Annotated in this window: 99 protein-coding genes, 4 tRNA genes, 1 pseudogene and 1 other annotated feature (1 of these 105 cut by a window edge); of the genes and pseudogenes, 58 read left to right on the top strand and 46 right to left on the bottom strand. The window is 60.4% G+C overall.

Going from position 1 to position 112,393, the window contains the following annotated elements; translation table 11 throughout:
* The 9 genes from NW851_RS02285 to rplL all read left to right on the top strand — a co-directional run.
* Nucleotides 1–124 carry the 3' end of a hypothetical protein gene (locus NW851_RS02285; protein WP_414336855.1) on the top strand. It extends 281 nt beyond the left edge of the window, so 124 of the gene's 405 nt are visible here — the last part of the coding sequence; its start codon lies off the left edge, out of view; the stop codon is at nt 122–124.
* A 5-nt stretch (nt 125–129) separates the two neighbouring features.
* Entirely contained in the window at nt 130–891 is a 762-nt protein-coding gene (gene trmD / locus NW851_RS02280; protein WP_414336853.1) for a tRNA (guanosine(37)-N1)-methyltransferase TrmD, read from the top strand.
* Nucleotides 882–1,226, top strand: coding sequence for a hypothetical protein (locus NW851_RS02275; RefSeq protein ID WP_414336852.1), 345 nt, complete (start codon nt 882–884; stop codon nt 1,224–1,226). Before trmD ends, NW851_RS02275 begins: the two co-directional genes overlap by 10 nt.
* Before the next feature lie 101 nt (nt 1,227–1,327).
* The gene (gene secE / locus NW851_RS02270) at nt 1,328–1,600 is read left to right on the top strand and encodes a preprotein translocase subunit SecE (protein WP_414333954.1); all 273 of its coding nucleotides are present in this window, start codon (nt 1,328–1,330) and stop codon (nt 1,598–1,600) included.
* 144 nt (nt 1,601–1,744) lie between these two features.
* Complete coding sequence (nusG, locus tag NW851_RS02265; RefSeq protein ID WP_414333973.1) at nt 1,745–2,335, top strand: transcription termination/antitermination protein NusG; 591 nt, start codon at nt 1,745–1,747, stop codon at nt 2,333–2,335.
* 9 nt (nt 2,336–2,344) lie between these two features.
* Complete coding sequence (gene rplK, locus NW851_RS02260) at nt 2,345–2,770, top strand: 50S ribosomal protein L11 (RefSeq protein WP_011432849.1); 426 nt, start codon at nt 2,345–2,347, stop codon at nt 2,768–2,770.
* 76 nt (nt 2,771–2,846) lie between these two features.
* Entirely contained in the window at nt 2,847–3,557 is a 711-nt protein-coding gene (gene rplA, locus NW851_RS02255) for a 50S ribosomal protein L1 (RefSeq protein WP_414333955.1), read from the top strand.
* 77 nt (nt 3,558–3,634) lie between these two features.
* Nucleotides 3,635–3,794, top strand: a sequence feature (ribosomal protein L10 leader region).
* Between the two features lie 65 nt (nt 3,795–3,859).
* Complete coding sequence (gene rplJ, locus NW851_RS02250) at nt 3,860–4,423, top strand: 50S ribosomal protein L10 (protein ID WP_414333957.1); 564 nt, start codon at nt 3,860–3,862, stop codon at nt 4,421–4,423.
* A 57-nt stretch (nt 4,424–4,480) separates the two neighbouring features.
* Complete coding sequence (gene rplL / locus NW851_RS02245; RefSeq protein ID WP_414333958.1) at nt 4,481–4,891, top strand: 50S ribosomal protein L7/L12; 411 nt, start codon at nt 4,481–4,483, stop codon at nt 4,889–4,891.
* 261 nt (nt 4,892–5,152) lie between these two features.
* Here the strand turns inward: rplL and rpsU are convergent, their stop codons facing one another.
* Nucleotides 5,153–5,338 (bottom strand): 30S ribosomal protein S21, encoded by a 186-nt coding sequence (rpsU, locus tag NW851_RS02240; RefSeq protein ID WP_011432857.1) that lies wholly within the window; start codon nt 5,336–5,338, stop codon nt 5,153–5,155.
* A gap of 86 nt (nt 5,339–5,424) precedes the next feature.
* The gene (locus NW851_RS02235; RefSeq protein WP_414333960.1) at nt 5,425–6,708 is read right to left on the bottom strand and encodes a trypsin-like serine protease; all 1,284 of its coding nucleotides are present in this window, start codon (nt 6,706–6,708) and stop codon (nt 5,425–5,427) included.
* 263 nt (nt 6,709–6,971) lie between these two features.
* Between NW851_RS02235 and NW851_RS02230 the strand changes: the two genes are divergently transcribed.
* The 5 genes from NW851_RS02230 to NW851_RS02210 all read left to right on the top strand — a co-directional run bounded on the left by NW851_RS02230 (nt 6,972) and on the right by NW851_RS02210 (nt 12,703).
* Nucleotides 6,972–7,592 carry a ParA family protein gene (locus NW851_RS02230; protein ID WP_414333961.1) on the top strand — a complete coding sequence of 207 codons (621 nt, stop codon included), beginning with the start codon at nt 6,972–6,974 and terminating at the stop codon, nt 7,590–7,592.
* On the top strand, nt 7,589–7,843 hold the full coding sequence (locus NW851_RS02225) for a hypothetical protein (RefSeq protein WP_414333962.1): 255 nt from the start codon (nt 7,589–7,591) through the stop codon (nt 7,841–7,843). The genes NW851_RS02230 and NW851_RS02225 overlap by 4 nt, the downstream gene beginning before the upstream one ends.
* Before the next feature lie 229 nt (nt 7,844–8,072).
* Entirely contained in the window at nt 8,073–9,251 is a 1,179-nt protein-coding gene (locus tag NW851_RS02220) for a 1-deoxy-D-xylulose-5-phosphate reductoisomerase (RefSeq protein ID WP_414336848.1), read from the top strand.
* A 59-nt stretch (nt 9,252–9,310) separates the two neighbouring features.
* The gene (locus NW851_RS02215; RefSeq protein WP_414336847.1) at nt 9,311–11,077 is read left to right on the top strand and encodes an ABC transporter ATP-binding protein; all 1,767 of its coding nucleotides are present in this window, start codon (nt 9,311–9,313) and stop codon (nt 11,075–11,077) included.
* A 69-nt stretch (nt 11,078–11,146) separates the two neighbouring features.
* The gene (locus NW851_RS02210) at nt 11,147–12,703 is read left to right on the top strand and encodes a UDP-N-acetylmuramoyl-L-alanyl-D-glutamate--2,6-diaminopimelate ligase (RefSeq protein ID WP_414336845.1); all 1,557 of its coding nucleotides are present in this window, start codon (nt 11,147–11,149) and stop codon (nt 12,701–12,703) included.
* A 58-nt stretch (nt 12,704–12,761) separates the two neighbouring features.
* Here the strand turns inward: NW851_RS02210 and carA are convergent, their stop codons facing one another.
* The 5 genes from carA to hpsA form a co-directional block, all read right to left on the bottom strand.
* Nucleotides 12,762–13,952 carry a glutamine-hydrolyzing carbamoyl-phosphate synthase small subunit gene (carA, locus tag NW851_RS02205; RefSeq protein ID WP_414333969.1) on the bottom strand — a complete coding sequence of 397 codons (1,191 nt, stop codon included), beginning with the start codon at nt 13,950–13,952 and terminating at the stop codon, nt 12,762–12,764.
* Between the two features lie 182 nt (nt 13,953–14,134).
* Nucleotides 14,135–14,686: a Tfp pilus assembly protein FimT/FimU gene (locus tag NW851_RS02200; RefSeq protein WP_414336844.1), complete on the bottom strand. Its 552-nt coding sequence runs from the start codon at nt 14,684–14,686 to the stop codon at nt 14,135–14,137.
* 14 nt (nt 14,687–14,700) lie between these two features.
* Nucleotides 14,701–15,819, bottom strand: a complete 1,119-nt coding sequence (locus tag NW851_RS02195; protein ID WP_414336843.1) for a PilW family protein — start codon at nt 15,817–15,819, stop codon at nt 14,701–14,703.
* Between the two features lie 55 nt (nt 15,820–15,874).
* Nucleotides 15,875–16,639: a prepilin-type N-terminal cleavage/methylation domain-containing protein gene (locus NW851_RS02190; protein ID WP_414336841.1), complete on the bottom strand. Its 765-nt coding sequence runs from the start codon at nt 16,637–16,639 to the stop codon at nt 15,875–15,877.
* Nucleotides 16,640–16,706: 67 nt separating this feature from the next.
* Entirely contained in the window at nt 16,707–24,281 is a 7,575-nt protein-coding gene (gene hpsA, locus NW851_RS02185) for a hormogonium polysaccharide biosynthesis protein HpsA (RefSeq protein ID WP_414336839.1), read from the bottom strand.
* Nucleotides 24,282–24,518: 237 nt separating this feature from the next.
* On the opposite strand from hpsA, the gene NW851_RS02180 reads away from it, so the two are divergent.
* Entirely contained in the window at nt 24,519–26,297 is a 1,779-nt protein-coding gene (locus NW851_RS02180; RefSeq protein WP_414336837.1) for a diflavin flavoprotein, read from the top strand.
* Nucleotides 26,298–26,347: 50 nt separating this feature from the next.
* Nucleotides 26,348–27,322, top strand: a complete 975-nt coding sequence (locus tag NW851_RS02175) for a DUF726 domain-containing protein (RefSeq protein WP_414336835.1) — start codon at nt 26,348–26,350, stop codon at nt 27,320–27,322.
* A 131-nt stretch (nt 27,323–27,453) separates the two neighbouring features.
* Here the strand turns inward: NW851_RS02175 and pheT are convergent, their stop codons facing one another.
* Entirely contained in the window at nt 27,454–29,931 is a 2,478-nt protein-coding gene (gene pheT, locus NW851_RS02170) for a phenylalanine--tRNA ligase subunit beta (protein WP_414335353.1), read from the bottom strand.
* On the opposite strand from pheT, the gene NW851_RS02165 reads away from it, so the two are divergent.
* The 4 genes from NW851_RS02165 (at nt 29,924) to NW851_RS02150 (ending at nt 33,897) form a co-directional block, all read left to right on the top strand.
* Nucleotides 29,924–30,058: a hypothetical protein gene (locus tag NW851_RS02165; protein ID WP_414336833.1), complete on the top strand. Its 135-nt coding sequence runs from the start codon at nt 29,924–29,926 to the stop codon at nt 30,056–30,058. The genes pheT and NW851_RS02165 overlap by 8 nt on opposite strands.
* Nucleotides 30,059–30,100: 42 nt before the next feature.
* On the top strand, nt 30,101–30,637 hold the full coding sequence (locus tag NW851_RS02160) for a thioredoxin domain-containing protein (protein WP_414336831.1): 537 nt from the start codon (nt 30,101–30,103) through the stop codon (nt 30,635–30,637).
* A 115-nt stretch (nt 30,638–30,752) separates the two neighbouring features.
* A complete protein-coding gene (locus tag NW851_RS02155; RefSeq protein ID WP_414335349.1) occupies nt 30,753–31,817 on the top strand; it encodes a spermidine/putrescine ABC transporter substrate-binding protein in 1,065 nt (354 codons plus the stop codon).
* A gap of 565 nt (nt 31,818–32,382) precedes the next feature.
* Nucleotides 32,383–33,897: a mechanosensitive ion channel gene (locus NW851_RS02150; RefSeq protein ID WP_414336829.1), complete on the top strand. Its 1,515-nt coding sequence runs from the start codon at nt 32,383–32,385 to the stop codon at nt 33,895–33,897.
* A 191-nt stretch (nt 33,898–34,088) separates the two neighbouring features.
* Here NW851_RS02150 and cydB read toward each other — a convergent pair whose 3' ends face one another.
* Both cydB and NW851_RS02140 read right to left on the bottom strand, forming a co-directional pair.
* Complete coding sequence (gene cydB / locus NW851_RS02145; protein WP_414336827.1) at nt 34,089–35,138, bottom strand: cytochrome d ubiquinol oxidase subunit II; 1,050 nt, start codon at nt 35,136–35,138, stop codon at nt 34,089–34,091.
* Nucleotides 35,139–35,331: 193 nt separating this feature from the next.
* Nucleotides 35,332–36,765 carry a cytochrome ubiquinol oxidase subunit I gene (locus NW851_RS02140; protein WP_414334968.1) on the bottom strand — a complete coding sequence of 478 codons (1,434 nt, stop codon included), beginning with the start codon at nt 36,763–36,765 and terminating at the stop codon, nt 35,332–35,334.
* 402 nt (nt 36,766–37,167) lie between these two features.
* Here NW851_RS02140 and mfd point away from each other — a divergent pair, with 402 nt between their 5' ends.
* The 3 genes from mfd (at nt 37,168) to NW851_RS02125 (ending at nt 42,445) form a co-directional block, all read left to right on the top strand.
* Nucleotides 37,168–40,635, top strand: a complete 3,468-nt coding sequence (gene mfd, locus NW851_RS02135) for a transcription-repair coupling factor (protein WP_414336907.1) — start codon at nt 37,168–37,170, stop codon at nt 40,633–40,635.
* A gap of 95 nt (nt 40,636–40,730) precedes the next feature.
* Entirely contained in the window at nt 40,731–41,666 is a 936-nt protein-coding gene (locus NW851_RS02130) for an ABC transporter ATP-binding protein (RefSeq protein WP_414334967.1), read from the top strand.
* Nucleotides 41,663–42,445 carry an ABC transporter permease gene (locus NW851_RS02125; RefSeq protein WP_414334966.1) on the top strand — a complete coding sequence of 261 codons (783 nt, stop codon included), beginning with the start codon at nt 41,663–41,665 and terminating at the stop codon, nt 42,443–42,445. The genes NW851_RS02130 and NW851_RS02125 overlap by 4 nt, the downstream gene beginning before the upstream one ends.
* A 7-nt stretch (nt 42,446–42,452) precedes the next feature.
* On the opposite strand, the gene NW851_RS02120 is transcribed toward NW851_RS02125, so the two are convergent.
* A complete protein-coding gene (locus NW851_RS02120) occupies nt 42,453–42,980 on the bottom strand; it encodes a TM2 domain-containing protein (RefSeq protein WP_414334965.1) in 528 nt (175 codons plus the stop codon).
* 264 nt (nt 42,981–43,244) lie between these two features.
* On the opposite strand from NW851_RS02120, the gene hemH reads away from it, so the two are divergent.
* The gene (gene hemH / locus NW851_RS02115; protein ID WP_414334964.1) at nt 43,245–44,279 is read left to right on the top strand and encodes a ferrochelatase; all 1,035 of its coding nucleotides are present in this window, start codon (nt 43,245–43,247) and stop codon (nt 44,277–44,279) included.
* Nucleotides 44,280–44,322: 43 nt separating this feature from the next.
* Nucleotides 44,323–44,730 (top strand): VOC family protein, encoded by a 408-nt coding sequence (locus tag NW851_RS02110; protein ID WP_414334963.1) that lies wholly within the window; start codon nt 44,323–44,325, stop codon nt 44,728–44,730.
* Here NW851_RS02110 and NW851_RS02105 read toward each other — a convergent pair.
* The 9 genes and pseudogenes from NW851_RS02105 to NW851_RS02065 form a co-directional block, all read right to left on the bottom strand.
* On the bottom strand, nt 44,727–45,305 hold the full coding sequence (locus NW851_RS02105; RefSeq protein WP_414334962.1) for an SAM-dependent methyltransferase: 579 nt from the start codon (nt 45,303–45,305) through the stop codon (nt 44,727–44,729). The genes NW851_RS02110 and NW851_RS02105 overlap by 4 nt on opposite strands.
* A gap of 120 nt (nt 45,306–45,425) precedes the next feature.
* Complete coding sequence (locus NW851_RS02100; RefSeq protein ID WP_414336824.1) at nt 45,426–46,325, bottom strand: RNA polymerase sigma factor SigF; 900 nt, start codon at nt 46,323–46,325, stop codon at nt 45,426–45,428.
* 371 nt (nt 46,326–46,696) lie between these two features.
* Nucleotides 46,697–47,851, bottom strand: a complete 1,155-nt coding sequence (locus tag NW851_RS02095) for a tetratricopeptide repeat protein (protein ID WP_414336822.1) — start codon at nt 47,849–47,851, stop codon at nt 46,697–46,699.
* Between the two features lie 24 nt (nt 47,852–47,875).
* Nucleotides 47,876–48,181 carry a hypothetical protein gene (locus tag NW851_RS02090; protein WP_414334959.1) on the bottom strand — a complete coding sequence of 102 codons (306 nt, stop codon included), beginning with the start codon at nt 48,179–48,181 and terminating at the stop codon, nt 47,876–47,878.
* Nucleotides 48,182–48,289: 108 nt separating this feature from the next.
* Complete coding sequence (locus tag NW851_RS02085) at nt 48,290–49,078, bottom strand: hypothetical protein (protein ID WP_414336820.1); 789 nt, start codon at nt 49,076–49,078, stop codon at nt 48,290–48,292.
* 31 nt (nt 49,079–49,109) lie between these two features.
* Complete coding sequence (gene hisD, locus NW851_RS02080; protein ID WP_414336818.1) at nt 49,110–50,423, bottom strand: histidinol dehydrogenase; 1,314 nt, start codon at nt 50,421–50,423, stop codon at nt 49,110–49,112.
* 240 nt (nt 50,424–50,663) lie between these two features.
* Nucleotides 50,664–51,578, bottom strand: coding sequence for a hypothetical protein (locus NW851_RS02075; RefSeq protein WP_414336817.1), 915 nt, complete (start codon nt 51,576–51,578; stop codon nt 50,664–50,666).
* Nucleotides 51,579–52,026: 448 nt separating this feature from the next.
* Nucleotides 52,027–52,224 (bottom strand): annotated as a pseudogene (locus NW851_RS02070) (RNA-guided endonuclease TnpB family protein); the annotation flags it as partial.
* A gap of 227 nt (nt 52,225–52,451) precedes the next feature.
* Nucleotides 52,452–54,707, bottom strand: a complete 2,256-nt coding sequence (locus tag NW851_RS02065) for a ComEC/Rec2 family competence protein (RefSeq protein WP_414336816.1) — start codon at nt 54,705–54,707, stop codon at nt 52,452–52,454.
* A 276-nt stretch (nt 54,708–54,983) separates the two neighbouring features.
* Here NW851_RS02065 and cphA point away from each other — a divergent pair, with 276 nt between their 5' ends.
* The 3 genes from cphA to NW851_RS02050 all read left to right on the top strand — a co-directional run bounded on the left by cphA (nt 54,984) and on the right by NW851_RS02050 (nt 59,180).
* On the top strand, nt 54,984–57,680 hold the full coding sequence (gene cphA, locus NW851_RS02060; RefSeq protein WP_414334332.1) for a cyanophycin synthetase: 2,697 nt from the start codon (nt 54,984–54,986) through the stop codon (nt 57,678–57,680).
* Between the two features lie 358 nt (nt 57,681–58,038).
* On the top strand, nt 58,039–58,239 hold the full coding sequence (locus tag NW851_RS02055; protein WP_414330572.1) for a hypothetical protein: 201 nt from the start codon (nt 58,039–58,041) through the stop codon (nt 58,237–58,239).
* Between the two features lie 89 nt (nt 58,240–58,328).
* Entirely contained in the window at nt 58,329–59,180 is an 852-nt protein-coding gene (locus NW851_RS02050; protein WP_414334331.1) for a prepilin peptidase, read from the top strand.
* 63 nt (nt 59,181–59,243) lie between these two features.
* On the opposite strand, the gene NW851_RS02045 is transcribed toward NW851_RS02050, so the two are convergent.
* Both NW851_RS02045 and NW851_RS02040 read right to left on the bottom strand, forming a co-directional pair.
* On the bottom strand, nt 59,244–63,206 hold the full coding sequence (locus tag NW851_RS02045; RefSeq protein WP_414336814.1) for a magnesium chelatase subunit H: 3,963 nt from the start codon (nt 63,204–63,206) through the stop codon (nt 59,244–59,246).
* Between the two features lie 214 nt (nt 63,207–63,420).
* Nucleotides 63,421–63,987: a phage integrase N-terminal SAM-like domain-containing protein gene (locus NW851_RS02040; RefSeq protein ID WP_414334328.1), complete on the bottom strand. Its 567-nt coding sequence runs from the start codon at nt 63,985–63,987 to the stop codon at nt 63,421–63,423.
* A gap of 174 nt (nt 63,988–64,161) precedes the next feature.
* Here NW851_RS02040 and NW851_RS02035 point away from each other — a divergent pair, with 174 nt between their 5' ends.
* From NW851_RS02035 to NW851_RS02025, 3 genes are all read left to right on the top strand, one after another.
* A complete protein-coding gene (locus NW851_RS02035; RefSeq protein ID WP_414334327.1) occupies nt 64,162–64,494 on the top strand; it encodes a hypothetical protein in 333 nt (110 codons plus the stop codon).
* A 75-nt stretch (nt 64,495–64,569) separates the two neighbouring features.
* The gene (locus NW851_RS02030) at nt 64,570–65,514 is read left to right on the top strand and encodes an ADP-ribosylglycohydrolase family protein (protein ID WP_414336812.1); all 945 of its coding nucleotides are present in this window, start codon (nt 64,570–64,572) and stop codon (nt 65,512–65,514) included.
* 214 nt (nt 65,515–65,728) lie between these two features.
* Nucleotides 65,729–66,436 (top strand): type 1 glutamine amidotransferase, encoded by a 708-nt coding sequence (locus NW851_RS02025; RefSeq protein WP_414334324.1) that lies wholly within the window; start codon nt 65,729–65,731, stop codon nt 66,434–66,436.
* Here NW851_RS02025 and NW851_RS02020 read toward each other — a convergent pair.
* Entirely contained in the window at nt 66,398–66,580 is a 183-nt protein-coding gene (locus NW851_RS02020; RefSeq protein ID WP_414334323.1) for a hypothetical protein, read from the bottom strand. The two genes, NW851_RS02025 and NW851_RS02020, sit on opposite strands and share 39 nt — an antisense overlap.
* Before the next feature lie 162 nt (nt 66,581–66,742).
* Between NW851_RS02020 and NW851_RS02015 the strand changes: the two genes are divergently transcribed.
* Nucleotides 66,743–67,321 carry a Uma2 family endonuclease gene (locus NW851_RS02015; RefSeq protein ID WP_414336809.1) on the top strand — a complete coding sequence of 193 codons (579 nt, stop codon included), beginning with the start codon at nt 66,743–66,745 and terminating at the stop codon, nt 67,319–67,321.
* A 283-nt stretch (nt 67,322–67,604) separates the two neighbouring features.
* Here NW851_RS02015 and NW851_RS02010 read toward each other — a convergent pair.
* A tRNA-Asp gene (locus NW851_RS02010) sits at nt 67,605–67,678 on the bottom strand.
* 49 nt (nt 67,679–67,727) lie between these two features.
* Between NW851_RS02010 and NW851_RS02005 the strand changes: the two genes are divergently transcribed.
* The gene (locus tag NW851_RS02005; RefSeq protein ID WP_414336807.1) at nt 67,728–68,216 is read left to right on the top strand and encodes a hypothetical protein; all 489 of its coding nucleotides are present in this window, start codon (nt 67,728–67,730) and stop codon (nt 68,214–68,216) included.
* Nucleotides 68,217–68,259: 43 nt separating this feature from the next.
* On the opposite strand, the gene NW851_RS02000 is transcribed toward NW851_RS02005, so the two are convergent.
* The gene (locus tag NW851_RS02000; RefSeq protein ID WP_414334317.1) at nt 68,260–69,915 is read right to left on the bottom strand and encodes a protein kinase domain-containing protein; all 1,656 of its coding nucleotides are present in this window, start codon (nt 69,913–69,915) and stop codon (nt 68,260–68,262) included.
* A 282-nt stretch (nt 69,916–70,197) separates the two neighbouring features.
* Here NW851_RS02000 and alaS point away from each other — a divergent pair, with 282 nt between their 5' ends.
* Nucleotides 70,198–72,867 (top strand): alanine--tRNA ligase, encoded by a 2,670-nt coding sequence (alaS, locus tag NW851_RS01995; RefSeq protein ID WP_414336806.1) that lies wholly within the window; start codon nt 70,198–70,200, stop codon nt 72,865–72,867.
* A gap of 142 nt (nt 72,868–73,009) precedes the next feature.
* Here alaS and NW851_RS01990 read toward each other — a convergent pair whose 3' ends face one another.
* Complete coding sequence (locus NW851_RS01990) at nt 73,010–73,228, bottom strand: hypothetical protein (protein ID WP_414334313.1); 219 nt, start codon at nt 73,226–73,228, stop codon at nt 73,010–73,012.
* Nucleotides 73,229–73,730: 502 nt separating this feature from the next.
* Between NW851_RS01990 and NW851_RS01985 the strand changes: the two genes are divergently transcribed.
* Nucleotides 73,731–74,414, top strand: coding sequence for a CBS domain-containing protein (locus NW851_RS01985; protein ID WP_414336804.1), 684 nt, complete (start codon nt 73,731–73,733; stop codon nt 74,412–74,414).
* Nucleotides 74,415–74,523: 109 nt separating this feature from the next.
* Here the strand turns inward: NW851_RS01985 and NW851_RS01980 are convergent, their stop codons facing one another.
* Together NW851_RS01980 and NW851_RS01975 are read right to left on the bottom strand one after the other, a co-directional pair.
* Nucleotides 74,524–74,925, bottom strand: coding sequence for a YraN family protein (locus NW851_RS01980; RefSeq protein ID WP_414336802.1), 402 nt, complete (start codon nt 74,923–74,925; stop codon nt 74,524–74,526).
* A gap of 33 nt (nt 74,926–74,958) precedes the next feature.
* The gene (locus tag NW851_RS01975) at nt 74,959–75,081 is read right to left on the bottom strand and encodes a hypothetical protein (protein WP_414335069.1); all 123 of its coding nucleotides are present in this window, start codon (nt 75,079–75,081) and stop codon (nt 74,959–74,961) included.
* Between the two features lie 421 nt (nt 75,082–75,502).
* On the opposite strand from NW851_RS01975, the gene NW851_RS01970 reads away from it, so the two are divergent.
* Nucleotides 75,503–76,096, top strand: coding sequence for a TMEM165/GDT1 family protein (locus tag NW851_RS01970; RefSeq protein ID WP_414336800.1), 594 nt, complete (start codon nt 75,503–75,505; stop codon nt 76,094–76,096).
* A gap of 227 nt (nt 76,097–76,323) precedes the next feature.
* Here the strand turns inward: NW851_RS01970 and NW851_RS01965 are convergent, their stop codons facing one another.
* The 3 genes from NW851_RS01965 to mgtE all read right to left on the bottom strand — a co-directional run bounded on the left by NW851_RS01965 (nt 76,324) and on the right by mgtE (nt 78,729).
* Nucleotides 76,324–77,025, bottom strand: a complete 702-nt coding sequence (locus NW851_RS01965; RefSeq protein ID WP_414335071.1) for an MgtC/SapB family protein — start codon at nt 77,023–77,025, stop codon at nt 76,324–76,326.
* Nucleotides 77,026–77,059: 34 nt separating this feature from the next.
* Nucleotides 77,060–77,257 (bottom strand): hypothetical protein, encoded by a 198-nt coding sequence (locus tag NW851_RS01960; RefSeq protein ID WP_414336799.1) that lies wholly within the window; start codon nt 77,255–77,257, stop codon nt 77,060–77,062.
* Between the two features lie 104 nt (nt 77,258–77,361).
* Nucleotides 77,362–78,729 carry a magnesium transporter gene (gene mgtE, locus NW851_RS01955; RefSeq protein WP_414336797.1) on the bottom strand — a complete coding sequence of 456 codons (1,368 nt, stop codon included), beginning with the start codon at nt 78,727–78,729 and terminating at the stop codon, nt 77,362–77,364.
* 765 nt (nt 78,730–79,494) lie between these two features.
* On the opposite strand from mgtE, the gene wecB reads away from it, so the two are divergent.
* The 4 genes from wecB (at nt 79,495) to NW851_RS01935 (ending at nt 84,119) form a co-directional block, all read left to right on the top strand.
* Nucleotides 79,495–80,622, top strand: a complete 1,128-nt coding sequence (wecB, locus tag NW851_RS01950; RefSeq protein WP_414335074.1) for a non-hydrolyzing UDP-N-acetylglucosamine 2-epimerase — start codon at nt 79,495–79,497, stop codon at nt 80,620–80,622.
* Nucleotides 80,623–80,732: 110 nt separating this feature from the next.
* Nucleotides 80,733–81,302, top strand: a complete 570-nt coding sequence (locus NW851_RS01945; protein WP_414336795.1) for an ureidoglycolate lyase — start codon at nt 80,733–80,735, stop codon at nt 81,300–81,302.
* Nucleotides 81,303–81,953: 651 nt separating this feature from the next.
* Complete coding sequence (ftsZ, locus tag NW851_RS01940; protein ID WP_414335080.1) at nt 81,954–83,078, top strand: cell division protein FtsZ; 1,125 nt, start codon at nt 81,954–81,956, stop codon at nt 83,076–83,078.
* Between the two features lie 69 nt (nt 83,079–83,147).
* Nucleotides 83,148–84,119, top strand: coding sequence for a D-alanine--D-alanine ligase (locus tag NW851_RS01935; protein WP_414335076.1), 972 nt, complete (start codon nt 83,148–83,150; stop codon nt 84,117–84,119).
* Between the two features lie 19 nt (nt 84,120–84,138).
* On the opposite strand, the gene NW851_RS01930 is transcribed toward NW851_RS01935, so the two are convergent.
* Entirely contained in the window at nt 84,139–84,630 is a 492-nt protein-coding gene (locus tag NW851_RS01930) for a hypothetical protein (RefSeq protein WP_414336793.1), read from the bottom strand.
* Nucleotides 84,631–84,789: 159 nt separating this feature from the next.
* Here NW851_RS01930 and bchM point away from each other — a divergent pair, with 159 nt between their 5' ends.
* Complete coding sequence (bchM, locus tag NW851_RS01925; protein ID WP_414335078.1) at nt 84,790–85,455, top strand: magnesium protoporphyrin IX methyltransferase; 666 nt, start codon at nt 84,790–84,792, stop codon at nt 85,453–85,455.
* Nucleotides 85,456–85,661: 206 nt separating this feature from the next.
* Here bchM and NW851_RS01920 read toward each other — a convergent pair whose 3' ends face one another.
* The 4 genes from NW851_RS01920 to NW851_RS01905 all read right to left on the bottom strand — a co-directional run bounded on the left by NW851_RS01920 (nt 85,662) and on the right by NW851_RS01905 (nt 89,070).
* Nucleotides 85,662–86,390, bottom strand: coding sequence for a HEAT repeat domain-containing protein (locus tag NW851_RS01920; protein WP_414336792.1), 729 nt, complete (start codon nt 86,388–86,390; stop codon nt 85,662–85,664).
* Between the two features lie 93 nt (nt 86,391–86,483).
* Nucleotides 86,484–87,242: a peptidylprolyl isomerase gene (locus tag NW851_RS01915; RefSeq protein WP_414336790.1), complete on the bottom strand. Its 759-nt coding sequence runs from the start codon at nt 87,240–87,242 to the stop codon at nt 86,484–86,486.
* Between the two features lie 72 nt (nt 87,243–87,314).
* Nucleotides 87,315–88,070: a hypothetical protein gene (locus NW851_RS01910; RefSeq protein ID WP_414335156.1), complete on the bottom strand. Its 756-nt coding sequence runs from the start codon at nt 88,068–88,070 to the stop codon at nt 87,315–87,317.
* Nucleotides 88,071–88,152: 82 nt separating this feature from the next.
* Nucleotides 88,153–89,070 carry a DUF1517 domain-containing protein gene (locus tag NW851_RS01905; protein WP_414336788.1) on the bottom strand — a complete coding sequence of 306 codons (918 nt, stop codon included), beginning with the start codon at nt 89,068–89,070 and terminating at the stop codon, nt 88,153–88,155.
* 235 nt (nt 89,071–89,305) lie between these two features.
* Between NW851_RS01905 and NW851_RS01900 the strand changes: the two genes are divergently transcribed.
* From NW851_RS01900 to nusB, 3 genes are all read left to right on the top strand, one after another.
* Entirely contained in the window at nt 89,306–90,163 is an 858-nt protein-coding gene (locus NW851_RS01900) for a Cof-type HAD-IIB family hydrolase (RefSeq protein WP_414336786.1), read from the top strand.
* Between the two features lie 11 nt (nt 90,164–90,174).
* Complete coding sequence (locus NW851_RS01895; RefSeq protein WP_414336783.1) at nt 90,175–92,337, top strand: ATP-dependent helicase; 2,163 nt, start codon at nt 90,175–90,177, stop codon at nt 92,335–92,337.
* A 93-nt stretch (nt 92,338–92,430) separates the two neighbouring features.
* Entirely contained in the window at nt 92,431–93,285 is an 855-nt protein-coding gene (gene nusB / locus NW851_RS01890) for a transcription antitermination factor NusB (RefSeq protein WP_414335161.1), read from the top strand.
* A 5-nt stretch (nt 93,286–93,290) separates the two neighbouring features.
* On the opposite strand, the gene NW851_RS01885 is transcribed toward nusB, so the two are convergent.
* Together NW851_RS01885 and NW851_RS01880 are read right to left on the bottom strand one after the other, a co-directional pair.
* On the bottom strand, nt 93,291–93,734 hold the full coding sequence (locus NW851_RS01885; RefSeq protein WP_414336781.1) for a DUF29 domain-containing protein: 444 nt from the start codon (nt 93,732–93,734) through the stop codon (nt 93,291–93,293).
* Between the two features lie 136 nt (nt 93,735–93,870).
* Nucleotides 93,871–93,942, bottom strand: a tRNA-Gly gene (locus NW851_RS01880).
* 103 nt (nt 93,943–94,045) lie between these two features.
* Between NW851_RS01880 and ssuE the strand changes: the two genes are divergently transcribed.
* The 3 genes from ssuE (at nt 94,046) to NW851_RS01865 (ending at nt 95,613) form a co-directional block, all read left to right on the top strand.
* A complete protein-coding gene (ssuE, locus tag NW851_RS01875) occupies nt 94,046–94,573 on the top strand; it encodes an NADPH-dependent FMN reductase (protein WP_414335163.1) in 528 nt (175 codons plus the stop codon).
* A 143-nt stretch (nt 94,574–94,716) separates the two neighbouring features.
* Nucleotides 94,717–94,956 (top strand): preprotein translocase subunit SecG, encoded by a 240-nt coding sequence (gene secG, locus NW851_RS01870; RefSeq protein WP_011433676.1) that lies wholly within the window; start codon nt 94,717–94,719, stop codon nt 94,954–94,956.
* Nucleotides 94,957–94,968: 12 nt separating this feature from the next.
* A complete protein-coding gene (locus NW851_RS01865) occupies nt 94,969–95,613 on the top strand; it encodes a YqiA/YcfP family alpha/beta fold hydrolase (protein ID WP_414335164.1) in 645 nt (214 codons plus the stop codon).
* A gap of 9 nt (nt 95,614–95,622) precedes the next feature.
* Here NW851_RS01865 and NW851_RS01860 read toward each other — a convergent pair whose 3' ends face one another.
* Nucleotides 95,623–96,699 carry an ABC transporter substrate-binding protein gene (locus NW851_RS01860; protein ID WP_414335166.1) on the bottom strand — a complete coding sequence of 359 codons (1,077 nt, stop codon included), beginning with the start codon at nt 96,697–96,699 and terminating at the stop codon, nt 95,623–95,625.
* Nucleotides 96,700–96,889: 190 nt separating this feature from the next.
* Between NW851_RS01860 and upp the strand changes: the two genes are divergently transcribed.
* The 3 genes from upp (at nt 96,890) to NW851_RS01845 (ending at nt 99,318) form a co-directional block, all read left to right on the top strand.
* The gene (gene upp, locus NW851_RS01855) at nt 96,890–97,579 is read left to right on the top strand and encodes a uracil phosphoribosyltransferase (protein WP_414336778.1); all 690 of its coding nucleotides are present in this window, start codon (nt 96,890–96,892) and stop codon (nt 97,577–97,579) included.
* Between the two features lie 175 nt (nt 97,580–97,754).
* The gene (locus NW851_RS01850; RefSeq protein WP_414335169.1) at nt 97,755–98,633 is read left to right on the top strand and encodes a hypothetical protein; all 879 of its coding nucleotides are present in this window, start codon (nt 97,755–97,757) and stop codon (nt 98,631–98,633) included.
* Nucleotides 98,620–99,318 carry a tetratricopeptide repeat protein gene (locus tag NW851_RS01845; RefSeq protein ID WP_414336776.1) on the top strand — a complete coding sequence of 233 codons (699 nt, stop codon included), beginning with the start codon at nt 98,620–98,622 and terminating at the stop codon, nt 99,316–99,318. The genes NW851_RS01850 and NW851_RS01845 overlap by 14 nt, the downstream gene beginning before the upstream one ends.
* Before the next feature lie 75 nt (nt 99,319–99,393).
* Here the strand turns inward: NW851_RS01845 and NW851_RS01840 are convergent, their stop codons facing one another.
* Nucleotides 99,394–99,540, bottom strand: a complete 147-nt coding sequence (locus tag NW851_RS01840; protein ID WP_414336774.1) for a hypothetical protein — start codon at nt 99,538–99,540, stop codon at nt 99,394–99,396.
* A 68-nt stretch (nt 99,541–99,608) separates the two neighbouring features.
* A complete protein-coding gene (locus NW851_RS01835; RefSeq protein ID WP_414336772.1) occupies nt 99,609–100,730 on the bottom strand; it encodes an LptF/LptG family permease in 1,122 nt (373 codons plus the stop codon).
* Between the two features lie 261 nt (nt 100,731–100,991).
* On the opposite strand from NW851_RS01835, the gene NW851_RS01830 reads away from it, so the two are divergent.
* Nucleotides 100,992–102,449 (top strand): pyruvate kinase, encoded by a 1,458-nt coding sequence (locus NW851_RS01830; RefSeq protein ID WP_414335288.1) that lies wholly within the window; start codon nt 100,992–100,994, stop codon nt 102,447–102,449.
* 10 nt (nt 102,450–102,459) lie between these two features.
* On the opposite strand, the gene lptB is transcribed toward NW851_RS01830, so the two are convergent.
* Nucleotides 102,460–103,188 (bottom strand): LPS export ABC transporter ATP-binding protein, encoded by a 729-nt coding sequence (gene lptB / locus NW851_RS01825; protein WP_414335290.1) that lies wholly within the window; start codon nt 103,186–103,188, stop codon nt 102,460–102,462.
* A 677-nt stretch (nt 103,189–103,865) separates the two neighbouring features.
* Between lptB and NW851_RS01820 the strand changes: the two genes are divergently transcribed.
* The gene (locus tag NW851_RS01820) at nt 103,866–104,357 is read left to right on the top strand and encodes a pentapeptide repeat-containing protein (RefSeq protein WP_414335292.1); all 492 of its coding nucleotides are present in this window, start codon (nt 103,866–103,868) and stop codon (nt 104,355–104,357) included.
* Nucleotides 104,358–104,439: 82 nt separating this feature from the next.
* Here the strand turns inward: NW851_RS01820 and NW851_RS01815 are convergent.
* Nucleotides 104,440–104,520 (bottom strand) — tRNA-Leu (locus tag NW851_RS01815).
* Nucleotides 104,521–104,599: 79 nt separating this feature from the next.
* Nucleotides 104,600–105,544 (bottom strand): PLP-dependent cysteine synthase family protein, encoded by a 945-nt coding sequence (locus tag NW851_RS01810; protein ID WP_414335294.1) that lies wholly within the window; start codon nt 105,542–105,544, stop codon nt 104,600–104,602.
* Nucleotides 105,545–105,723: 179 nt separating this feature from the next.
* On the opposite strand from NW851_RS01810, the gene NW851_RS01805 reads away from it, so the two are divergent.
* Genes NW851_RS01805 through NW851_RS01795 form a run of 3 tightly spaced genes read left to right on the top strand, consistent with a single transcriptional unit; the run spans nt 105,724 to nt 108,421 of the window.
* Nucleotides 105,724–106,851 (top strand): cob(I)yrinic acid a,c-diamide adenosyltransferase, encoded by a 1,128-nt coding sequence (locus tag NW851_RS01805; protein ID WP_414335296.1) that lies wholly within the window; start codon nt 105,724–105,726, stop codon nt 106,849–106,851.
* Nucleotides 106,851–107,615, top strand: a complete 765-nt coding sequence (locus NW851_RS01800; protein ID WP_414336768.1) for a lysophospholipid acyltransferase family protein — start codon at nt 106,851–106,853, stop codon at nt 107,613–107,615. The genes NW851_RS01805 and NW851_RS01800 overlap by 1 nt, the downstream gene beginning before the upstream one ends.
* Nucleotides 107,612–108,421, top strand: coding sequence for an alpha/beta fold hydrolase (locus NW851_RS01795; RefSeq protein WP_414336766.1), 810 nt, complete (start codon nt 107,612–107,614; stop codon nt 108,419–108,421). Before NW851_RS01800 ends, NW851_RS01795 begins: the two co-directional genes overlap by 4 nt.
* Here the strand turns inward: NW851_RS01795 and NW851_RS01790 are convergent.
* Both NW851_RS01790 and NW851_RS01785 read right to left on the bottom strand, forming a co-directional pair.
* The gene (locus NW851_RS01790) at nt 108,399–109,130 is read right to left on the bottom strand and encodes an HAD-IA family hydrolase (RefSeq protein WP_414335301.1); all 732 of its coding nucleotides are present in this window, start codon (nt 109,128–109,130) and stop codon (nt 108,399–108,401) included. The genes NW851_RS01795 and NW851_RS01790 overlap by 23 nt on opposite strands.
* 18 nt (nt 109,131–109,148) lie before the next feature.
* Nucleotides 109,149–110,126 carry a PhoH family protein gene (locus NW851_RS01785; protein WP_414335303.1) on the bottom strand — a complete coding sequence of 326 codons (978 nt, stop codon included), beginning with the start codon at nt 110,124–110,126 and terminating at the stop codon, nt 109,149–109,151.
* 531 nt (nt 110,127–110,657) lie between these two features.
* On the opposite strand from NW851_RS01785, the gene NW851_RS01780 reads away from it, so the two are divergent.
* From NW851_RS01780 to NW851_RS01770, 3 genes are all read left to right on the top strand, one after another.
* Nucleotides 110,658–111,206 carry a hypothetical protein gene (locus NW851_RS01780; protein ID WP_414335305.1) on the top strand — a complete coding sequence of 183 codons (549 nt, stop codon included), beginning with the start codon at nt 110,658–110,660 and terminating at the stop codon, nt 111,204–111,206.
* Between the two features lie 155 nt (nt 111,207–111,361).
* Nucleotides 111,362–111,452, top strand: a tRNA-Ser gene (locus NW851_RS01775).
* Between the two features lie 48 nt (nt 111,453–111,500).
* Entirely contained in the window at nt 111,501–112,259 is a 759-nt protein-coding gene (locus tag NW851_RS01770; protein ID WP_414335306.1) for a TIGR00297 family protein, read from the top strand.
* The last annotated feature ends 134 nt before the right edge of the window (nt 112,260–112,393 follow it).

Genomic DNA, 112,393 nt, shown 5'->3' with positions numbered 1-112,393 from the left:
GGCTTCCCCTGCCCCTATCTCCAAAGAAGAGATGGCCGAGCTGATGGAGCTGATCCACCAGATCGAGTCTTTGCGCCTGGATCTGGAGCGGTTGCGCACCGAGCCTCCCTCTGCCTCGTCCTGAGTCTTGTGCGGTTCGACGTCATCACCCTCTTCCCAGAATTTTTTGCAACGCCGCTGCGCATCGGGCTGGTGGGCAAAGCCCTGGAGCAGGGGATCGCCGAGGTTCACTGCACCAACCCGCGGGACTTTGCCACCGACAAGCACCGCCGGGTCGATGATGAGCCCTACGGGGGTGGGGTGGGCATGGTGCTCAAGCCAGAGCCCTTTTTTGCTGCCGTCGCCTCCCTGCCCCGCCTGGATCCCCGCGAGATCATCTTGCTCACGCCGCAGGGACAACCGCTGCACCAGGCGCTGCTGCAAGAACTTGCCCAAAAGGCGCAGCTCATCCTGCTCTGTGGCCAGTACGAGGGCTTTGACGAGCGGATCCGCCAATATCTGGCCACCCGCGAGGTGTCGCTGGGCGATTTTGTCTTGACGGGGGGGGAGATCCCGGCGCTGGCCCTGATCAACGGCGTGGTGCGGCTCTTGCCGGGTACAGTTGGTAAGATAGATTCGCTGAGGAGCGAAAGTTTCGAGACGGGGCTGCTGGAGTATCCCCAGTACACCCGTCCGCCGGAGTTTCAAGGGCACAAGGTGCCGCCGGTGCTTCTCTCAGGCGACCACCGAGCCATCGCCCGTTGGCGTCTGCAACAGCAGTTGGTTCGCACCTGGCGAAGGCGGCCAGACCTGTTGGCCAAACGCCCCCTCACGCCCGAAGAACAACAGTTGCTGGCAGAGGGGCTGGCCGAGCAGCACACCGATGTAGAGGAACAGGATCAATGTTTGTAAACCGTCTCCGCTCCCCCCTCAACCCCCGGCGCGGGATCCCTGCGGCCCTGGGTCTGCTTCTGCTGGGGATCCTGGCCAGCGCCGAGGTTGCCTTGGCCCAAAGGGGAGATGTCAATGAGGCCATCCGCCGCGACCGCAACGTCCAGTTGTTCGACGGCACCAGCATCGACATGAACGATCTCCTGCGGGCCGTCGAGTTTCTCTCCCGGCAAAATGCCGCCTCGCGTTGGGACAGCCGGGCAGAGATCGACGCAGCGGTAGAGCAATTCAACCAATCCCGCCGTCGCTCTCTTCCGCTTTCTCCCGGCTCCTTGACGCCTGAGCCCGCCCCTTGAGTGGGATCCCACCCCCGCCAGATCTGTTAGGATCACAAAGCTAATCTTGTGTGCGCTGAAAGGTGGCGCACCGTTTTCGGGATCCAGCAGGAGATACCGCCGTGGTTAAGAGCACCTCTTCCAGCAAAGCCGATACGGAGCAACGTTTGGATCCCGCCAGCCGGGGCCACTCCAAAGACAGTTCCACCGAACCCAAAGGAATCCCGGGCTTTATCCAAGAGACCCGTGCGGAATTGGGCAAAATTGTCTGGCCGAGCCGCCGGCAATTGATCGGCGAGTCGGCAGGCGTCTTGCTGATCGTGTTGGCTTTTGCTTCCTTCATCTACCTGGTCGATCAACTGTTTGCCTGGGTAGCCACTCAACTGTTCTCGTGATGTTTTGTCCTAGAGGATCCCTGTCTTTGGGGGCAAGAGAGCTATGGATGGCTACAGGGAGGATGCGAGGTGATGAGCACAGAGCAGCAGAAACGTCGTGGGCGCCCTGTGGAACACTTTGAGCCTGCAGACGCGATCCCGGAAATGGAGGAGGGGGAAGGACAAGGTCGCCGTAACCTGCGCTGGTACGCGGTGCAGGTGGCCTCAGGCTGCGAAAATAAGGTGAAAAGCACCCTGATGCAGCGGGCGGCTGCTTTGGATGTGGCAGATCAGATTGTCGAGGTGGTGATCCCGAAGCGGACGGGCTTCAAACTGGATCGAGCCGGCAAGCGCCAGGAACAAGAGGAAAAGGTCTTTCCCGGCTATGTCCTGGTGCGCATGGATCTCAACGACGACACCTGGATGGTGGTGAAAACCACCCCCAACGTGATCAACTTTGTCGGCACGGAAGAAAAACGGGCCTATGGTCGTGGTCGGGGCCATGTGACGCCGCGGCCCCTCAGCCAGAGCGAAGTTCAGCGTATCTTCAGCAGCGTCGAGGTGGAGGAAGTGCCCCTCAAAATCCAGATGGCGCCTGGGGATCGCATCGAAGTCCTCTCCGGCCCCTTCCAGGGTTTCTACGGCGAGGTGGTGGATGTCAGCCCGGAGCGGGGCAAGCTCAAGGCTTTGATCTCGATTTTCGGGCGCGACACCCCGGTAGAATTAGAGTTTGGTCAAGTGCGAAAAGAGGTGTAACCGCGTTTCATGGCTAAGAAGTTGGTGGCCGTGGTCAAGTTGGCCATTCAGGCGGGCAAGGCCACCCCCGCCCCTCCCATCGGCCCGGCCCTGGGCCAGCACGGGGTCAACATCATGGCCTTTTGTAAGGAATACAACGCCAAAACGGCGGATCAAGCCGGCATGGTGGTGCCTGTAGAGATCTCCATCTTCGAGGATCGCAGCTTTACCTTCGTCCTCAAGACGCCACCGGCTTCGGTGTTGATCAAGAAGGCTCTGGGTATTGAGTCCGGCTCCAGCGAGCCCCACAAAACCAAGGTGGGATCCCTGACGCGGGCGCAACTGCGGCAGATCGCCGAGCAGAAGCTGCCGGATTTGAATGCCCACGATGTGGAGGCGGCCATGAAAATTATCGCCGGCACCGCCCGCAGCATGGGGGTGACGGTGGTGGATTGATGAAGGATCTTCAGTCTGATTGTTGTCTTGAAGTTTTGGGGGAGAGAGGTTCTCGCCAGTACCCCGAGGAGAAACGATGGCTCGAAAACTGTCCAAACGTATGCAGGCTTTGCGGGAGAAGGTGCAGCCCATTGCCTATCCCCCCGCGGAAGCTTTGGCCCTGATGAAGGAGACGGCCACCGCCAAATTTGACGAGGCGGCAGAGGTTCACATCCGCCTGGGGATCGATCCCAAGTACGCCGACCAACAACTGCGCACCACCGTCGTCTTGCCCAGGGGCACCGGCCAAGAGATCCGGGTGGCGGTGATTGCCCGCGGCGAGAAAGTGACGGAAGCCCAAAATGCAGGGGCGGATCGGGTTGGGTTTGAAGACCTGATCGAGGAAATCGGCAAGGGCATGATGGATTTTGACCTGCTGATCGCCACCCCCGATGTGATGCCCCAAGTGGCTAAGCTGGGGCGGCTGCTGGGGCCGCGCGGCCTCATGCCCTCTCCTAAGGGGGGAACGGTGACCATGGATCTGGCTCAGGCCATCAAAGAGTTCAAAGCCGGCAAGCTGGAATACCGGGCCGACCGCACCGGCATTGTGCATTTGATCTTCGGCAAGTGCAAGTTCCCCGTCGAAGCGCTGCTGGAAAACCTGAAGGCGGTGCAGGAATCCATCGATCGCAACCGTCCCTCTGGGGCCAAGGGCAAGTATTGGCGAACCCTACACGTTGCTGCTACAATGGGTCCCTCGATCGAGGTTGACATCAATGCCCTGCGGGAGCTGAAGCTGGCGACTTAAGCCTGGCTTTGGCGCTGCGATGGGAGAAGAGGGTTTGAGTTGACGGATTTACAGGAGGATCCCGGCAAAGCGTCTTTATACAGCCGAATATCGAGCCGAAGACAGCAGGTGCCCACGGGCTTAATGTCCTGCCGAGGTTTGAGCAAAGTCTAGAGGGATCCCTTCTGGGGTCGCTTTTGATGGAGCGCTTATCTCAGTGCGTCTCGGCCTTGGCTGGGACGCATTTTGTTTGGCGGATCTCTCTTCCACCGGCAATCCCCATTCAACCCTGGGTGACCATTGACAACAAAGGAGGTGAGCGCATGGGCAAGCAACCTGTAGCGAAGAAAGCGGAGATCGTCGATGAGGTGCGATCCCTGCTGCAAGCCAGCCAAATGGTGCTGGTGATCGACTACAAGGGGCTGACCGTTTCGGAGATGAACCAACTGCGGGCAGAGCTGCGCAAGTCGGATTCGGTTTGCATGGTTGTTAAGAATACCCTAATGCGGCGGGCCATCGCCGACCAAAAAGCTTGGGCAGGGGTTCTCCCCTTCTTGGCAGGGCCGACGGCCTTTATCTTGATTCGGGGCGATATTGCAGCTGCCCTGAAGGCGTATCAAGATTTTGCCAAGCAAACCAAGAAAACCGAGTTCCGTGGCGCCGGTATCGAGGGGCTATCCCTGACCTTGGATCAGGCCAAAGCCATCGCCGAGCTGCCGCCCAAGGAGGTGCTCATGGCCCAAGTGGCGGGCGGCCTTAAGTCGGTGGCCACCGGCTTGGCGGTCGGGATCAATGCGGTGCCCACCCAAGTGGCGCGCGGCATCCGCGAGATCCCGGCCTCGCTGGGGCGGGCCATCCGGGCCATTGCCGACAAAGAGGCCGCCTAAAGGGCTTCAGCCCAAACCTGACGTTAACCATTCTGTTACCCCTAAGGAGAAACCATCATGCCTTCAGAGCGCGTTGCAAACATTTTGGAAGAGTTGAAAGCCTTGAGCTTGCTGGAAGCTGCTGAGTTGGTAAAAGCCATCGAAGAAGCCTTTGGCGTCAGCGCGGCGGCCCCAGCCGGCGGTATGGTCATGGCCGCTCCCGCGGCCGCAGCGGCAGCAGCTCCGGCGGCAGCCCCTGAGCCGGTGGAGGAGCAAACGGCCTTTGATGTCATCCTCGAGGCTGTGCCAGCCGACAAGAAGATCGCCATCCTCAAGGTGGTGCGCGAGTTGACCGGCTTGGGCCTGAAAGATGCCAAGGATCTCGTCGAGGCCGCTCCCAAACCGGTCAAGGAGGGAGTTGCCAAAGAGGAAGCCAACGACATCAAGAAGAAGCTGGAAGAAGCCGGCGCTACTGTCAAGATCAAGTAGCTCCGGTGGCGGGGAGAGTGCCTCTCTCTCTTCTGACTAGAAAGCAAACCAAACCCAAGAGAGGGGCTGTTGTAGCCCCTCTTTGGCCGTTGCCCACCTGACTCTGTTGACGTGGGTTTCAGATCCCTGCGATGCCGAAGATTGACGTGCTGAGCGGATCGCTGCAGGCCAGCTCAGCCCAGAATCCAAGAGACTAACTCGAACCCCAGGCATCGCCACAGGCCCTGTCCACCTTTGGGGTTCTGCTTGTCGGCTATGGCTCTAGGCCATGGACTTGCGGCGGTTGCGCCGGACGGCTACCGCTTTGCGCTTGCGCTTTTCCAGGTTGGTTTCAAAGTGGCGATGGTTGCGCAGATCCCGCAAAATGCCCGCCTTGGAGACCTGGCGCTTGAAGCGGCGCAGCGCCGATTCGATCCCTTCGTTTTCGCCAATCGTCACCTGAGTCATAAAGAAGCTATCTCCTCCGTCGATGAGTAGAACGAAAGCACAATCGGGATCCCTATCCTAAACCATCTCCGCCCTGCTGCTGACGGTTACAGGGCGCGGCTGCCAAAGTTGAGGCCCGAAACCACCTCACCCTCTCTCAAATTCACGACAAACGAGGCCGTTGTTCCGGTGGAAGGCGGCGGAGAAGGCGTTGGCGTTGGGCTGGGGGCGCTGCCGATTACGGATTGTACAAAACCCACAAAGCTGGACACCCGCGTGTACACCCCATAGAAATTGGGCTGGGCGCAGCCTTTGCCAAAACTGGTGATCCCGGCCAGCGCAAAGCCGCTGCCGCTGGGCACGATCAAAGGCCCACCGCTGTCCGCCTGACAAGTATCGACTCCCCCCTGGGGAAAGCCGGCGCAGAGCATGGTGTCTAAAATGGTGCCATTGTAGGACTGGGGCGCGTTGCACACCTCGTTGGCGACGATGGGAACTTCGGCCTGTTGCAGATCCAGAGCAAAGCCGCTGGGTTCCTGGTCAAGGTCGCGGGGGAAAGTGGCTCCCCAGCCGAGGATGGTGGCAAACGTGCCGGGGGCGGTCAGGCTGGTTTGGTTGGGCTGCACCAGCGGCAGGGTAGCCAGAGCCACCGGCCGAGAGAGGCGCACCAGGGCGATGTCGTTCCCCCCCAGTTGCCCCACCCGCGGATTGTAGCCGGGGTTGATGACGATCTGTGCGGCGCGAATGCGCTGGCCGGCACCGATTTGCAAGCGGTTGGTACCCAACAACAGATCCAGGTTGCGCGCGTTCACCACCTGCTGGCCTTGATCGTTGAAAAAACAATGGGCGGCGGTGAGCACCCACTCCGGGGCAACCAGGGATCCAGCGCAAAACTGCGCCTGAAAAGGATCCGGCTCAGCCGCGTTCAACAGGGCCACCATCCAGGGAAAGGCCCCCGGCTGAGCAGGTCTGCCGCCGACAATCCGCTCCAGCCCCGATCCCGCGCGCGGCGTGGTGAACACCCGCCCCGGAGGCAAAAGGGCGGTGACGCGGTAGGTGCCGGGGGGCACGTTGAAAAAGCGGAAGTTGCCGTTGGCATCGCTGAGGGTGCTGGGCTCCCCCCCATCGAGGCGGCCATTGCCGTTCAAGTCCAAAAAGGTGGTGATGCTTGCCAGCCCTGGTTCTCCCGGATCCCGCAGGCCATTGCCGTTGAGGTCGTCAAAATGGGATCCCTCGATGCGTCCTGCAGGAGGGGCCGGGAGTGGCGGCAGGGGGCGACCGGAATCCCCTCCGCCACAGGCGCTGAGGCCCAGAGCCAGCCACAGCCCTACCAAAGGAGACCAAGAGTGAGGCCGGCTGAGACGGACGCGGAACTTTGAGGGATGAGCCATGGGCAGCTTCTCCGGGATGAAGAAGGGGGGTAGCGTCCGAGGGCGAGGGGCAGGGAGAGAGCCTGCAGTTCCTCAGCCGGCTTTGTCAGCCAAAGGATATCGTACCAGCGAAGCCCCTCGCGTGCGGAGAGAGGAAAACGTGATGCGGCGCTCGGATCTCCTCAGTTGCCTAAAACCCCAGATTCCGGCGCTCGGATGTGCAGCTTGCCTCTTGCCGCCTCTGGAAGTGGGCTGTAAAACCAAGTTGGGAGGGTGTGTGGCAGATGAATATCGCGGTCTTGGGGTTCAAGGGGGGTGTGGGCAAAACCACTACAGCGGTGCACCTGGCCCTCTACCTTCAACAACGGTGCGCAGCCCAGGCAAGTACACCCCAGGTGTCGCTGCTGCTCGACGCCGATCCCAATCGCTCCGCCTCTCGCTGGGCAGAACGGGGCTCCCCCTTTCCTGTCAAAGTGCTGGCCGGGGATCCCACCATGTCTACGCCTGGCGGCTTTCAGCATACGCTGATCGACACCCCCGCCCGCCCCACCCCCGAACAGTTGAGCCTGCTGGCGGAGCGGTGTGAATTGTTGCTTTTGCCCTGTTCTCCGGATGCCTTGGCCCTGGATGCCCTGATGCTGACTGTCAACGCCCTGGATCGTTTGGGGGCAAAGCACTACAAAGTCTTGCTGACGCTGGTTCCCCCCTGGCCTAACCGGGATGGGGCCGAGGCCCGCAGCTTTCTGCAAAAAACCGGGATCCCGCTCTGCCATCATTCCATTCGCCGCACAGTGGCCTTTCAGCGGGCCGCGCTGGAGGGGGTCTGCGTCAACCAGCTCCCGGATCCCAGAGCCAAGCAAGCCTGGTCAGATTACGTTGCCGTGGGAGAGGAAATCCTGTCATGAGCAAGTTTGAGCGCCTGCTCGACCGCCACCCGCCTCCGAAAAAGCTGAGCGCCCAGGCCTACAAGATCCCTGAGCCGCCGGAAGCGCCCGCCAAGCCCAACGGCGCGGAGTACGTCAAGCTGACCGCCTACATCCGCAAAGAGACGCACCGAGCCGTGAAGCGCCTCCTGCTGGAATCGGATCAGGATCTGTCGGAGCTGATCGAGGCCTTGCTCGCCCAGTGGCTGCGCTCTCAATCGGGAAAGATTTGAAATCAGGGAGGAGCGACATTGCCAGATCCCGCTGTCGGGGATCAGATGAAACACACGGATTCCGGTTGAGAACCAGATAAGAATAAGATGAAGTGGCGTGAGGCAGGGATCCCCGGACGCGAGGTGGGGCCGTTCGCGAGAGCGGGACGGAGCCCTTGGGCACGCTGGGCGAGGGGACGTCTGCGCTGCAAGAATGTCACGCTCTTTTAGGTGCAAAGGGATCCTTAGTATGCAAGCCATCACCCTGCTCGGCTCCACCGGCTCGATTGGCACCCAAACTCTGGACTTGGTGGCCCAGTATCCAGAGCGTTTCCAGGTTGTCGGCCTAACCAGCTACAGCAATGTCGTCCTTTTGGCCGAGCAAGTGCGGCAGTTTCGGCCCCAGATTGTGGCCATTGGCCGGGAGGAGCTGCTGCCGGAACTGCGGTCGCTGCTGACCGGGATGCGACCGCTGCCCGAGTTGGTGGCAGGCACGGAGGGGCTGTGTCAGGTGGCGGCTCACCCCGCGGCCCAGCGGGTGGTGACCGGGATCGTCGGCTGTGCCGGCCTCTTGCCTACGCTGGCCGCCATCCGCGCCGGCAAGGACGTTGCCCTGGCCAACAAAGAGACCCTGGTGGCAGGCGGCCCGGTGGTGCTGCCCCTGGTGCAAAAGCACGGCGTCAAGCTCATCCCGGTGGACTCGGAGCATTCGGCCATCTTCCAATGTTTGCAGGGGGTGCCGCCGGGATCCCTGCGCCGCATCTGGCTGACAGCCTCAGGGGGGGCCTTTCGCGATTGGCCTGCCGAGCAACTGGATCGGGCAACTCTGGCGGATGCCCTCAAACACCCCAACTGGGTGATGGGGCGCAAGATCACCATCGACTCGGCCACCCTGATGAACAAGGGCTTGGAGGTGATCGAGGCCCACTGGCTGTTTGGTTTGGATTATGACCGGATCGAGATCCTCATCCACCCCCAGAGCATCGTTCACTCCCTGATTGAGCTGGCCGATACCTCGGTTCTGGCCCAGTTGGGCTGGCCGGATATGCACCTGCCCATTCTCTACGGCCTCAGTTGGCCGGAGCGCCTAACCACCCCTTGGGATCCCCTCGACTTGGTCAAGCTGGGATCCCTCACTTTTAAGGCGCCGGATCACCGCAAGTATCCCTGCATGGAGCTGGCCTATGCCGCCGGGCGGGCGGGCGGGACGCTGCCGGCGGTGTTGAATGCGGCTAACGAGGCAGCCGTGGCCTTGTTCTTGCAAGAGCGCATTCGTTTTTTGGATATCCCCCGCCTTCTGGAACGGGTCTGTGAGCGGCACCAGGTCATCCCCGCCCCCAGCCTGGAGGACATTTTGCAAGCAGATGCCTGGGCGCGCCAGCAGGTGGAACTCTTGGCGCAGCAGGCCCCGGCCCAGGTTCTGGCCTAATCCCTACCGGGGGGATCCGGCCCAGCGCTAGAGTGGGAAGAAGCTGGAGGAGCACCTGAGTGGCGGGATCCCATCTCCGACAACTGGCCCATTATCTGCGCCCCTATCGGCGCCAGGTGGTGCTGGGCATTGGATCCCTGCTGGTGGTGAACGGGCTGGGGGTGTTCCTGCCCTGGTACGTCAAGCTGGCCATCGACGATCTCAGCCAGAACCTGGCCGCGCTGTCGCCCAGCCGCATTGCCCTCTACGCTCTGGTGGTGCTGGTTGTCTCCACCCTGATGATGGGCATTCGCATTGCCTCGCGGGTGTGGATGTTCGGCGTAGGGCGGCAGGTGGAGTTTCGCCTCAAGCAGGCCATCTTCGAGCATTTGCTTACCCTGCAGCCTTCCTACTTTGCCCAGCAGACCATTGGGGATATTCTCACCCGCATCACCAGCGATGTGGAAAATGTCCGCCGCCTGTTGGGCTTTGCCCTGCTCAATTTGGCCAACACCCTCTTTGCCTACGGCACCACCCTGCCGGCCATGTTTGGCATTGAGCCGCGTCTGAGCGCCCTGGCCCTATCGGTGTTTCCGGTGATGCTGGTGCTGGTGAAGTTGACCAGCAACCGCCTGCAGCAGGAGCAGCTCCAGGTGCAGCAGGAGCTGGCGGATCTGAGCGATCTCATCCAGGAGGATATGAACGGCATCACCCTGATCAAGGTCTATGCCCAGGAAGAGCGCGAGCAGAGGGAGTTTCGCCGCCGCAACGAGCGGCTGCTGCAGGCCAATTTGCGCTTGGCCCTCACCCGCAACCTGCTTTTCCCCTCCTTGGTGGCTTTGGTCAGCCTGAGCCTGTTGCTGCTATTGGCGGTGGGAGGGCCGCAGATTGCGGCGGGACGGCTGACGATTGGGGATTTTTCCGCCCTCACCCTCTACGTGGAACGGCTGGTGTTTCCCACCGCTCTGCTGGGCTTTACCATCACTGCCTACCAGCGGGGCCAGGTCAGCCTGGAGCGGATCGACGCGCTGCTGCGGGTAGAGCCCAGCATCCGCGATGCCCCGGGTGCTTTGCCCCTACCGCTAGAGAAGGTGCAGGGGCGTATCGAGGCTAGGGGTCTGACTTTTGCCTATGCCGACACGGGATCCGCAACGCCGGCGCTGCAGGATCTGGGCTTTTGCCTCGAGCCGGGCCAATTGGTGGCGGTGGTGGGGCCGATTGGGGCGGGCAAGTCCACCCTGGCCAATGCCCTGCCCCGCCTGCTGGAGATCCAGCCGGGGCAAGTGTTTCTGGATGGGCAGGATATTACCCAGCTTCAACTGGGATCCCTGCGCCGCGCCATTGCCTACGTGCCCCAGGAGAGCTTTCTGTTTAGCGCCACCGTTCGGGATAACATCCGCTACGGCAAGCCAGACGCCGAAGATTGCGAGGTGGAATGGGCCGCCAAAGCCGCCCACATCCACGCCGAGATCCTCCACTTTCCCAAGGGCTACGACACGCTGGTGGGGGAGCGGGGCATCACCCTTTCCGGCGGCCAGCGGCAGCGGGTGGCCCTGGCGCGGGCGTTGCTGGTGGATGCGCCGATTTTGATTTTGGATGACTGCCTCTCCAGCGTGGACAACCAGACGGCCCAGGCCATTCTCCGCCACCTGCGCCAGGCCACGGCCCAGAAAACGGTGATCTTGATTACCCATCGCCTCACGGCGGCGGTGGAGGCGGATCAGATCTGGGTCATGGACCAAGGTCGCATCGTGCAGCAGGGATACCATGCCCAGTTGTTGGCCGATGCCGACGGCCTCTACGCCCGCCTCTGGGCCAAGCAAAAGCTGGAAGAGGCCCTGGCCTAGGTTTTCTCTGGCCAGAAAGCCGGCCCAGCGGCTACCCTAAGCTGCAAGGCTGTGGGGAGGGGCAAAAGCATGGGAAGCAACGGGATCGATCTGCGCCAATTGCTCGGCCAAGCCGGGATCCAACCCCAGTTGGTCCAGGGATCCCTAGAGGGGGTGCAGGTCAGGGGTCTGTGCACCGATTCGCGCCAGGTGCAGGCCGGGGATCTGTTTTTGGGGATGCCGGGATCCCGTGTCGATGGCGGCGAGTTTGTCCGGGCGGCGCTTACCGGAGGAGCGGCGGCAGCCCTCATCTCGCAGGAGGCGTGGAAGCAAGTCAGCGGAGAGGCTGAAGGGAGCAGTCAGCCCATTTTGGTGTGGCCCCGCGCCGGCTTGAACCGGGCTGTGGCCCAGGTGGCGGCAGCCTTCTATGGCTTTCCGGCCCGCCAGCTCATCCTGGTAGGGGTGACGGGCACCAACGGCAAAACCACCACCACCCATCTCATCGAACATCTGCTGCAGGCTGCCGGTCGCCCCACTGCCTTGCTGGGCACCCTCTACAACCGCTGGCCCGGCCACTGCCAGGTAGCCCCCCACACCACCTTGTTTCCGCTGGAGCTGCAGCGCAGCCTGAGAGAAGCCAAGGCAGCCGGCGCCGAGGTGGCAGTGATGGAGGTCAGCTCCCATGCCCTGGCCCAGGATCGGGCTTGGGGGTGTAGCTTTGCCGCTGCCGTCTGGACCAACCTCACCCAGGATCACCTGGATTTCCACGGCAGCATGGAAAACTACTGGCAGGCCAAAGCCACCCTGTTCCGGCCGGAGTACTTGCAGGGGCGAGCGGTGGTCAACGCCGACGACGAGGGCGGACGGCGGCTGCTCGAAGCCATCCCAGCCCCTCTGGAGCCCTGGGCCTACTCCCTGCAGCCCCTCGAAGGGATCCCTGCCCTCTGGCCCAGTGACGTTCAACTTCACCCCAACGGCCTGCAGGCAACCCTGCACACTCCTTTGGGCAGCTTTGCTGTGGCAGCGCCGCTGGTGGGATCCTTCAACCTGGCCAACCTGCTGGCGGCAGTAGGGGTGGCGCTGCACCTGGGGATCCCTGTTGAGGTTATCCAGTCGGCCCTGCCCCATTTTCCCGGTGTGCCGGGGCGGATGGAGCGGGTGAGCCTGCCGGGGCAGGACATCACGGTGATCGTAGACTATGCCCACACCCCCGATGGGCTGGAAAACCTGCTCAAGGCCCTGCGCCCCCAAGTTCAAGGCCGGCTGATCTGCGTCTTTGGCTGCGGCGGGGATCGCGACCGGGGCAAGCGCCCGCAGATGGGCCGCATTGCTGCCACCTGGGCCGATCGGGTGGTGGTGACCTCCGACAACCCCCGCACCGAGGATCCGCAGCAGATCCTGCAGGACATTTTGGCCGGGATCCCTGGATCCCCCTGGGCGGTGGAGGTGGATCGGCGCCAAGCCATCCGCCTGGCCATCCTGGAGGCCCAGCCGGGCGATACAGTCGTGATTGCCGGCAAAGGCCACGAAGACTACCAGATCCTGGGCACCGAAAAAATCCACTTCGACGACCGGGAAGAAGCCCGCGCCGCCCTGTCCCTAACTCCCCTCTCCCTCAGGGAGAGGGGCCGGGGGTGGTCGCGCTAGCGGCGCGGAGCGCCTGGGTTGACTCCCTCAGGGAGAGGGGCTGGGGGTGAGGGTTAAGCTACTCCTGCCCTCTGTTCTGCAGCATCAGCTCCACAAACTCCCGGAAGAGATGGTCGGCATCGTGGGGGCCGGGGCTGGCCTCTGGGTGATACTGCACGGAAAAGAGGGGTAACTGGCGGTGGCGGATCCCGGCCACGGTGCGGTCATTGAAGTTAAGGTAAGTAACTTCTACTTCCTCAGCCGGGATCGAAGCGGCCTCCACCGCAAAGCCGTGGTTTTGGCTGGTGATCTCCACTTCCTTCTCCAGCCCACAGGGGTGGTTGAGGCCGCGGTGGCCGAACTTGAGCTTGTAGGTGGATCCGCCCAAGGCCAAGCTGAGGATCTGGTGGCCCAGACAGATGCCAAACATCGACTTCCCGCTTTGCAGCAGCGCCTGGGTGGTGCGGATGGCCGTCGTCTCTGCCGCCGGATCCCCGGGCCCGTTGGAGAGGAAGATCCCATCCGGGTTGTAACTCAAGATCTCCTCAGGGCTGGCGTGGGCCGGCAACACCATCACGCGGCAGCCATAGCGAGCCAGGCGGCGCAAGATGTTGCGCTTGATGCCAAAATCCAGCGCCACCACCCGCAAGGGGGGATCCGGGATCCGGATCCCTTGGCTGCGGCCATAGTCCCAATCGGCAGGCGTGGGCTCCAGCCACTCGTAGGGCTGGGGCGTTGTAACCTCTGCCACCAGGCTCAGCCCCTGCATGGCAGGGGCCTGGCGCACCCACTCCAGCAAGGTCTGCGGATCCAAGATCTCCGTCGAAATGGCCCCGTTCATCACCCCCTGGGAGCGCAGCCGCCGCGTCAGGGCCCGCGTATCCACCCCGGCAATGCCCGGGATCCCGTGCTCTTTTAGGTACTCAGGCAGCGTCCCCGTAGCGCGCCAGGAGCTGGCCAGGCGCGACACGTTGCGGGCGATGATCCCGGCGGCCTGGGGCCGGGCCGACTCCTGATCCAGCTCGTTGATCCCGGTGTTCCCCAATTCCGGGCAGGTGAACGTGATCAACTGCCCCCGGTAGCTTGGATCCGTCATCACCTCCTGGTAGCCGGTCATGCCCGTGTTGAACACCACCTCACCCACCGCCGTGCCTTCCGCTCCAAACGACCAGCCGGCAAAGGCCGTGCCATCGGCCAGCACCAGCAGAGCCGGCTGCCGAGCGTGCCAGGGGAAGACTTTTTCCGGAACTTCAAGAGTTAGGGAGACCATAACCAGTGAACCTACAGCAAACAACCACAAGCCACCCATAGCTCCCCTCTCCCCTTGGGAGAGGGGCCGGGGGTGAGGGCTGACTCCCCTTGGGAGAGGGGCCGGGGGTGGTCGCGTGAGCGGCGCGGAGCGCTTGGGCTGGGAGAGGGGCTGGGATCGGCAGCCTGACTATCCTACCCCAACTAGCCTTCCTCTGCCTCGTTGGTCACGTTGCCACACTCAGGGTTATTGTCCTTGCGGAGAGTGCCGATCAAAGTGCTCACCACCACGCAGCGGTTTTCGCCCTGGGAGTAGGTGCTGCTGACCACAAAGCGCCCCAACTGACGCGCCCGCCCTTCCGAGTCGAAAACGGCCCTTCCGCCGTTGAAGGTATTGCTGGCAGTAACAAAATTATTGAGGCGCAACCACTGACAAGGGGTGGGCTCATCGCAAAGGCCTTCCTCGTCTTGGATCACCAGCGTGGGGACATTCGGATCTGAGTTATCGATCTCGACCACCCAAGCACGGCCTTGGAGAGAAGCTCTGGCGTTGGCGCGGGCGGTGCGCAGGGCTCGCTCCACCTTGTTTTGCGCGTCCTCCAATTGGATGCGCGCCCAGATGTTGATCCCGGAAGGGACGGCCAGCCCGGCCAGAATGCCGATAATGACCACCACCGCCAGGACCTCTGTCAGCGTGAAGCCCTGGGATCGAAGCGGCCGCGCCGGGCCAATGGTTTTTTTCTCCAAGGCCAACATGGTGGACATTCCCCCTAGGAGAGTTGACGGTTGATAACACCGCGGGCAAGAACCCGAGTTTGCAGCGGCAGCAGGTAGCGCGACACCTCTGAGATATCGACGCTGGTGGCATCCTGAATGTAGCGACGGAAGAGGCCGGGGTTGGCCCGCTCCATGGCCGTGGCCGTGATGTTGATGACCACATCCTGGGGTCGGTCGGCGCCGGGGCTGCGCCGCACGCAGACGTAGAAGCCCACGTCGTTCTGGTTATCTGCCAACCCTGAGAAGGTGACGCCGTTGGGTTTGCCGCCGCCAAAGGCATAGCCCTGCGGGCAAGCGGGTGCAACCTGCGGACTCCCCTCCCGGCTGCTGAAGATGTTCGAGACCAGAGCTATCAGGCGGGGGCCATCCGCCCTGCTGGCAATGGGGATCTGGCGTGCTCGGGCCTGCTCGGAAGGCCAAGCAAGGAAACCTTCCCGGAACGGATCGGGATCTTCAACAAAGAACGGGCTGCGACCAGCGCAGTCATTTTGACCCTGAGTGTTGAGGGGGCGTAACTCAAAACGCTCGATCCGCGCGTTGCCTTCCCAAGGAGTGTCCCCTGTTGGGTTGCCGGCGTTGTTGTAGTTGCGGCGCAGGTAGTACACCACCAGGGTGTAAATGCCGCGGCGGCTGAGCAGCGTTTCCCAATCCGCATTTCTGCCGTTTGTGAGCGGGAACCCAGCAGGTGGTTCAGCAGGCAAGGTAGCACGGCCTTCGCGAATCTCTTGCAAGGTGGGGTTGCCCGCGTAGCATCCCCGCGGGATCGGTTCCAGCTTCCAAAGGGCAACAACCGGGATAGCGTCATCGGGGCGGCGGATCCAGCCTGGCTCGTAAAGCCGCTGGGTAACATCTGGGATCCCGTCTCCGTTGGGCTGTTCGGTGTCGTTGTAAATGTAGAGAGCTTCTGCCAGATCCTGCTGGATAAATTCCATGGCCTGGGTCAGCTCCGCCTGCACCTGGGTGCGGCCCGTCTCTTCCCGATCCAGCCGCATCGTCTCGATGACGATCATGGCGGTGGCCAGGAGAAAGATGGAGGCAATCAGCAGCGAGACCAACAGCTCGATGAGGGTAAACCCTCTGCTGGCTCGGCGGCGAAAGATCCTGAAAACCATAGGGAAACACCCCCATCTTGCAACAGGTTTTGCGGAAAGGAACTTAGGCTCTACCTCAGGTTTCAACAGGACTGGCAGGCAGGGGGAAAGCCCGGCACCTCTCGATGGGATCCGCACCTATGGTAATGGCTATCTGCCGGCAAACATCTCCCAAGTCGGCGGCGGAGTTAATTTCTACAAAGGAGGTGGCCAGGGGAAAGAGCCAGACATCGGCATTGGCCAAGTTTTGGTTGGCCGAAACCAGCTCCGTTCCCAATCCAGGCAGCGCTTGGCGCGTGTCTGGATCAAAAGAAAAGCGGTGGTAAACCCGCACGCCCAGGCGAAAGCTGCAGGGCACCCCCTCAATAACCGTTCTTTCCCGCCGGTCGATGCAGGGCGCCCCCTCGTCGCGGAAGGTTTGGATGACGTATTCTTCCGGGTTCCGCCCCGGCACTTGAACTTGCGCCAGGCGAAGGGAATAGTTGTCTTTGTGGGTGTAGTTGCCGGCATTTGCATCGGCGGGCATCTCGTCAGGGGGTGGGGTGTTGGCCAGCGGATCTTCTCCCACTCTGGGCAGACGATCCCGTTGAGCCGGATCCTGAAAAGCCTTTGGAGCAGCCGACAGCTCGATATCCACCAGGGTGCGGATGCGATCCACCTCCTCCTGGGCCAGGCGGTTGGCCAGCTCTACCCGCTCGCTCATGGCCCGCCGGTAGGCAACTAAGGTAAGGGCAGGGGCAAGAGCAGTCATGGCCAGCGCCACGATGATCACCGAGGCCAACACCTCAATGAGGGTAAAGCCCTCTGCTGCCGATTGCCGCCAAAACTGACCCTTGCTCATCGATCCCTCCCTATTTCGCCCCTACTTTAATTTGCCCCTGACCGGACGGATCTATATCAGCTCCATATCAATTGAACTCATTGCAGCCGCCAATCTGGGCAGACGGATCCAACGGCACATCCGACTGATCCTGGAGCGCGCAGCGCAGCCGCCGCACATACGGATCTTGTGGATCCAGCTCGCGCAGGAACTCGGTGCGCGCGTTGGAGGGGAACTGGAAGCGGCTGGAGACGGCGCCGGGGCGGCGGGCAATCTGCAGGCCCACGTCGTAGCCGAAGCGGCGGTTGGGTGGGGAGTAGTAGTCGTAGCCGAGCACAAAGGTTGGATCCGGCACCAGGTTGGGCGGCTCGAAGCTGCGCTGCAAGAAGGGGCCGGTGGCATAGGTGCTGTAGTTGAGCTGGATCATTGAGCCGCTGAAGAAGAGGTTGGTATTTCTCCACAGCTCGTTGAGGCGTAGGAAGTTGTGCATGCCGCCGGCGGTTTGATCCAGCCGCGAGGGGAGCACGCCGCTAACAGCCACCGCGTTGACCCGCGTCTCTCGGGCCGGCTGCAGTTGCCGGTTTTGGCTGCCGTCGTCGTTGCGGCGGCGCTGGTTCGGGTCGGTGGAGGCCAGTTCTTGGAAGCGGGGAATAGGAATGGGTCGCCGCGTCACCTCGTCCAGGATCACCCCTAGCACCGGGTTGTTGCCAGCAAAGCCGGTGGTGGGCTTGTTCAGATCCAGGGTAAAGGGCTCCACATCCACCCACTCGGGGTTATTGCCGTTGCCGCCATCCCGGTCAACCTGTACCTGGATGGTGTTGCCGTTGGGCTTGACGTAGAAGCACAGGCCGTTGCGGATTTTTTCGCTGTCCCCATCGCCCCTATCGTCGATGTAGTAGCCGTCCGCGTACTGGGATGCGGGGGTGTAACCCTGGGCCGCAGCGGTCTTGTTGACGCGGGCGTAGGGGTTGAGCGCCATTTGGGGTTGGATTTCGAGTACAGTCGCAGTCTCGTTGGGCTGGCGACCCATGTCCAACCCAAACAGCGGATCCCGATCCCAGACTTTAACTTCATCCCAAGGTTCGTTGTCTTGGCGAAGGCCATCTCCGTTGTCATCCCGGAAGTCAGGCTTTCCATTGCCGTTCCAATCCTTAACCAGTTCCCAGCGCAACGTGCTGGGGCGGCTGGCACCGGTGTAGGCGGTGTACCTGAAGCGGTCGTTGAAGTTGGGGCGGAACACCCCCGGCACCCAGAAGCCGCCATCGGGGCCGACTTTCTCCTCAGAGTCGCAGCGGACGGTTAGATCCCCTTTGAGCAACCGGCGCCGCAGTTGCCGCGCCCAATCATCGGTGTTTGGAGCCGGCTTGCCAGCAATCGGTTGAGCGCCGCTTTCAGCAGGGCGGATGCCCGGCTCTTTGCTGGGGTTGGCGATCTGGCTGAGCAGCAAGTTACTCTTCAGGCCGTTGCGGGCGGCGTAGGCCGGCTCGCCGAAGATCCAGTTGAAGGCGGCCTGCAGGGCTTCGGCAGGGTTGGGCCACTTGGGCGGCTTGGGCACCCCTGCTTTTACCTCCAGCACCGGCGAAAGCCGCGGCTCCAGGGCAATGGTTACACCTTCATCGGCAGCCTGGGCCACGTCGTGGACGCCGATCGTCTCCGGCTCCGGCTCGGCTTGAACTTCGCCCACGGGGCGCAGCTCCACCGTGTTGGGCTTGGCCGCCATCCACTCACCCAAGGGGCTCTTGCCGGGAGCATCGGGCGCAAAGGTACCCGGCCCGCAAGGCCGCCCTTGGCAGGTGAGATTTTGCGACTGCGTCTTGGTTTGTTGGCAGGTGGGGCTGCTGGTGCTGGCGATGAGGGTGCCCGTCCGAGTTTGGGTAAACGTTTTGGTTGTGCCACAGGCGATTTGGTTGATGACCTCGTCGCAGCTAGCCGGCGACCAGGACCCCCAGTCGTAGTTGCAAGTCTGCGTGCAGGTAACCGTTTGGGTTTGCAGCCGGGTGGTGGTTCCGCAGCTCGAGGTACAGGTCTCGGTGCGGGTTTGGGTTATCGTCAGGCCGCCGTTGGCCAGCGTGCACTGAGGAGTCCAATCTGTATAGGTGCAGGTAGCACCCGGCGGCTGGCAAGTGATGGTTTGGGTTTGGGTTTCGGTGAAGGGAGCTTGGCTGGTACAGAGCGGCGTAACCGTACGGGTGCGCATTTGGGTGATGGTGGCCCGGCTGCACTGCTGCTGCTGGGTACATTGGGGACTCCAGTCAGACCAAGGCCCATAGTTGTACTGTGGGTAGCAGGTGATCTGCCGGGTTTGGGGCGTCGGCGCTGTGCCGGGGCAGCCGAGGGGTAGGTCGGCTTTTCTGGTTTGGGTGATGGTAGTTGCAACACAAATATCGGTTCTACAAGCGGGCTCCCAATTACCCCACTTGGGATCACAATTGAGGCTGTCCGCGCAGTGGTCCTGAATTTTCAGCAGAGGGTTGCTCGGATACTTCAGCAGCTCTTTGCTCCGATCCGGCTGGCAAGGTTTATTCACCGGCTCCAGCGGCTTCAGGTAGCGCAGGTCGTAGTCTTCTAGCTCGCTGCCATCGCGGGTGGCAAAGCGCAATCGCGCAGTGCCGGTGTTTTCATAGGTCTGGATCTCCACTAGGTAAGGAGAAGGCCCTTGTGCAGGCGCGCACTCCAGCTCCAAGCGCAGAGTGACCTGGTTGCTGCCGCTATCTGACCAGGCCTCGGCCCCTGCCGCATTCGGCCCTAGGCTGAGAGAATTGCCGTTCCAAACGCCGTGGTTGACAAAAGTGGCATCGTAGCCTTCCCGCCGCCGGATGATCAGCCGCACGCCATCATCACCATCGAGGATGCGGTAGCTCTGCAGGCCCGGCCAGCGGGGATAGAGCTCCCCTACCCAGCGGACGACGAAGAAATCGTTGCCGTTGTTGTTGCCACTGCCGGATCCACCGGTTCTGCGCCGCCAGCAGGAGCGTAGGAAGTTGAACTGGTTGGGGTTGAATCGGAGCTCGCTAGTTCCCTGTCCGTTGGGGAGCAGCCTAGTGAGGTCGTATCCAATGCGAGGGCTGCCGACAGGCACATAGGAATAGCCGATGTCATCCGCATCGATGGGCGCATTCGGCAGGCCGTTATTGCCGTCTGGCTCTCCGCAACTGGGCATCCAGAACCAGTCGCCGCGATCCCGGCGATCCGGACTAGGATCAGGCGGGATGAAAGGTGGCTGAGGCTCCCAAGGATTCGGCGGCGAGAGAATCGGCACCGACAGGCGGCAAAGGGGCTGCAGAATGTCAGACAAAGATCCGCTGCAAGTGGGGAAATCGTTGTACAGCATCCGCTTGAAGGGAGACCTTGAATCCCGGGACGTGCTGTTACCGAACTGGTACTGGAAGCCGCCCCACCAGGGAAAACCGCTGCCGCTGCGGGCAAAAGGTGCTAGGTTAGCTGGATTATCGATAGCGTTGCGCACGCAGGCCCAGCGCTGGTCGTTGGTGGCGCTGTCCAAATTGGTCGTTGGACAACGCGGCGCACTGCTGGTGTAGTCGTTGTTGTTGTATTGACCGATGGCGTCCGGCACCCCCTGGACCGGGAACACCGGATCCGGCCAGCGCACTGCCCGCAGGTAGGGCAGGTTGGCGCGTTGAACATCTTGGGGGTTGGTGGGCAGAGGGCCCACCTCCTGGCCCCTGGGGTTGGTGGCAAACCCTGTGTTGCGGTTGTACTCGTTCTGCGGGCTCCTGATCCAGCCGTTGTAGTACTCGGCCAGCAGGCCAGCGCCGCCAGGGTTCGGGCAGGGCCCGATGGGAGCCACCATCACCCAGCGGGAGGTATCCAGCACCGGGTTGCCCAAGGCGGAGATGCGCACGCCGAAGTTGGCATAGCCCGTGTCTGGGGCCCGCAACTGCCGCTCCGCCGGCACGCTCAGACCTACCGTCCGGTCGGCTTCATTGGAGTTGGGATCGGTGCTGTTGCGGCCCTCAAAGAGGGTGTCGCGGGCAAACACGTCCGGCCAGCCGGGCTGGTTGGTGTTGTCGCCCAGGTTCTGGGCCCCGCCGGTGTTGTCGAAGCGCAGGACACCGGCGCCAGCGTTATTCGGATCTGGAGCCGGCCAGTTGTCGCCCCGGATCACCAGCGCCTGGTTGAGGAAGGAGGTGTTGCCCCGCGGGTTTGGGCCGCTGCAGCCGTAGTAGTCGTTGCGGCGAGGAGCCGAGGCACGCCCACCGGCGTAGTCCTGGCCGGAGTTATAGTTGCTGCCGCCGCCATTGAGGGTGCCATCCTGGACAAAGCCGTCGTCAATGCTGCCATCGCAGAAATCGGCGGAGAGGATATTGACCGAGTCGCCTATGATCTCACTGGGCCGCCAGAGATCCTGGGCTGCCCGGGCAAAGCGCCGGTCTTCATTCCTCCGGAGCCGCCCGTAGAAGTTGCTGTAAAGGCCGTCTGATCCGAAGTTGAGGAGAGTCTCGAACTCTTCCAGCGGATCGGCTCCTCTCGTCCGGTGCAGGTTAAAGTCCCCTTGGATGTAGACGGGGTTGTCGGAAATAAAGGAGAGGCCAAAGACGGCTTCATCGAGGTTAAACCCACCCCGCGCCAACACTGCCCCATTGCGCAGCCGGAAGCCATAGGGCCGCCGATCCGGATCGGGGTAGTAGTCCACCGGCTTAGGACTGAGGCCTTGATCGGAAACAGGCGGATCGCCGACCGGTTGGTTGCGACCAGGCTGACCGGCATTCATGATGAAGGGAAGGGTGCCACGGGCGTTTGCCGCTTGCCAGGCAGTTTGATAGGCGGCGAAGTTGGTCAAAGGCGGGCGGGCAATGGCATCCTCCCGCACCGCATCTTCCCGGAAGGCGTAGAAAATACCCCCTTCGCGGCCTTCTTGCACGCCGGCAGGCAGCCAAGTATCTCCGTTAATCAAGCCGTTGGCCTGACCATTGGCGTTGTTGGTCAAAAGGGCCAGGTCGATGTTGAGGGCCCGCACCGCCATTGCCTCGCGGCCATCGTAAAACACCGAATCTTTGAAGGGCACGCGATGGCACTGGTCGCCGACCTGGATCAGCTCCATCTGGTTGCTGTTGGGGTGGTTGCCACCGAGTAGGGTGCTGCTGGGGCAAGTGGCAGTGGCACGGGGCAAACGCCAGTCGTTGATGGTGGAGCGAGGCCGAAGAGCCACTTGCTCGAGGTCGGTTACTGCCTGGTAGGTGGCAGCCGGCAGCCAGGAGTAGGCGCCTCGCCGCTCGCTCTCTATGGGATCCGCCTGGCCAAAGTCGCTGGTGGGGAAGATGTAGCGCAGCGGCAGGTAGAAGCGGTTGCGCTCAAGGGCATCCAGGTTGCCTTCACGGCTGGCTCTGATGTCATCCCAAAGGATCTGAGCTGCTGGATCCCCGGCGTTGGCAGCCGCCTCAATCCGCAGAATGTTGTCGGCCAGCATGCCCAGCATGCAACCCGCCGTCTGCAGCGTGGTTTGATCCGCCAAGCTAAGGTTGTTCGGGTTGTTGATGATTCGCCGCAGCTCGGAGAAGTTGCCAAAGGCAGTGATGAACGGATCTGGGTGGATGCGGCCCGCCTCCTGCCTGGGCGGATAGGCTCCGTCGGGGTCGCCAGCAAAATTGGCCAGGTTGGTCAGCGCCGTCCACAGGGGCGTGCCAGGCCGCAGCCGCTCTTGCATCGGCCCGGGATCATACTCCCAGACGTTGGTGCCCTGGCCGGTGAAGAAGTTGATGCCCAGTTGGTTGGTCTGATCGCCGGCGGGGAAGGTGGAAGCCCGCCGCAAGCTCCAGGGAGTGCCGGGGTGAGCCACCGTGGCCAGGCAGGCGATGGGGAAGCGCCCATCTTGGTGGCTGTGGTGGTAAACCGCCGTGGCCTGCACCGCCGCCGGGTTATCCCGCAGGGTCAAGCGTTGCCGCGCCTCGTTGCTGATGAAAATGGCCTGTAGCTTAGTGGGATCATTGGGATCGCCCCCTGGCACCAACGGCAGCGGCAAAGAGTCGGTGCGGGTCAGCTCCAGGCGCTGCCCCACGATCACCCGCAGGCCTTCCACGCGGGCCCGTCGCTCCCAGTAGCCATCCAGCCCCACCTCGGAGAGTGCGCCCGGCGGCGGCTCGTCGGCCGTGAGGGATTCGCCCAGCTCATTTTCGGCCTCAGACGGGATTGTGTCACCTGCCCTGGCGTTGAACTTTTCGGCAAAGGTGGGCACGTTGCAGCCATTCTGCGGGTCAGGCGTCACGGGCGGACGTTCGTAGCTGGCCTTGGGCCCAAAGCGGTTGTCGGCCCGATAGACATCGTCCACGTAGGGAGGGCAGACCTGGTCGGAACCGGCCTGAAAACCGCCGGCCTTGATCCGTCCGGGGTTGGGCTCCCGTTTGGCGTTGAGGGGAGAAGCCGCCCATCCCGCTGCATCTGAGGCATAGGATCCGCGGGTGCGGATGCGGCCGAAAAGGTGGAGCTCCAGCGGATCCAGGGCCACATTCTCCGGCTCCACCCCGTTTTGCACCGAGTCAAAGTTCAGGTTGTTTAGCTTAGACTCGCTCGGCTCTACGTCTTGCTGGCCAGAGTGAACATCGAAAATCAGGGTATCGCTCACCTGCTGGCCGGCGTAGCCAATAGCCCCTGCCACCAGCTCTCCGAAGGCAGTAATCTCCGAGTTATCTACAGGCATGTAGAAGCAGGATTGCTCCGAGCTGATGGTGAAAGCCCGGAACAAGTTGTTGGGGGCATAGCGGAAGAAAAGGCTGCCGCCGGCGTAGATGGCGCCGTTCCAGTTGTAGCCGGGGGTGAAGAAAAACTCTAGGTCGCCGCGGCTGAAGGCCCCCCACTTGTTGAGGAGATCCCGCTTCCGATCCTGCTGGAACTGCAAAGCCGAGATGGCGCGGGTGGTGGAGTCGGCGCCTTGAATGGGCAAAGTGACGGCAAAGACCTGGAAAGGCTTGTACAGCGCCGATCCCACCTGGAACCAGTCTCCCACGTTGGGGTTGGCGGTCTGCTCGGCGGGGTTGTCGGTACAAGCGCCCAGAGCCGACCCTTGCAGAGGGCCACTGCGGATCATCAGGCGCCGCGCCCGCTCCGTATCCGTTAGCCGGCTATCCTCAAAGCCGGCACTGGCAGCCCGACGGGTGTTGAGAATGGTGTAGACAGTTACGGAGTCGTTGACGCCGTTGTTGTCGGTGTCCACCAAAAACCACCAGGCCGGCGCCCGTACCGGCACAGGCAGGGTTTGCCCGGGGTTGTTGGGATCCTCCACCTCGATGTTGGTTGTAATTTCGAACTGGGTTTCATCGGGGAGGATGTAGGGCTCGTTCTCATCCCGCGGGAGCAGCCCTCCCGCCCCGTCGTTAATCAAGGCCGCGGCAAGTTGGGCATCAGTAGGGGTGCCAGCGGGCAGGCGGGGATCCCGCACCAGGTAGTCGATCTTAGCCCGCGCCCGGTCGATGGCGGCGTTGAGTTGTCGGCTAACCGTCTGCCCCGCTCGTTCCACCTGGGTTTGGATGTTGCGCTGGGTGGAGCGGGTGAGCAGGCCCACCGTGACCAAGCTCAACACCAGCACAATCAAGATGGCGACCGGTAGAACAAAGCCACGCTCGCGGATCCTGCGCCGATCCACCGGGATCTTCAGAGAGCCAAGCAGACGCAGGGCAAGTTTGAGCAACAGCGGGGAAGGAGCAGGCATGGCCGTATCTCAGATAACGGGGAAAAGAGGGAGCACCTGTGCGAGTGCCAAGATAGCAACAGTATGCAAGGGATCCCGAGTTTCAGACATCCCCACCTCTGGGGGGAAGCGCCAGCTTGTTCATGCTGTATTTGCTTTTGGTTAAGCCAACCCGCAGCCTCCCACAACTCTGAAAGGGGATCCCCAGTCCTTCAGCTTCGTGGCAAGCTGAAGACAGACGCCGCATCGGAGGCTGCTATGGAGAGTAGGATCCCCGCCCGTGATGTCCAAGTGGCCCATATCGGCCCGTCCACGTTGGTTCTCCGCTCCCGCACCTGGGATCGCTTGAAGTTTGAGCTGGAATATGCCCGGCAACGGGGCACCACCGCCAACAGCTACCTCATCCAGGCCCGCCAAACCCTTCTCATCGATCCGCCGGGGGAATCGTTCACCAACATCTTTCTGGAGGAGCTGGCCCAACACCAATATCTGCAGCGGTTGGACTTTATTTTGCTCAGCCACGTCAACTTTAACCGCATTGCTACTCTCAAAGCTTTGTTGCCCCTGGCCCCCTACGCCATGGTGCTCTGCTCCAAGCCGGGATCCATCACGCTGCGGGCCGCCTTTGAAGAGATGGATCCCGTGCCCCGCAGCCGCGACGAAGAAGAGGCAGCCGATCTGGGCATTACCTACAATGGCGACCAGTCTTTCCGCCTGCGGGTGCTCCGCGACGGGGATCGCCTGGATTTGGGGGAAGGGCATGAGCTGCACGTTCGCACCGTGCCCACGCCCCGCCACCCGGATGCCCTTTGTACCTACGACCCGGCCACCGGGATCCTGTTCACCGACAAGCTGTTTGGCGCCCATGTCTGCGACGAGCAGGTGTTTGACGAGCATTGGCGGCAGCTCAGCGAAGACCGCCGCTACTACTTCGACTGTTTGCACCGCAACCAATTGCCCCAGGTGAAGGCGGCCCTGGCTAAGTTGGAGGAGTTTCCCGCCCAAATCTACGCCCCTGCCCACGGCCCCTTGGTGCGCCACAGCCTGCGGCGGCTGCGCTTGGATTACCACGCTTGGTGCGAGGAGGATCCTGGCGAGCAGCGGGTGGCATTGCTCTTCACCTCGGCTTATGGGAATACAGGCATGATGGCTGTAGCCCTAGCTCAGGGGCTGGAACAGTCTGGGGTTACGGTGGAGCGAATTAACTGCGAATGGGCCACCCCTGACGAGATCGCCCAGGCCCTGGAGCGCTGTCAAGGGTTCATCATCGGATCCCCCACCTTGGCCGGCCATCCCCCTGTCCAGATCCAAACGGTTTTGGGCATCATCCTCTCCTCGGTTCCCACCAGCAAGTTGGCGGGGGTTTTTGGCTCCTACGGCTGGAGCGGCGAAGCGGTGGATCTCATCGAGAGCAAGTTGCTCAATGCCGGCTTTTCTTTGGGGTTTGAGACGATCCGCGCCAAGTTTAAGCCCACCCCTGCAATCCTACAAACTTGCCAAGAGGCGGGATCCCAGTTTGCCCAGGCGCTGCGCAAGGCCAAGCGAGCGCGTGCCCCCCGCCAAACCAGCAGCGAAACCCAGGCGGATCGGGTGGGACAGGCCTTGAGCCGGGTGGTGGGATCCCTCTGTGTGGTGACCGCCCTGCAAGATGGGATCCCGCGCGGCTTTCTCACCTCGTCGGTGGCCCAGGCCAGCTTCAACCCCCCCGGCCTAACCCTTTCTGTAACCAGGGACAGCGAGGCGGAACTGCTTATCCATCCCCAAGCGACCTTTGTGCTTAACATCTTGCGGGAGGGCAAAGGCAGCAGCCTGCAGCGACACTTTCAGCGGCCCCAGCGTCCTGGCGAAGACCGCTTTGCCGGCCTGGCCACGGCCACTGGCGAAAATGGCTGCCCGGTTCTATTGGATGCCCTGGCCTACCTAGAGTGCCGCGTGAAAACTTGGATGGAGTGTGGCGATCGCTACCTGGTCTACGCCGAGGTAGAGCGCGGCAAGGTGCTGGATCCCACGGGGGTTACCGCCATGCGGCGCGGGTAAGATAGTACTAGTATTTTGCTGGTCTCAGCGCTCAGGGGGTGCCATTGACCATGCAAGACATTCTTGAGGGGGTCTTCAAAGGTTTTGCCCAGATTGGCGGAAAAGTTGTAGAGACCGCCTTTGATACAGGCAAGGTTGCCGGGTCAGTTGCGCAAACTGTCATTGGTACAGGTATCGATACCATCCAAAAAGTTGGAGAAATTCTTCTTGGCACGGGTCAAGCCACTTTCGAAGTCAGCCAGAAAGTTACAGAAATTATTGTTGAAAAGATTAAAGACTATATTTTCGAAGAATTTACCCATCATGAGCCTTATTTGATCTGTATTGAACCCTCCCTGGGTTGGGACGAGGCCCTAGTTTTCATCAACGGTTTCCTTAGCGAAGGTGAAACCCAACCTTGGGAAAAAAGACTGTTGTGGGAAACACTCCGACGTGCCGGATGGCAGGGATCCCTGTACTACCTTTGGTGGGATGCTTCCAACCCGGCGAGTTTGACCTTGTCCCCTCTGAAGCTAGGGGTAGGACTACTTGCCCACTGGGAAGCCCACAAAGCAAAGGCCAAAGAAGTGGGACTGGAGCACGCCTATCCCCTGCTCTCTGCTCTGCCGGAAAAGCAGATTACCCTGATGGGGTTTTCCTTGGGGGCAAGGGTAGCCTACTACATCATGCGCGGTTGGCCCCAGACTGCAGATCGGCGTCTTAAAGATGTTATCTTGCTCAGCGGTGCTGTTAGGAGGCAGGCCGATAAGAACTGGAGTCTACATATAGAAAATATCACCGGAAAGTTGGTGAATATCTACAACGAAGACGATTGGGTTCTGGCCTACGTCTTCAAAGCCCCTTCCCTCAACCGCAGCCCCTGTGGGATCAAGCCAATTAGAGAGTTTCACCCCAGAATTGAAAACCTCAATGCCACTCACCTAATCGGTTCAGGAGAGCATAGCTGTAAAGCCTATCTGCCTCACTTGGAGTTTCTTCTGGAGCAAAAGCTGGACTGGAAAGCGCGCAGCAGCCGTTTGTTATAGGTCATGTTGATTTTTGACATTGAAGCCAGAAGAGAGCGGCGGCAACTGTAGAGAAAGGTGTTGATCTCCAACTCTCCTCTCCCCTTGTGGGAGAGGGGGGGCGAATAGCGGTTGGGGCATGAAGCAGTCACTTAGCTGCGCAAGGTAACCGGAAATTGTTTTGCCAACTGGGCCCTCACCTGGTTTTGCAGGGCTTCTACCTCCGCATCTGTCAGGGTGCGATCGGCAGCGCGGTACACCAGGCGAAAGGCAAGGCTGCGCTGCCCCTCAGGTACTCCTTGGCCACGGTACTCGTCGAAAAGCTGCACCGATTGGAGAAGTTCTCCGCCGGCTTGGCGAATGACTTTCTCGATCTCGCCAACCGTGAGGTCAAGCGGCGCAAAGAAGGCGATATCCCGATCGGCAGCAGGAAAAGGCGAAAAGGGAGCAAATTGCACAATGCCTCGTCTCTCCAGGCTTTCCAGTAAGGGATCCAACTGCAACTCAAACCCATAGACCTGATCCGGCAGGCCCTTTTCCTGGCAAAGGCGGGGGTGCAACTGGCCGAACAAGCCGATGCGGGATCCTGCGATCCACAGGCCGGCCTGACGACCGGGGTGCAGCAGCGGCGATTGCGCCTCAGGGGGATCCAGACGCAACTCTGGGCCAAATCCCAGCCGCTCCAGCGCCGAGACCAGCAGCCCCTTGGCCTCAAACCAGTCCATGGGTCGGTTGCGGTGTTGCCAATCGTGGGGATTGGGATCCCCGCCCATAATGCCGCCGACATGCTCGGCCTCTTGGTAAGGGTGGGGGCTGGTGGGCAGGGCATGGGCAAAGACACGGCCAATCTCAAAAGCTTGTAGCGGGCCGTTGCCTTGATCCCAGTTGAAGCGGAAGGCCTCCACCAGGCCGGGCAGCAGCGCCTTGCGCACAGCGGAGTACTCCGGCGAAAGGGGATTGGCGATTTTCACCAGGGAGCTGTCCTCTTCCGCCGGACAGAGGGAGATGTGGTACACCTCCGTCAGGCCAATGCCGCGCAGCACCTCTCGGATCTGGCGCGTGAATGTTTCTCGTGTCGAAAGGGATCCCACCTGCGGCTCGGTGGGCAAGGTTTCCGAGAAGCGGTCATAGCCGTAGAGACGGGCAAACTCTTCGATGAGGTCGATCTCCCGCTCAATGTCCCGCAGGCGATAGGGGGGAACGGCGACCTGCCAAACGCAGCGGGCCACAGTTGCCGTCTCGGTGGCGGGGGAGAGGGCACTCCGGGAGCTGACCTCCTCGCAGCGAGAGAGCCGAAAGCCCAAAGCAGACAAGATCTCTTCCACATCCGCTGCCTGCACCTCGTCCCCCAACACATCGATCAGCCGCGACAGCCGCAGCTTCAAGGTGCGCTCTAAAGGCGGACGTTGGTCGAAGCGGGTAAGGCCTACTACCGATCCGCCCGCCAGCTCCAAAATAAGCTCTACCGCCCGATCCCGAGCCTGATCGAGGGTGGCAAAGTTCACGCCTCGCTCATAACGGGTGGAAGCCTCGGTGCGCAGCGAGTGGGAGCGGGCCGAGCGCCGCGTCACCGCCGGATCGAAGAGGGCTGCTTCCAAAAAGATGCGGGTGGTGGTCGAGCTGACTTCGGTCTCTTCCCCTCCCATGACCCCGGCCAAGGCTACCGGTTGGCCGCCGGCCACAATGAGATGGCTGTCGGGCTGCAGGGTGCGGGTGTGGCCGTCCAAGGTTTTCAAGGTTTCTCCCGGTTGGGCCAGGCGCACTTCAAGGGTGGGCTTTTTCTTGCCCATGACCTGGAGCAGGCGATCCCAGTCGAAAGCGTGCAGGGGCTGGCCCCACTCCAGCAGGATCAGGTTGGTAATATCCACAACATTGTTGATGGGGCGCATCCCGGCGGCGGCCAGTCGGTGTTTCAGCCAGTCGGGGGAGGGGCCAACTTTCACCCCTTCGATCAACACGCCGCTGTAGGCGGGGCAGGCTTTGGCGTCAGCAATGCGCAACTGAAAGTTGGGGATGGGCTGGGCCTGCAGAGGCTTGATGGGCGGCAGGTGCAGCGGGCTGCGGGTGAGGGCGGCCACCTCGCGGGCGATCCCCACCATGCTCAGGGCGTCGGCGCGGTTGGCGGTGGAAGTCAGATCCAGCACCACATCGTCCAGGCCCAACAGCGGGCGCACATCAGAGCCAAGCGGGTGCAGGCTGAGATCCAAATCGGGCGGAAATTCGTGGATCCCTGCCGAAGCTTTCTCCAGTCCCAGCTCGGCCAAAGAACAGATCATGCCCTCCGAGATCACCCCGCGCTTGTCGGCTTTGGCAATGGTAAGGGAGATGGCGGGCAAATAGGTGCCGGGCGTGGCCACCGCTACGAGGATCCCGGCGCGAGCGTTGGCGGCTCCACAGACAATGGTTGCAGGCCGATCGGATCCCAAATCCACCTGACAAACCTGCAGCTTGTCGGCGTTGGGGTGAGGCTCGGCAGCCAAGATCCTGCCCAGAACGACGCCGTCTGCCCAACTGCGGCGATCTTCGATCTCTTCCACCTCAAACCCTGCCAGGGTGAGGGCTTCCCCCAGTTCTTCCGGTGCAAGTTGGAAATCCACCAGTTCTCGCAGCCACTTCAAGGAGATGCGCATCGCTGAGCCATCGGTCAAACGCCGCACCCATTATCGCTCACCTGGCCCTCTTCTCCAGCCGGGATCCCGGCCCAAAATGTTGCTCTGGCCGGAGCCGGCAGGACAGGCTGGGATGCTAAAACGGTGAGAGCCAGATCCACCAGATGTGCCGATCGCGAGGTAATGAACCATGAGGGAAAACTGGACAGAACGGCTGCGCAACGGGCTGGTTGCCCTGGTGGCGGTGGTCATGGCGGCTGGCCTGTTTTTGGCTAGCCAAAGTCGTCAGGCAGGCACCCACCTAGAAGCTCTGGCCCAAGAGGCCATACCTTGGGAGCAAGCTCAAGCCAACGGCAAACCTTCTTTGGTGGAGTTTTATGCCGATTGGTGCACCACCTGTCGAGCGATGGCGTCTCTCTTGGCCGACCTAAAAAAGGAATTTGCCGATCAAGTCAACTTTGTCATGCTCAATGTGGATAATCCCAAGTGGCTGCCGGAGCTGAGCCGCTACCGGGTAAGCGGGATCCCGCATTTTCTGTTTTTGGATCGGCAGGGAGAGGTGCTGGGATCGGCAATTGGAGAACAGCCGCCGTCGATTTTGCGGGCCAATGTGTTGGCTCTGGCCACTGGGCAGCCTCTGCAGTTGACCAGTATTGGGCCGGTGTCTGAGCTGGAGCGGAGTAGACCCACCCTCCCCAATCAGCCGGATCCCCGCAGCCACGGGTAGAGTTTTGGCCGAACAGAAGCACATTCACAACATGCGACATATAGCCATGCCGCTCCCAAAAACTTAAGACAAAGCAGATACGATGTCTTCAACTTTTCCCAGTTGGAGAAACCTCATGAAAAAGTGGATTGCCTCGGCTACAACCCTGGCCTTTTGTGTGCTGATCCTGGCTCTGTTTTGGCCCCATGCCACCCCTGCCCAGAGGCAGACCCTCAACCTCTACATCTGGTCAGAATACATTGATCCCGACATTCTCACGGCTTTTGAGAAAGCCACCAATAGCCGCGTGGTGGTGAGTGTGTACGAATCCAACGAGGACATGATCGCCAAGCTGCGGGGGGGCGGCGTCAGCCAGTACGACATCGTCGTGCCCACCGACTACGTTGTGCCCAACATGGTGGAGCTGGGCCTGCTGCAGCCTCTTAACAAAGACCTGATTCCCAACCTGAGCAACCTGGGCGAGAAATTTGTCGACCTGCCCTTCGACCCAGAGAACACCTACACCGCTGCCTACCAGTGGGGCACCACCGGCATCGGCTACCGCAAAGACCGCCTGCCGGAAAACTTCGAGCGCTCTTGGGGATTGATTTTCGACCCGCAGCAGCAGTACGGCCCCTTTGTGATGATCGATGAGATGCGCTCCATGATTGCCGCGGCAGCCCTCTACCTGGGCTTCGATATCAACACCACTGCTCGCTCCGAACTGCAGCAGATCCAGCAGCTTTTGATCGAGACCAAACGCCGCAGCGCCGGCCTCATCGGAGGCGTAGGAGGCAAAAATCAACTCGTCTCCGGAACGGCCAATGTGGCGATTGTCTACAGTGGCGACGCGCTGCAGGCGACCGAAGAAAACCCCAATATCGGCTATTTCGTCCCTCGCGAGGGCGCTCACATTTGGCTGGACGTGATGGCCATCCCTGCCAAAGCCCCCAATCCTGAGCTGGCCAATCGCTTCATCAACTTCATTTTGGATGCCGAGGTCGGCGCCCAGTTGAGCAACCACAACCGCTTCGCCACCCCCAACGCCGCAGCGCTGCCCCTGATCGATCCGGAAGATCGGAAAAATCCGGCCATCTACCCCGATGAAGAAACCTTTGCCAAACTGGGCTACCTCAAGGTGCTGTCAGGGGAAGAGCTGCGCCTCATCGACGCCCTCTGGACAACGGTGAAAAGCAGGTGAACGACTCCCGACACTCATCTTCGTTGAGTAAACACAACTTAGATAGAGTACGGCTTCACGCTTCACAGACTTGTTTGTACAGAGGTCTCAGCGTGCGGCCACCGTGCGACCCACGGCGGGAAACTCTCCAGAGATTTAACTTGTTCTCCTCAAGTGTAGGACGAACGGCTTGCATCCCGACACTGATTGGCTCTTGAGTCAACACAATTCACCAATACAGTGCGGAGCTTCCCGCCGATTAAGCTAAAGAACTGCAAAAGTTTTCCCCTATACACCTAAACCTTAAATTTTCTTGGGCAGAACCCCTGCAGCTTGGCTCAACCCTTGCCGCCTGTGGATAGATGTAAAGCTTTGTTTCAAGACCCGCCGTTTCTTTTGACATTTGAGGCTTTCTCCCAGACAAACCCAGCTTGCCCAAGGAAGCACTTCAGGCTAACCTACTTTTATCATTTGTCCATCCTGAGCATTTCAGGCTGTGAGGGTAATTATGGACGCCCCTGTAAACACTTTTAGGGATGAGGCTGTCTCTTTTTTTGTCAATCTTTGGTCCAGGCTTATCGATTTTATGCCCAATCTGCTGGCGGCGATTGCCATCCTAGTTCTGGGTTGGCTCGTGGCCACGGCGGTGGCCTTCGGCGTTCGGGGGCTGCTCAGGCGGACGCAGCTCGATAACCGCCTAGCTGCTTGGGTTTTGGGGCAAAAGCCTGGCGAGAAGCTGCCGCAAACGGAGCGCTGGGTGGCCGCTGCTGTTTACTGGATCATCCTGGCTTTTGTGTTGGTGGCGGTGCTGAATGCCCTACAGCTCCAGGCCGTCTCCGACCCACTCAACAGGTTTTTGGGAGAAATTTTCGTCTATCTGCCGCGGCTGGGTGGAGCCCTGGTGCTGCTGGTGGTGGGCTGGGCGGTGGCCACGGTTGCCCGCCTAGCGGTCATTCGGGGGCTGCGGCGCTTTAACTTGGACGAGCGGCTGGTTCAGCCTCTTCACCAAGAGAGTGCTGCCGGTGAGGTGGGTACAGAAGGAACGGCTGCAAAGTCAGAGGGGGGGGCTGAGGTCGCTCCTTTTCTCTTGAATGAAGCTCTGGGTGACGCCCTCTACTGGTTGATTCTCTTGTTCTTTTTGCCGCTCATTCTGGATACGCTGAACCTGCGGGGGCCGCTGCAGCCGGTGCAAAACCTGCTGGATCAAATCCTATCGATGGTGCCGCGCATTTTGGGAGCGCTCATCATCGGTGGGGTGGGTTGGTTTTTGGCCCGCATTGTGCGTGGGATCGTTTCCAATTTGCTGGCGGCAGCAGGAGCCAACCGCTTGGGGGCCCGCTTTGGCATTCCCCAGTTGGCCCAGATCGTCGGGACGGTGGTCTATATCTTGGTGTTGATCCCGGCGGTGATTGCGGCTCTCAATGCTCTGGAAATCCGCGCCATCTCAGATCCGGCGGTGGCGATGCTGGAGCAGGTGTTGCGGGCCATTCCCCGAATTGCAGGATCGGCTCTGATTCTGGCCGTCTTTTACTGGCTGGGGCAGTTTTTGGCGGGCTTGGTGACCCAGTTGCTGCAGGCGGTGGGCTTTGACCGCTTGGCTGCCGGCCTCGGCTTGCCCTTGGCCCCTGCTCCTGAAGCGCCTGCCGCTGAAGGGGAGTTGGTGAAGCAGCGCACCCCCTCTGAAATTGCCGGCCTGGTGGTCTGGGTGGGCGTGGTCTTGTTTGGGGCGGTGCCGGCGGTGGAGCTGTTGCAGTTTGCCGCTTTAACCGACATCGTGCAGGGGCTGTTGCTGATTTCCGGGCGGGTGCTCATCGGCGCCTTGGTGTTCGGGATCGGCCTTTACTTGGCCAATTTGGCCCATTCCATGATCAAGAGCTTGGGCAACCCCTCTGCAGGCGTGCTGGCGCAGGCGGCGCGGGTGGCCATCTTGGTTTTCGTCGGCGCCATGGCCTTACAGCAGATGGGTGTAGCCACCGACATTGTGGTGCTGGCTTTTGGCCTAGTGCTGGGCGCGATTGCCGTCGCGGTGGCTTTGGCTTTTGGTTTGGGAGGTCGCGATGTGGCTGCCGAGCAGATCCGGCAGTGGCTGAAGCGGGAGTGAAAAGGCCAAATCTGCTAGAGGAATTGCTCTTCCTACCCAAAGAGAGCAGCGCTTCTTAAGGAGTGGCCATGCCACCCATCCGATGGCCCCCTCAAGGTTAACCCTGTTTTGCTTGCAAATGTACCCCGCCTGGCAAAACGCTCCGCGGGGTCTTGATTTAATTAATTAAGTTGAGACTTTTTGCTTTGGGTTTAAGCTGCCTCCGAAACTTTGGCCTCTTCTGGCGTTGCTTCCTGCACCACGATCTTGCCCCGGAACACCACATAGTTGTAGATGTTGTAGGACAAAATAACCGGGATCAAAAAGCCAATAAAGGTGAGCATAAACACCAGCGAACTGGGAGAAGCGGCTGCTTCGTAGATGGTGACGCTGGGAGGAATAATGTTGGGGAAAACCATAAACCCCAGGCCGATAAAAGAAAGGGCAAAGATTAAAAAAGTGTAAACCAAAACGCTATTTTCTTCTCGCCGCCGCAGGCTGCGCAGCAACAGAGCCACCAACAAAAGTCCCAAAACGGGGATGGCAGCAAAGATATAGAAAAGAGGAGGCGAGAAAAGCTGAGCGCGCGCCTGCTCCGACATGATGGGGGTGCTGATGGTGATAAACACTGCCCCCAGCAATGTTGTCCAGGTGGCGATGGTTGCTGTCTTGTAGTAGGTTTTCTGCAGCTCGCCGGTGGTCTTAACGATCAGATAGGCCGAGCCGACTAACACGTAGCCCTGGATCAAGGTAAGAGCCACCAACACCGTGCGCCAGGTCAGCCAATCCCAAGGGCTGCCGGCAAAGTGGCCGGCTTCGTCGACGCGGATCCCTTCGAAGACGCTGCCCAAGGCAAACCCCTGGCCCAAGGCCGCCAAAAAGCTGCCCACCCCGAAGGCAATGTTCCACACCAGCTTGTTGTCGGCGTTCTCCCGAAACTCGAAAGAGACAGCCCGCAAGATCAGGCCCACCACCATGATCACCAGCGGAATGTAGAGAGCGTTGAGAATGGTGGCGTAGGCGAGGGGAAAGGATCCAAATAAGGATCCCCCCATCAGCACCAGCCACGTCTCATTGGCATCCCAAACATTGCCCAGGCTGGTCATGAGAATGCTGCGGCGGGTCTCGCTAGAAGCCGTCAGGGAGAGGATGCCAACCCCCAAGTCAAATCCATCTAGCAGAACATAGAGGAAGAGAAAGAGACCGAGGATAAAAAACCAGACTTGCGGTAAAAACTGCTGTAAAGGCTCGAAAGATTCCATCGTCGTTCTCTGTAGTTTATTTCCGACCAGTTCGAGACATGATCCCCCTCACCCCCAACCCCTCTCCCTCTGGGCCCTCACCCCCAACCCCTCTCCCTCTGGGAGAGGGGAGTTGGAAATCGACAAGTGGCTTGGCTGCTGTTGGATGAGGAGCCTGCGGTGTCGTCTGGGTTCTGTTAGGGCTGCACCGGCGCTAGCGAGCTTCTGCAGGACGGCGATCCGGCTCGTGGCGGGCAGGCTCGATCACCATCACCGGCTGGGTTGCCGGAACGGGGGCAGGCAGCTCCAGGTCAGGCCCTCTGCGGATGATGCGGCTGCCAAAGTAAAGGGCAGCCACGAAAAACACCGTATACAAAGCAGTCAGGCCGACCAAAGAAAACAGCACCTCTCCCGGCGGCAGCGGCGAAACGGATTCCGCGGTGCGCAGTTGTCCATACACAATCCAGGGCTGCCGGCCCACGCAGCGGACGATCCAACCGGTCTCCACGGCAATGTATCCCAGGGGTGCGGCGAAGACCCAAGCCCACATCAGCCACTTCTGCTGGGAGAGGGCCTCCGCCGACAGCTTGCCCCTCAACCACTGAATCAAGGTCACCCCCATAAGCCCGGCCAGAAACAGGCCAATGGCCACCATTGTCCTAAAGGAGTAGTAGATGAGGCCAATCATGTGAGGACGATTTTGGGGATCCCAAGCTTTCAGGCCCTGCACCGGTCGATCCAGCCTGGGCTTAAACTCCAGCAGATAGCCCAGCGCACCGGGGATCTTCACCTCCCACTCGTTGCGCTCTTCTCGGTCGTTGGGCAGGGCTAACAGGCTCCAATCGGCTCGTTCGCCGGCGGGGATCGTCTCCCACTGGGCCTCCATGGCCGCCAGCTTGGCCGGTTGATAGCGATACACTTGCTCCGCGCTCAAGTGGCCGATAAACACCTGCAAAGGGGCCACCACCAGAGCCATCGCCAAGACCACTTTGAGGGAACGGGAAAAAAACTCGCTGTGCCGCCGCTTGAGAATGTACCAGGCGCTGATGCCACCGATCACAAACAAAGAGGTTTCCAAAGTGGCAAAAAACATGTGCAGAAAGCTATTAACCATGAAGGGATTGACAATCGCCTGCAGGTAGTCGCGCACCACAAACTTCCCATCGACAAATACCCCCCCTGCCGGCGTCTGTAGCCAAGAGTTGGCCGTCAGGATCCAAAAGGTAGAGAGGTTGGCGCCGAAGGCCACCAGGATTGTCGAGATCCAGTGAATCACCGGCGGCACCCGCTCCCAGCCAAAGAGCATGATCCCCAAAAAGCTGGCCTCCAGCATAAAGGCCATCGTGCCCTCAAACCCAAGGACGGTTCCAAAGAAGTCGCCCACCGCCTCAGAAAAAGGGGCCCAGTTCATGCCAAATTGAAAGGCCATCGGCAACCCTGAGGCCACGCCGATGCCAAAGTTCAACACATAGATCTTTGACCAGAAACGAGCGTGGCGATAGTAATCTAGATTGCGGGTTTTTAGCCAAAGGCCCTCTATAACAACAAGATAAATAGCCAGTCCCGTTGTTAAAACCGGCCATAGCATATGGAAAATGGCCGTGAGGGCAAACTGTAGTCGAGAAAGTGCGACGGTGTCTAGAAACATGATTGGCACCCAGTTTGGATGGATAAACTCAACTTTTCCCAACCCTCTCTGCTGCAGTTTGTGCAGGCACGCCTCTAGGTATGTTCGCTGCAGACATCCGTACCCATTTGGATGAGGTCGGGAAGGCTATCTTTTTTGCTCCTCCTAAGATTGCATCTTGACTAAGACAGCGATGGGCTGCTCGACTCTAAAGGTTAACTTTAGGATCTTGGAAGAAGGGGTTTTCTTCGTGTAAAGCAGACTACAGGATAAAGAGGGTTGCGAACTCGGCAGCCTGGGGATCCGCAATCCCGAAATGGCCCGTTGAGGGGCGGGGATAACGCCATGCAAATTTTCCTCAGGGCCTGCCAGAATTGGGATCCCGGCTTGTTGGAGATCCCAGTTGGCAGTGGGGGGTGGAAGATGTCGTTTGTCCCGCTGGTGCGCTTTCTCGCCCAATCCGGCTTGATGCCAGAGTTGGCCGCCCGCTTGAGATCGCGGCGACAGGCAGCCATTCAAGGGGCAGGGCGGATCGCCAAGGGGTTGATGGCCTCGGCTTTGGCCCAGCAGGAGGGGAGATCCCTGCTGGTGGTGACTGCCACTTTGGAAGAAGCAGGCCGCTGGACGGCGCAACTGGAGGGCATGGGCTGGGAGAGCGTGCAGCTTTATCCCACCTCCGAGGCTTCCCCCTATGAGCCGTTTGACCTGGAGCCGGAGCTGGTGTGGGGACAATTGCAGGTGCTGGCCGATTGTCTCCAGGGCAGAAAGGGCATGGCCGTTGTGGCCACGGAGCGGGCCTTACAACCCCATCTTCCCCCCCCAGAGGTGTTTCAGGCCTTCTGCCTCAAGCTGGAACCTGGCCTGGAGCTGTCGCCGCAGCAGTTGGGGCAGCAGTTGGCCCGGCTGGGCTACCAGCGGGTAAGCCTGGTGGAAAGCGAGGGGCAGTGGAGCCAAAGGGGCGATATTCTCGACATTTTCCCGGTGGCCTGCGAGTGGCCGGTGCGCCTGGAGTGGTTTGGCAATGAGCTGGAACGGCTGCGGGAGTTCGACCCGGTAAGCCAGCGCTCCCAAGATGGGATCCCTTCTGTCTGGCTGACCCCCACCGGCTATGGGCCCATGCTCTGGCCAGCGCTGCAGGAAAAGATGGAGCAGCTCTCCCCCGCCCTGCGGCAGCAGGGATCGCCTCCCCCAGAAGGCCTGCGCCGTTTTCTCGGCCTGCTCTACGATCCACCGGCCAACCTGCTGAGCTACTTGGATCCCAATACCTTGATCCTGATCGACGAGCCGGAGCAGTGCCAGGCCCACAGCCGGCAGTGGCTAGCCCACGCCCAGGAGCAGTGGCAATTGGCCCAGGCTGCTGAGCCGGCTCTAGTGCCCTTCCACCGCCCCTTCGATCTTGAGGCCGCTGAGTGGGATCCCTTCCCCCGCCTGTTGGTCCGTGCCTTTGCCCCTGCTGGCGAGGGGGAAGCTGTCCTCGACCTCAAAAGCCGGCCTGTCCCTGCCACTCCCCACCAGTTTGGATCCCTGGCCAAAACCCTGCGCGAGTACCGCAAGCAACACTTGCAGGTGTGGATCCTCTCCGCCCAGCCCTCCCGCACCGTGGCTCTGCTGCAGGAACACGACTGCCCGGCCCAGTACGTGCCCAACCCCAAAGATTTTCCGACTATCGAGCGCCAGCTCCAGTCCTACACGCCGGTGGCCCTGAAGTACTCCGGCCTAGCGGATCTGGAGGGGTTTCTCCTGCCCACGCTGGGGTGGGTGGTGCTGACCGACCGCGAGTTTTTCGGCCAGCACAGCCTGGCCACCCCCACCTATGTGCGCAAGCGCCGCCAGGCCAGCTCCCGCCAGGTGGATCCCAACCTGCTCAAGCCGGGGGATTTTGTTGTTCACAGGGCCCATGGCATTGGCCAGTTCCTGCGGCTGGAAAGCCTCACCATCGGCGGCGAAACCCGAGAATATCTGGTCATTCAATACAGCGATGGCCTGCTGCGGGTGGCTGCCGACCAGGTCAACTCCCTCTCCCGCTACCGGGCCGGCGGCGATGGCCCCCCCGCGCTGCACAAAATGTCCGGCAGCACCTGGGAAAAGACCAAGCAAAAAGTTAAAAAGAGCCTGCAAAAAGTGGCCCTTGACCTGTTGGAACTCTATGCCAAGCGTGCCCAACAGGAGGGCTATGCCTTCCCGCTCGATTCTCCTTGGCAACAGGAGCTGGAAGACTCTTTTCCCTATCCTCTGACACCGGATCAAACTCGCGCCGTCCAGGAGATCAAGCGGGATATGGAGTCTCCCCGCCCCATGGATCGGCTGCTGTGCGGGGATGTGGGTTTTGGCAAAACGGAAGTGGCCATCCGTGCCATTTTTAAAGCCGTAACCGCCGGCAAACAAGTAGCTCTTTTGGCGCCAACCACCATTCTCACCCAGCAGCACTACCACACTCTCAAAGAGCGCTTTGCCCCCTATCCCATTCAAGTGGGCTTACTCAACCGCTTCCGCACTCCCGACGAGAAAAAAGAGATCCTGGCCCGCCTCAAAAGTGGTGAACTGGATGTCATTGTGGGCACCCACCAGCTTTTAGGCAAGGATGTACAGTTTCGCGATTTGGGCCTTTTGGTCATTGACGAAGAACAGCGCTTCGGCGTCAACCAAAAAGAGAAAATTAAACTCCTCAAAACCCAGGTGGACGTGCTCACCCTTACGGCTACCCCCATTCCCCGCACTCTGTATATGGCCTTGTCGGGGTTGAGGGAAATGAGCTTGATCCAAACTCCCCCGCCCTCGCGGCGCCCGATTAAAACTCACCTCTCCCCCTACAATCCTGAGGTCATTCGCACGGCTATCCGCCAAGAGTTGGATCGCGGCGGGCAAGTCTTTTATGTTGTCAACCGCATTGAAGGGATCGAAGAGACCAGTGCCAAATTGCGGGAATGGGTGCCCGGCGCCCGCATTGCCATTGCCCATGGGCAAATGCCGGAAGGAGAGCTGGAAGCGACGATGCTGGCTTTTAACAACGGGGAAATCGATATCCTGGTCTGCACCACCATTATTGAGTCGGGTTTGGATATTCCCCGTGTCAACACCATTTTGATCGAAAATGCCCAGGAGTTTGGGCTGGCTCAGCTTTACCAATTGCGAGGGCGGGTGGGCCGGGCTGGGATCCAAGCCCATGCTTGGCTGTTCTACCGAGAAGATGGCATCCTCACCGAAGAGGCCCGCAAACGCCTGCAGGCCATTCAGGAATTTACCCAACTGGGATCTGGGTATCAATTGGCGATGCGGGATATGGAGATTCGCGGCATTGGCAACCTGTTGGGCACGCAGCAATCGGGGCAGGTCAATGCTGTGGGCTTCGATCTTTATTTGGAGATGCTGCAAGAGGCCATTCGCGAAATTCGTGGCCAAGAGATCCCGCAGGTGGAAGATACGCAAATCGACCTCAATGTCACCGCCATGATCCCGCAAAGCTATATCCCCGACGAAGATCAAAAGATGCAGGCCTATCGCCAATTGGCTGCTGCCGGCTCTCGGGTCGAGCTGTTGCAAATTGCCCAGGAATGGCAGGATCGCTTTGGCCCCCTGCCCAGGCCTACCCAGGAGCTGCTGCGGGTGATGGAGCTGAAGATTTTGGCCCGCAGGCTGGGCTTTTCCCGTATCAGGCCGGCCAAGGAGCATGTGCTTCTGGAAACTCCCATGGAGGAGCCTGCCTGGAACCGCCTCAAGGAAGCGCTGCCCACTCACCTACAGCCTCGCTTTGTTTACCAGCCGGGCAAGGTGACGGTGCGGGGCCTGGGGATGGTGCCTGCGGCGCAGCAACTGGAGAACCTTTTGCAGTGGCTGGACAAAATGGGCTTAGCCCTGAGCCGGATAGAGGCCGGGATCCCAACAGCCACTTAGTCCTGGCTGCGGGGCGGGGCTTCTGCTGTGAGAAACTGGGATGGGTGCCCGGCCTTCCTCGGGTTGGACTTTTGCACTCCCCGTTGCCTTGCCTCATGAAAGTCCTCGAAGCTCACCACCTCCAGAAAACCTACCGGCAGGGGGGCAAGCAGGTGCGGGCGGTGGTGGATGTCTCTCTGACGCTGGCGGCAGGGGAGATCCTGGCTTTCTTGGGGCCCAATGGAGCCGGCAAGACCACCACCATCAAGATGATTGCTGGGCTGATCCAGCCGGATGCCGGCACGGTGCGCATCCTGGGACGGGATCCCCACGCCGATGCGGGTGCGCTGGCCCAGGTGGGGGCGGTGCTGGAAGGCAACCGCAACCTCTACTGGCGGCTCACCCCCCTGCAAAACTTAGAGTATTTTGGCGTGCTGCGGGGGCTATCCCCCAGAACGGCTCGCCAGCGGGGGCTGGAGCTACTGGAAACCTTTGGCCTGCTGGAAAAACGGGATGTTGCCGTGCAAACCCTTTCGCGGGGTATGCAGCAGAAGGTGGCCATTGCTGTTGCCCTGCTGCACCAGCCGGTTCTGCTGTTGCTGGATGAACCCACCTTGGGGCTGGATGTGGAAGCGGCGCAAGCGGTGAAATCCTTGATCCGCCAAATTGCCGCTTCGGGTCGGGCCATTCTCCTCACCACCCACCAACTGGAGATGGCCGAGGCCCTCTCAGACCAAGTGGCCGTGATCGAGGGGGGGAGAATCCTCTGCCAGGCCCCCACGCAGGAGCTGATCCGCCAGTTTGCCGGCGCAGCCAGTACTTATCGGATTGAGTTGGAACAAGACCTCGATCCCAGCCGGGCGGAGCGCCTGCTCCAGCAAGGGGTGGAGATTCTCGGCTTCCATCAGTTGCGCTTTGGCGGCTCTTCAGAGGCGTTGTATCAGGTGCTGGAGATCCTCAAGCCCTTGCCCCTGCTCAGCCTCAAGCGCGAGGAAGCGGATCTCACCCATGTTTTCCTCAAGCTGTTAAAAAGAGGGGATAGGCGAGGATGATGCAGGCGATACACCTGTTTTGGGCGGAGCTGAAGCGGGCCTGGATCCAGTACATCCGCTATCCGGCAGAAGCCCTGGGCGGGATCCTGATCACCACCTTTTTCTTCTATGCCCTCTTTGCCGGCGCTCAGTATGTGGCGGGGCCGGCCTCCCAATTTGGCGAACGGTTGGACGCGGTGGTGATCGGCTATGTGCTCTGGACGCTGGTCATTTTTGTGGTGAACGATATTGCCCTCAACCTGCAAGTAGAAGCCCAGACAGGCACCTTGGAGCAGGTGTTGCTCTCGCCCTTTTCGGCGGCCACCCTGTTTTTGGCGCGGGCCTGCGCCAGCTTGGTGTTGCGCTTTTCCGTCGTCGCCGTTATTTTGGGCGTCATTTTGCTGTTGACAGGCAGCCGGCTGCGCTTTCCTCCCACTCTGTTGTTGCCCCTCTTGAGCGTGGTGCTGGGGGCCTATGGCTTCTCGTTTTTGCTGGGATCTGCTGCCTTGATTTGGAAGCGCATCCAACAACTGCTGATCCTCAGCCAATTCGGCCTGCTCTTTCTCCTGGCCACCCCCACGGAAGAGTGGTCGGGATCCCTGAAGTGGCTGGGGCAGATGCTGCCCATGACGGCAGGGGCCGGCTTGCTGCGGGATCTGATGGTGCGGGAGGCGGGCTTGGATCCCCTGCGGCTGCTCATGGCTCTGGCCAGCGGCCTTTTCTACTTCGGGCTGGGCCTGCTGGCCTTTCGCCGGGCGATGCAACTGGCCAAACAGCGGGGCATCTTGGGATCCCAGTAGGACGTTGTCAGAGGGAGCGCCGGTCGCCAGGGGAGCGCAACAGGTGAGGGAAGTGGTACTCCACTGCGCCGGTAGCCAAGTTGTTCTCGGGAGAAGCGATGCCCCGCCGGCTCAGCTCTCGCAGCGCTTTTTCAATCTCGTCAAAGTCAGCAGGCAGCTCGATGGCGACTTCGGAGAGGGTGAGGATCCCTTGTCGCTGCTGCGCCAGCCGCAGGATCTCCCGCATCAAAGCCTGACCCTTCAAAGGCTGAGGCGGGGCAGAGACGGCTTTTGCGGGAGCCGGAGAGGGCCGCACTCCTTGCAGGACGGCCAGCTTGAAGTTGTAATCTTCCACCATGCCCGGGATCAAAAACAGGTCGATCAACTGGCCGAAGCCCAAAAGGCCGAAGGTCAAAAGCCAGAGAATGCCCGTCACGGTTTTGCCCAGATAGAGGCGATGGACGCCACAGATCCCGAATATGCCCAGCGCCCAAAGGATGTAGGTGGTGCCGACAGATTTGGGCTCGGCAGGGGGCAGTAGGTAGCGAGAACTCATCGTTTTTCTCCGAGAGACCCCACGCTACGGCGCAGCAGGGGAGGGACAGAAGGCTTGGCGACGAGGCTCAATGTCCCAGAGCCAAGCGTATAGGTATACGATAGCTTCACTTCGCTGCGCCATCAGGTGAGGCTGGCCTGCTGTTGCCGCTTTCACCAACGTCGGCTAGGTGGATGAGAAAGGCTGCAAAAAAACTTAAGGCCACTTTCCCGCTGTGGGATAAGACCCCCTACAGTGGATAAAGAACGATGATTGAGTTTTGCTATGTCCAAAAGCGGCGTGCTCCTGCTGAACTTGGGGGGACCAGAGACCCAGGCCGATGTGCAGCCCTTTCTCTACAACCTATTTGCTGATCCCGAGCTGATCCGCCTGCCGTTTCCCTTCTTGCAGGGGGCTTTTGCCTGGGCCATCTCCGCGCTGCGGGCCGCAAAATCCCGGCGTAACTACGCAGCCATTGGGGGGGGATCCCCCTTGCGGCGCATCACGGCCGAGCAAGCGCGAGAACTGCAGGCCCACCTAGTGGCCGAGGGCTACGACGTGCCGGTGTATGTGGCCATGCGCTACTGGCACCCCCTGATCGAATCGGTGGTGCAGCAGATCAAGTCGGATGGGATCACCCGCCTGGTGGTGCTGCCGCTCTACCCGCAGTATTCCATCAGCACGACCGGCTCCAGCTTTAAGCTGCTGGATCGGCTCTGGGCCGAAGACCCGCAGCTGGGCCGCATCGAGCGCTGCCAGATCAGCTCTTGGTACGATCAGCCTCAGTACGTGCAGGCGATGGCAGGAGCCATTCGGGAACAATTGGATCGGTTTGCCGATCCCGAAAGGGTGCATGTGCTGTTTAGCGCTCACGGCATTCCCGAAAGCTATGTCACCCAGGCCGGGGATCCCTACCAACAGGAAATGGAAGCTTGTGTGCGGCTGATCTGGCAGCAGGTGGAGCGCCCCAATGACCACACCCTCTCCTACCAAAGCCGGGTGGGTTCGGTGCGGTGGCTGCAACCCTATACCGAACGGGTTATCCCGGAGCTGGGAGCGCGCGGGGTGAAGCAGTTGCTGGTGGTGCCGATTAGCTTTGTGTCGGAGCACATCGAGACCCTGCAGGAGATCGACATCGAGTATCGGGAGCTGGCCCACCAGGTTGGGATCGCCGATTTTCGCCGGGTGCCCGCCCTAAATGCCGACCCGCTGTTCATTGCCGGCTTGGCGGCGCTGGTGCGGCCTTATTTGCTCACCTCGGGCTTGGCCGCTCCTGCCTTTGTGCCTGCGGCTGTGGCTCACTCTGTTCTCGAGCCCTGAGCCAGACTAGGGTAAAGCAACAGAACTACCCCACGCGGTTGCAATGCTGATTTCCGGTGCCTTGGTTAGCGTGGCTACCCCGGATTTACCCCGTCTACAGCACTTCTATCAGGCTCTCTTGGGGATCCCTCCTCAAGCTCAGCTCCCAACCGAGGGGGAGCCGGTGTATGTGGAGTTTCGTCTGCCGGGGTTGCGGCTGGGCCTTTATGGCAGCCGTCACCCCAACTTTGCTGCTCAAGCCGGGGCGATGAGCCTCTGCTTGCAGGTGCAGGATTTACAGGGATCCCTGACAACGCTGGAGGGGCTGTCGAAAACTTACCGGCTCTCCATCTCCCCCCTGCGGCAAGCTTTTCACGGACAGGAGGTGGATTTTCAGGATCCCGATGGCAACCGGATTGTGTTGCACCAGCCTTCTGCGGCTGTTTGGGAAGTGATGGCCTGGGAGGGCTAGATCTGCCACAGGTAGATGGTGTAGGTGTTGATGACATCCGATACGGTGGTGGTGGCGGTGGGGGGCCAATCTCCCATGTCGAAGGAATGGGTAACCAAGCGGGCGCCAGGCCGGAGCTGTGAGCGCAACTTGTCTCGGATCAGCAGGTGGGAGCGGGGCAGCAAATAACAGCTCACCACTGTCGCCGGGGCTAAGTCCAAATTAAGCAAATCCTGCTGGAGAAAGATGACTCGATCCTGAACTTGGGCTTCTTGGGCCCGCTGTTGGGCTTCGAGGATGCGCTCCGGGTCGATATCCACCCCCACACCCCGCGTGCCAAAGCGCTGTGCCGCTCGAATGAGGATGCGGCCATCCCCACAGCCCAAGTCGTACAGCACATCTTCGCGCCCCACCTGGGCCAAATCCAGCATGGCATCGACAACCGAGGGCAAGGTGCGCACATAAGGAGCCAAGCTGAGCCGGTTGGGCTGGCCGTGGAAGAAGGGATCCCTGCCGAGCAAGTTGTGGTTCAGCTTGGGCTTGAAACCGCGAGGTGCTGAGGGTTGATCCCGAGAAGAGCGCTTTTTTCTATTCATCAAATATATTTTGATCGGTGTTCCCATTAGTCTAGCAATCTATTGCAGTACCGAGGCTCCGGCATTTTACTGGATGGGAAAGCACCGTCAATCGCCTTGGCCCAAACACTTTAAAAAATATCAAAAAATATCTTGATTCAACAACTTGGCCAGGCGTTCCAGCCCCTTTTTGACCTGGCGGGAAACAGTAACGGCGCTGATCCCCAGCCGCTCTGCCGTTTCTTTTTGGGTGAGGTCGTAGAAGAAGACAAATTCCAAAATCTGGCGGGTGCGCTCTTCCAGCTTGGCCAAGGCATGTTGTAGGCGAATGCGATCTTCTTCGGCCAGTTGAAAACTGCGGTAGCGTTGATCTGGAACGACCTCGCCTAGAGCAACGCTATCTTCCCCGGTTTGAATGGGGGCATCAAGGCTGAGCAAAAGGCTATTTTGTTGAGCCAGTTCCATCTCTTGCCATTCCCGGTCCGTCAGTTGCAAAGCTTCTCTCACCTCGGCCTCAGAGGGGGGACGGCCCAACTCTTGCCGCAGGCGCGCAATCACCTTCTTGGCTTGTCGTTGCAGAGTCGTCCAGCGACGTGGGATCCGCAAGGTGGAGCTTTTGTCCCGCAAGTAGTGTTGAATTTCTCCGCGAATGTAGGGCATGGCAAAAGAGCTAAAAGCCAGGCCACGGGTAATATCAAAGCGTTCAATGGCTTGAATCAAACCCAAGCAGCCGATTTGTACCAAGTCATCGTACCCCTCATTGCATTGGTTACTCCAGTGATGGGCTTCTTTGCGCACCAAGCCCAGGTTCATTTCCACCAGCCGGTTGCGCAGGGCCGGATCCCGAGTCTGGTGGTACAGTCGCAACAGTGCAGCGGTTTGGGCTTTAACATCTTCATGTTTGGATGCCATAGACGCACCCACAGCTCGGGATCCAGTATCGCCAATACTAGCTTTAGTCAAAGATAGGGGAGCCTCGGCTGTCGATGGCGTTGGCGGGTCGGAGTCGTCGAGAGAAGGCGGTTGAGGAGCCGTTAGCATAGACAACCAACTTAGAGACAGGGGATACTAGGCGCCACCCATTTTCTCCGGGCCAGACTTCCGCTGCACCCAACCGCGAAGAAGCTTGCAGGCAGACAGTATCAGGTTGTGTCCATGAAAATGCTACCAGATGTTAACAAGAACACAACTTGCCCCCGAGATCTGCCAGGAGCTGGAGTGTTCTCAGTTTGCTCAGGTTTTTCGCTGTAAGCAACAGCATCTCTACGGAAAATCAGCGGGTTTCCTCTGCATTGGGCGGAGCCACCAGATTGCTGTTGCCGGCCCATCCTCTGGAACTCAGGACGCAGACGATGAGCAACTAAAGTTGCTTACGGGCTTTTCCGCCCCGCACGAAATACGGAGCTACCAAGCTATCCCTCCGTGTCGGTTCCAAGGCCGGAGAGGGCTGTCAGGAAGGCCGTAAAGCTCGGCTCACTGCGAATGAGGTCGAAATAGGGCTCAGAGGAGAGCAAGGGGCGGTAGCGCTCCGGCTGCAGGCGCAGGGCTTGCTCCAAGGCTTGCAGAGCCTGGGGCACCTGACCTTCCCAGGCGCAGCAGCAGGCTTTGGCGTAGTGGGCCTCGGCATCTTCGGGATCCATCTGCAGGGCCCGGTCAAAACTCTGGATGGCCAGCCCGTAGAGGTTTAAGTCCATCAGCACCAGGCCGCGCTGCACCCAGATCTGAGGGCGCTGGGGATCCTGGGCCAGGGCGCGGTCGTAGCTGTTGAGAGCTTCCATCCAGTTGCCCAGGCGGTGGTGGGCAAGGGCGTGGCCGGCCCAGAGGGAAGCCGATGCGGATCCCAGTTGCAGGGCCCGTTCATAGCTGGCCAGGGCCTCGGCGTAGCGCTCCAGGTGCACTAGGGCCAGCCCGCGACTTTGCCAAACCTGGGGATTGCTGGGGTTTATGGCCCGGGCTTTGTCGTAGCTAGCTAGGGATCCCTGCCACTGCCCCAGCGAGGCCAAGGTTAGCCCGTGCAGATACCACGTTTCCGAGCTATCGGGGCGGAAGGTGAGAATCTGCTCGTAGGCGCGCAGGGCCTCTTGGTAGCGGCCCAGTTGCCGCAGCGTGTTGGCCTGGTTAAAGCGGGCCTCAAAAAAATCCGGCTTTAGGTGCAAAGCCCGCTCGTAGCTGGCCAGCGCTTCCTGGTGACGGCCGAGATCGTCCAGTAGAGAGCCGCGGTTGTTCCAGGCTTCGGGAAAATCTGGCTTCAGCTCCAGGGCACGATCGTAGCTGGCCAGGGCAGCTTGGGCCTGCCCCAGGTGGTCGAGGGTGGTGGCGCGGTTGTACCAGGCAATGGGATCCTGGGGCCGATCTGCCACCGCCTCTTCGAAAGGCTGCAGTTGGGCCCCCTGTTCCACCGTAAGGGCAGAGAGGTCAACCGCCGTTGCCGGCCAAACAGTTGTCGAGTCTGGGGGAGCAGCCTGCTGCTGTCGTCGCAGCCACCAGGCCCAGCCGCCGGCCAAGAGCAACAGGCCCACCCCCAGCAGCAGCACACCCACATCGCTCGGAGCAATCGCAAACGGCATGACCCACTTCCTCGCCGCGCGACTTTACATCATCACCAAAAACGGCAGGGGATCGCTGGGCCCTGCCGGCGAGATCAGCTCGATGCGTTTTTCGCCAGGGTAGGTGCTGGGATCGATCTCAAAAGTTACGGTCAGTGCCTCGGCAGTGGCCTGCACCGGCCCTTGGGAGCGCCCCAAGGGATCCCCGAAGCTAACCCGGATCCCTTTGCCCGCCGGGCTGACGCGGATCTCCGTCACTTGATCCAGATGGGATCCCTCCAGTGTACAGACGATAACATCGCCCACAAAGGCTTCCAGAGGCCATCCCCGCCGTACCTGCGGTCTTGACATGCTCGCCCCACTCCTTGGTTATCGACGTTGCCCTTGGATCCCTTGGCCCTGCTGCGTCGCCCGCGGTCTTGGATCCGCTAACGCCAAGCTCAGGGCTATCGAGAAGGGCTACCTGATGTTTAGCCCAAAGTTCCCGGCATGACAAATGGCCGCTGACCCTGCGGGAACAGCCCCAATCCAGCCCTCTTCCAAACCCGAGGAATCGGGGGCGGTCAGCGTGGCCGTTCCCCGCACCAACCAATCGGAAGAGGAACCAACGCTCACCAGCCGCGGCACCTCTTCCAGGCTATCGGCCACGGCAAACAGCACCCGCCCTCGCGCCTGGGGATCCCAGCCTAGCAGCTCGGCATATCCCAGGGCCGGCGGTGGCTCCCAAACCTGTACCGGCGGGATCCCGGTCGAGCCGGTGGGCAAGGGCCAGATCACCGCCCGATCCCAGCTCAAATCGGTTTGGAACCAGCCTTCGTACTCCCGCGCCAGCAGAGTGTTGTCCTGCCAGGCCAGCGGCAGGATCATGGCAAAATCCAAGGGCTCGGCGGGGTCGTACACAGACGCTGAAGCTTGATAGATCACTTGCAAGGCTTGGGTACGAGTGTTCTTGGCAAACAACACACTGGTCAACCGACTGGCCTGAGGGGTGGCCACCAAATCCAGCCGCGTGTACACCTGCCACTGCGGATCCGGTGCCGGCAGAGGCCGGCTGCGCAGCAGGCCAATCAGCGTACACTGCCGTTGCCGCGCCTGCTCCTGCAGGGCATACACCCACTCCCACGGCACGGCCAGCGGCGGAGAAGGGATCCCCTCCGCAGCCGCCATCGTCGCCAACAGCAGGGATCCCATGGCCGCAGACAGAGCCCCTCTCCACCACCGCCCCTTTCGCCAGACAGAAGCTGCCATCGTCACCCAACCTGCGGCCAGGCCAAACTCTCTAGCTCCCCTCGGCCAAGCGCAGTTGCACCGAGCGGCCATGGGCGGGCAGCCCCTCCGCTTGTGCCAGAGCTTGGATCGCGCCAGCCACCTCCTGCAAAGCTGCCGAGCCGTATTGGATCAGGCTGGAGTACTTCAGGAAGGTCTCTACCCCTAGAGCTGAGGCGTAGCGAGCCGCCCCCGCCGTGGGCAAGGTGTGGTTGGGCCCGGCCAGGTAGTCCCCCACCGCCTCTGGAGTGTAGTGCCCCAGGAAGATTGCCCCCGCATGGCGAATGGGATCCAGCAGGGCCCAGGGATCCGCCACCTGCAGCTCCAGGTGCTCCGGCGCGAACTGGTTGGAGAGAGCCACCGCTGTCGCCAGATCCGGCACTACGGCAATGAGCCCGTAGTTGGCCACCGCCTTTTCCACCATCAGGCGATTGGGGTGGGTCTCCAGTTGGGCCGCCACCGCCTGCTGCACCTGTTGGGCCAACTGGAGATCGGGGGTGAGGAGAACGGCCGCCGCCAGGGGATCATGCTCGGCCTGGGCCAGAAGATCGGCGGCAACATAGAGGGGATTGGCGCTCTCGTCGGCGATGATCAACACCTCGGAAGGCCCTGCCAGCGAGTCGATCCCCACCGTGCCGTATACCAGCTTCTTGGCCAAAGTCACGTAAATGTTGCCGGGGCCGGTGATTACATCCACCTTGGGGATGGTCTCGGTGCCATAGGCCAGCGCTGCAATGGCCTGGGCCCCGCCGACGCGATAGATGGTGTGGATGCCCACTTCTTGGGCGGCCACCAAAATAGCCGGGCTGATCCCCTTGCCCCCCAGCCCGTCCGATCCCGGTGGGGTCACCATGACAATCTCGGGCACCCCCGCCACCTTGGCCGGAATGGCGTTCATCAACACGGTGCTGGGATAGGCGGCCCGCCCTCCTGGAATGTAGAGGCCGGCGCGGTCCACGGGGCGGTACTGCTTGCCCAAGACAATCTCAGGGCCGGGAAAGCTCACCCAACTGCTGGGCACCCGCTGCCGGTGAAAGGCTTCAATGCGCTGTTTGGCCAGGCGCAGGGCCGATAGCAGTTGCGGCGATACCGCCTGGTAGGCCGCCTCCAGCTCCGCCCCCGAGACCTTCAGCTCCGCCACGCTCAACTCCACCTGGTCAAACTCAGCCGTGTAGGCCAGTAGAGCGCGATCCCCCTGACGGCGCACTGCTTGCAGGATCTCCCGCACAGTGGCCTCACGGTGCAGGTTCTGGTCAGCCTGAGTGCGCTCCGAGATCCGTCTAAGCTCGGCTTCAGCCTCGGTTAGCTGGGTGACGATTCTCAGCATGGCAACTCCTTCGCCTAGCGTGCCGTAAGCAGATGGTAGCGAGGGATCCGGTGGCATCGCGGTAGCAAAGCAGATCCTTACTCCACCGGTTCGTGGTGGCCAGAGGAGCCATCCTCGGTCAGGGATCCCGTCTGCACCTGGGGTGATCTGCTATGGTCATAGCTTAGCCTGGATTTTCCGCGGCCAAGAACCGGCCATGGCGCTTTGAGGACGCTGTTTGAAAAGCAGCTTCCTCTGCTTTTACCAGCGCAATTCAGCCGATTTGATTAAATTGCGAAAGTCGTGGATCACCTCTTCGCAGCGGCGGAAAAAAGCCAGTACCCAGTCCCGCAGCACCTTTTGTTGAGATTCGTCCAGCTCCTTGAGGGTGCCCCGGTAGTGGATTTGGCCGCTGCGCTCGATCTCGAACTGGTTGAGCCACTCGGCTGAGGATCCCTGGCGTTCCACCACTTCCTGCCGCGCTGCCTTCCAATAGTTGACGATCACTGCCTTGCCCAAATAGCCGCTTGTGATCTGGCAGAGGCGATTGAGAGATTGCACAAAGACATCCATCTGCATGCGGCTGCCTGTCGCTGCCGGCTGGGTCGCCTCCTCCCTTGGTGTGGGCTTGTCTTCTGCTAGGGTGGAGCTGGGTTGGGTAGGGTTCCGGACGGCCTCCGCCTGGCTGGTCAACAGGCGAAAGGTGGCCAGGCCCTTCGGCGTATCCTGTTCCAGCTCGGCTCGCAGGCGGTTGACGGCCAAGGTGTAGACCGGCATCACCAGCTCGTCATTGACCGCCACCAGCAACACCCACTCCGGCCCTAAGGGGTAGACAAAGACTCGTTGCTCGGCAAACTGAAAGTCAAAATAGTCCAGGCCTGGGGGCATGGTCTGCAAAACCTGAAACAGCCCTTCGGCAAGGGCCTGCTGCTGCCGGCTGTCCAAGTTCTGAAAAGAGCGGTAGAAAAAAGGGCGGCCTGTCCGACTCAGGAGCGCCACCCCCATCACCCCCCGGATGGACAAAAAACTCTCGAGCGTTTCCTTCTCCATGCCCCTCAAGAGCCAACTCGGCCAACACAGCAGAGTAGCTTGGTAGCCCCATGCTAAGCGCTCCGCGCCGCTGACGCGAGTAGTGCGGGGCGGAAAAGCCTTCGAGCGACTGGAGTCGCTCGCCAATGTTATTATGCTCGCCAATGTTATTATGATGTTGTAATCTTAAGTCAGCACCTACCCCGGTGAAAAACCCGGACAGTACCGAAAGCCAGTAAGCAAGCGGAACCTTGAGGCTTTTTCTCTAGGAACTGTCTAGGGGCGTCTTGACAGCGCCTTTACGAGTCCAACTGTGGACTGCGTAGGCCTTCCCCAACTTCAGCCGGGGGAGTGTCAAAACTCCTACGGTGGCTCAGATTAGCCGAGGCTGGTTGGCTACAGCCCATGACTACAGTCTTTGCCAATCCTTGCCCAGTACAGAGCTTTCCAGCAACACCGACTGCAGCCGCTGCAACTACCCTTTGCGTAACAGGGATCCCTCTCGTCTGCAAAAACCTGATAAACTACCCCACCGCATAAGGCGGGTGGTTTTTTTGGTAGCCCTGAAGCAGGCCCACAAGGACTCCGTCCCGCTAACGCGAGTGGAGATGCAGTGGTTTACCCAAGCTTGAAAGCGTCTTTTCTTGCCAGACAGCCGTTGCAGCAGCTCCCGGCATCTGCGCCGAGAACTGCGTGTGCCCTGACTGGCCTTGCGTTGCAGAACCGCTCTCAAGCGGGAGTAGTGGTCTCTGACCTGGTTCAACTGCTGTCCATTCCAGTTGTCCCCCTCTGTTCGCGTCAGCCGGCCGTAGGCCTTGGTCGCATCCAGCTTTGTGGCTTGCGACGCAGACACCTTGAGCTTGCAAGAGGTAGTCAGAGCTTGGGTCATGCTAAGTATGTTGGGCGCTATCCCTTCCCACCGTATAGACGGTGGGGTATCCCGCGCGTTTTGTTGATCCAGCACTTTGATCCAACGCTGCGCTGTCGCGTACACAAGGGGAGAGGGCGCAGGGGATCCACCTATCCGTCCAGTTGCGCCCTCAGGGTTTGCACGCCCCGCCGCGACCAGCTCACTGCTCCAACGCGATCGGCGATGTAGAGGGGCCGCTGCTTTTGCCGAAACCAGGTGGCTACTGCCTCGCCAACAGGGCCGGAGCTGATGCCCGCCTGCACCTGAAAGCGCTCCAGCAAGTCCAGGATCACGGATCCCCCATCCCACCACAGCCAGTCGATCTGGGCCAGCAGCAGGGGGGATCCGGTCAGCTCAGCCTGGACGTTGGTGCCGGCGGATCCCAAGAGCAGCCAACGGGATCCCTCCGCCTCCAGGGTCAACACCAGAGGGTTGGTGTGGACAGCCTGCAGCTTCAGCCGCTCCGAAAAAGGGATCCAATCCGCAGGCCGCAAGACTTGATAGGGGATCCCGGCTGCTTGCACGGCGCTGAGGGAGCGCAGGTAGCTGTCCGAGGCGGCATTGACGCCGCCCCCATCCCAGAACTGCCCGATGGAGAAAGCCGAAAGCAGGATCTCCCAGCCCCCATTGGCCGAGCCGGCAGAGGTCATGGCCACCGCCCCTTCCAGACGGCGCAGGCCCTGCTGCCGCAAAAAGGGCAGCACCGTGCGCTCGGCCAAGCGGGGATCGCCACTGTTCAGTAAGAGATGGCGTCCTTCGGCTTGGATGGCCAGGATGGGGATACGGCCACTGGCCAAAGCCGTGATCTGAACTGGCGGCCCCGGCCACAGCCTTGGCCCCAGCAGGATGGCAGCCATAACCAGAGCAGTACCCTGCCAGCGGAAAGCCCGCCGCCAGCGGGGCCAAAAGGTCAGGGCCACCAGCGCCCCGTAGAGGAGCAGGCACTGCAGCAACGAGACCCTGCCGGTGTAGTAGGAGCTTAGGGGCCAGCCGGCCATCCAGCTCACCCAGTTAATCAAAGGCGTGAGCAAAAACGTCAAGGGCCGGGCCAGCAGGGATCCCAGCCCCGGCCAGATCAAGGCCACCAGGGCCGCCCCAAACCCTGCCACCAGCAGCGGCACTACTAGAAGCAATAGCAGCGGGTTGGCCAGCAGCGAGTAGGTGGGGATGCGGCCAAAGATAACCACCTGTAGCGGCAGGGTCCAGATCTGGGCGGCCAGCGGAACGGCCAGAGCGGTAGCCACCGCCGGCGGCAAAAAGTCCAGCCGGGACACGATCGGCGCCGTCCCCACCAGCAGCCCCAAGGTGGCGGCAAAGCTAAGCTGAAACCCCAGATCGGTAATCCACAGCGGCTGGTAGATCAAGAGCAAAACTGCCGCCACCAGCAGCGTCCCCAGGGGGTTAAGCCTGACTTTTCCTTCCAGTCTGGGCTCCGTCAGTACCAGCATGGCCGCCACCCCCATTACCGCCGCCCGCAGCACCGAAGGCGTAAACCCCGTCAAGGTGAGGTAAATCCCCAAGACCGCCAGGAGGATCCCTTGCTGCAGGCGCACCGGCAGCCGCCGCGTCAGGACGAACACCACCCCCACCAGCAGCGACACGTGAAACCCAGAGGCCGCCAGGACGTGGGCCAGGCCAACTTCTCGAAAGGCATCCTGCAAATCAAAGTCCAGTTGAGCAGCGCGGGATCCCAGCACCAGGGAAGCCAAGAGGTTCCCCTGCCGCTCCCCCAGCCCGGCAATGAACGCCTCCCGCACCCGCCGCCGCAACACCCAACCTCCCCAGCCCCTCCCGCCCGGTTGGGGAATCACCTCGCGAGCGCTGAACCCCGCAAAAGCCCCCTGCCGCTGCAGATAGACCTGAAAATCAAAGCTGCCTGGGTTCAGGGCTGGACTGGGAAGGTAGAGGGATCCCGTCAGGCGCACCCGCTGGTTGGGATGGAGATCCTGGCTTGGGAGAGCTTCAGGGGTGGCAGTGACGTAGAGCTTGCCGCTCACCTGGCGAGCGGTGGAGTTGGCCTCCAACACCTGCTCCGCCTCAAGCCAAAACTGCCGCCGCTCGCTGCGGCTGGAACGGGGCTCCGCAAGAACGGTGCCCACCAGGCTCATCTGCGGCTGCGGGGCCAGCAGGCTAATATCCGTCGGGCCGGGAACCGGCTGCCGCCAGCCCAGGTAGGCCCAGGCCAGGCAGCCCACCAGCCCCATCGCCAGCCAGGTGCGGGCCAAACGCAGTTGCCGCCGCCACACCAGGGATCCCACCAATCCCAGCCCCAGCGGGATCCCCCAGCCCCAGCCGCTCACCGCCGGCCAGGCCCGCAGCAACAGGCCCAGGATCCAGCCCAGCCCCAGCAGATAGGTTCTTTCCATCTCCTCGCAGCACGTTTGCCCCCACTGTACTGTCGCCCTCAGGCGGGATCCATGGCCTTGTCTTAACCTTGCTCGCCTGCCAAAAAATCGTATTAAAGGATACTCTTTCTCGCCCCTGGCAAAGGGAGTGTAGATTAGGGCTGTTCGCGTGGCGAGCTGTTCAAGTGCTTTGCAGCACCAGGTAGGGCTCGCAGATGCCGAGGAAGTTCCCCGCGCCAACCTTCTCAGATAAGCAGCAGTCGTCTGTTCCCCTCTCTACCGTTTTCCTTGAACCCTATGCGCATTCGATCCATCCGCGTTCTCAGTGGCCCCAACTACTGGAGCATCCGTCGTCACAAGCTGATCCAAATGCGGCTCGATCTGGAAGACCTGCGGGAGCGCCCCACCAACACCATTCCGGGTTTTAAAGAAAGGTTGCAGACCTTGTTGCCGGGACTGTGGGAACATCAGTGCTCCCGCGGCTGCTATGGGGGATTCTTGCAACGGGTGGAAGAGGGTACCCTCATGGGCCATGTGGTGGAGCATGTGGCTTTGGAACTGCAGACCCTGGCCGGCATGAAAGTGGATTTTGGCCGCACCCGCGAAACCTCCACCCCCGGCACCTACAACGTCGTCTTTGAGTATCAGGAGGCAGAAGCCGGGCGCTTTGCCGCCAAAGCTGCAGTGTATCTCTGTCAGGCCTTGGTGGATGGAGAAGACTACCGCCGCGACCTGGAGCTGGACATCCAAGAGTTGCGAGAGATCCGAGAAAACGTCCGCTTCGGTCCCAGCACCCAAGCTCTGCTGGATGAGGCCGCCCTGCGCGGCATCCCCTATCTCCGCCTTAACAAGGGATCCCTGGTGCAACTGGGGTACGGAGTCTACCAAAAGCGCATCGAAGCCACCACCACCGAAAAAACCAGCATCATTGCCGCCGACCTGGCCGCCGACAAACGGGCCACCAAAGAACTGCTGCAAGACATGGGGATCCCGGTGCCCAAGGGCTACACCGTGCGGCGTCGCAGCGAGTTGGCGGCCACTATCGAGGATGTGGGGGGCTTTCCGGTGGTGATCAAGCCCCTCAACGCCAACCATGGCAAGGGCATCACCGTCAACATCACCAGCTTGGAGGCCGCCGAGATCGCCTACGATGCGGCCAGCCAGTACTCCGATGTGGTGTTGGTGGAACAACACCTGGTGGGGGATGACTACCGCCTGCTGGTGATCAACAACAAACTGGTGGCCGTGGCCAAACGGATCCCAGCCCATGTAGTGGGGGATGGCCGCTCCACCATTCAAGAGTTGATCGATGCGGTCAACCGGGATCCGCGGCGGGGGTTTGGTCACGAAAACGTGCTGACCCAGATCAGCGTTGACGACATGACCCTGCGCATCCTGGAGAGCAAAGGCTACACCCTGGATACCGTGCTGCCCGAAGGAGAGCATTGCACCCTCAAGTCCACGGCCAACCTGAGCACCGGCGGCATTGCCGTCGATTGCACCGATATCATCCACCCCTACAATGCCTTTATTGCCGAGCGGGCAGCTCAGATCATCGGCCTGGATGTGGCGGGCATCGACCTCATCTGCCCGGACATCGCCCAGCCCGTCAACGAAACCGGCGGCGGCATCGTCGAAGTGAACGCCTCTCCGGGTTTGCGTATGCACCTGGCCCCCAGCGAAGGGATCCCGCGCAATGTGGCCGAGCCCATCATCGACATGCTCTTTCCCCCCGGCAGCCACACCCGTATCCCCATCCTGGCCGTCACCGGCACTAACGGCAAAACCACCACTACCCGCCTGATCGCCCACATCCTCAAAGGTATCGGCAAGCGGGTCGGCTTTACCACCACCGACGGCGTTTACATTCAAAACCATCAAATTGCCAAGGGAGACATGACCGGCCCCCACAGCGCCCGCCTGGTACTGCGGGATCCCACCGTAGAAGTGGCGGTGCTGGAAACGGCACGGGGCGGTATCTTGCGGGAGGGTTTGGGGTTCCCGGAATGCGACATTGGCGTGGTGCTCAACGTAACCTCAGATCACCTGGGGCTGGGGGACATCGAAACCCTGGAAGACATGGCCCGCGTCAAATCGGTTTTGGTGGAGGCGGTACACGAGCGGGGCTACGCCGTCTTAAATGCCGACGACGGCCTGGTGGCCGCCATGGCCGCCAACGTCAAGGCGACGGTGGCCTATTTCAGCATGAACCCGGAGAATCCCCTCATTCAAAAGCACATTGCTTCCGGGGGCACAGCGGCTGTTTATGAAGAGGGTCACATCTCGATTTTGAAACGGGGCTGGAAACTGCGCATCGAAGATGTAACCAACATTCCCCTCACCCTCTCCGGCAAGGCCAGCTTCATGATCCAAAATGCCCTGGCCGCCACCCTGGCCGCCTTCCTGCACGGGGTTTCCATCGACGACATCCGCATGGCACTGGGCACCTTTACCAGTTCTGTGGCTCAAACCCCCGGTCGGCTCAACTTGTTCGATGTGGGCGGCTACCAGGTGTTGGTGGACTACGCCCACAACCCGGCAGGCTACGAGGCCATTCAGAGCACCCTGGAACGCTGGGATTGTCAGCGGAAGATTGGCGTGATTGGCGGCCCCGGGGATCGGCGCAACAGCGATCTGAGAGAGTTGGGAGTCCTGGCGGCGCGGATGTTCGACCGAGCCATCGTCAAAGAAGATGATGACCGGCGGGGACGGGAGCCAGGCGAAGTGGCCGCTCTGATCCGGCAGGGTTGGGAACAGGAAAAGGCAGGGGATCGCTTGCAGGAGATCCTGGATGAGGCAACTGCCATCGAAACTGCTTTGGAAAAGGCCGAACCCGGAGACCTGGTGGTGATCTTTCCGGCAGACGTGCAGCGCACCATCCAGATCATCACCCGCTTCCAAGACAAGCTTAACCCCAAACCCAGTTACCGTGGCTCTTCCTACAGCATGGGCCCAAACTTGATCTCCCCCAGCCCTGAGGGCAAACCGTCTTAAGCCGGCTGCCGACAACTCCAGAATGCTTCATGGTTGCCAGAAGCATGCCCCCGTTCCCTAAAGAGTATTGGGAATTGAGTGGGCGGAGATGGCCCATAACCCCCCGGCGGCGATATCCTGGGTTTAGGCTTGCCAGGGCCAGGCTGGCTCAGCTTGTCTTTTGGGGAGGAGCAGGTGTAGAGACTCCATTCCGTTTGTGCGAACGGTTCAAGGGATCCTCGCTTTTTAAGGCTCTTTTAAGGAACCTTAAGCGTTTCTAAAAAAGCTCAAAGAGGGCGGACAGAACGTTAGGGATCCCAAGCGACTTTGGGAACATCGTTAGGGTAATAGTGGGCTTCGCAAGGTAGGGAAACCGCACATGGACAGCGCTTTGCTGCAAGCAGCTCGTCAGATCTATCAATTTCATCTCCAGCATCGACCGGAGGTGCTGGAGCAGCCGCCGCGGGGTGTGGTCATCCACCGCCGTACCCTGAGAGGGGATCTGATCTTTTCTGAGTTTCCCATTCTGCTGCCCCAAGAAACCTTTATTCCGCTGCAGCAGTTGGAGCCGCTGCGGTGAGGCAGAAGGGCTCCTCTCCCGTTCTTCTCCTGCCCTTTTGAAGTGGTTGCCATGCTCAACCTTCTCTCCTGCTACGCAGCGCTTGCGCAATGTGGCTGAGCAACGCCGACGCGAACGGCATCTGGGAGCTGCGCCTGTTGGGCTGGGTGCTGGTGTTGGTGCTAGGAGCCTGTGTGGGCAGCTTTCTCAATGTGGTAGTCTATCGCCTGCCGCGGGGCCTCTCTCTGCTCTATCCTGGATCCCATTGTCCCCACTGCAAAACACCGCTGGGCCCGACGGAGAACATCCCCATTCTGGGCTGGTTCCTGCTGCGGGGCCGCTGCCGCCACTGCGGTGCGCAGATTAGCTGGCGCTACCCTGCCGTTGAAGCCTTGACCCTGGGGCTGTTTGGCCTCAGCATCGCCATCTTGGGTTTTTCCCCCCGCGGGATCCTCACCTGTGTCTTGTTGGGCTGGCTGCTGGCCCTGGCGCTGGTTGATCTGGACACGTTCTTGCTGCCGGAAGCGCTCACCCGCTCCGGCTTGGTGGCGGGGCTGCTGGCCCGCTTGGCGCTGCCCTGGCTGGAAGGATCCGGATCCCTGGCGGCCATGGGCCTGTCGCTGGTGGCCGGGATCGCGGGGGCCGTATTGGGCATTTGGTTGCTGGAGGGCATTGGCTTTGTTGCCCGCTGGGTTTTGCAGCGGGAGGCCATGGGCGGAGGAGATGGCAAGCTGCTGGCTCTGATCGGCATGTGGCTGGGCTGGCAAGGAGTCGTGGTGACTCTCCTTTTGGGTTCCGGCTTTGGCTTGCTGGGCAGCCTGCTGGCCATGACTAAAGGAAAGGCCCGCCTGGGCAAACCCATCCCCTTCGGCCCCTACTTGGCTCTGGGCGGTGCCGTGGCCGCCTTGGCGGGATCCCCCCTGGTGGAAGCCTACCTGCACTGGTCGGGTTTGCTGGGGTAGAACTCCCGCACCCCTCTTCCAGTGGCAACGGCGCCAACGATCGGCAGGGATCCCCTTTGGCCCCTATTCCACCCCCTCGATCCGGTCTTCCACTTCTTGGTACAGCTCCTGCAGGCGCTCAATATTGGCCTGGGAAGTCTGCCAGTAGCCACGCCCGTGCACCTCCAACAGGGATCCGACGATGCGCCGGAAGGAGTGGGGGTTGAGGTTCATCAGCCGCTGCCGCATCGCCTCGTCCTTGATGAAGGTCTCGTTGGTTTCCTCGTAGATCCAGTTGTCCACCGCGCCTGCCGTGGCCGACCAGCCGGAGGTGTTCACCAGCCGCTTGGCGATCTCCCGCACCCCTTCGTAGCCGTGCTTGAGCATGCCCTCATACCACTTGGGGTTGAGCAGCTTGGTGCGAGCATCAAGGCGGATCGTCTCGCTCAGGGTGCGGATCTGGGCGTTGGGCGTGGTGGTATCCGCCATGTAGGCCGAGGGGGCCTTGCCGTCCGGGCGCAGGCTCTGCACCAGCTTGGTGGGATCCGAGTCGAAGTAGTGGCTGACATCCGTCAGGCTGATCTCCGAGGAATCCAGATTCTGGAAGGTAACGTCCACCGTTTTCAGGCTGGCCTCAAAAAGCTGCCGCATCTGCTGGTTGGGCAGATTGGAGCCGAAGGCAAAGGACTTGCGGGATAGATACATCTCCCGCAGCTCGCTCTCGTCTTCCCAGGAGCTGTTTTCCACCGCCAGGTTGATGTTGGCCGAGTAGGAGCCGGAAGCGTTGGAAAAGACCCGCGTTGCTGCCTGCTCCAGCGTCAGCCCCAGCTCCTTGGCCTGCTGTAGGGCGTGCTTGCGCACAAAGTTCAGCTCCAGCGGCTCGTCGGCCAAGGCCGCCAGCTTCACCGCCCGGTCGAGGAGAGCCATTTGGTTGACAAAGAGATCCCGGAACACGCCGGAGCAGTTGACCACCACGTCGATGCGGGGCCGCCCCAGCTCCGCCAGGGGGATGAGCTCCACCTTGTTCACCCGCCCCAGGGCATCCGGCTTGGGACGCACCCCCAGCAAACACAGCACCTGGGCTAGCGATTCCCCATAGGTCTTGATGTTGTCCGTGCCCCAGAGCACCACCGAGATGGTTTCCGGGTACCTGCCGCCGTTGGCGCTCAACTCGCGGGCTAGCAGCCGCTCCACCACGATCTCCGCCGACTTGATGGCCGCTGCCGTGGGGATGGACTGGGGATCCAAAGCATGGATGTTGCGCCCCGTCGGCAACACATTGGGGTTGCGGATGGGATCCCCGCCCGGCCCCGGCAGGATGTACTCCCCTTCCAAGGCCCGCAGCAGCGATCCCAGCTCGTAGTCAGCCGTAATTTGCTTAAGGCACTCTTCCAAAAACTCAAACAGAGGCTTGAGCAGCTCTGCATCCACCTGGGGATAGCCCGCCTCCTTGAGGGCCACCAGCCAGGGCGCCTGCCGCCCCATGTTGAAGAAGTTGAGCTTAGCTACCCTGGAGACCCGCCCCTGGGCGTCGGTTTGCTCCTGCACCAGGGCCGCCACTGCCTTGTGGCAGGCCTTGTTGATGCGATCCAGCAGCTCCGTATCCGCCAGGTGCCCCCGATCCCGGTTGCGGTAGATCTCGTCGATATCCCGGCCCAGGCTCTGGGCAATAATGCGCGGCAGGCCAAGGATCCCTTCTTCTGGGCGGTCGATGCTGGCGATGCTGACCAGGGTGGCGATGGCTTCCTCTGCGGTAGGGGGCGCCCCGATCACATGCAGCCCACAGGGCAACAGCCGCGACTCGATCTCCATTAGCTTGGCGTAGAGCTGGCCCACCACCGTGTCCCGTTCTTCCAGGGTGAGCTGGCCGGCATCCACCGTCGGCAGCTCCACGTCCTTGTCCAGGTTGACCAGGCGCGCCTTGTCACAGATGGCGTTGACAATGGCAATGCCCCGTGCCCCCTCCCGCAGGGTTTGGTAAGAGCCAATCAACTCCCGCAGCTCCTGCAACCCCTTGTAGAGGCCGGCATTTTCTGCCGGCGGCGTCAAGTAGCTGATGGTGCAGGCGTAGCCGCGCCGCTTGGCGATGGTGGCCTCGCTGGGGTTGTTGGCCGCGTAGTAGTACAAGTTGGGCAGGGATCCAATCAAATTATCCGGGTAGCACTCGCCCGACATGCCGATCTGCTTGCCCGGCATGAACTCCAAAGAGCCATGGGTGCCAAAGTGCAGCACCGCATCGGCTCCCCAAACTTTCTCCAAATAGGTGTAGTAGGCGGCAAAACCGTGGTGGGGGCTGGCCGACCTGGAAAAGAGCAGCCGCATGGGATCCCCTTCGTAGCCAAAAGTGGGCTGCACCCCGATGAACACGTTGCCAAAGTGCTTGCCGTAGATGAGCAGATTCTGCCCGTCGGTGTTCAGGTGCCCTGGGGGTGGCCCCCAATATTTTTCAATGGCTTTGACATAGGGCGTCAGGGCCTCGTATTCCCGCACCGACAGCTTGGCAGCCACGTTCAGCTCCGGGCTGGCGTACTGGGCCTGGGCATCGTGCAGGATGGCCTCCATCAACTCCTGCGGCGTTTTGGGCAGCTCTGGCCCCAGGTCATAGCCGTTGTGGGCCAGCGCCTGCATGACGCGGTGGATGGAAGCAAACACATCTAAGTAGGCCGCCGTCCCCACATTGCCCTTGTCCGGCGGGAAGCTGAAGACGGTGATGGCAATTTTCTTCTCCAGCTTGGGCTTACGCCGCAGATTGGCCCACTTGATGGCCCGCGCCGCAATCAGCTCAATCCGATCCTGTAGGGCATGGGCCTTGCCGGTGGCGGCGTCCCGGCCCGAGAGGATGATGGGATCGATAGCCCCGTCCAGCTCAGGGATGGCAATCTGCAGCGCCACCTGCACCGGGTGTAGGCCCAAGTCACTAGTGGCCCATTCCTCTGTGGATTGAAACACCAAGGGCAGCGCCACCATGTAGGGGCGATTGAGCCGTTGCAGCGCCTCCACGGCTTTGGGGTGATCCTGCCGCGCCGGCCCGCCCACCAGGGCAAACCCCGTCAGCGACACCACCACATCCACAATTGGCGTCGTCTTCTGCTCGTTCCAGAAAAACTCGTTCACCGGCTTGGAAAAGTCCAAGCCGCCGGCAAACACCGGCACCACCCGCGCCCCGCGCGACTCCAGCTCTTGCACCATGGCCACGTAGTGGGCATCGTCCCCCGTCACCAGGTGGGTGCGCTGCAGCACCAGCCCCACACAGGGGGCCAGGGGATCCTTCACGTCTTCTGGCAGATCCTCGCGGGCGTTGTACCAATCCCAATACTCCGCCAGGCTGGCAAACATCTGCGGCGCCAGCGGGTGCCAAATGCCCATCTCCAAATAGGTGACCGGCTCGGCAAACTTAACCTGATCCCGCATCCCCGGCAGGTAGCGATCCGCCAGCATCAGCAAAAAGTTCTCCAGGTTCTCGCGGGATCCCCCCAGCCAGTACTGGAAGCTGAGCATGAAGTTGCGGGCATCCTGGGCCTTGTCAAAGGGCAGGTACTTCAACACCTTGGGCAGCGTCTGCAGCAGTTTCAGCATCCCCTCTTGGAAGTTGGATCCCTGTTGGCGCTTGCGCATGAACTGGGCAATGGCGCTCTTGGATTGGCCCAGTTGCGCCATGGAAAAGGATCCCAGCTTATTAAGGCGCATCACCTCTGGCATGGAGGGGAACACCACCACCGCATCCAGCCGCTCCCGCAGGGGTTCTACTGCCTGTACCACCTTCTGGGCAATGTCCTCAATGAAGATCAAGGAGCCGATAAAGACATTGGCCGTCTCCAGATCCCGCCGGAAAGCCTCATACCCCGCGGGATCCCGCAGCTCCTCCACCAAGTAACCAGACAGCTCCACCGCCAGCTTGGGGTTCTGGGCATTGATGCGCTGCACCGCCGCCGTCAGGGCACTCTGATACTGCGGCTCCAACACCACGTACACCACCTTCATCAGTCGGCGCCCCCCCAGCTCAGCAGGGGTTACGTGGCGGGTGATGGGCTTAACCAGAGTAAACATGCAGTCGCTCTCCCTTGTGCAATGCAAAAAAGCAAGTGGGCCGGGAATGGGCATTCTTCCCTAGCGCCTGTTTCCCGTTCTACCAGAGAAACGGAACTGGGTTCGTTAAGAGCCGTTACACATGTAACAATTCGCAATTTACCAGCTCCACTCCCGCTCTGCCTTGGGATACTTGCGCTCCAAAGCAAAGGGCAATATAGACAGAGCCGTATCCTTATTCCAAGTCCTGCTGATGTTGTCGCTTGACCCAGGGCAAGTGTTCTTGCAAAGGTTCCACTAGGGTTTCTGGCAGCATCGTTAACCGGCTCTCCATCCCTTTACTATTGCGAATCGCCAGTTGCCGTTGGGCAAAATCCACATCTTTAACCCGGAGCTGCTGAGCTCCTGCCAACCTCGAGCCACTGCCATACAGCACCTGCACCACCAAGCGATAGATCCCAGACAGATGCACAATGACAGCCTTGACCTCCTCAGGGGTTAAGACCGTAGGCAAATAGCTTGAGCGCATGGCTCGTACGGCGTCTAGGTCAAGGTCTAGCTCCAGATGCAAAACTTCTCGGTAAAGGAACAACAGCGCACTGAGAGCTTGGTTCTGCGTGGACGCCGCCACCCTCTCCTCCACCGCTAAGTGGGTTAAGAAGGCATTGATCTGCTCGCCACCCATCTCCTTGGGGTGTCGCTTGTTGTGAAACAAGATATATCGACGGATCCGGAGAAGATAAAATTTCTCAGTCTGGTAGGAGTAGTGCTTGACTCGGAGAGCATCACTGACCTGCTCCAAAGGTTGTTGGTGAGGGGGCGCTGGGGTTGGTGGGTAGTAGAGGCGAATAGCGAAAAATTTACATAATATAACAAATCACTGCACCCGACTGGATGCTAGGCTATCTTCAGCACTCTAAGTCATTGACGGCGGGTGAGTTCAACTGATAGGAGTCCTTCCGACAAAGTGCCAGTTATGAAAAGCAACTATGACCTGACAACAAGAGATGGCTTTCGGAGCGCAATCAAAGATCTCCTTGAAATTCCTGTTCTTGGCCAAATTTATGCTCCGTTCTTTTGGATCGCTGATAAGGTCTTCGATTTTCTAGAACCTGGTAAAGCCGTAGAGAAGCAATCGAAGGTAGCCGTTGACCTAATCAAGGCGGGCAAAGAACACGGGGCAAAGCGGATGAAAATTATGATGGATGAGCAGGCAGGCTTCCATCTAGATGTCCCCATTGAGGGGGTAAAAGTGAATGTTGGTGCTGGTAGTAAAGGAAAGGTTTTAATAGATATTGAGTACTCCTAACTCATCGCTGCAGGCGCGACGGCCCTGACGGGCCGCGGACTGAGCTCAAACGTTACCCCACTTGGGAGAACACAGATGCAGCGACAAGACCGTTTCCGCGGGTGTCTTCTCGGTCTTGCCGTTGGGGATGCTATCGGCACTACCGTTGAGTTTCGCCCACGGGGAAGCTTTACACCGCTGACGGATATGGTCGGTGGAGGTCCATTCCATCTCCGTGCAGGCCAGTGGACTGATGATACTTCGATGGCGCTTTGCCTGGCAACCAGCCTTGTTGAGTGCAACGGGTTCGACGCTCATGATCAAATGAGGCGTTATTGCAAGTGGGCCGAGACGGGTTACTTGAGCAGTACTGGGACATGCTTCGACATAGGTTCTACGACCACCTCTGCATTGCGCAGGTTTCGCCAGACAGGAAACCCCTTTGCCGGGTCAAGCGATCCGCGCTTAGCCGGCAATGGATGCATAATGCGGTTAGCGCCGATTCCTATGTTCTTCTTCCCGGACCTGCAAGCAGCAGAACGATTTGCAGCGGAGAGTTCCCGAGTTACTCACGGTGCGGCGGAATGCCTAGACGCTTGTCGTCTTTTGGCGCGGATCATTTGTCGGGCGTTATCTGGTAGCTCAAAGGATGAGGTTGCTCTGGGTGACAGCCAGACATTCGTGGGGGCCGAGAAGATCGTTGCGATTGCCCGTGGAGCCTACTGTCAAAAGCCGGAAGATGAGATACGCGGCTCCGGGTATGTGGTGGACAGTCTGGAAGCGGCGATGTGGTGTTTCGTTCGTTCCCACAGTTTTGAGGAAGCGGTTCTCATGGCGGCAAATCTAGGCGACGATGCCGACACAACCGCTGCGGTATGTGGGCAAGTGGCAGGAGCGTACTATGGTGTACAAGGAATTCCTGTCGCCTGGCTAGAACAGCTTGCGTTACATTTGGAAATTGCGGATCTCGCTGACCGGCTGTACAGCGCGAGCAAGAAGAGAGCGGCATACCGTTATGTTGCCAGCCCTAATAGCTTGTGAGTGATGAGAAGGGATCCCATCTCGTCTACTCTTTACTCCTAGCAGAGATAAAACCGGAAGCAGTGACCGCTTAGGGATCCCCAAGCACGACGCAATCGGCAGATCGAGAAGAACTTCAGCCTTGGGAAACTTGACCTTACTAATCCCGGAAGCACTGCCAGCAAGGGAATCCCAGGAGCTATGCTGGACTGCGGTGTTAGTCATTGAAATCAGTATGCGTGCCTACTACTTACAACATGTGCCGTTTGAGGGTCTCGGCTACATAGAGTCCTGGCTCAAAGCCAAGGGATATCCGGTAACGGGCACAAAGTTTTTTGAATCGACGAGATTGCCTAGCCTGGATGAATTTGACATGCTCATCGTCATGGGCGGCCCTATGAGCGCCAATGATGAAAGGGCGTTTCCTTGGCTAGTGCAGGAGAAGGGGTTTATCCGCAATGCCATTGAGGCCGGTAAGTCGGTTTTGGGCATCTGTCTGGGGGCACAACTGATTGCCAGCGCAATGGGTAGCCGAGTGTTTCCAAATCCCGTTAAGGAAATAGGTTGGTGGCCGGTACAAGGGGTACAGCCCCCTGATGAGCTAACCTTTCGCTTCTCGCCCTCAATTGAGGTTTTCCACTGGCACGGGGAAACTTTTGAGCTGCCACCCGGTGCAATTCACCTTGCCAAGAGCGAAGGCTGTGAGAACCAGGCCTTTCAGCTTGGGCGCTCAGTGATCGGCCTCCAGTTTCACTTGGAAACCACGCCAGAAGCGGCGCAAGAGCTTGTCTCCCACTGCCGCGACGAACTGTTGCCATCTACATATGTGCAATCTGAGGCAGCCATTCTTGCAGCTCCACCCGAAAAGTACCAAGCAATAAACAGTTTGATGGGTGAGGTGCTCTCATTCTTGTGCAGTCGTGGCAGAACCGACCACTTCTAGGGGCACTTCAGCAGGGGCCGCGGTGTAGCGGTGCAATTCTTCTAGGGCCAAGTTGAGCTTGTACATCGGGTCTGAGGTGCGGTAGTTCGGCTCCAGGTGAGTCCGAAACTGTGGCGGCAGGGATCCCGTGGGGCGAAGATTCAAAAAAGTCGTCGCTTAATTTTTGATTCAGGATCCCCTGCTCGGCAGCAGTCTACTCCAATTTGCTGGCGAACAAAGGGCCGGTCGCTAGCTCGCCTGTCGGTCTCCAAGGCAAAACGCCCTGCAATTTATAGACAATAGACAAATAAACGCCCAATTCCTGCCATGACGACTTTGACGCTCAATTTAAGCCCTTTGATAACCCTGACGCGGGCGAATTTTATCCGGCTTTGTGCCGCTAATCCTGAGCTGAAGTTGGAACGCACTGCCCAAGGAGAGCTGGTCATCATGTCTCCAACCGGGGGAGAAACGGGCCACTGGAGCGCCGAGATCACCACAGATCTAACTCTTTGGAATCGGCAATCGGGCCGGGGCAAAACATTTGATTCCTCCACCGGCTTTTCTCTGCCTTCGGGCAGCGACCGCTCTCCCGATTTAGCCTGGATCCCGATTGAGAAGTGGGAAGCTTTGGATCCGGAAGCCCGTCAGGGCTTTCTGCCCTTGTGCCCCGATTTTGTGGTGGAGATCCTCTCGCCCACCGACTCTTGGACTCAAACTCAGGCCAAGATGCAGGAGTACATGGACAACGGCTGCCGGCTGGGATGGCTGCTGGATCCCAAGAGCAAGCGGGCGATGATCTACCGGGCAGGGAAGGCGCCGGAATTGCTGGAAGACCCGCAAACTCTCTCAGGGGAAGAGGTGCTACCCGGCTTTACCTTGCCCATCCGCCAGATCTGGTCTTAGCTGCATCCTGCAACGTTTAGGGCCTACGGCCCGCTAGCGGGAAGGGAACCGGCTCCTCGCAGACACAATTCAAACCTACGATGGCCCTATCTACATTGCCGATGCCGTTTGCAACACGCCCTGCCCATGGTCATTCCAAAGGAAAACATCCCGCTGCTTCCGGTCTTTGGGGGAATGCAGCCACCCTCCTACGAGCGAGGGAAAAGAGCCTGGGAGCGGTCAGCGCTGCGTGGCCATAACGAGACTGCAGGAAACTTCCTAGGTTAGAGTGTGTTCGGGAGTACGGGGCTGACGGGGCTCGAACCCGCAACTTCCGCCGTGACAGGGCGGTGCTCTAACCAATTGAACTACAGCCCCAATCGCTGCGAATATCTATTTTGAATCTGGATGAGGATTGTTGTCAATCATGGTGGTGAGTCTGGCAGGGCAGGCCGCAGCCCTTGTGGATAGCGCTCCGCAAAATGGGATCCCAGCAGCGGTGATGCAACAGGTGGCGGATGTGCTCACCCAGGTGGCCCAACATCTGGATCACCTGCAATACACCACCTTGCGCTATCCCGATGGCGGCTGGCTGACGGTGCGGGTGGTAGAAAAGCCCGACCAGACAGAGTTCTCGCCGGGAGGCGAACCGGTCAGCCATGTGTGGATCCCGGCTTTTGGCCACCTGGAAGACGCCCAGGCCACCCTGGCGGAGCTGAGGGAGCGAGCGCCGGAGTTGGAGACTGTGTCTTTTGGGGTTTTGGAGCTGTTGTTCTTGGCGTTGGGCTTTTCCCGGGCTGATGGCATTGTCTTTTACGACCAAGTTGGGAATCGGCAGCAGGGCAAAACCGTGGCCTGCCGAGCTCTGACAGAACAGGTCAACCAATCCCTTCGCAGAGGGGCCTCCCCGGCTTAATGACACTTATCACAAAGCCGGATCCCCGCTCTGCCACCCCCTGTCAACTCAAGATGGCCCCCTGTCGGCGGGCAAACTTCCGCAGCTTCTCGTCCATCCGTGCCCCCCGCAGATCGGCTTTGCAAAAGTTGGTAAAGCGCTTGCTCTGGTCTTCTGGATGGCGAGCCAAACGAACCCTACCGGTCACAGACCAGAGCACCGAGCTGGCCACCAAAAAAGCGATCCCAGCCGCTCCCAACGCATAAACCAAATCACCCGTGGTCAGGCGGACCAGCAAAAAGGCCAGGATACCCGAGCCCAGCAGCCCCCCTAAGCCCGCCAGGATCCCTCCCAACGTCTTGGCCGATCCAGACAGTCGACCCAAAACCTGCAGCCAATAGGGTTGAGGGGTGTTGAAGAGGATGCCGCGCAGATCCGCCCCCTGCAAGTTGGCCCCTGAGAAATCGGCTCCACGCAGATCAGCCTGGCGCAAATCGTAACCGGCTAAGTTTTGGTTGGCAAAGGACTTTCCCCGCAGATCGGCCCCCGCCATGGAAGGGATCCGCGGTGGAGTGGCCGGCTTGATCCGCCCGCCGCTGGTGATGCTGCTGGCTCGGCTCACTTGGGCGAAACCGGTGCTGCTCCCCCACTCAGAGGGGATGGCTACCGGGCTGCCGCCCGTCATTCCCCCCGCGCTGGACTGAGGGAGAGGAGTGGGCGAGAAACCGCCGGAGCGGTGCTTGGCCCAATAGCCGGAGATCACCGAGGAGCCTGGAGACAGGGGAGAGTCGGACAGCACAATGGGCTGGGAGATGGGGCCGCCTACCTTCTCCACCGGGATCCCTTGCAACGCCCGCAAAACCTCGGTAGCGGTGGCAAAGCGCTGGTTGATGGCCGGCTGCAACATGCGGTGCAAAATGGCGTCGAATTCGGGGCTGAGCTGTAGGCAATCCGACCAATCCCACTCCCCCGTCTCATGGTTATAAAACCTGGCCGGAGATTGCAACGTCATCAGGTTGATACAGGTAGCCGCCAGAGCGTAGAGATCGCTGGAGGGACCGACCGCCTGGCCGGCCACTTGCTCTGGGGGAGAAAAGCCAAGGGAGCGGATCGCAGTCACCTCCGCCGTCTGCTCCTGGGCTGGCCCCAGCTCCTTCACAGCTCCAAAGTCGATCAACACCAGCCGCTGATCCTCCTTGCGGCGAATGAGGTTGGCTGGCTTAATGTCGCGGTGAACGGTGTTGTGGCTGTGGACATAGCTGAGGATCAGCAGCACCTCCTGCATCACCTGCCGGGCCTGTGCTTCCGAAAAGGGCCCATGGCGACGCATTTCCTGCGAGAGGGTAATGCCCTGGATAAATTCCTGCACCAGGTAGAACTTGCCACCTTCCTGGAAGTGGGCGTAGAGCTTGGGGATCTGGGAATGTTCGCCGAGGCGCTCCAACACTTGGGCCTCGCGATTGAACAGCTCCTCCGCCAACTTGGCCAGTTGCGGGGATCCCTCGACCGGGCGCAACTGCTTGATCACCCGCCAAGGTTTGGAAGGCATGTCCTCATCGCGGGCCAAGAAAGTAGCGCCAAATCCCCCCTGGCCGATGCGCTTGAAGGCCCGGTAGCGGTTGCGCAGCAGGAGGGGATGGCCACAGGCGGCACAGGTGGAGGCGTCGGCCGGGTTTTCCGGTTGCAAGCAGGCAGGGTTAAGGCAGTAGCAGTTGGACATACCTTTGGGGTTACCGGCTGGCGATCCGGACAACCGACACAGAGCCGAGAACTGGACAGGCCAGTTGTGATAGATACATACAGGTTAGACCAAGGAGAAACAAATTTTGCACAACTGCCTCAGCTAGGCTGATTCTAGCGTCTGCCCCCCCTGGGGATAATCGGAGAAATCGCTTAGTTTTCCGCGGATGAGGGCGGGGGAAACAAGGTCAAGACAACAAGGGCTAGACTGCCCCGCAGGCAGAAAACTTAGAATTGATAAATACACCCATCTTGCCCTGTCATGTTTCCAGCTCTTTCCGGTGCTGCCATTCGGCAAACGTTTCTGGACTTCTACGCCCAGCGGGGCCATCAGGTGTTGCCCAGCGCTTCCCTGGTGCCGGAAGATCCGACGGTGCTGCTGACCATTGCCGGCATGTTGCCCTTTAAGCCGATCTTTTTGGGACATCGGGATCCAGAGTACCCGCGGGTTACAACCGCCCAAAAATGTGTGCGCACCAACGACATCGAGAATGTGGGGCGAACGGCACGCCACCACACCTTCTTCGAGATGCTGGGCAACTTCAGCTTCGGCGACTACTTCAAAAAAGAGGCCATTGTCTGGGCCTGGGAGCTGGTGACGGAGGTGTTCGGCCTGCCGCCGGAACGGCTGGTGGTGAGCGTCTTTCACGAAGATGAAGAGGCTTTTGCCCTCTGGCGAGATGAAGTAGGGATCCCGGCCCACCGCATCCAGCGCCTGGGAGAGGCGGACAATTTCTGGGCTGCTGGCCCCACCGGCCCTTGCGGCCCTTGTTCTGAGATCTACTATGACTTCAAGCCGGAGCTGGGGGATGAGCGGATCGATTTGGAGGATGACTCCCGCTTCCTGGAGATCTACAACCTGGTGTTCATGGAGCTGAACCGGGATAGCGAAGGTCGCCTGATGCCGCTGGCCAAGCAAAACATTGACACCGGCCTGGGGTTGGAGCGGCTGGCCCAGGTGCTGCAGGGGGTGCCCAACAACTACGAGACCGACTTGATCTTTCCCATCATTCAAACGGCGGCTGAGATCGCCGGGCTGAACTACGCCAAGGCCGACCCAGAGCAGCAGATCTCCCTGAAGGTGATCGGGGATCACGCGCGGGCGGTGATGCATTTGATTGCCGATGGGGTGCTTCCTTCCAATGTGGATCGGGGCTATGTGCTGCGGCGGCTGATCCGGCGGATGGTGCGCCACGGGCGGCTCTTGGGGATCGGCGAGCCTTTTACCATTCCGGTGGTAGAGACCGCGATTCAGTTGGCCGAGGCTGCCTATCCTCAGGTGCGGGAGCGAGAAACCCTGATCAAAACCGAGCTGCAGCGGGAAGAGGAGCAATTTCTCAAGACCCTGGAGCGGGGGGAACGGCTGCTGCTGGATCTGTTTGCTGCCGTCGAATCTTCCCCTGGCAACGGCGGCTCGCCAAAGCAGATCTCCGGTGCCGACGCTTTCAAGCTCTTCGATACCTACGGCTTCCCGCTGGAGCTGACCCAAGAAATTGCCCAGGAACGCGGCTTCAGCGTGGATCTAGAGGGCTTTGAGCAAGAGATGGAGAAACAGCGGCAGCGGGCCCGCGCCGCCCACCAGACCATCGACCTGACGGCCCAGGGATCCCTGGACGAGCTGGCCGATTTTCTCAGCCAAACAGAGTTTTTGGGCTACAGCCAATCTTCTGCCCGCGGCGTGGTCGAGGCCCTGTTGGTGGAAGGAAAATCGGTGCCCCAAGTGGAGGCAGGGCAAGCGGTGCAGATTGTCTTGGATCGCACCCCTTTCTATGCCGAATCTGGCGGGCAAATCGGCGACCGTGGCTACCTCTCCGGCGACGGCTTGCTGGTGCGCGTGGAAGATGTGCAAAAGCAAGGGGATCTGTTTGTTCACTTTGGCCGGGTAGAACGCGGGATCCTGCGGGTGGGGGATCCGGTGCAAGCTCAGATCGACTTGGCCTGTCGGCGGCGCGCCCAGGCCCACCACACCGCCACCCACCTGCTGCAGGCAGCCCTGAAAAAAATTGTCGATCCCTCCATCAGCCAGGCGGGATCCCTGGTGGCCTTTGACCGGCTGCGCTTTGATTTCACCCTCTCCCGACCCGTCACCCCCGCGGAGCTGGAACAGGTTGAAAACTTGGTGAACACCTGGATTGCCGAGGCCCATGCGGCTCAGGTGGCCATCATGCCCTTAACGGAGGCCAAAGCCAAAGGAGCCGTGGCCATGTTCGGGGAAAAATACGGCGCCGAGGTGCGGGTGATCGACTTTCCGGGCGTTTCGATGGAGCTGTGTGGTGGCACCCATGTCAACAACACCGCCGAGATCGGCCTGTTTAAGATCATCGCCGAGACCGGGGTGGCTGCCGGGATCCGTCGCATCGAGGCTGTGGCCGGGCCGGCGGTGCTGGAATACCTGAACGAGCGGGACAAGGTGGTGCGGGAGCTGAGCGCCCATTTCAAGGCCAAGCCCCAGGAACTGCCGGAGCGGGTCGCCGCCCTGCAGGCGGAGCTGAAGGCCGCCCAAAAAGAGCTGGAGGAGGTGCGCAGCCAGTTGGCTTTGCTGCAGGCCGAACGTTTGTTGTCCGCGGCGGCTGCCGTCGGAGATCTCAAGATCTTGGTGGCGGAACTGGGATCCACCCCCGCCGAGGCCCTCAAAACCGCCGCCGAGCATCTGCTCCACAAGCTGGGGCAAGGGGCGGTGGTGCTGGGCTCGGTGCCGGAAGCCGGCAAGGTCAGCCTAGTGGCCGCCTTTAGCCCGGCGGTGCAGCAACTTGGCCTGAAGGCAGGCTCCTTCATCGGCGAGATCGCCAAACTCACCGGGGGGGGCGGCGGCGGACGGCCCAACTTGGCCCAAGCCGGTGGCAAGCAACCGGAGAAACTGGCAGAGGCTTTGCAGGCGGCCCAGGAACGGTTGCAAGCAGAGCTGATCGCGGCGGCGGGGCGGAGCTCTTAACTTCCTTCTCCCCCTGAGAGAGGGCGGAGGGGAGGGAAGCGGCCCGGAGCGCTCGCGGTGCGTCTCCCACCTGAACCGCTGGCGGCTGTCCGGCCAAGATCCCCTCTATTGACAGCGCGCTTTGAGGTGAACTCAGGTGAACTTAAATGCCGTCGTAGGGAACGGTGTCTCCGTACCCAAGATGCTCCTCGTCTGATGAGGCGGTGGGCTGCTGCTCTTGTGAAGAATCTGCCGGCTCCCCCTCATCCACCAACACCAGCACCCGCACAAGTTGATTTTTGGGCAATTGTTCCTGCGCCTGCACAGGCAAAATCAGTTGACCTTGGCTGTCGGTGCGAGCCCAGAACTCGTGTGCTTTCATGCTATCTACCTGGGATGGCGGGGAAAGAAAATCTTATACCAGCTTGCCCCAGGCTCTGCCGCAGCCACGGGATCCCTACGCCAAGCTCGCAACCCAGCCCGCATCCGTTGCCGCTTCTGGGCGCGCAGAAAAGAGCCGGGGATCCTGCCATCCCAAATGAGAATGGATCGGCTTCCAATCCTTCCCAACTTGACAGTGCTTCAAGCTGCTGAGGGATCCCCACTTGGTTGTTTTGCATACATGGGCCCAATCCTCAAAAAGACGGGGCTGTAGACCCAGCTTTTGAGTAAAAATTCTTCCTGCTTACAGTCTTGATGCAAATCTTGCCTGTCGTGTCTGAGGGCTGCATCGCAAAGCTGTTAAGATCGGCTCAGCACAGCGATGCCGATCAACAAAAATGCAAGTCAAGAGATGGTTAAAAATCAGTTAAAAACTGGAAATCTCTGGGTTAAGCATTCCAAGACGCATCGGTGTCATCTTGCACTTTGGAGCTTGTTTGGCAATGGTTAAGAGTTTGTTTTCGCTGGGCCGCTCTGCCGTCCTGTTGAGTTTGGGGTTGGCCTTTGTAATGGGATCCCCAGCTTCATCGCCGGTCTTTTCTCAGAGGAGAGCCGGGGCAGAGGGTAAGGTGATCCGGCCTGCTGCCTCGACCAATTTTTACTCGCTATTTTTGGCCGAGATCATCAACGAGGGGTTGCGGGAACTAGGCTATCAGGTTGAGCCCACGCAACAGCTTCAGGTGGCTTTGGCCCATGCCGCTCTGGCCAGCAACGACGTAGATTTTCTCACAGCCCATTCTCTTTCGGCTGCGGCTGCCCAAATGCGCGAGCATGATCTCAGCACTCTGTATGTATTGGATCGCCAGGGGCGTCCTGTGGGGGTTTTATCTCCGGCGTCTCTGGAACAGGCTCTACAGGCAGGAGAGGAAGATATCCACACAGCAATGCGGACAGACTTTCCTCAAGTTCAGGCTTCCACCAGCTTGGAGGAGCTATTTCGCTACTGGGATCGAGAAGTTCCCATCGCCGTTGTAGATCGAGAAGGGCGCTTCAAGGGCGTAGTGGAACAAGCGGAGCTGTTTTCGGTGGTCGGTCGTCTGGGCCAATCTTGTATCCCATCCAAGGCCTACGGCCCGCTAGCGCGAACGGAAAGGGATCCGGGGGAAGACTCTCTTTTCGCGGTCTAACTAACCATGATCTTCCTGGCCAGAAAAAAATAGGCCAGGGCCGCCACACATCAGCCACTTGGATGATCCTATTGAGGCCGGTAGTCTTGACAAGCAAGGTGAGTTGGCCTCAAAAAATCTCAAAAGCTGCTTCCAGGTAATCAACCAACACATAGCTTGCCCCTTCTTGAGAGGACCGGCGCTCTATCAAGGCGACATCAAAGCGGCAGGACAATTCGCAAAAGTGAGGATGCTGACTCAAGAAGGCCTGGGCAGCTCGGATCAAGCGTCGCTGCTTGGGGATCGCAACCGCCAAAAGCCCACCTTGATCCCAGCTACCGGGGCTGCGGGTTTTCACTTCTACAAAAATCAGCACATCTGCTCTGTGGGCAACCAGATCCAACTCACCCCAACGGCAGCGCCATTGCTGAGCCAGGATCTGCCAGCCTTGCTGACACAGATATTGCCGCACCCAGCCCTCTCCAGCATCGCCTGTATTCTGGCGGGAAGCTCTTCTGGGCAAGGGATCCATGAAAAAATACCAAGAAAAAACCAGTGCTCAGCTCTAGTGGGCGGAGCCATTGCCGTGATATTTGTCGGTGTCGTAAAAGCCGTTGCGGGTGCCGAAGTAAAAACTTGCCAAAGAGAGGGCAAGAGCAACCCCCACCAAGACTAGCTTTGCATCCACGTGGTCTTCTCCTGATTTTTTCTTGAACCGTGACCATGATAACCTGTCTCTCCTGCATAGTTGCGGGAAGCAGCATCAACATCGGCAAGGCACGGCATGTCAGGGATCCCAAAGGGCTACGGGCGCGAACGGAGAGCTTTTCTTGATGAGCTGAGCATGCTACCATTCAGGCTGGAAAGGGAGTAGTCAGGCGGCTTACCGCCCTCTGCATCGACATACTGGCTGAAAACAGCCCGGTGCAAGAGACAAGGCAAGCAGAGGATCTTGCTTTGGTGACGAGACTTTCACTGAGTTCACGCGGAGGTGAGCTTGGTGAGTCCGTCTGACTTCTCCAGCCTTCGCCTCCAGGTGTGAGCCAATTCCACACACAAGAGAGGTTGGAGGCTAAACAATGTGGGCTGGTTTTGCGTCCAGTTTGTTATTGGTCACGGTAGCGGAATTTGGGGACAAGACCTTTTTTACCCCCCTGATTCTGGCTATGCGCCACCCGCGCCGCTGGGTTTTTTTGGGAACGTGGCTGGCTTTGGCCGCTATGACCTTGCTGGCGGTGGTGGCCGGGAAAGTGCTTTTTAAGCTGCTGCCACCCCTGGGTGTGCGAGTGCTATCGGCTGGAGTTTTCGCGGCTTTTGGACTAAGAATGCTCTGGCAAGCTTACCAAATGACTCCCCAGCAGGAGAAGGAAGAAGAGAAAGAAGCCCTCAGACTGGTGGAGCAAGCCGAAGCAAAAGGCGCTGGCCACGGCGGGGCTTGGGCTGTTGTGTGGGAGGCCTTTAGCCTGACCGCCTTGGCCGAGTTCGGGGACAAAACTCAGATTGCTACCGTTTCTTTGGCAGCCACCCATCCGGGATTGAGTGTCTGGGCAGGGGCCACCCTCGGCCATGGGCTGATGGTGGGGTTGGCGGTGGTGGGTGGTCGCTTCTTAGCAGCCCACATCTCTGAACGGGCTGTGCATTGGGTGGGGGGCGGCTTGTTTCTGCTGTTTGCGTTGGTAACCAGTTGGGAATTGTTAGGGTAAACGATTGTAGTTATTTCAAATGGTCATGAAACAGTTTGTTGCATCAGTGAAGCGGAGCACCGAGGAGTGTAGTCGGGTTTGAAATAACCACAACTATAGGATCTGCTTCCGCTTGGACTACAAAATCTCCTCTCGCCTCATATCCCAAGGGTCCGCTCTGTGTTGAGCTGGTCACATTCTGCCTTTTGGCTATAGAACTTCCATGAAGTCGGGAGAAAAAGTTCGGATTATCCAAATTCCTGTTCGATGATCCGCCAGCGGGCAGTAATCACTCCTGGCTCTAAGCTGAGGCGGCTGACAACCTGTTCTAGAGCCTGGTCATCGCGGGTTTGAGTAACCAGCTCCGCTTCGACTTTAACGAGGTCGGGCTTGTTCTCCAGATCTTCGCTGTAGAGAGCTCGCAATTTGAGATGGGAAGGGGCTATGCCCTGCAGCAGCAGAGCGCGCAGGTGGGCTTCCGCATGGCTTTTGCAAATAAATGAACACTCATAGACCAGTTCCAGTTCTGTGCCTTTGAGGGGCTGCTGGTTGATGCGGTAGCCCAGGGGGCGCAGCAGAATATTGGAAATCAGCACAGCTCCTGCCCCAATAGCGGCTTGGGGAATATACCCCGCCCCGGCAAAGGCTCCCACGGCAGCCGCACACCAGATGGTGGCAGCGGTGTTCAAGCCGCGCACGCTGGCCCCTTCTTTGAGGATGACGCCCCCGGCCAAAAAGCCGATCCCCGACACCACCTGGGCAGCAATGCGGGTCGGGCTGCTTTCATCAGGAGTGAGAACTGAGAGCATGACAAACAAGGCTGAACCGGTGGCCACCAAGGTGTTGGTGCGCAGGCCGGCCATGCGCTGCCGCCACTGTCGCTCCAACCCGATGAGGGATCCCAAAATAAAAGCAACCGTTAGGCGGAAGGTGAAGTCGATCCAGGTCATAGGTCAGGCTCCAGTTCTCGTGGAGGAGTGAGGGCTAGTCGGCTACATCTGGGATCCCAAGGGCTTTGGCCGCCTGTTCCAGAGCCTGCCAGAGGGTTTCCAGTTGAGCAAAGGCCACTTCTGGGGCCAGCTTACCACCTGTTTCTAAAGCGCAGGTTATGCTGACTCGATGGGCGTAGCGCTGCAGCAGCAACCGGAACTGAGCTGTGGTGGAAGGAGCTTTCAAGGTCATGGCACACCTCCTGAACGAATAATCGGATTCAATCTCAAACCAGCTCCCCCAGGCCGGGGGTAGCCTGGGAGCCGAAGTTGGACTGCAAGGGGAAAAGAGCGGCCTCAGAGCTCGACTTCAACGCCGACCAGCCAAGCTACCAGGGTGAAATACACCCAGAGACCGGTGAAGTCTTTGATGGTGGTGATGAAAGGGTCTGCCCCGGGAGCGTGGTCAAAGCCCAGCTTTAAGAGGATCCAGGGCAGAATCGCTCCCAGAAAAGCTCCCAAAGTCAACACAATGGCCATAGATAGGCCCACTGCGAGACCCAACTGTGGGATCCCATTGGGTGCTCCCTGCCAGAAGTAAGCAATCACCCCAGCCGCAACCCCTAGAATGACACCAATAATGCCGCCAATACTGGCTTCTCGCAGCAAGTAGCCAAGAAACTGCTTCACGTTGATATGGCCCCAGGCGAGACCACGGGCAAAGATGGTGGTGGATTGGGTGCCAACATTGCCGCCCATATCCATGATCACCGGGATGAAAACAGCCGCCGCTGTAACTGCCTGCAACACTTCCTCAAAGGTTTCAATCACTCCCCCCACCAACATGCCGCCGATCAGGGTGATGATCAAAAAAGTGAGGCGCAAACGCACAGAATACCAGCGGGATCCCTTGACCAGCCGCTCGCTCCACACCTTATCGCGGCTGAGCAAGCTAGCCACCCCGGCCTGGGCCAAAGCCGCATCCGTAGCCTCCTCTTCCACCAAGTTGATCACATCCTCAAAGGTGATATCCCCCACCAAGCGCCCTTCGCTGTCTACCACCGGAATGGCCGGCAAGCCGGAATCCTTAAGCAGGCGGGCTGCTTGCAAATCTCGATCGGTAACCCGAGCAACAATATCCGATCCTTCGATCAGCTCCCGAATGGGTAGGTCGGGATCCACTTTCACCAGCCGCACGGTGCGCACCAGACCTTTGTAGAACCGCTGGTCATCGACCGCAAAGATGACATCCAGCTCGTCGTCCCCCAGTTGGGAGTCGCGCACGCTGGCCAAAGCCGCCCCGACGGTGAGGGTATCGCGCACCGCCAAGTAGCGCAGGTTCATCAGCCGACCGGCACTGCGCTCCGGGTAGTTCAGCAGGATATTCACGGCTTCACGGGCTTCTGGGCTGAGGTTGGCGATCAGCCGCTTGGTAACTTTGGCCGGCAGCTCCTCAAATAGACGCACCCGCTCGTCTGGGGGTAGGGCTTCCACCAGCCGGATCACCTCTGGGTCTTCCATGCTGCGGATGAGATCGGCCTGTTCTTCGGGCCGCAGATACTCAAATACCGCCATAGCTTTGTCTTTTTCCAACAGGCGAAAAGCCAAAACCCGCTGCCGTGGAGAAATCTCCATTAACTGCTGCACCAGCTCGGCAATAGGGGCACGATTGGCCGCTCGCTTGGCGGCTTCCAAAGAGGCGGGAGAGAGAAGATCGCGAAGCATGTTTTGCCGCATAACAAACCTCCGAAGGTTGAAGTTAGCCGGATAAAAGACCCGGAGGGCAACGGCCAACTCGTGCTCCAAAGCTCATGGGAGCCCTGAAGCTGAACGCCTCACAAAGCCTTAGACCCGACTCGAAGCCCAAAAGCCCAAGTCGATAAAAGGGATCCCCTGGCCCACGAACACCTACAAAAGCCAAAGCCAGGGGAAGTCCCCTTTGAAGCACTCCTGATTTTCCCTTTTCCGATGCTCAGGTCGAGCTCTGCTCAGCCCATCTGTTCGTCGCCGACCGAGAGAGCCACCCAAGCCAGAAGCTATTTGAGAAAGCTCTCCTGCCCCTTCGCGTTGGCGAAACGGGATCCTCTCAAGCGACGACTGAAGCTGTCAGCGGGAAAAAGGAAGACACCAGTAGGATGTAGGTCTCCAAGGATTTGATCCCCGAAGAGCGATCCTTGCCGGCCAGTGCTACAACTGCCAGAAGCGTCCATGGTGTTGAACGTTTTCCTCCAAGAAAGTTGAACCGGAACAACCCGGACAGCCTGAAGAGGATCTCTTCAGCCCTTTTTAGGCTAGTTGCCAAAGGGGGATCCCGTCAACCTTTTTCTGTCCGGCATATCCGGTGAACGATCAGCGGAGTGGCTGGGGAGCTAAGATCGGGGTAGGTGAACAAGAGAGCACAACCTCTTCCGGGTTCTGCTCCCAGCCTGACTGAGCAAAATCCCTATCCTGGCGGCTTGTGAGCTTGGGGAAACCGCTGCCCATAAACCTATGGCCACCCTTCCCCTGGTTTCTGTGATCTTGGGCACGCGGCCCGAAGCCATCAAGCTGGCCCCGGTGATCCAAGCCCTGCGCGCCAGTCCCCATCTGCGCACCGAGGTAATCTTGACCGGGCAACACCGGGAGATGGTGGATCAGGTGATGCAACTTTTTGGCCTGCAGGCGGATCGGGATCTAGGGATCATGCGTCCCCGCCAAAGCCTGACCGATATCACCGAAGCCACCCTGCGCGGCCTTGAGCCTTATTTTCAGGAGCGCCAGCCCCAACTGGTTCTGGTGCAGGGCGACACCACCACCGCCTTCGCTGCTGCTCTGGCCGCTTTCTATCAACGCATCCCGGTGGGGCATGTGGAAGCCGGCCTGCGCACGGATGATCTCTACCATCCTTTCCCCGAAGAGGCCAATCGCCGCCTCATCTCCCAGTTGGCCAGCCTGCACTTTGCCCCCACCCCCCAGGCGGTGGAGAACCTTAAGCGCAGCCACGTGGTCGGCTCCATTTACTGCACCGGCAACACCGTCATCGATGCCCTGCTGCAGGTGGCCTCCCTCGGGCTCCCCTGTCCCATCCCTGGCCTGGACTGGGAGCGCTATCGGGTTTTGTTGGTTACCGTGCACCGGCGGGAAAACTGGGGGGATCCCCTCACAACCATCGCCAAGGCCCTGCTGCAACTTTTGGCCGAGTTCCCCGATACCGCCCTTCTGTTGCCCCTCCACCCCAACCCGGTGGTGCGGGATCCCCTGCAGGCCCTGTTGGGATCCCGGGAGCGGGTTTTTCTCACCGATCCCTTGGACTATCCCTGCTGGGTGAGCGCCATGCAGCGCTGCACCTTCATTCTCAGCGACTCCGGCGGCATTCAAGAAGAGGCGCCAGCTTTGGGCAAACCGGTGCTGGTGCTGCGGCAAACCACCGAACGCCCGGAAGCCGTTGCCGCCGGCACCGCCCGCCTGGTGGGCACCCACCCCGAAAAAATCCTGCAGGCGGCCCGAGAATTGCTCACGGATCCCCAGGCCTATGCCCGCATGGCTCAAGCCCAAAACCCCTTCGGCGACGGCACTGCCGCCCGGCAAATTCACCACATCATCGAGCGGTGGCTTAACTCGCAAGGCCCCAAAAAATAAACAGGAACTGAGGAAGCCCAGACCGTTACTGGGAAAACCGTTTCTTTACCTGTCGCTTTTATTAAGATGGCCAGTTAAATGGACTCTGAAGCGAACAAAGAGCAAGAACCATGAGCACAACTGCCACCACCGTTGTCCGGGTGCCGATTGTGGAGGCAACCCCTGAAAATGTGCGGCCCTTTGGCCAACTGCTGGGGGACGATGTAGCCCATCCCGGGTTGGGGATCCCTTTTTATCAGGGGCGTGTTTTAGAAGGGCAGAACATTGACTTTCAATACACCGGCAAGGCCGTTATCCGTACTGCTAAGATCCTGCCCGGCTACCCGCCTGTGCTCTGGTTGGAGCGCCACCTGCGCATGACCCAGTTGTTTGTCGGCCTGGGGCAGGAGCCGTTCATCATGGTGATGGCTCCCCCCAACCATCCCAAAACCCTCCCCGATCTCGACAAAGTGCAAGCCCTGCGATTCCCCCCTGGGCACGGGCTGCTGCTGCACCGCGGCACCTGGCACGATTTCCCCGTCGCCGGCGAGCGCCCCGTTGTCGTGCTGACCGCCAACTCCGAAGAAGTGGTAGAGGCCCTGGCCAGCATGACGACGGCCCAGGAAATGGATCAGGGGGACGTGTTTAAAATTTCCCTGCCCCAGCGGCTGAACGCGGAGATCCATTTGCAGCCGCTCTAAGCCTATGGGCGGATCCCTGACGGCAACCCCCCCACTGACTCTTTCGGCGCGGAAGCCCTCGGGTAGTTTGCAGAATACCCAAACCTCAGCATTAAAAATCGGCAAAAATTGGCGATTGGTCTGCCAGGCTCTAATTGGGAGGGGTGAGTATTATCGAATACTCTGAAAAGAAAACGCAAGGTTAGCTTTTAGGCAAGCGCAAGCTCGGCTCTGACCGAAGCGCGCTGGGGGCAACAGTTTGCCCTAATTTGGGCTCTACCTACTAGGTGTTCGGGAATACATACCCTTCGATAGGAACCTCGCTTGTACAAAAGAGGAAGCTTAACTGCGAGAGAAGATTCATAGGCAAAGTACGAAAGCTGCATCCGCCTATGAAGATCCACAAACGTCTTCACCGTTGGCATCGGGGGAGAGTTGCCTTATATTAAATCAGCTAGCATGTTCAATATTTGCCAGAATTAAGCTATCTTGAGGGCTGACATGCCATCCAACAATTGGTCGGACTTCCATCCCCCCAATCCTGGGCAGGGTTTGGAGCAAGCCCAGTCAACGCCTTCCCCCTGGAGTGAGCGCTACGTGGGGGAGGACTCTCAGGTCGAGTACGAGAGAAACGGAGCCCAGACCAAGGCGGCGGATCATCCAGAGGAGAACATGCCGAGCAATGCCGCGAAAATTAAGGTGGTGGGCGTAGGGGGGGGAGGTGGCAACGCGGTCAGTCGGATGGCGGCCAGCAACCTCAAGGGTGTTGAGTTTTGGAGTATCAACACGGATGCTCAGGCCCTTGCGCAGTGCTCGACATCAACGGTGAGCCGTCTGCAAATCGGGCAAAAGTTAACCCGCGGGCTGGGGGCAGGCGGCAACCCGGCCATTGGTCAGAAAGCCGCCGAAGAGTCCAGCGAAGAAATTGCAGCAGCTCTCAAAGGGGCAGATTTGGTCTTTATCGCCGCCGGCATGGGAGGGGGCACAGGGACAGGGGGAGCGCCTGTGGTTGCCCAGATTGCCAAGGCCAGCGGCGCCCTGACGGTGGGGGTGGTGACGCGGCCTTTTTCCTTTGAGGGCAAGCGGCGCACCAAGCAGGCTGAAGAAGGGATCCAAGCGCTGCAGGAGGCGGTCGACACCCTGATCGTGATCCCCAACGACAAGCTGCTCTTGGTGATCTCCGAGCAAACTCCTGTGCACGAGGCTTTTCGCGTCGCGGACGATGTCTTGCGTCAGGGGGTGCAGGGCATCTCCGACATCATCCTCATCCCCGGCATGATCAACGTGGATTTTGCCGATGTGCGCAGCGTGATGGCCGATGCTGGCACCGCCCTGATGGGCATTGGCATGGGATCCGGCAAGTCCCGCGCCCGCGAAGCCGCCATTACCGCCGTGTCTTCTCCCCTACTGGAAACTTCCATTGAGGGGGCCAAGGGCGTGCTCTTTAACATCACCGGCGGGCTGGATCTGTCATTGCACGAGGTCACAGTAGCGGCTGAGATCATCGCCGAGGCAGTGGATCCAGAAGCCAACATCATCTTCGGCACCGTGCAAGACGAGCGTATGCAAGGGGAGGTGCGCATCACCGTCATCGCCACCGGTTTTGACGGATCGCGGGCCGCCGCCAGCGCTTCTGCACCCAAAGCCTCTGTCGCCAACAAGGTGGGGGTGGGGACGCGCAAGCCCACCTTTCCTAGCCCTGAGCCATCGCCTCGACAGCCCCCTGAGCCTGAGCCCCCTGCTTCCGGGGGCTTGGACATTCCCGAGTTTTTGCGCCGCCGCCGCCCTCCTTCGTAGGGTAGAGTGGGGGGATGCGGCTATCCTGGTGCCGGTTGCTGAGAGTGGGGAGTGCTTTGGGGTTAAGCCATGAACATTGTTGTCTTGGCAGGGGGTCGTTCGGCAGAACGTCAGGTTTCTTGGGTAACGGGCAAAGCCTGTAAGCGGGCTTTGGAAGATTTGGGCCATCGGGTGAAGCTGATCGACCCGGAGGAGGATCTGCCGCTGCGCCTTTGGCAGGAACGGCAGGCCGGCTGCGACTTCGTCTGGATTGCCCTGCACGGCCCCGGCGGCGAGGATGGGGTGGTGCAGGGGATGCTGGAGTGGCTGGGCCTGCCCTACCAGGGATCCGGGCCGTTGGCCAGCGCTCTGGCCATGGACAAGCTGGTGTCCAAGCAGATCTTTCGCGGCGCAGGGATCCCCACCCCTGAGTGGCTGGTCTGGGATGAAGCGCAACCGCTCTCCTGGGCCGAGTGCGTGGCGCACTTGGGATCCCCGCTGGTGGTGAAGCCCAGCAACAACGGCTCGACGGTGGGGATCAGCATTGTCCAGGATGAGAGGTCATTTGCTCAGGGGCTGGAGTTGGCCAGCTCGGTCTCCTCGCGGGTCTTCCTGGAGCGCTACATTCCCGGCAAGGAGATCACCCTCTCCATCCTCTCCGGCCAGGTTCTCCCGGCGATTGAGATCATCCCCGCCCAGGGGGATTTTTACGATTATGAAGCCAAGTATGCCCCCGGCGGCTCGCGGCATTTGATCCCCTGTTCCCTCACGGGGTCAGGATTGGCCCGCTGCGAGGCGGCAGGGCTGAGGGCCTATCAGGTGTTGGGATGTGAGGGCCTGGCGCGGGTGGATCTGCGGGTGGATGCCGACGAGAACCCCTGGGTGCTGGAGGTGAATACGTTGCCCGGCATGACCCCCACTTCGCTTTGCCCTGATGCGGCGGCAGCTCTGGGCTGGACGTTTACGGAGCTGGTGGAGCGGATGCTGCAGGATGCCCTGCAAAGGGCGGCTTCGACTCGCCCAGCCCCGTCTGGATCCCGGCCTTCACCACAGCCGGCTTGATCCCCAGCCAGGCTGCTTTCTAGAGAAAGAAAAGGAGCAAAACCGCCACCCCCATCCCGACCATCAGCACCGCCGGCCACAGCCAGGCAATAGGGGATCCGCCTTTGCCAGCAGCTTTCTTGTCGGCAGCCTTTTCTCTGGGCTCAGGCTGGGGGCCGGCGGAATCGGGAGCAACCAGCGTCGGATCCTGCAGCAGCCGATTGCTTTGTTTTTCCAGCACGAGCGTGGTCTCCTCAGCACCCAAGAGAGGATCCCGCAGCGGCTCGGTTTGCTGCCACTCGTATTCGGAATGTCCCGAGGTGCGTCCATAGACCGTCACCTGCTCCAGGCCGGATAGGCCAAATGCCTCCAGCGCGGCTCGCACCTGTTGGGTGAGATGGGGGTAGTCGAGCTGGGTTTGCGGGGAGCGGTTGAGGAGAACGTGCAAATGGCCCTGGCGACGTTTGACGGCAATTTTGACAGGGACAGCCAAGCTGGCCTGCAACGCCTGGGCAATCTCAGCTTCCGTCATTGAGTTTTATTCCGGTGAAGGCAAGTTAATTCTAATACAGGCATGGGACAGGCGCTGGGAGTGGCGGCAGCGGCTTCGGGGTAAAATGTAATCCGCATCCCCAATCTGCCCGCCCAGGAGTGATTCCCCGGCAGATCCCGGCATACAACTAGCAGTCTTATGCAAGAAAAAGCCATCGTCCGCAACTATTTCAACACGGTCGGCTTCGAGCGCTGGCGCCGCATTTACGGCAACGAGGAAGTCAATTTCGTCCAAAAAGATATTCGACTGGGCCATGCCCGCACGGTCGAGACGGTGTTGCAATGGCTGGGGGATCCCTCCGGTTTGCGCATTTGCGATGCCGGCTGTGGGGTGGGCAGCCTTAGCTTGCCTTTGGCCGCCCGCGGGGCGCAGGTGTTCGCCAGCGACATCTCGGAGCAAATGGTCAACGAAGCGCGTCGCCGCCAACAGATGGAGCTGGGATCCACAGACAACCCCCAGTTTCAGGTTTTGGATTTGGAAGAACTGACGGGGGAGTACGATGTCGTCGTCTGCCTGGATGTGATGATCCACTATCCCGAAGCCGACGCCCTGCGCATGCTCAGGCACCTGACCGGACTGGCCAAGTCTCGTCTGCTCTTCAGCTTTGCTCCCAAAACTCCCTGGCTGACGCTGCTGAAGAAAGTGGGGGAGTTTTTCCCCGGCCCCAGCAAGACCACCCGCGCCTATCAGCACCGCGAGGCGACGCTGGTGGGCCACCTTGCCGAGTGGGGCTGGAAAGTGCAACAACGGCAAACCATTCAAAGCCGCTTCTACTTTGCCTGGCTGCTCGATCTGGTTCGCTGAAGCCGTCGCCCAGTTACAGTCGTTTTCAATGGCAATGAAACCGTTCGTTGCCTCGATCCCTAACTCCCCTCTCCCTGAGGGAGAGGGGCTGGGGGTGAGGGCTGACTCCCTGAGGGAGAGGGGCTGGGGGTGGTCGCGTTAGCGGCGCGGAGCGCTTGGGCTGACTCCCTGAGGGAGAGGGGCCGGGGGTAGTCGTGTCGGGTAGTTTACTTAAGGTTATCCGCTTGCTCCGGCAAGTCGGGATCCGCTAATTTTAGGAGGGCAAGCCGCGCATCGTCCCGCACTCCCCAATCGGGATCGCGGCTGGCGCTTGTCAGCAATTGCCTTTTCAACATCGCGTAAACGGTGGGATCCTCGAGAGCCAGTTTCACCTGTTGCCCGAGGATCCCCAAGCTCCAGGCACAGTTGCCGCGGACTGCCGCCACCGGATCGTGGGCCAAACCCCGACAGAGGGCTGCCGCTACCTCCTGCAGAGCCGGGCCGGACAACACCTGAGCTTGGGCCAATTGTCCGAGGGCGCTGGCCGCCCAAAGCCGCACTGCCGCGATATCTTCGGCCAACACTTCCAGCAACACCGGATAGGCGCGGGGATCCTTAGCATTGCCCAGGGCCCACACCAGGCCTTTGCGCACATAGCCATTCCAATCCCGGCGCAAGCTGTCGATCAGCACCTCCACCTCAGCGGGATCCGGATTGCGACCCAGGGCATAGGCCGCTCCCACCCGCACCAACGGGCAGGGATCCCTGAGCAAAGCCAATAGGCGCGGGATGGCGCGGGGTTCTTCGATCTCACAGAAGGCGCGGGCTGCCTGCATCCGCAAACGGGGATCCGGATCCTGCAACTGCTGCAGCATCCGCTCCACATCCACCTCCGGCGGCGAGTGAGGTGGCAGCTCGTCTAGGGGTTCAAGAGGAGAAAAAGCGTCTTCATGCATGAAAAGGCGCCCACAGGTTGCTGGAGAGGGCGAACACAAAACTCTCCCCTCCCCAAGCCACGACAGCCGAACCAGCAGCAGAGCTGCTGCCTATCATAAACCGCCGGGGGCCGCCGTCTGATCTGCTCCTGCTGGATACCTGAGCAAGTCCGCTCCTTCCAGCACCCGCGCCGAGCGGATCACATCCCCCACCTGCAGGCGCTCCACCCACTCCATGCCACTGGTGACATAGCCGAACACGGCATAGCGCCCATCCAGGATCGGCAGAGCAGAGAGGGCGATATAAAACTGGGAAGAAGCCGAGTCGAGAGGGCTGGAACGGGCCATGGCCACCGCCCCCAAGCGATGGGGCAAGGCCAGCTTGCTCAGGGCGATGGGATCCTCGATCAACGTGTTGTAGCGGGGATGAGGCTCCCCGCGCACCTGGATCTCCAAAGGGATGGTGCGCAAGCGGTTGCTGCCCGGCTCTGGGGCGCCGCCGGTGCCATCCCCCCGCGGATCCCCGCCCTGCACCACAAAGGGCTGGGGATCTTTCTCCACCCGATGGAAGGTGAGACCGTTGTAAAAACCCCGCTGCACCAAATCCACAAACTGGCCGGCGGTAAGGGGCGCCTCCTCTCCGCGGATCTCCAAGAGGACCTTGCCCACTCCTTCAGCAGTTTGCACCTCTAGCTCCACCACTGCCTTCCCTTGCAGTTGCGGGCGATGGGCGTAGGCCGGCGGGATCCCAGATGGAGAGCCAGAAGAGGGGGGCGCACTGCGACAAGCGAACAGACCGAGACAGAGGTACCCCAAAGCTAAGCCCAATCCCACTCTGCCGCGGCTCATTCGCCCCAGCTTGGCGAATTTCATCTGCCCCTTCTCCCTTTTTCTTTATCGATCCAACCTTCCACGGGGATCCCTCTCCAGACAAAAGAGAGATATCTAGATCCGTTGCGACAACCCCAACTGCAAGGTAACGCTGCGAACGCCGTTGCTCACGCCCACCCCGTAGGGGCTGATGGAGATGACTCGCCACTCTCCTTTCACCGCCTGGCCGACCGGCACCTGCCGCACCACGTTGTCCACCAAGATCAAGGCTTTAGGGGCACCCGGATCGTGGATCAACCCCACCAACTTCATCTGGGGCGGCGGTTGAGGCGGGATCCGCGCCGGCGGAGCAGACCTTCGAGCGGCAGGAGGAGCGCTGGCTGCCGCTGCAGGGATCGTTCTCGCCGCCGGCTTGGCCACGACCTCTCCGCTGGGCTCCTGAGAGATAACCTTTTCAGGCAGATCCAGGCGACCTTCCTCCTCTGAAGCCGAGGACGGCTCTTGGGCTGGCAGGGAAGCGGAATAGGCAGGCCCAAGCGCCTCGACGAGATCGGGATCTCTTTGCCGAGGTGGATCGGCCTGTGAGAAAACCCCTGATCGCGGGCGCAGAGTCATCCAAAAAGCCAGCCCCGCCACCAGCGTGGCCGCCAAAGCTAAACCCAGCAGCAGTCCGCCGCCAGCCGAAGAACGGCGGGAAAGCAACGGGGGGCGCGTACCCAAATAGGGATACTCCTCCGCTCCCTCTGCCTCAAGGCTGTGCTCCAGATCCCCAAACAGCTCATCAAACAGAGAATCTGCCTGCCTCGCTTGGCCAGACCATACCCAAGGAGAACGACGGCCCCTGGCTGCTGAAGTATCCAACCCGGACATAGAACCTCTCTGGCCTCACGGTGGGGATCCCGAGGCGTTGAGACACTCAGCCGACTGTTGCCGTCTCCTCAGCCCAGCTCCCTCACAGGAGCCGCATTTCCGGGTACTCGGTCAACAGCGCCTCCGCCGACAGGGTGTCTCCCTCCAACTGCGGCGTCCACAGCACCTCGATGGCCACAATCCGCTCGGCCGGGATGGCAGCCAACTGCATCAGACACTGCCGCAGCTCCGCCACGGAATTAACTACAGGTAGTGTACCCAAGTTGCCACGATACGCAACCAATAGAGTTACCACCAGGTATTCGCCCACGTCCGGGATCCCAGCAGCAGCGCGCTTCAGCGCCGCTTGGGGAACCTGTTGGATTTGGTTATTGCGGTTGGTGAGGGTTTCGGCGCTAAACTTGCTGCGCTCTTGCAAAGAGGCTTGGTAGAACAGGGATTCGGCGCGGGGGAGGGGCAGCTTCTCCACCTGGGCATGGCCGTAGGCCCAGTAGTCGCTGTAGCGCATCAGGCTCAGACTGACATTCTGCAACAGTTGGCTCAGCCCCTCCGGCGACTGGGTGTCTGATTCCAGAGCCAGAGCGTTGATCTCCTTTTGCAGTTGCCGGGCGCTGGCCAGCAGGCCCACTTTCACCTGGGCCACGGTTACCAGCGGGTCGCCAACCCCGTCCTCTCCATCTTCGGAAACAGCCGAGCGCAGGCTGCGCACCAAAAAGCTGCCGGCCCCAATCAAGAGCAGCAGTGTCAGCAGGCCGCCACCGCCCCCCCAGAAAAAGGGCACCACCAGGGGGAACCCGAACCCACCCCCATAGCTGGGGTACACCGGAGCCGAGCGAGGGCCAATGGAGCGGGGCGCAGAGAACGTCGGAGACCGGAAAGAGCCGCCCCCAATACGACCACCACTGCGGGCCCAGACGGCGCTCACGGGGGCCAAAGCCAAGATCAAGGCCAGGGCAACGGCTAGCAAAGGCCGGCAGACGCGACCAATTCGTTTCAGCATGTTCACGGTATTTCTGTCCATCACGGGGCTAGTCTTCCTCAATTGTATGCTCTTTCCTTAAACAGCAGAGGGCAGGGATCCGAACCCTTTAACCGGCCATTTGAACCATTGCTAATCCCCGTCGATTGACCTCTCAGCATCCAACTCAGGATCACTTCAATCTGGCCTATTGAGACTATCGACGGAGCCGACCGCAGTCGTGTTAGGGTCTGGGAGGTTGCCAGGAGGAGGGGCAATGCAAACCGGAGCAGAGGCTCAAATCCAAGAGCCAAAAAAGGAAGGGGGATCCCGGAGGGACATTCGGCTGTTGGTGGTGGACATCGATGGCACGATTGCCGGGCCTTCCAACCAGGTTTCGGAGCCGGTGCAGCGGGCCATTCAAAAAGCCAAAGCCGCAGGTGTGCGGGTGGCGATTGCGACGGGTCGGATGCATCGCTCTGCCGAGCGGTTTCACCACGCCATTGGGGCCGATATGCCCCTCTGCAGCTATCAGGGGGCGCTCATTCGCGATCCCGACAGCCAAAAGACCTTAAAACACTGGAGCCTGGACTGGCGGCTGACGGAGGAGCTGTTGCAGGTGCTGCAGGATCAGCCGGTGGGGGTGCACCTCTACATCGATGACCAGCTCTATGTGCGAGAGCTCAGCCCCCTCAGCCAAGCCTATGCCGAACGCTCCCAGGTGCCGCTCCAGATGCTTTCCCCCGCCCAATATGGGCAAAGCCCCACCAAGATCCTGGCTGTTTGTGAAGATACGGAGTTTTTGCAGGCATTACAGGGATCCCTGCGGCGGCAGTATTCTCCTGAGCAGCTCTACCTCACTCGCTCGGAGCCGATTTTTTTGGAGGCCGCCCATCCGGCGGTGAATAAGGGCAATGCCGTTCGTTTTCTGGCAGAAGAGCTGCTGGGGGTGTCGGCGGATCAGGTGATGGCCATCGGCGATGGCGACAACGACATCGAGATGCTGCGGTATGCGGGGATCGGGGTAGCGATGGGGAATGCCTCGCCGGCTCTGCTGCCCCACGCCGATTGGGTGGCTCCCCCTGTCAGCGAAGATGGGGTGGCGGTGGCCATCGAGACTTTTATTCTCAACTAGGCAGGGAGCCGATGGTGGGTTTGGCTGCTTCTCCTTTTCCCCAAGTCACGCTGCGTCCAGAACAGCAACGGGCATTGGCGTATCGTTCGGGACCTCTGGGGATCGCGGCAGTCCCGGGGAGCGGCAAGACGTTCATCCTGGAGCTGCTGATTGCCGACCTCATCCTGAATCGAGGGATCCCGCCGGAGCGCATCGGGGTGTTCACCTACATGCGGTCGGCGCGGGGCAATCTGATCAGCCGCATCAACCAACGCCTGCAAGAGGCGGGCTATCCGGAGCGTTTTACCCAAGCTTTTACCTTGCATTCGCTATCGCTGCGGGTGTTGCGGGAGGCCCCTGGCCTTTGGGAAGAGCTGTCCATCCTGGAGGGATATGAACAGGAGCGCCTGCTCAGCCGTCTCTGCCGCGCCTGGCTCGCCCACCACACCCACCTCTGGGAGCCGCTGATTCCCCCCGACGATTCCCACCAGAAGGTGGTTCGAAACCGGACGCGGTTTCGGCGTAGCTTCCAGCAGATGGTGCAGGCGGTGATCAGCACGGCCAAGAATCTGCGTCTGGGGCCGGAGCAGATCCCTGCCGACATGGAGGGCTATCTGGGCTGGGCCGCCCCCCTCTATGCCGCCTACCAGGCGGAGCTGCGTCGCCTGGGCAAGCTGGACTACGACGACCTGGGCTGGCAGGCGGTGGAGCTGATCGAGCGCGACCCTGTGCTGCGGCAGCAGGTGCAAAGCTGGTACGACTACCTGTTCGAGGACGAGGCCCAGGACAGCTCCCCCCTGCAGGAAGAGCTGCTGCGGTTGCTCAGCCAGCGCGCCGGCAACCTGGTGCGGGTGGGGGATCCCAACCAAAGCATCATGGGCACCTTCACCACCGCCGAGCCACGGCTGTTTCGCGCCTTTTGTCAGGCCAATCCCCGAGTAGTCTTAGAAGAGTCCAGCCGCAGCGCCCCCCAGATCCTCGAGTTGGCCAACCGCCTAGTGGACTGGGTAAACCAGAAGCACCCCATCCCGGCCCTGCGCACCGCCCTGGCTCCCCAGCACATTCGTCCGGCCACCACCGGTGGCCAGAATCCCCCGGCCAGCGAGGGGCAGGTGGAGTTTCGCCGGGTAGCCGGATCGCCGGAGGAGGAGCTGCAGGAGGTAACACGGTGGGCCCTGGCAGCCGCCCAAGCTTTCCCCGACCAGACGGTGGCCATTCTGGTCACCACCAACGAGCTGGGGGGCAAGGCCCTCGACTACCTGCGGGAACTGGGGGCAGAGCAGGTGATCGACCTGTTGCGGGGCAACCCCAGCCAGCGGCGGGTGCTGCTGCAACTCAAGGGAATAATCGACTGGTTGGCCCAGCCCACTTCCTCTGCTCGCCTGGCTGCAGCCGTAGATCACCTAGCCGACTGGGCCGGGATCCCACGGGCTGAGCTACAGCCGATGCTGGGCTGGATCCGCGCCTCGCTGCCGGAGCGGCTGCTCTTTCCCCAGTTTGGGGAAGCCCCTACTTTGCCGGATAGCCCCTCTTGGCAAAGCTTAGGCCGGCTGCTGTGTACCCTAGCCAGTTGGCTACGGGCCGGGCGTTCTCCCTGGGCAGAGGCGCTGAATGTGATTGTCCAAAGCCTCTACCGCAAGCCGGAAGAACTGTTTGTAGGTCACTACGTCATCGACCAGTTGGAGCAGGTGCTGGGATCCCTGCCTGAGGTCGATTGGCAGGAGATTGCCCAAGAATTTCAGGTGATTCTGGATCGCCACCTTAACAACCTGCCCTCGGAGATCTTTGCCTTCGACCCCGAGCCGGGCAGCATCACCGTCGCCACGCTGCACCGTGCCAAGGGGCTGGAATGGGATCAGGTGTTCATCCCCCAGGTGTCGGCCTACGAGTTTCCCGCCCAGCACGGGGAGCGACCGGTGGGGCTGAAGTTTTTGGAAGATGTAGACATGAAAGCAGAGGCCCTGGCCCAGTTGCGACAGCTCAGCCCCAGAAGGTATTGGGAGTTGCAGGCCAACTCTCCTACCGAACAGGCCTTTCTAGACTTGGCGGCAGAGCGGTTGCGGCTGCTATACGTGGGCATCACTCGCAGCAAACGGCGGCTCACCCTCTCGGTCTCCAGCCAATCCCCCTATGGCAAAGAGCAGAGTGCATCTTTGGCGTTTCGCGTGTTAAGCCGCCCTTCCGAAGCGAGTTGACAGCGAGGCCTCTGGTTCTTCCTTGCCCCGCGGCAGCCTGCTAGCATGGCTAAGCCCGATGGGGCAGTTGTTCAAAACCATGGGTATTCTGCAATGCAACCTCGGCGTGTTGCCCGCGAACTGGCCCTGCTAGGGGTCAACCAACTGCCGGCCACGGCGGCCAAACTGAGCGAAAAACAACTGGCGGACTTGCTGCTGGCAGCCATCCGCGCCCTGCAGGAAGAGACCCATGAAACTCTCTCCACGGCGGCGGCGGAAATTCAGCGCAGCGATCGCCTGCTGCACGAGAGTGATCCCCTGTTATTGGCTGCTTCTGATGCCAAGGAAGAGGGCGGATCTCGCTCCCTTACTGTCCGCCTTCAGCAGGCCCAACGACATCTGCAGCGCCTGGAAACGGCTCTGACGGAGACCAACGCCCGCGACACCGCGCCGGGAGAATTGCTGGAGCTGGCCCACCAAGCCCAAGTGGCCCTCAGCAACGCCGGCCAAGCCCTGGAACACATGGAACAGCGACTGCACAGCGTCCGCCACATCCTGGATGAGGTTGTGCAGTTGTCCCAACAGGCGGTCAACCGGCTGGGAGTTGCCTTGTCCATGCCAGAGCTACTGCACATTGCCCAATCTTCAGAAGTGCGCGCCTATGCTTTGCAACTGTTAACCGCTCTGCATGCTCACAAAGAGGCGATTGATGCTCGTTTGCAAAAGGTTTTGCTGGGCTGGCAATTGCAGCGGGTGGGTCGGATCGAACGCGATATCCTGCGCCTGGCGGTGGTGGAAATGGAGATCCTGGCCAGCAGCCCCGTTAAGGTCGCCATCAACGAAGCCGTAGAATTGGCCAAAAAATACGGGGATCCGGAGGCCGCCGCTTTCGTCAACGGCGTGCTGCGACGAGTGGTGGACAACCCGGTGGAGACCCACGGGGGCCCTGCTGCCGGTTCGGCGGGCTGAGCAGATCACGGGGGATCTTCCTTGCCAGGGTAAAAGTCGGGATCCATCACCTGCTCTAATGTGTAGGGACACTGGGCCGGCAGATCTGTCTCAGACAGGGGCGTTTCTCTCACCACCACCAGGATCCCGTCCTGATGAGCCTCTTGCAGGGCTGCCGAAAGATCGGGCTTGAGGCTGGGATTGTCCCTGAGCAACCGCTGGATCTGGCGGCGTTGTTCGGTGATCGTTGCCCGCCAACCTTTGCCTCGCAGGTGGGGCTGGAATTGCCACTTCAGCAGATGTCCTACCAGGATCCCCAGCCGGTTCAGCAATTCCCGGCGTTCTTGCCTGCCCAAAGCCTCGATTTCCTCCACCAAGTTGGCGATATCCAGTTGCTCCCACTGCCCCGCTCTCAGCAGTGCAGCTTGCTGTTGCGTCCAGGCATAGAAGTCGGACTCGTAAAGTTGCATGCTTGATTACCTAAGCGGACACCGACCCAAGAACTTCTACTGGCTCCTTGCCCCCCTCCAACTCGACATCGGCTCAGGGTAGGTTGGAACCGAATAATGATCGGGGGAAGAGGGTTTTGCTTGTCTGGTGTCAAGAAGCGGGCGATGAGACTCGAACTCACGACATCCAGCTTGGGAAGCTAGCGTTCTACCACTGAACTACGCCCGCACAGGACTGGGCCCGGCATCCTGAAGCCCTGTCCTTTCTAGTCTATCATCATCTTTCACGTGGGATCCCTGATACAACTGAGGCAGCATTCTGTCTGCAACCTATGTCCAGCATCCTCTTGCTCTCCGGTAGTCCCAGCGCTCCTTCTCGCTCGGAAGCCATTTTGCATCATGCTGCCGCGATCCTGTCGGATTTGGGGTTGACCACTCAGTTGGTTTCGGTGCGGGACTTGCCGCCAGAGGATCTGGCGCTGGCCAAGTTCGATAGCCCTCAACTCAGGGAGATCCAGCAAAAGGTGGCCCAAGCTGCCGGGATCGTCATCTCTGCTCCCGTTTACAAAGCCTCTTATCCAGGCGTGTTGAAGGCGCTGCTGGATTTGCTGGATCAAGACGCCTTTACCGGTAAAGTGATTCTCCCCATCGCCACCGGGGGAACCCTGGCCCATCTGCTGGCCATCGACTTTGCGATGAAACCTGTGTTGTCGGTGATGGGGGCCACCCATATTTTGAGAGGGGTTTACATCTTAAGTTCTCAAATTCAGTTTGATGCTGCCGGAACACTCCAGCTAGAGGCCGACATCGAGGAACGTCTGCAAGCCGGGATCCGCGCACTTGCCCAGGCGGTGAAATAATGGTCAACATTCCTGGAGAGAGCAGAGACGTCTGGGCCTGGCGACTGGATTTGGCAATGGCAGCGGTGCCGAGACAGAGTGCGCTAGGATGGGGCTTTAGGCGATAATGGCTTTGGCAACTTGCCCTACGGGGATCCTCTGCGATGGAAGCATTTTTTGAGTTTCTCTGGTCGGCCTCGGCCATCTTGCTGGTGATCTTGGTGCTGCTGCACAGCCCCAAGGGCGATGGGTTGGCGGGCATTGGTGGGCAGGCCCAGTTGTTCTCCAGCTCCAAAAGTGCCGAGCAAAACCTCAACCGCATCACCTGGACGGTGGCTACCCTTTTCCTCTCCATCAGCGTGGTGTTGGGCGCAGGTTGGCTTTCGGCAGCCACAGGGCCATAGGGATCTTTTTCCGTGTTGGCCATTTACCTGCATGGATTTGGCTCTGGGCCCCAGTCGGCCAAGGCAACTTTTTTTCGGCAGCGGCTGCAGCAGGTGGGGATCCCCCTTCAGGTGCCCGATCTGAACCAGGGCAATTTTGCCCAGCTCACCTTGACCCGCCAGATCCGGCAGGTTGGCGACCAGCTTGCCGAGATGAACTACCCTCCTGTCACCCTCATCGGCTCTAGTTTGGGGGGTTTGGTGGCCGCCTGGGTTGCCGAACAGCACCCTTGTGTGCAGCGCCTGGTGCTCTTGGCGCCGGCTTTCGGCTTTTTGGGCCATTGGCTGCCGCGGCTGGGGGCGGAGGCGGTGGAGACCTGGCAACGCACCGGACAACTCACGGTGTTTCACTATGGAGAAGGGCGCCCGCTGCCTTTGGAATACGGTTTTGTCACCGATGCCCAACGCTACCCAGATGGGGCATTACGACGGCCGGTGCCCACCCTGATTGTGCATGGGATCCAAGACGAAACCATTCCCATCCAAGCCAGCCGAGACTACGTGGCCCGTCGCCCCTGGGCCCAACTGGTGGCAGTGGAGAGCGACCACGCCCTGACCGATGTGTTGGAGCTCAGTTGGCCGGCTATCAGCCGCTTCTGTGGCTGGGTGACGGGGTAGTGTTGCCGGTCAGGCAGTGTAGTAGGCAGTGCCTTTATTGACGAAGTCCAGCGTATAGGCAGCCCGGTAGTTGATGGTTGGCTCAAACACGCCCGCCACCGTCATGCTGTCGAAGAAGTCTTGCCAGCGTTGGTCGGTCATGGCGCCAATGCCTTTTTCCAGCGCATCGCCGGACAAGATGATGCCGTACTCCTGCAACTTCTCGAAGCTGTAGGCCAATTGGGCATCGGTCATTTCCGGGTTGTCCTGCTGGATCAAGCGATACGCCGGACGGGGATCCTCTAGGAAGCTGTACCAGCCCTTGATCGAGGCATCCACAAATCGCTCCACCAAGTCGGGCCGGGTCTCCACCAGTTGCCGACGGGTTTCGATGGTGGTGGCGTAGGGTTTGTAGCCCAAATCCGCCAGGAGGAAGACCACCGGCTCGAATCCCCCTTCCTGCCGGATGGCAAAAGGCTCGGAAGTCAGGTAGCCCTGCTGAGCTGAGCTGGGATCCGCCAAAAAGGGGCCGGGGTTGAAGTTGTAGGGGCGAACCTGATCGTCGGTGAAGCCAAAACGCGCCTTCAAGTAGGGCCAGTAGGTGACAAGTCCCCCTTTCGAGACAAAAATAGGGCGGCCCTTGAGCTCCTCAAAGCGCTGGGTGCCGGGGTGGGCCATGAGGATCTGCGGGTCTTTTTGGAAAATGGCTGCCACACACACCAGGGGGATCCCTTCTCGCACGGCACTGATCACCCCTACGCTTCCCCCCATGGCAAATTCGGCAGCTCCACCGGCCAAAACCTGGGTGATGTTGATGCCGGGGCCACCCATCTTGATGGTGACATCCAGGCCATGCTCGCGGTAGATGCCGGTCGCCACCGCCTGATAAAAGCCGCCGTGTTCCGCCTGGGCATACCAGTTGGTGGCGTAGGAAACGCGCTCCAGGCCGGATCCCTGAGCCACGATCAGGGTGGGAGAGGGCTTGCGCCGAGCTTGGGCACCCCCCGCCGCCAACAGGCCGCCCCCAAGGGCTGCGGCCCCTACCTTGAGAAGTTGACGGCGGCTCAGAGCCTTGGTGGTCGATTCAGAGGGCCGAGACGAAACCATGAGCCATTCTCCCTAACCTGCTTTTTACAGGATACTAAGGTGGCCAAAGACGCATGTAAACAGCGACACCCTAGCAAACCCAAAACGCTTGGGCAGATCAGTATCTCCGGCTACCGGCATTTGCAGACGAGATCCAGTGGCATGCGGTTCCATTCATTGGAGTGCTTGCTTTCTGCCGAGGTAACCCGCTATGCTACCGCCCAGATTGAGGCGTCCTCTGGTGGCAAGTCAGCAGCTTCGTGTTTACGTACCTCCTCACCCGCTCATCAAGCACTGGCTAACTGTGGCTCGGGATGTGGAGACGCCCATGCCCCTGTTTCGCACGGCCATGTCGGAGCTGGGCCGTTGGCTGACCTATGAGGCGATGCGGGAGTGGATCCCCACCCAGACTGTGCGGGTGCAAACGCCCTTGGAACCCGTTGTCGCAGAGGTCATCGCGCCGGATACCCTGCTGGGCATTGTGCCGGTGTTGCGGGCCGGCTTGGCGATGCTGGAAGGTTGTCAGGCCCTTTTGCCGCAGGCACGGATTTTTCACGTCGGCATGGTACGGGACGAGGAAACGCTGCAGGCCAGTTGCTACCTCAATCGCCTTCCCGAGCGGATCCCCGCCCAGATGCGCATCCTCATTCCCGAGCCGATGTTGGCCACCGGGGGCACGCTGCTCTGGGTTTTGGATGAGCTGAAAAAACGGGGGTCCGATCTCAGCTTGGTCAGGATTGTCAGCGTCTTGGCAGCGCCTCCGGGGTTACAGCGGCTGGGATCCCACTACCCCATGGTGCAAATTTTCTGCGCCATGATCGACGAGCGGTTGAACGACCGAGGGTTTATCCTGCCTGGGCTGGGGGATGCAGGGGATCGCGCCTTCGGCACAGGACACTAGCCACGCTTACAGTGCGGGGCTTCCCGCCGCCCTTGAACCTACCCTAGAGGGTCATTTTGGCGGTTTGGGTTGCTCAACCTGTTGGATCATGGGTAATGTTGGCGCTTTGGGCATCCCGGTCGATTGGCCTGCTTGGACTTCTGAGGGTGCCGGCGCCTTTTCCCCTCCTGCGCCTATGCGACTTGTCCTGACCAGTTTGGATGGCAGCTTGCTGGATCTGGAATCCAACAGTTATGGTGCTGCCCGACAAGCCTTGGCTGCTCTGGAGCGCCGCTCCATTCCCTTGGTGCTCTACAGCCTGCGCACCCGCGCTCAACTGGAACATGTGCGGCGGCAGTTGCACTTGGAGCATCCGTTCATCTGTGAGGACGGATCCGCCGTTTACGTTCCCGAGCATTATTTCCCGGCGGGCATTTTGGACGAACGCTGGCAACACCGTCCTCCCTACTATGTGTATGCTCTGGGACTGCCCTATGCCCGCTTGCGCAGCATCCTGCAGCAGGTGCGTCAAGATTCCCGCTTGGATTTGATCGGGTTTGGAGATTGGACTGCCTCTGAGCTGGCGGCTGCCGCCGGGATCCCTTTGGAAGAGGCAGAGCGAGCGCAGCAGCGGGAGTACAGCGAGATTTTCAGCTATTCCGGGGATCCCGAAACCCTGCGAGAAGCCTTTGCCCAGCAAGAAGCTAACCTCACCCAACATCTGCTGCGGGTACGTCAGCTTCATTTCTCCAGCCTACCGCAATGGTATCTGACCGGATGGGTGCAGCCGGTTACAGAGCCCCATTTCTCGCCGGGGGAAGAGGCGGTACGGCGGCTGCTGGATTGCTACCAACGGCATTTGGGCCCTGTTCAGGCTTTGGGCATTGGCTGTTCCCCGCCCGATGTGGCCTTTTTGCGATGGGCAGAACGAAAAGTGGTGCTTCCCAGCCCAATTGCGGATAGCCTCTGGAATGAGGCCCTGCCCCAATGGCAGTTGGCTCAGCTCCCTGGCCCAGAGGGGTGGAACGAAGTGGTGTTGACGTGGTTGGAGGAAACAGATCATGGTGGTGAATAAACAGCAGCCCGGTCATCCGGCTATCCCCCTGAGCCTAAGAGCGGTGGGATGCCTGCTGAGTTGGGCGATGGCAATGCCTGCCCATGCGCAACCGCCCATGACCCTGCTGACAGGGGAGCCGACGGTCGCCCAACTGAAGGAAGACGGAGCCCGCTATCTGCAGATGGGCTTTCATACCTTGGCCGTCAACGCCTACCGGAGCGCGATTGAACTGGAAGAAAAAACCTTGGTGCTCCCCAGCGAACGGGATCCAGACGTGCCGTTTAACCTCGGCTTGATCTATGCCCGTCAGGGCAAGCTGGCGGAAGCGCGCGCCGCTTTTCAACGCTCGGTGGAGGTGGATCCCAGTAGTTTTAAAGCCCGCTATCAACTGGCTTTGGTGGATCTCAAACTGGGGAACCTGGTCGCAGCCAAAGAGCAGCTCACCCTCCTGGCCCAGGCCGCCAGCAACAATCCCGAAACCCACCGCCATCTTCAATCTCTACTGGCCCCCCTGGAGTCTGTTCCCTTGCCCGGCCAACCCCCGGCTCGCCCTCCAGCCGTTGAGTCGGAAGCGGCCCAGCTCTTGCCCGAACCCCAGAAAACAGAAACAGCCACCCTGCCCACCGCAACGGAGACACAATTGCCGGAGAAGGAGAAACCTCGCTCGGCTCTGCAGCGGCTACGCCAACGGGAGCTGGACTAGCTCCCTCACCGACAGCCGATCGCGCCTGGCAGTCTTCTGAAGGCATGGGGCCAGCTACCAGGGATCCCGCTTGGGCTAAACGCCTCCCTTTTTGGACGCCGACTGAGGATCTTGGGTGCCTTTGGTGGTGAACACCGTGGTGAACATCATCAGCATGCCTCCCACCCAGATCAGCAGGGCCAATCCTCCGAACAGCCAATTCAGCCAAGTTTGGACTTCCATAGAGCTCTCCAGACTGCACAGGTAGCTCTGATCCTACCTCTACCCATCTGGAAAACCCTGCCCGGCAGCTATTGATTGGCTCGGTAGAGCAACCCCAGCCCTACGGCCATACAGATTAAGTTGGGCAACCAAGCCGCCACCGCCGGTCCCAGCGTTCCAATTTGTCCCAGAGCTTGGGTGATGAACAACAGCACATAGAAGGCAAAGATAATCAGCACACTGATGCCCAACCCCAACGAGGAACTGGTGCGCTGCGGGCGCAACCCCAAGGGCGACCCAATGAGGGTGAAGGCCAGGCAGGCAAAGGGAATGGCATACTTTTGGTGGAGGCTGACCTGGAGGCGACGCACCCGCTGCAGATCCCCCGAGCTAGCGATGACCTCAATGTAGCGGCGCAGCTCTTGAATGTTCATCTCCTCAGGGCTGCGGATCTCCTGAGCCAGCTCCAGCGGCGCGCGCGGCAGGCGCAGCTCCTGGCGGCTGAAGGTGGCGATGTTGCTGTAGGTGCCGTCGGGCGAGACGATGTAGTTGGTGCCGTCCTCAAACACCCAGAGGTTCTCCTGGGGATCCCAGCGCCCCCGTTGCGCCAGGAGAATTTGGCTGAGAGCCTCGTTGGAAAAATCGAGGACGATTACGCCGCGCATCTGGTTGCCATCGAAGCTGCGGGCGTAGAACTGACGGGTTAGCCCTTGCCGGCGGGAAAAACTGCCGTCCGGCTCCGGCGCAAGGATCTCGCCAAATTCTTGGTAGAGGATATTCTCTCGCCGGAAGTCCGGATCCCGGTTCAAAGCACGGTTTAAAGTCAGGGCCGCCTGGCGGTTGCTCACCGGCACCACCAGCTCGTTGAACAGAAACGTCAACGTCGTCACCAACAGGCTGAGGATGAGAGCTGGCACCACCAGACGGTAGAGGCTCACGCCGCAGCCGCGCAGGGCTGTGATCTCGTTATCGGCAGACAGGCGCCCATAGGCCAGCAACGTCGCCAGCAACATCGACATCGGGAACGTCAAGACGATGATCCCCGGTGCCCGCAGCGCGAACACCTGCAAGGCTGCCGAAATCGATAACCCTGCCTCCACCACCAGGCGCACCAGCTCGAACAGGGATCCCACCGCCATCACCAAGGTTGTGAAAGCTCCCACCCCAAAGAGAAAAGGCAGCAGCATCTCCGAGAGGACATAGCGATCCATCAGGCCCACCGCACAAGCCAGGGAGAACGTGCTCGAGAGCTGACCGACTGAATGGGTGGGGGGTGAATAAAGTTTCACGAAACCAGATCCAGAACAAGCAGTAGGCTGATCCAGCCAGAGCAGCCGGAGGCTGTTAACGACTCTAGACCGGAACGTCGGCAAATGAAAGGTTCATGGCCTCAATCAAACAACTGCTGTCGAGCAAAAGTGAGTCTCAACCTAGAATTGGGCTTGACAGGCTGCTTTCAGAAAGTTGCGAGCATGGCTTCCTCTTCCCCCGATCTCAAAGGTTTGCTGGAAAAACTCCTGGAACTGCGGCAACAAGTTGTACAGGGATCCCAGACCTACTTGGCTGCTTGGGGCTGCTCTGGGGATCCCTCTCCCGCCATGCACAACCTGGCGCGGTATCTGGCTTTGCGGCAACAGGATCTGCGCAGCCTGCAACTGGAGCTGGCCGCCCTGGGGCTGTCGTCGCTGGGGCGATGTGAATCGCGGGTTTTGGAAAGCCTCGATGCGGTAATCGCCATTTTGGCCGCCGCTCAAGGGCTGAGTCATGAAGGACCCAGCTATGAAGCGTTTTACGCCGGGGATGCGGCCCTAGAGCAGCACACCGAGGCTCTTTTTGGCCCTCCCTCCCCCCACCGCCGCGCCCGCATCATGGTGACCTTGCCCAGCGAAGCTGCCGAGCAGCCGGAGCTGCTGCTGGAGTTGTTGCAACGGGGCATGGACGTAGCGCGAATCAACTGCGCCCACGACGATCCCTCGGTGTGGGAGAACATGCTGGCCCACTTGCGCCGGGCCGAAGCCCAGACCCAGCGGCGCTGCAAGATTTTGTTCGACCTGGCCGGCCCCAAGATCCGCACCGGCCCGGTGGTTATGCCTCCGGGCAAAGCCAAGGTGTACCGTGGGGATCGCATCCTGCTCACGGCAGCCATGCCGCCGGTCAACTCTGACATCTCCTGCCAGGTGGCTTGCACCCTGCCGGAGATTTTGGCAAACCTGCAGGTGGGGACAACCGTCTGGATCGACGACGGCAAGATTGGCGCCCGCGTAGTGGGGATCGAGCCGGCAGGCGTGGTGCTGGAGGTGGACAAAGTTGCTCCCCAGGGCAAGAAGTTGCGAGCCGAAAAAGGCCTCAATTTCCCCGATAGCCAGCTGCAGATCCGCCCCCTCAGCGAGAAAGACTGCCAAGACCTGGATTTTGTGGTGCAGCATGCCGACTTGGTGGGTTATTCCTTTGTCCAGCAGCCGGCGGATTTGCAGTTGCTGTTTTCCGAGCTGGAGCGGCGGCAGGCCCGGCCCGACTTGGGGTTGATCCTCAAAATCGAAACCCGACAGGCGGTGAAAAATCTGCCAGCTCTCATCGCGACGGCTGCTGATAGGCCGCTGGGGGTGATGATTGCCCGGGGAGATCTGGCCGTGGAGATCGGTTGGCTGCGCTTGGGCGAGATCCAAGAAGAACTGCTGTGGATTTGCGAGGCCGCCCATGTGCCGGTGGTGTGGGCTACGCAGGTGCTGGATCAGCTCACCAAAGAGGGCCTGCCCTCGCGGCCCGAGCTTTCCGATGCGGTGATGTCCGCCCGCGCCGAATGCGTGATGCTCAACAAAGGCCCCTATCTGCTGGAGGCGGTCGCCCTTCTTGACGAGCTGCTGGCCCGCATGCAAGCCCACCAGCACAAGAAAAGCCAACGCCTGCGGGCTTTGTATTCCTGGCAGTAGAGGAAGCTCGTTAGAGGCGGAACTTCTCCCCCAGGTAATACTTGCGCACCAAGGGATCCGCCGCCAGCTCTGCTGCCGTGCCCTTGGCCAAAATGGCTCCATCGTTGAGAATGTAGGCCCGGTCGGTGATCTCCAGCGTCTCCCGCACGTTGTGGTCGGTAATCAACACGCCGATGCCGCGATGCTTCAGCTTGGCCACCACCTCCTGGATATCCGCCACCGCAATGGGATCCACCCCCGCAAACGGCTCATCCAGCAGCAGAAATTTCGGCCCGTGGATCCCGGCAGCCAAGGCGCGGGCGATCTCGGCGCGGCGCCGCTCTCCCCCCGAGACCTGCAGGCCCAGGCTGTGGGCCACATGGGCAATGCGGAACTCCTCCAGCAGTTGGTTGAGGCGTTGTTGCCAAAGGCGGCGAGGCACCCGTGTCTGCTCCATGATCAGAAGCAAGTTGTCTTGGATGCTGAGGCGACGAAAGATGCTCGGCTCCTGGGCCAGATAGCCGATCCCCAACTGGGCCCGGCGGTGCATCGGTAGGTGAGTAATATCTTGGTCATCCAGCCAGACATGGCCTCGGTTGGGCTGGATCAGGCCGGTCATGATGTAGAAGGTGGTGGTTTTCCCTGCCCCATTGGGCCCCAGCAGCCCAACAATCTCTCCCTGCTGAATGTGCAAGCTGACGTCGCTCACCACCTCACGGCGGCCATAGCGCTTACAGATGTTTTCTAGGTAGATCTGCATAGGGCCGGCACAGAGTTGCTGATCAAGGCTTCCTATCCAATGCTTACGACAGCCTGTCACCCAGATAGGGATCCCGGCTGCCGTGGCACACCAGGTGCTCTCTTGAGGATGCCCCAAACCTGGTCCACAATCCAGGGGAGTGCAGGCAGTAATGGTTGCCCTCAAGCCAACCGGAGGAATCTTCGATATCCTCCCCACCCCTCAAAATGGGATCGTTATGGGATCTGTGGCCTTGCCATGCTCCGCTGCCCAGCCTGCCATTGGCTAAACCCCGACTCCGATCGTCGCTGTCGCCGCTGTGGACACTTTTTGCGTCGTCGCTCGCTTCCTGTTGCCAGGAGCGGATCCCTGGCTTTCAGCCCGAGAAGGCCGAAAATCCGCTGGGATCGCGTCCTGGCTTCCTCAGCAATACTGGGGGTTTTGGCAGGGTTGGGGCAACTGTCTTGGCATGGGCTGCAGCCGCTGCTGCAAGATCCGCCCCCGCCCGGCGATAGCCCACCAGCTCTAGGGCGATAAGGCCGCAACGTCATCGCAGCTTGAGGGAATTTGTCAATCCGGGAGCCGAGGCAGACCTGTGGAGTGGTCGAAGCCGACGGATGCCACTATCATGTGACCAACCCAGGACAACCCCGCTCTGGCGGATTGTCGCCGTCAACCCTTGATGAGGCTTGGTCACCATGAACTTACATCTTAAAGCTGCCGCCGTTTTAGCGCTGCTGACCACGGCAGCCGTGGCCTCCACTGCCGCCGCCACAACCCCCAACGCCTGCTTCCTGCGCTATCTCATGGCTTCCCGAACCTGTCCCAACTGCCGCCTGGGATCCCTCGAGCTGAGCAACCTGGATCTGGCAGAGGCTAACTTCCAGGGTGCCGACCTGATTGAGGCCAATCTGGAGCGCACCCTCTTGACGGGCGCCGATCTCAGCCAGTCTTACCTGGTGGGGGCCAATTTGCGGCGGGCGCAATTGCGCGGAGCCAACCTGAGTGGCGCCTACCTGGAAGGCGCAGATTTGCGGGGCGCCAACCTGCGAGGGGCCGACCTCTCTTCTGCATTCCTGTACGGCGCCGACTTGCGGGGGGCCGATCTGCGCGAGGCCAATCTGGCTGGGGCTGACCTGCGCTTTGCCCGCACCTGGGGCGCACGCCTGCAGGGCGCCGTTCGGGAATAGCGCAAAAGGCCGAGATCAATTCTCGGCTGGCTCGCCACTGCCCACTTCCCCTCTCCTGCTCCGGGAGAGGGGTCGGGCCCAGTGCGGATGGCGAGACTCGAACTCGCAAGGCAAAGCCACACGCCCCTCAAACGTGCGCGTATACCAATTCCGCCACATCCGCTTCTAAGCCTAACCATCATAGCGGCAGAGGTGTGCAGTTGTTAAGGGCATTGGCCCTTTTGCATCCTGCCGCGGTAAGGTCAATCCTCCGTCCAAAACCGCTCCGAGAGATACTTGTCAGCCCCGTCGCAAAAGATGGTCACCACCACTCCGGAGGAAAGTTGACGGGCCACCTGTAGGGCTGCCACCACATTGGCCCCGGCAGAGATGCCCACCAGCAAGCCTTCTTCTAGGGCCAGGCGCTTGACCATTTTCTGGGCTGCTTCTGTGGAGATCTCGATGTGCTGGTCGGGCAGGGTGGGATCGTAGATCTCGGGCTTGAGGGCGGTGGCCATGTGCTTGAGGCCTTCTAAGCCATGAAAGGGAGAGTCCGGCTGCATGGCAATGATTTGGATATCGGAGCGGCACTCCCGCAGGCGCCGCCCTACCCCCATACAGGTGCCGCTGGTACCCAGCCCGGTTACAAAATGGGTGACCTGCCCCTGGGTTTGCTCCCAGATTTCTACTCCTGTGGTCTCGTAGTGGGCCTGCCAGTTGGCGGGGTTGCTGTATTGGTCGGGGTAGAAATAGAGCTCGGGGTTTTCGGCGTAGAGGGCGCGGGCTTTCTCGATGGCCCCATCGGATCCCAGGGCGGGATCCGTCAAGACCAGATCCACGCCGTAAGCCGCGAGGATCTTCTTGCGCTCCGGGCTGGCGTTGGCTGGCAGGGCCAGCTTGACTTTGTAGCCTAAGGCCGCCCCGATCCAGGCGTAGGCGATGCCGGTGTTGCCGCTGGTGGCATCCAGGATGATCTTGCCGGGGGTGAGCTTGCCCTGGCGTTCGCCGGCGCGAATCATGTTCAGGGCAGGGCGATCTTTGACGGAGCCACCGGGGTTGTACCACTCTGCCTTGCCGTAAACCCGCACCGATTCCGGCAAATCGGCAGCCACTCGCCGCAGGCGGATAAGCGGTGTTCCACCCACCAGCTCAATGGGGCTATCGACGGCAGAAAATAAGGGGCGAGAAGAAAATGCAGTCGGATACAAGGGGGATCCCTCGCTAGACAGGCATTGACTGGACAACCATTGCTCATCTTATCCTGGCCTTTCTCGGCTCTTGAGGGCTTTTTCTGGCCCCTGGCCAGCTTTCCTAAAAACCTGTGGCTAGACTCTAAGATGGGGGTAGCAGGGCAAGAGTTCTGGACAACGGCACGATGCGGAGGGGCATGGCAGAAATCGGCATTGTAACCGCCCAGCAGTTCGACCGCCGACGGGGCCAGATCCACGTCTACGACGGTGAGGGCAAAGGCAAGTCCCAGGCGGCGCTGGGGGTTGTGCTGCGCTCCATTGGTTTGGGGATCGAAAAGGCGGCCCCCAGCCGGGTGTTGTTGGTGCGGTTTCTCAAGGGGCCGGGCCGCACCTACGCCGAGGATGCGGCCATTGCTGCTCTGCAGCGGGGCTTCCCCCATCTCATCGATCAATTGCGCACCGGACGCGGGGAGTTCTTCGGCCCGGACGAGATCACCAAGTTCGACCGTCAGGAGGCCCGCCGCGGCTGGGATGTGGCCAAGGGAGCTTTGGCGTCAGGATTTTACTCGGTGGTGGTGCTGGATGAGCTCAACCCGGTGCTGGATCTGGGCCTGCTGCCGGTGGATGAGGTCGTCAACACCCTCAAGCAAAAGCCGGAGGAGATGGAGGTGATCATCACCGGGCGGGGGGCGCCCAAGGAAATTATCGACCTGGCAGACTTGCACTCGGAAATGCGCAGCCTGCGCCGGGGGGCGGATCCCCAAAACGGCCAGCCCAGCGGCATTGAGATCTACACCGGCAACGGCAAGGGAAAATCCACCAGCGCTCTGGGTCGGGCTCTACAGGCCATCGGGCGCGGCATCAGCAAGGATCTCTCCCACCGCGTGCTGATCATGCAGTGGCTGAAGGGGGGAACGGGCTACACGGAAGATGCGGCCATTCGGGCCTTGCGAGAAAGCTACCCCGACCTGGTGGATCACCAGCGTTGCGGTCGGGATGCGATCGTCTGGCGAGGTAAACAGCAAGAAATCGACTATGTAGAAGCGGAGCGGGGCTGGGAGTTGGCACGGGCAGCTATTGCTTCCGGCCTGTACAAAACCATCATCTTGGATGAGCTGAACCCGACGGTGGATCTGGAGCTGCTGGATGTGGAGCCGATCGTGCAGGCTTTGTTGCGCAAGCCGCGCGATACGGAGATCATCATTACGGGCCGCTGCCATGCCCCCTTGCCCTATTTCGAGCTGGCCTCTGTCCATTCGGAAATGGTGAGCCACAAGCACTATGCCGAGCAGGGAGCCGATCTGCGACGCGGGGTGGACTATTGATGGGATCCTTCGCAGCGTTCTGGCAACCGTTGTCCCCAGCCCTGTCTGTTTTGGCTTGGCCGCCAGACTCCAAGATGCTGGCTCAGTCGTTGCTCAGCCTTTTCCAGACGGAAGTGTGGGTGGAGGGGGGGGAGCGCATTCCCGCCGGCCCGCTGGTGGTGGTGAGCAATCACCGCAGCTTCCTGGATGCGCCGGTGCTGATCGCGGGGTTGGATCGGCCAATTCGCTTTGCCTGTCATTACTACCTGTCTCAGGTGCCGCTGCTGCGGGAGGTGGCCCTGGCACTGGGTTGCCTTCCCCTCAAGCAGGGATCCCGGCAGCAAATCCATTTTTTTCGCCAGGCGCAGGCCACCTTGGCGGCAGGCGTGGGGGTGGGGATCTTTCCGGAAGGCGCGGAGCAGATCACCCGTGCGACCTCGCCTCAGGAGTTGGGGCAGTTTCAGCCGGGCTTTGCCCATCTGGCCTTGGCGGCAACGGTGGATCCCTTGCCGATTCTGCCGGTGGCCGTGTGGGCCCAGGAAGAATGGCGGGGGGTGGATATTCCCATGGCTTTCTTTCGCTGGTTTGACCCCAGCGAGCCCCGCTTTCAACAGGAAGGGGGACATCCGGTGGTGTTGTATCGGCGGGTGGTGCTCAGAGTAGGATCCCCCCTCTGGGTCACTGGGAAGCAGCGCCACCGATCCCGACGCGAACGAATGCAGGTGATTCAAGAGCTAACCGCAGCGGCCCGAGAACAGGTGCAATTGGGATTGGCAGGGAAATGAGAAAGTTGAGTGGCGAGCTGATAACCTCTAGCTTGATCTGCCCGGCAAAGGAGGCAGTTGGTCAGGAGCGGCCTCTGTTGCTGTACCTGCCCGGTATGGATGGCACAGGCGGGTTGTTTTACCGGCAGGCGCGGGCTTTGGAGCGGGAGTTTTGCATTCGCCCCCTGAGCTTGAACCACCCAGAGGCGGGAAATAGCTGGGAGACCCTGGCCGACTGGGTGGGATCCCAGTTGGAAACAGGAGCCTACTTGTGTGGAGAATCTTTTGGGGCCTGCCTAGCCTTGTTGGTGGTTGCCCGCTGGCCGGAACGGTGCCGCGGCCTTGTTTTGGTCAATCCGGCCTCGTCGCTGCGACGTCGGCCCTGGTGGTGGGCGGGGCATTGGCTGCTGCCCTTTTTGCCGCCAGGGCTCTATCACCAATTGTCGGAGCGGGGGCTGGGGTTTTTGGCCGAGCTCAACCAAATCGAGCCGCCGGATCGGGAGCGATTGCGCCAGGCCGTGCACAGCGTCCCGCCAGAGGTGGCTGCCCAGCGCTTGGCCTTGCTGGGATCGTTTGTCGTGGAGGAGCTGCCCCTGGAGTCGATGACCCTGCCGACGTTGCTGGTGGCGGGGGGGCGGGATCGCCTGTTGCCGTCGGTGCAGGAGGTGGGCCAGCTGGCGGAGCGGCTGCCCCGGGCGCAGGTGGAGATCTCGCCCTTGAGCGGCCACGCTTGTCTTCTGGAGCGGCAGATGAACCTGCGGCGTTATTTGCTCAAGCCAGATGGGGTTTTCGCCCCCCTGCTGCTCAATTCTGCTGCGAGCCGTTGAGAATGGAAAGGGCTCCCCACAGATCGGCTATCCGTCCTTGGCAGGAGCGATCTTTTCCTTCTCGATCCAGCCAAAGGGCTTTCAAGCCCGCTGCTTTGGCCCCTTGATAGTCTTCGCGGTGGCTATCGCCGATGTGGCAAGCGGCTGCGGGAGGGATCCCTTGGGCCGCCAGGGCAGCTTGGAAGATGCGGGGATCGGGCTTGGCATAGCCCACCTGGGTGGAAAGGGTGAGGCTGGAAAAGTAGGAACCCAACTGCAACTGCTGTAGCACCCCGGGCAGGCGGCTGTCGAAATTGGAGATCACCCCCAGCCGGATCCCTTCCTGTTGCAGAACCTGTAGAACCGGCAGCGTCTCGGGATAGAGCTCCCAGGGCCCCGCCCCGGCAAAGTACTCGAACAGGTGGGCAAAAAACACCTCAAACTGCCCTTCCCCGAAAGCAGCCAGGGATCCCACTTGGGCGAAGGTCTGGCGCACCACCTGCCGCCACCAGGCCCGCTCCCATTCCTGCAAGACGGATCCCGTCAAGCCTGGGCAGGCCGGAGTTGGAGCCTGGGCAAAAGCTTGGGCAAAGGCGCAATCCAACGCTGGGGGATCCACCCTCACCCCATATTCTGCTGCCACCTGGCTGTAAGCTTGGCCAACGCCGCCCCGCACCCGAAACAGGGTGCCCACCGCATCGAAAAAGAGCACCGTTCCGCAACTCATCATGAGTAGGTATCACCAGTATCACTGCTGGCTCTCATAGCGGTCGTAGGCATCCACAATCCGCTGCACCAATGGGTGACGCACCACATCCCGCTGGTCAAAGTAGCAAAAAGCAACCCCCTCCACCCCCGTCAGGATGCGCTCCGCAGCGGCCAAGCCCGACAGGCGATGCTTGCCCAGATCCGTTTGGGTGAGATCCCCGGTAACCACCATGCGCGACCGGAAGCCCAGCCGCGTGAGGGCCATCTTCATCTGCTCCGGGGTGGTGTTCTGGGCTTCGTCCAAAATGATGAAAGCATTGCTGAGAGTGCGCCCCCGCATGTAAGCCAGGGGCGCCACCTCGATGACCCCTTGTTCCATCAACTGGGGCAGCTTGGCCGGGTCGATAAACTCGAACAGGGCATCGTAGAGGGGCCGCAGATAGGGATCCACCTTTTCCACCAGATCCCCCGGCAAAAAACCCAACTTCTCCCCCGCCTCCACGGCAGGGCGAGTGAGGATCAAACGCTCATATTCCCGGTTTTGCAGGGCAGCAATGGCTACAACAGCGGCCAGATAAGTTTTGCCGGTGCCTGCCGGCCCGATGCCGAAGCAGAGGTCGTGGGCGCGAATGGCTCGCACATACTCCTGCTGGCGGGGCGTTTTGGGCCGGATCAGCTCTCCCTTGCGGGTGCGGGCCAACACACCTGCTTGCGCTTGCTGATAGGCCGCAGCCTCCTGCCCGGAGAGGGCGCGAAAAGCTTGCTCTGCATCGATCACCGTGACAGGGTGTCCAGTTTGCCAAAGCGGCTTCAGCAATTCTAGCCACTGCCGCACCTGCTGCCGCTGCTGAGGGGTGCCTTTCAGGTACAGGTCTTGCCCGCGCAGCGTTACAGAAGCCCCACTGAAGCGACTGATCCACCTCAAGTTGGCCTCCTGAATGCCCGCCAAAGACATGGCCTGTTGAGGATCGGACAGAGAGATAATTTCGAAATCGGTGGGAGCAGAAGTGTCGTGCATGCCGTGGGCGCCGGGCACCCCGCGAGACTGGTAATGGTGATCCTATCAAAAACGGCTGTCAGAACGCTCCGGGTTCGGAGAGCTGCTGCAGAGACCAGATGAGCGCAAGAGTGCTTAACAGGGGCATTGCACAAATTAATGTGTTTTGGAATACGAGTTCCCAGCAGATCTGCGCTGAGTAAGGATCTGGGTTCTGGCTTTGGTCGGCAGTCAAGTCGTGGGGAATTAACAGATTCCTAAGGTTCCCTAAAAAAGTATTGCAAAGGCCTATTTCTCTGGGAATAGCCGCCATCCATCAAGTAAAGTTGACCTATTGACGTAAGGAGCTTGAACCCTCAATCTCTTGCCCGATCGAGCAAGAGCCTGAGGTTTTCAACCCCGATGTCATAGTTCATCTGAGATTCTCCACCAAGCAGCAGGGAGAGGAATAGGTTTGTCTTTAAAACCTTTCCCCGGCTTCATTTTTGGGATCCCTGTAAGCTCTCTACAGATCCTCACTTCGGGAGTCATTTTGAAAAAAAGGAGAGATAGATGTCTACCCAATCTGCGTCTGGTACTCTAGGGTTGCCACAACTGGATTTGACCCAAATTCCACGCCAGATCGCCTGCGATGGCAGCGACTTAGACTGGAGCCAAGCTCAAGTGATCGAAGGCACCCAGCCCCAAGAGGAGAACTTGCAGGGCTGGATGGCTTTCTCTGACCTGCGGGTCAATCAAGAGGCCGGCAATATCCTGCACTGGCAGGGGCGTCCGCTGCGGGCCAGCCGCATCCGCTTTTTCGTGAAAAATGTGGCCTGGCGCTACGGCTTTTCTTTCTCCACCAGCATCCGCTCGCCCCTTGGCAAAGGGATCCCGACCCCGCCGGAGTGGCGCTACCCCGGTCTTTGCCGCTACGGGCTTGTGGTGTTCCAGCCCAACGCCCAACTGGTGGCCCATCAGGTTTGGGAATCCTCGCCGGAGCAGCCCCAAGAGGTAGATCTGGATCCCAACTTGGATATTGCCTTCAACGTCAACGATGCCAAGGGCAGCTACGGCGACAACAGCGGCAGCTTCGATATCTACGTGCAGGTGGTGAGCTAGGGCCGCCCAAGCCCAGGGGTTACCTCCAGGAGGGATCCCGACCATTCGCGACAGCGGGACGGAGTTCTTGCAGGCCCAGTTGCCGGGCGGGATCCCATCTTCTACAATAGGTGAGCTGGCGGCTGGATCCCAACGGAGGGTGTCTCTGCCGCTTTGGAGAGGTGGCTGAGTGGTCGAAAGCGGCTTCCTGCTAAGAAGTTACGGGGCCCAAAAGCTCCGTCGAGGGTTCGAATCCCTCCCTCTCCGTTTCTGCAGTTGACCCTTGGCGGCGGTTTCACTGCTTTTTGGGTGTTTATGTGGCAAGCGTGGCTGCTGAGTCAGTGGGGAGTGGCGCTCTGGCTCAACCTGGCCTTGGTGGCGCTGGCTCTGCTGATCCCGCAAAGGGCGTTGACGCGGGCTGGGGTTCTCCATGCAGGCTTGCTTGGCCTGCTGGTGTGGGGGGGCCTGGGGTGGCGGGGTTACCTAGCAGTAGCCGCCTATTTTTTAGTCGGCACCGCCGTCACCCGGCTGGGGATCCGGCGCAAGCAGGCGCAGGGGATCGCCGAAAAGCGAGAGGGGGCGCGAGGGCCGGAAAATGTCTGGGGATCCGCTTTGACCGGGGCAGTATGCGCGGTGGGCTACACTTTCTTGCCGCATCCGCTGTGGTGGTTGGGGTATGGTGCCAGCTTTGCAGCGAAATTGGCCGATACCGTCAGCAGCGAGGTGGGGAAAGCCTACGGACGCCAGACCTTTTTGATCACCACCTTCCAATCCGTGCCGGCGGGCACAGAAGGAGCCGTGAGCCTGGAGGGATCCCTGGCAGGGGTGGCGGCAGCGGTAGGGATGGCCACCTTGGCTTGGGGGATCGGTGGGGAGTGGGTAAGAGGAGACCCGTTTTGGCTGGGCATTTGCTGTCTGGCCGGGATCCTGGCCACCTTGGCAGAAAGCTGGATGGGGGTGGTGTTGCAACCCCGCCTGGCCTGGATGAGCAACGAAGTGGTGAACGGCATTCAAACAGCCCTAGCAGCTCTCCTGGCCGTGGGATTGGGAGCGCTTTTGGGGATCGGATCCTAAAAAGGGGCCCCTCACCCCCAACCTCTCTCCCTGAGGGATGGCCCTCACCCCCAACCTCTCTCCCTGAGGGATGGCCCTCACCCCCAGCCCCTCTCCCTGAGGGATGGCCCTCACCCCCAGCCCCTCTCCCTGAG

The sequence above is a fragment of the Synechococcus sp. H55.7 genome (assembly GCF_047462395.1).
Classification (GTDB): domain Bacteria; phylum Cyanobacteriota; class Cyanobacteriia; order Thermostichales; family Thermostichaceae; genus Thermostichus.
Note: the sequence above shows the minus strand (reverse complement) of the source record. Positions and strands in the feature narration are given on the sequence as shown.

Excerpts from the sequence above, each read along its gene's own strand:
- NW851_RS02275 (WP_414336852.1), top strand. The coding sequence starts at position 882 with ATGTTTGTAAACCGTCTCCGCTCCCCCCTCAACCCCCGGCGCGGGATC.
- nusG (WP_414333973.1), top strand. The coding sequence starts at position 1,745 with ATGGAGGAGGGGGAAGGACAAGGTCGCCGTAACCTGCGCTGGTACGCG.
- rplK (WP_011432849.1), top strand. The coding sequence starts at position 2,345 with ATGGCTAAGAAGTTGGTGGCCGTGGTCAAGTTGGCCATTCAGGCGGGC.
- rplA (WP_414333955.1), top strand. The coding sequence starts at position 2,847 with ATGGCTCGAAAACTGTCCAAACGTATGCAGGCTTTGCGGGAGAAGGTG.
- rplJ (WP_414333957.1), top strand. The coding sequence starts at position 3,860 with ATGGGCAAGCAACCTGTAGCGAAGAAAGCGGAGATCGTCGATGAGGTG.
- rplL (WP_414333958.1), top strand. The coding sequence starts at position 4,481 with ATGCCTTCAGAGCGCGTTGCAAACATTTTGGAAGAGTTGAAAGCCTTG.
- rpsU (WP_011432857.1), bottom strand. The coding sequence starts at position 5,338 with ATGACTCAGGTGACGATTGGCGAAAACGAAGGGATCGAATCGGCGCTG.
- NW851_RS02235 (WP_414333960.1), bottom strand. The coding sequence starts at position 6,708 with ATGGCTCATCCCTCAAAGTTCCGCGTCCGTCTCAGCCGGCCTCACTCT.
- NW851_RS02230 (WP_414333961.1), top strand. The coding sequence starts at position 6,972 with ATGAATATCGCGGTCTTGGGGTTCAAGGGGGGTGTGGGCAAAACCACT.
- NW851_RS02225 (WP_414333962.1), top strand. The coding sequence starts at position 7,589 with ATGAGCAAGTTTGAGCGCCTGCTCGACCGCCACCCGCCTCCGAAAAAG.
- NW851_RS02220 (WP_414336848.1), top strand. The coding sequence starts at position 8,073 with ATGCAAGCCATCACCCTGCTCGGCTCCACCGGCTCGATTGGCACCCAA.
- NW851_RS02210 (WP_414336845.1), top strand. The coding sequence starts at position 11,147 with ATGGGAAGCAACGGGATCGATCTGCGCCAATTGCTCGGCCAAGCCGGG.
- carA (WP_414333969.1), bottom strand. The coding sequence starts at position 13,952 with ATGGTCTCCCTAACTCTTGAAGTTCCGGAAAAAGTCTTCCCCTGGCAC.
- NW851_RS02200 (WP_414336844.1), bottom strand. The coding sequence starts at position 14,686 with ATGTTGGCCTTGGAGAAAAAAACCATTGGCCCGGCGCGGCCGCTTCGA.
- NW851_RS02195 (WP_414336843.1), bottom strand. The coding sequence starts at position 15,819 with ATGGTTTTCAGGATCTTTCGCCGCCGAGCCAGCAGAGGGTTTACCCTC.
- NW851_RS02190 (WP_414336841.1), bottom strand. The coding sequence starts at position 16,639 with ATGAGCAAGGGTCAGTTTTGGCGGCAATCGGCAGCAGAGGGCTTTACC.
- hpsA (WP_414336839.1), bottom strand. The coding sequence starts at position 24,281 with ATGCCTGCTCCTTCCCCGCTGTTGCTCAAACTTGCCCTGCGTCTGCTT.
- NW851_RS02180 (WP_414336837.1), top strand. The coding sequence starts at position 24,519 with ATGGAGAGTAGGATCCCCGCCCGTGATGTCCAAGTGGCCCATATCGGC.
- NW851_RS02175 (WP_414336835.1), top strand. The coding sequence starts at position 26,348 with ATGCAAGACATTCTTGAGGGGGTCTTCAAAGGTTTTGCCCAGATTGGC.
- NW851_RS02165 (WP_414336833.1), top strand. The coding sequence starts at position 29,924 with ATGCGCATCGCTGAGCCATCGGTCAAACGCCGCACCCATTATCGCTCA.
- pheT (WP_414335353.1), bottom strand. The coding sequence starts at position 29,931 with ATGCGCATCTCCTTGAAGTGGCTGCGAGAACTGGTGGATTTCCAACTT.
- NW851_RS02160 (WP_414336831.1), top strand. The coding sequence starts at position 30,101 with ATGAGGGAAAACTGGACAGAACGGCTGCGCAACGGGCTGGTTGCCCTG.
- NW851_RS02155 (WP_414335349.1), top strand. The coding sequence starts at position 30,753 with ATGAAAAAGTGGATTGCCTCGGCTACAACCCTGGCCTTTTGTGTGCTG.
- NW851_RS02150 (WP_414336829.1), top strand. The coding sequence starts at position 32,383 with ATGCCCAATCTGCTGGCGGCGATTGCCATCCTAGTTCTGGGTTGGCTC.
- cydB (WP_414336827.1), bottom strand. The coding sequence starts at position 35,138 with ATGGAATCTTTCGAGCCTTTACAGCAGTTTTTACCGCAAGTCTGGTTT.
- NW851_RS02140 (WP_414334968.1), bottom strand. The coding sequence starts at position 36,765 with ATGTTTCTAGACACCGTCGCACTTTCTCGACTACAGTTTGCCCTCACG.
- mfd (WP_414336907.1), top strand. The coding sequence starts at position 37,168 with ATGTCGTTTGTCCCGCTGGTGCGCTTTCTCGCCCAATCCGGCTTGATG.
- NW851_RS02130 (WP_414334967.1), top strand. The coding sequence starts at position 40,731 with ATGAAAGTCCTCGAAGCTCACCACCTCCAGAAAACCTACCGGCAGGGG.
- NW851_RS02125 (WP_414334966.1), top strand. The coding sequence starts at position 41,663 with ATGATGCAGGCGATACACCTGTTTTGGGCGGAGCTGAAGCGGGCCTGG.
- NW851_RS02120 (WP_414334965.1), bottom strand. The coding sequence starts at position 42,980 with ATGAGTTCTCGCTACCTACTGCCCCCTGCCGAGCCCAAATCTGTCGGC.
- hemH (WP_414334964.1), top strand. The coding sequence starts at position 43,245 with ATGTCCAAAAGCGGCGTGCTCCTGCTGAACTTGGGGGGACCAGAGACC.
- NW851_RS02110 (WP_414334963.1), top strand. The coding sequence starts at position 44,323 with ATGCTGATTTCCGGTGCCTTGGTTAGCGTGGCTACCCCGGATTTACCC.
- NW851_RS02105 (WP_414334962.1), bottom strand. The coding sequence starts at position 45,305 with ATGAATAGAAAAAAGCGCTCTTCTCGGGATCAACCCTCAGCACCTCGC.
- NW851_RS02100 (WP_414336824.1), bottom strand. The coding sequence starts at position 46,325 with ATGCTAACGGCTCCTCAACCGCCTTCTCTCGACGACTCCGACCCGCCA.
- NW851_RS02095 (WP_414336822.1), bottom strand. The coding sequence starts at position 47,851 with ATGCCGTTTGCGATTGCTCCGAGCGATGTGGGTGTGCTGCTGCTGGGG.
- NW851_RS02090 (WP_414334959.1), bottom strand. The coding sequence starts at position 48,181 with ATGTCAAGACCGCAGGTACGGCGGGGATGGCCTCTGGAAGCCTTTGTG.
- NW851_RS02085 (WP_414336820.1), bottom strand. The coding sequence starts at position 49,078 with ATGGCAGCTTCTGTCTGGCGAAAGGGGCGGTGGTGGAGAGGGGCTCTG.
- hisD (WP_414336818.1), bottom strand. The coding sequence starts at position 50,423 with ATGCTGAGAATCGTCACCCAGCTAACCGAGGCTGAAGCCGAGCTTAGA.
- NW851_RS02065 (WP_414336816.1), bottom strand. The coding sequence starts at position 54,707 with ATGGAAAGAACCTATCTGCTGGGGCTGGGCTGGATCCTGGGCCTGTTG.
- cphA (WP_414334332.1), top strand. The coding sequence starts at position 54,984 with ATGCGCATTCGATCCATCCGCGTTCTCAGTGGCCCCAACTACTGGAGC.
- NW851_RS02055 (WP_414330572.1), top strand. The coding sequence starts at position 58,039 with ATGGACAGCGCTTTGCTGCAAGCAGCTCGTCAGATCTATCAATTTCAT.
- NW851_RS02050 (WP_414334331.1), top strand. The coding sequence starts at position 58,329 with ATGTGGCTGAGCAACGCCGACGCGAACGGCATCTGGGAGCTGCGCCTG.
- NW851_RS02045 (WP_414336814.1), bottom strand. The coding sequence starts at position 63,206 with ATGTTTACTCTGGTTAAGCCCATCACCCGCCACGTAACCCCTGCTGAG.
- NW851_RS02035 (WP_414334327.1), top strand. The coding sequence starts at position 64,162 with ATGAAAAGCAACTATGACCTGACAACAAGAGATGGCTTTCGGAGCGCA.
- NW851_RS02030 (WP_414336812.1), top strand. The coding sequence starts at position 64,570 with ATGCAGCGACAAGACCGTTTCCGCGGGTGTCTTCTCGGTCTTGCCGTT.
- NW851_RS02025 (WP_414334324.1), top strand. The coding sequence starts at position 65,729 with ATGCGTGCCTACTACTTACAACATGTGCCGTTTGAGGGTCTCGGCTAC.
- NW851_RS02015 (WP_414336809.1), top strand. The coding sequence starts at position 66,743 with ATGACGACTTTGACGCTCAATTTAAGCCCTTTGATAACCCTGACGCGG.
- NW851_RS02005 (WP_414336807.1), top strand. The coding sequence starts at position 67,728 with ATGGTGGTGAGTCTGGCAGGGCAGGCCGCAGCCCTTGTGGATAGCGCT.
- NW851_RS02000 (WP_414334317.1), bottom strand. The coding sequence starts at position 69,915 with ATGTCCAACTGCTACTGCCTTAACCCTGCCTGCTTGCAACCGGAAAAC.
- alaS (WP_414336806.1), top strand. The coding sequence starts at position 70,198 with ATGTTTCCAGCTCTTTCCGGTGCTGCCATTCGGCAAACGTTTCTGGAC.
- NW851_RS01990 (WP_414334313.1), bottom strand. The coding sequence starts at position 73,228 with ATGAAAGCACACGAGTTCTGGGCTCGCACCGACAGCCAAGGTCAACTG.
- NW851_RS01985 (WP_414336804.1), top strand. The coding sequence starts at position 73,731 with ATGGTTAAGAGTTTGTTTTCGCTGGGCCGCTCTGCCGTCCTGTTGAGT.
- NW851_RS01980 (WP_414336802.1), bottom strand. The coding sequence starts at position 74,925 with ATGGATCCCTTGCCCAGAAGAGCTTCCCGCCAGAATACAGGCGATGCT.
- NW851_RS01965 (WP_414335071.1), bottom strand. The coding sequence starts at position 77,025 with ATGACCTGGATCGACTTCACCTTCCGCCTAACGGTTGCTTTTATTTTG.
- NW851_RS01960 (WP_414336799.1), bottom strand. The coding sequence starts at position 77,257 with ATGACCTTGAAAGCTCCTTCCACCACAGCTCAGTTCCGGTTGCTGCTG.
- mgtE (WP_414336797.1), bottom strand. The coding sequence starts at position 78,729 with ATGCTTCGCGATCTTCTCTCTCCCGCCTCTTTGGAAGCCGCCAAGCGA.
- wecB (WP_414335074.1), top strand. The coding sequence starts at position 79,495 with ATGGCCACCCTTCCCCTGGTTTCTGTGATCTTGGGCACGCGGCCCGAA.
- NW851_RS01945 (WP_414336795.1), top strand. The coding sequence starts at position 80,733 with ATGAGCACAACTGCCACCACCGTTGTCCGGGTGCCGATTGTGGAGGCA.
- ftsZ (WP_414335080.1), top strand. The coding sequence starts at position 81,954 with ATGCCGAGCAATGCCGCGAAAATTAAGGTGGTGGGCGTAGGGGGGGGA.
- NW851_RS01935 (WP_414335076.1), top strand. The coding sequence starts at position 83,148 with ATGAACATTGTTGTCTTGGCAGGGGGTCGTTCGGCAGAACGTCAGGTT.
- NW851_RS01930 (WP_414336793.1), bottom strand. The coding sequence starts at position 84,630 with ATGACGGAAGCTGAGATTGCCCAGGCGTTGCAGGCCAGCTTGGCTGTC.
- bchM (WP_414335078.1), top strand. The coding sequence starts at position 84,790 with ATGCAAGAAAAAGCCATCGTCCGCAACTATTTCAACACGGTCGGCTTC.
- NW851_RS01920 (WP_414336792.1), bottom strand. The coding sequence starts at position 86,390 with ATGCATGAAGACGCTTTTTCTCCTCTTGAACCCCTAGACGAGCTGCCA.
- NW851_RS01915 (WP_414336790.1), bottom strand. The coding sequence starts at position 87,242 with ATGAAATTCGCCAAGCTGGGGCGAATGAGCCGCGGCAGAGTGGGATTG.
- NW851_RS01910 (WP_414335156.1), bottom strand. The coding sequence starts at position 88,070 with ATGTCCGGGTTGGATACTTCAGCAGCCAGGGGCCGTCGTTCTCCTTGG.
- NW851_RS01905 (WP_414336788.1), bottom strand. The coding sequence starts at position 89,070 with ATGCTGAAACGAATTGGTCGCGTCTGCCGGCCTTTGCTAGCCGTTGCC.
- NW851_RS01900 (WP_414336786.1), top strand. The coding sequence starts at position 89,306 with ATGCAAACCGGAGCAGAGGCTCAAATCCAAGAGCCAAAAAAGGAAGGG.
- NW851_RS01895 (WP_414336783.1), top strand. The coding sequence starts at position 90,175 with ATGGTGGGTTTGGCTGCTTCTCCTTTTCCCCAAGTCACGCTGCGTCCA.
- nusB (WP_414335161.1), top strand. The coding sequence starts at position 92,431 with ATGCAACCTCGGCGTGTTGCCCGCGAACTGGCCCTGCTAGGGGTCAAC.
- NW851_RS01885 (WP_414336781.1), bottom strand. The coding sequence starts at position 93,734 with ATGCAACTTTACGAGTCCGACTTCTATGCCTGGACGCAACAGCAAGCT.
- ssuE (WP_414335163.1), top strand. The coding sequence starts at position 94,046 with ATGTCCAGCATCCTCTTGCTCTCCGGTAGTCCCAGCGCTCCTTCTCGC.
- secG (WP_011433676.1), top strand. The coding sequence starts at position 94,717 with ATGGAAGCATTTTTTGAGTTTCTCTGGTCGGCCTCGGCCATCTTGCTG.
- NW851_RS01860 (WP_414335166.1), bottom strand. The coding sequence starts at position 96,699 with ATGGTTTCGTCTCGGCCCTCTGAATCGACCACCAAGGCTCTGAGCCGC.
- upp (WP_414336778.1), top strand. The coding sequence starts at position 96,890 with ATGCTACCGCCCAGATTGAGGCGTCCTCTGGTGGCAAGTCAGCAGCTT.
- NW851_RS01850 (WP_414335169.1), top strand. The coding sequence starts at position 97,755 with ATGCGACTTGTCCTGACCAGTTTGGATGGCAGCTTGCTGGATCTGGAA.
- NW851_RS01845 (WP_414336776.1), top strand. The coding sequence starts at position 98,620 with ATGGTGGTGAATAAACAGCAGCCCGGTCATCCGGCTATCCCCCTGAGC.
- NW851_RS01840 (WP_414336774.1), bottom strand. The coding sequence starts at position 99,540 with ATGGAAGTCCAAACTTGGCTGAATTGGCTGTTCGGAGGATTGGCCCTG.
- NW851_RS01835 (WP_414336772.1), bottom strand. The coding sequence starts at position 100,730 with ATGGATCGCTATGTCCTCTCGGAGATGCTGCTGCCTTTTCTCTTTGGG.
- NW851_RS01830 (WP_414335288.1), top strand. The coding sequence starts at position 100,992 with ATGGCTTCCTCTTCCCCCGATCTCAAAGGTTTGCTGGAAAAACTCCTG.
- lptB (WP_414335290.1), bottom strand. The coding sequence starts at position 103,188 with ATGCAGATCTACCTAGAAAACATCTGTAAGCGCTATGGCCGCCGTGAG.
- NW851_RS01820 (WP_414335292.1), top strand. The coding sequence starts at position 103,866 with ATGAACTTACATCTTAAAGCTGCCGCCGTTTTAGCGCTGCTGACCACG.
- NW851_RS01805 (WP_414335296.1), top strand. The coding sequence starts at position 105,724 with ATGGCAGAAATCGGCATTGTAACCGCCCAGCAGTTCGACCGCCGACGG.
- NW851_RS01800 (WP_414336768.1), top strand. The coding sequence starts at position 106,851 with ATGGGATCCTTCGCAGCGTTCTGGCAACCGTTGTCCCCAGCCCTGTCT.
- NW851_RS01795 (WP_414336766.1), top strand. The coding sequence starts at position 107,612 with ATGAGAAAGTTGAGTGGCGAGCTGATAACCTCTAGCTTGATCTGCCCG.
- NW851_RS01790 (WP_414335301.1), bottom strand. The coding sequence starts at position 109,130 with ATGATGAGTTGCGGAACGGTGCTCTTTTTCGATGCGGTGGGCACCCTG.
- NW851_RS01785 (WP_414335303.1), bottom strand. The coding sequence starts at position 110,126 with ATGCACGACACTTCTGCTCCCACCGATTTCGAAATTATCTCTCTGTCC.
- NW851_RS01780 (WP_414335305.1), top strand. The coding sequence starts at position 110,658 with ATGTCTACCCAATCTGCGTCTGGTACTCTAGGGTTGCCACAACTGGAT.
- NW851_RS01770 (WP_414335306.1), top strand. The coding sequence starts at position 111,501 with ATGTGGCAAGCGTGGCTGCTGAGTCAGTGGGGAGTGGCGCTCTGGCTC.